This is a genomic window from Variovorax sp. 770b2 (assembly GCF_900115685.1).
Lineage (GTDB): Bacteria > Pseudomonadota > Gammaproteobacteria > Burkholderiales > Burkholderiaceae_C > Variovorax.
This window is the reverse complement of sequence record NZ_FOXJ01000008.1, coordinates 113,590-224,154: the sequence shown is the minus strand read 5'-3', so window position 1 is coordinate 224,154 and position 110,565 is coordinate 113,590. Positions and strand designations below refer to the sequence as shown.

Genomic DNA, 110,565 nt, shown 5'->3' with positions numbered 1-110,565 from the left:
AGAAGACCAACCTGGGGGCGCTGGAGATCCCGACCGGCTCGCTCGGCGCCGGCGTGCTGTTCGAGGATTTCTTCGAGCGCATCGACCGCTACGACGAAGCGCGCAATTTCCCCGCCGTGCGCGGCCCCAGCTACATGGGCGTGCACCTGCGCTTCGGCACGGTGTCGATCCGGCAGGTGGCCAGCGTGGCGCACCAGCTGTCGCTGCAGGGCAATGCGGGCGCGGCGACGTGGCTGAGCGAGCTCGTCTGGCGCGACTTCTACTTCCAGGTGCTCGCGCACTTTCCGCACGTGCACAAGGACGGCGAATCGAAAAGTTTTCGCCCCGAGTACGACAAGATCCAGTGGCACCACGGCAAGCACGCCGACCAGTTGTTCGACGCCTGGTGCGAAGGCCGCACCGGCTACCCGCTGGTGGACGCCGCGATGCTGCAGATCAACCAGAGCGGCTACATGCACAACCGCCTGCGCATGGTGGTGGCGAGCTTTCTCTGCAAGGACCTGGGGCTGGACTGGCGCCGGGGCGAGCGCTACTTCGCGCTGCACCTGAACGACTTCGAGCTGGCCTCCAACAACGGCGGCTGGCAGTGGGCAAGTTCCAGCGGCTGCGATGCGCAGCCCTACTTCCGCATCTTCAACCCGGTGACGCAGAGCGAGCGCTTCGACCCCGAGGGCAAGTTCATCCGCCGCTACCTGCCGCAGCTGGCGGGGCTGTCGAACGCGGCCATTCACGCGCCGTGGATGGCATCGCCGGTGGAGCTGGAGGCCGCGGGCATCCAGCTGGGCGAGACCTATCCGCATCCCGTGGTGGACCACGCCGAGGCGCGCGAGAAGACGCTGCAGCGCTACGGCGTCGCGCGGGCCAAAGCGCTGCAGAAATAAAAAAGGCCCCGAGGGGCCTTTTTTGACGAGCGCCGGTGCAGCGCGTCAGGCTGCAGCCGCCAGCGTCGGCTCGGTCGTGTACGCACGCACCAGGCGCAGCAGTTCCTCTTCCGAGTAGGGCTTGCCCAGGTAGTGGTTCACGCCCAGCGTGCGCGCGTAGTCGCGGTGCTTCTCGGCGATGCGCGAGGTGATCATGATGATCGGCAACTCGGCCAGCGCGGCATCGGCGCGGATGTTGCGGGCCAGGTCGAAGCCGTCCATGCGCGGCATCTCGATGTCCGACAGCACCACCGACGGACGCTCCTGCTGCAGGCGTTCGAGCGCCTGCAGGCCATCGGCCGCGAGCGACACGCGATAGCCTTCGCGCTGCAGCAGGCGCTGCGTGACGCGGCGCACGGTGATGGAGTCGTCCACCACCAGCACCAGCGGCACCTGCGGCGCCACGGGGGCCAGCACCGGCATCGGCACTTGCGGCGCATCCTGGCCGGACGTGGCCGATGCGGCCTGCGCGGGCACCGTGAGCGCGGCCGTCTGGCGCAGGCGCGCCTGGTCGCCGTGCACTGCCGCCAGCGCCACCGGGTTGTAGATCAGCGCCACCGCGCCCGAGGCCAGCACCGAGATGCCGGCCAGGCCCGGCAGCCGCGCGAGTTGCGGGCCGAGGTTCTTGACCACGACTTCCTGGTTGCCCAGCACTTCGTCCACGTGCAGCGCGACGCGCTGTGCCGCGCTTCGCACGATCACGAGGGTGTTGTTCTTGGAGGCCGCGTGGTCGCTGCGGGTCGAGGCCTGCAGGAGCGCGCCGGCCCAGTAGAACGGCACCTGTTCGCTGCCGAACGGATGGCTGTGGTGCAGGTAGGCGGCTTCCAGGTCGGTTCCGCCCACGCGCTGCACCAGTTCCACCAGGTTCGAGGGCACGCCGATCGACACCTCGCCCGCACGCAGCATCACCACGTGCGTCACGGCGGTGGTCAGCGGCAGCACCAGCTTGAAGGTGGTGCCCTGGCCGGCCGTGCTGTGCGTTTCGATGCGGCCGCCGAGCGCCGCGATCTGCGCGCGCACCACGTCCATGCCGATGCCGCGGCCAGCCAGTTCGGAGACCTGTCCGGCCGTCGAGAAACCGGGTTTGAAGATCAGCTCGGTGGCTTCTTCCGGCGTGAGTTCCTGGTCGCCCGCCAGCAGGCCGAGTGCGCGGGCGCGCTCGGCAATGCGCTTCTGGTCGAGGCCGGCGCCGTCGTCGCGGAAGCTCACCGAGACGTCGTTGCCTTCGTGGTGCAGGTCGATGACGATCAGGCCGCTCGTGTCCTTGCCGGCCTTCTCGCGGGCTGCCGAATCCTCGATGCCGTGCGCCACGCAGTTGCGCAGCAAGTGCTCGAAGGCAGGCGTCATCCGGTCCAGCACGCCACGGTCCATTTCGATGGAGCCGCCGACGATGTCCAGGCGCACCTGCTTGCCGGTGTCTTTCGACGCCTGGCGCACCACGCGGTAGAGGCGGTCGGAGATGCCTTCGAACTCCACCATGCGCGTGCGGAGGAGGCCGCGCTGCAGTTCGCGCGTCTGGCGTGCCTGCACGCTCAAATCGTCTTCCGTCGCCTGCACCGTCTTTTGCAGCGTGCGCTGCACGGTGGCCACGTCGTTCACCGACTCGGCCATCATGCGCGTGAGTTCCTGCACGCGGGTGAAGCGGTCGAACTCGAGCGGATCGAAGCTCTGCTGCGAGTCCTTGGCCTGTGCCAGGCGCGACTGCATCTGGCTTTCGGCCTGCACTTCGATGTCGCGCAGCTGCTGGCGCAGACGGTCCAGGTTGCCCGTGAGGTCGGACAGCGACCCGCGCAGCTGGCCGAGCTCGGCTTCCAGGCGCGAGCGCGTGATGATGACCTCGCCGGTCTGCGCGACCAGGCGGTCGAGCAGCTGGGTGCGGATGCGAACGGCCTGGCCCGATGCGGCGCGCAGCGGCGTGAGCAGCGCAGGCGCGGGACGCGGCTGCAGCATCGTGACGGCCGGGCCGTCGGCGACATCCTCCGCATCGGCGACCGGTGCGGCTTCTTCGTCGTTCGCCGGCACGCCGGCTTCGGGCGCGACCTGTACCAGCTGGATGGCCGGCGATGGCGCGGTGGCCGCGGCCACGAGCTGGGCCATTTCGACCTGCGTGGCGTCGTCGGCCGCGCGCAGCGCGTCGAAGGTGGCCTGCAGGGCGTCCAGGCGGGCCAGCAGTTTTTCGATGTCGGCCCGTTCGGCACCCTGGGAGCCCAGGACTTCAATCTCGGACTCCATGCGGTGCGCGCGCTCGCCCAGGCGCATGGCGCCGGCCAGGCGCGCGCTGCCCTTGAGCGTGTGCAGCGTGCGCAGCACCGAGGCGCGCGGCGCGCTGTCGTCGGGATGGTGCGACCACTGGCGAAGCGCTTCGCCCAGCTGGGGCAGCAGGTCGGCAGCCTCTTCCTCGAAGATCGGGAACAGGTCGGCGTCGACCGCGTCGGCCAGGTCGATGGCGTCTTCGGAATCGTCCAGCGCCACGTCGGCCATGCCGTCGTTGCTGGACACGATCTGCTGGAACGGCCGGACTTCGCTGCGCACGGCGGCTTCCAGCGGCATGGGCGCCGCGGCGATGTCGCGCAGCGCCTGCAGCGTGCCTTCGGCCGGATCGCGCAGGAACCCCACGGCGAACTGGTGCAGCAGGCGGCGCAGCTCGTCGGCCGCGGCGACCAGCACCACGCCCTGCTCACGCGTGCCGCTGCCCTGCATCTGCAGGTGTTGCAGCGCCGATTCGAGCAGGCGCGCCATGCCCGAGAGGCTGTGGAAGCCGACGGTGGCGGAGCTGCCGGCCAGCGAATGCGCGAGCGCGATGGTCGAGTCGGGCAGGCGCTCGTGCGATTCGAGCGCCCATTCGCCCACGTCGGTGGCCAGTTGCCTGGACCATTCGTCGGCCTCGTTGAGGTAGACGTTGTAGAGCGCGATGCCGATGCGCAGCGGACCGATCACCTTGACCTGGTCTTCGGCGCTGGAGGCGGCGGAGAGTTCTTCTTCCGCAACTTCGGCCACTTCGGCAACTTCCGTGGCCTCTACAACTTCCACGGCTTCCGTCACTTCGATGGCTTCCACCGTCTCGACTGTCTCGTGTGCGGCAACGGGCTCCGGCGTCTCTTCTTCGACCACGATGACGGCCGGCTCGGCGGGCACTTCGACCGGGGCGGCGATCGCAGCCACGGGTTCGAGTTCGGGCTCGGGCTCGGGCTCCGGCTGTTGCGCCTTCGGGATCGGTTCCAGTTCGGGCAGCGCCTCCAGCGGAGGCAAGGCCATGTCGTCGGCCTTGGGCTCGTTCGCCGGCACGGGCAGCGGATTCAGGTCCCAGGCGAAGTCGGGCAGGCTGGTGGCGGTGGGCACGGTGGCCTCGATGCCTGCCTGGGGCTCTGGCTGTGCAGCGACCGGGGCGGCGGCAGGCGCCTGCGTCCTGGCGGGCGCCAGGAAGTCGAAATCTTCGCCGGCCGGCAGCGCTGCGAGCGGCGCGGGCGACGTGGGCTGCTTGTCGAAATCGATGAAGTCGGTGGACGTGAAGTCGTCGTCGGCTTCCGTGGCCGAGGGCTTCAGCGGATCGTCCAGTGCAGGCAGTTCGAAGACCGGCTCGGGCGCGGCGCGCGCCGGGGGGTCCGGCAGGAACGACAGGTCGGGCAGCGGCGGCAGCTCGGGTTCGGCGGCGATGTGGCGGGCGGCCACGGCCAGTTGCTCGGCATCGGCCACGCGCACCGGCGGCGGCACGGGCTCGCCGGCCATCAGCGCATCGGCCACGCGGCTGAACGGGCCGGCCTGCCAGGAATGCGATTCGCCCGAGGCGATGGCTTCGACCCACTGGCCGAAATCGCGCAGCGTGCGCTCGGTGGCGGACAGCATCTCCGGCGTGGCCGAGCGCTGGTCGGCCAGCCAGGTGTTGAGCACCTGTTCGAGCGACCAGGCCGCGTCGCCGAAGTCGGTGAGGCCCACCATGCGCGAGCTGCCCTTGAGCGTGTGGAACGCGCGGCGCAGGATGGTGAGTTCTTCGGTGTCGTCCGGATGGCTGCCCAGCTCGGTGATGGCGGCCAGGCCGTTGTGCACCACCTCGCGGGCTTCGTCCAGGAAGATGTTCTGCAGGTCGTCTTCTTCGAGCTCGGTGACCTCGGTGTCAGGCAGCGCGCCCGGCCCGGTGATCTTGGAGGTCCAGCTCTCGGCCTTGCGGCTGAACTCCTCGAGCGGCGTGGGCTTGGTCTTCTTGGCGGGCGTGGCGAGCGCGGCGAGCTTGGAGGCGATCTGCGCGTCGACTTCCTCGATGCTGAGCACGGGCTCGGCAACGGGCGCCGGGGCTTCGCCTTCCGTGCTGTCGGTGGCCTGGCGGCCCATCAGCGGCTTGAGTTCGCCGGCGTCCGCGTCGAACACGAACAGGCGCTTGGCCAGCGCGGGCTGGTAGCCCAGCATGTCGATGAGGAAGCCCAGCGCGCCCAGGTTGTTGCCCAGTGCATCGAAGCCGGCCATTTCCTCGGCGGGCGAGGTGCTGACCAGCATGGCCTCGACGTCGTCGCGCATGCGCTGCACGGTGAGCGCGGCCTGGTCCAGGCCGAGCACGGAGAACACGCCGCGCATCTGCATCAATTGCGTCGGCACGGTGCGCAGCAGGCCCTTTTCGGCGGGGCGGCGGAAGTACTGGTCGAGCGACTTCTCCAGCTCGCTCAGGTGGCTGCGCAGCTCGTCGACCACGGTGCCCATGGTCTGGCGGTCGCTCACGCGGCGGTACAGGTCTTCCATCCACGGCTCGAGCGGCTCGGAATGGCCGCCCGCGCGCACGCGTTCGATGCGGCCGGACAGCTGCAGGGTGCGGGAGGTGAGCTGCGGGTCGCTCGGGTCGAGGTCTTCGAGCGCGGCTTCCAGGTACAGCACCGAGGTGGCGACTTCCATCGCCAGTTCGGTGTCGGGCGGCTGGCCCGACTTGACGGAGGCCTCGACGGCATGCGTCAGCGCCTGGACCATCGGCAGGCTCGGCGGGTGCAGCTTCAGCAGCGATTCGCCCAGCTGCGCGAAGGTGTCGGCCACCTGGCGCGTGCGGGTGATGTCGCCGCCCGAGAGCGCCGACCACATTTCCTTGGCGGTCTCGATGCGCTTGCGGGCCTGCGTGAGCACCAGCGGATCGAAGCGGCCGAACTGCTCGACGGTGTAGTCGATGTGCTGCTCGTGGGCCACGCCCCAGGCGTTGCGCACGGTGCGCAGCGTGGCGGCTTCGTCGCGGGCGGTGGGCACGGCCTGCGCGCAGAAGAACAGGAGGTCCTGGCCGAGACGGTCGGACACCAGGCTGTCGCCGCGTGCCAGCGTGGCGTATTGCAGCAGCACGCGGGTGGCGGCGCGCTTCACGTACGAGTCGGCGGGAATGAGGCCCAGCGACAGCGCTTCGAAGAAGCCGGCGGCCAAGGTCCAGAAGCTGGCGACGCGGGGCAGCAGCGCGCCGCGTCCGAGCCCCAGGCACAGGCCCTGCAAACGCTTGGCGGCCTGCATGTCGCCGACCTTGACCAGCTGCAGCACTTCGCGGTCCAGTCGCGAACGCACGGCTGGCTCATAGGCAACGGCCGCCTGCGTGAGCGCGGGCTTGATCTCGACCCAGCGCCAGGCGGTGCTCCAGAGATCGGCCGGATGGACGCGTTCGTTGCCGCCCAGTTCCAGCACGTCGCGGTATTGGGGAAAGAGCGCGACCGACGACACGGGCTTGCCGGCCAGCAGCGCGGTGAGGAAATCGGTGACGGCGAAGCCGGCACGCTCGATCTTCAGGACGGCGCTTTCGGTGCAGCGCTGCGGTTCGGCAATGAAGCCCTGCACCGCGAACTCGATGGCGCCAAGCACCAGCGCGGGCGAGGAATGCCCCACCATCTGCAGCGCGCCGACGGCCTGGTGCAGTTGCTGGCGGGCCATCTGCAGCGGGCCGCTCTCGGGCTCCGTTGCACTGCCCACGTCGCGCACGAAGCGCCGCAACGACTTGCCCACACCGTCGAGGGATTTCTGGATTTCTCCCAGCACCCAGGCCAGCGGCCCGAGGTCTTCGGTGGCCGGCAGGTTGCCGGCGATGGGGGCCGTGGCAGGGGTTTGAATCGACACGTGGTTGCTCGCCGTTCTTATCTATCGGTTGTCAGGCAATCTTGAAACGAGCCACCGAGCGGCGCAGTTCTTCGGCCATCTGCGAGAGTTCGCGCACCTGCTGGGCCGTGGTACGCGTACCTTCTCCGGTCTGCTCGGTCACCGCAAAAATGTGCTGGATGTTCGCTGCCACCACGTTGGCCGAATCGGCTTCGCGGGAGGCGGACTGCGAAATCTGCTCGATCAGCTCGGCCAGGCGTCGGGACACCCGGTCAATCTCGGTCAGCGCGGTACCCGCGTTGTCGGACAGCTTGGCCCCTTCGACCACACCCTGCGTGGAGCGCTCCATGGCGCCCACCGCATCCTGGGTGTCGGTCTGAATCGCCTTCACCAGCGCCGAAATCTGGCGCGTGGCGTCTGCGGAGCGTTCGGCCAGTCGCTGAACTTCTTCGGCCACCACCGAGAAGCCTCGACCGGCTTCACCGGCCGATGCCGCTTGAATGGCTGCGTTCAGCGCCAGCACGTTCGTCTGTTCGGTAATGTCCGAGATCAGCTCGGTGATTTCGCCAATCTCTTGCGACGATTCGCCCAGGCGCTTGATGCGCTTGGAGGTTTCCTGGATCTGGTCGCGGATGGAGTTCATACCGCCAATGGCGTTCTGCACGGCCTGCAGACCCGACGATGCGGCCTGCAGCGACTGGCGCGCCACCGTGGCGGACTCTTGCGCCTGCGTGGACACGCCGTTGATTCGCTCGGCCATGGTCAGCACCGACTGGCCGGTTTCGCGAATCTCGCGCAGCTGTTCGGTCGAGGCGGCGAGCAGTTCGGTCGAGGTGCTTTCCACCTGCGACGTCGTCTGCGCCACGCGGGTGGCCGTGTTCTGCACGTTGCCCACCAGCAAACGCAGTTCTTCCACCGTGTAGTTCACCGAGTCGGCGATGGCGCCGGTGATGTCCTCGGTCACGGTGGCTTCCTGCGTCAGGTCGCCTTCGGCCACTGTCTGCAGTTCGTTCATCAGCCGAAGAATGGCGGCCTGGTTGGCGTTGTTCACGCGGCCGGCTTCTTCGGAGGTTTGTTCGGCAGCCAGACGTTCGCGTTCGGCGTTGGCGGCACGTTCGCGGCCTTCGCGCACCTGCACGAAACCGATGGCGCCGGCCAGAGCCAGGGCGGCCAGCGACAGCACGAACAGCAGCACGATCGTTCCGGCGCCCAGGCCGGTGCGGGCGGAGAGCTTGTCCTGCAGGTCGCCAAGCGACTTACGCAGCGGCTCGCTGTCAGTCAGGATGGATGCCTGCGCTTCGCGCGCTGCCACCAGGCCCTGCAGGTTGCCCAGAATGGCGGACGCCTGCGTGCGCATCTGCTCGTAGGTCTTCAGGATGGCTTCCAGTTGCTGGCGGGTCTGCGGGTCTTTCGAACCGGGGAAGCGCTGTTGCGCATTGCCGTCCAAGAGGCCGCGGGTGGTTTCCTGGAAGGTGTTCAGGTCCTTGCCCAGCAGGAACACGGCGTCGGGGTTCACACCCTCGACCGTGAAGAACTCGTTGGTCGACTTGCCGATGCGCTGCGTCAGCATCACGAGCTGGCCGGCGGCCGAGATCTCGGGCAGCGTGGCGTTCTGCTGCATCTTCAGCGACGCGACGGTTTCCGTCATTTCGAGCAGCGTGGACGACTGCTGGTTGATGTCGCGCAAGGCGGCACCCACCTGGGTCAGGATCTGGCGCTGGGCCAGCACGGCCTTGGCGCTGGTGTCGGCACGTGCGACCAGGGGATTGATCTTGTTCATCTCCTCGTCGTACTGGTTGCCCACGCGCTCCAGACGCAATGCGTCGTCGCCGTTGGTCAGGCCCGAGACGCGGCGCGAGAGGTCGTCGGCGCTGTCCTTGACTTCGACGAACGCCGAGGCGCTGCCCACGAGGGCCTGGGAGATCGACTTGGCCAGACGCTGCGACTGCATCAGCGACTGGCCGGTGGCCGCCACCTGCTGGGCGAGGCGTTCCGCGCGAAGAATGGCGGAACCGGCCACCAGGAGCAGCAGCAACACCACGATCGCCAGCATGATCGCCAGGATCCGCTGTTGCCTGGCGGGGTTGGAACCCGTTCGCCCGGCGGGCGGAACGGCTTCGAGGGCCGCCGCGTCGAGCGCATCTGGCGTCTCGCCGCCAGCAAGGCCATCGGCGAAGCCGGCTGGCGCGGGCGCCACGGGAGAGGAGCTTTCGCCCTTCCTCACCAGGCGCACGGTTTTCTCGTCCGGAACCTGAACCGTATCGACATCGTCGAGCGATATCGAACCGGAGCCGTCGACGCGGGTCTTGTCGTTCCCGTTGCTCACGGGCAGTAATTTCTTGAACTTGTCGGCGATCGAGCTCACGGTCGGTCCTTCAGGTGGTTGCCAGTGCTGCGTGCCAAGGCACTACGCACCAATACTCAAAAACTGGGGTTGCTGCGAAAGCGCCTGCAGGTTGACTTCCTGCCAGCGCTCCCCTGCTGCGTCGGTGTACAGATGCCCATGCCACGCAGGTGCTTCTGCGCCCGGAGGTTCGGAGGCCGTGAAGGCCTCCGCGCCCCGCAACCCCGCCAGTCGGTCGACCAGCAATGCGCAGTTGACTTCGAGCAGCTCGTTGAACGCAACGAGCCGCGATTGCATGCGCGCCGCCTCGGTGGCGGCCTGCGTGCCCGGCCCGCCCGTGGCGAAGCCCGACAGCTGGACCACGCCGTAGAGGCCGCCGCGCAGGTTGGCGACGCCAAGGAACCACGGCTCCGTGTAGGGCACGGGCTGTGGCGGCGTCCAGGGAAAGATTTCGCCGGCGTGTCCCAGCGGAAAGAGGTACTTGCCCTCGCCCGCCTCGACGGCAAGCCACGTCGCGGCCACGCCTGTCGTGCGCGCAGCCTGCAGACGGCTTGCAAGCCGGGACTGGAAGGCTCTCAGTGCGTCGCGATTCGCCATGGACTCAGCCGACTCCTGCTCAGGCCAGCGCGCTGATCTTGGACATCAGATCGGCCGCGTTGACCGGCTTCACGATGTAGTCGCGTGCGCCCTGGCGCATGCCCCAGACGCGATCGGTTTCCTGGTTCTTGCTGGTGCACAGGATGATCGGGATGGCCGCGTACTTCGGGTCGCGGGCGATGGCGCGCGTGAGCTGGAAGCCGTTCTGGCCGGGCATGACCACGTCCATGAGGATCAGGTCGGGTTGCTCTTCTTCCAGGCGGCGCATCGCGTCGTCGGCGTTTTCGGCCGTCTTCACGGCGAAGCCGTTTTTCTGGAGGAGGTCGGTCAAGAACACCAGTTCGGTCTTGGAGTCGTCGACGACGAGGATTTTTCGAATAGGCATTACTGCGCTTCCTGTTGAACGATGCCAAACTGCTGCACGGCCTGCAGCAGCTGGTCTTTGGTGAAAGGCTTGGTCAGGTAGTCTTGCGATCCGACCATGCGGCCGCGGGCCTTGTCGAATACACCGTCTTTCGAAGACAGCATGACGACCGGAACCTTGGAGAAATGGGCGTTGCGCTTGATGATGGCGCACGTCTGGTAGCCGTCCAGACGCGGCATGAGGATGTCGCAGAAAATCAGATGCGGCTTGTGGTCGTTAACCTTGGAGAGCGCATCGAAACCGTCTTCCGCCAGAAGAACCTCGTGCCCACCCTGCTTCAGAAAAATCTCGGCACTGCGCCGGATGGTGTTGCTGTCATCGATGACCAGCACCTTGTAACCTGATCCATTCGGGCCCATTGCAAACGCTCCTGCTCATGAGACTTGGATGCCCGCCGCGCCGTACATCGACGCAGATCGCGTAGCCCTATGCCAATCTTTCAGATTTCAACCATTTCGAAGTCTTCCTTGCGCGCACCGCACTCAGGACAGGTCCAGTTCATCGGAACATCGGCCCAGGCCGTGCCTGCCGCGATCCCGTCTTCCGGTACACCCACCGCTTCGTCATAGATCCACCCACAAATCAGGCACATCCAAGTTTTCGTATTCATCGGAGCTTAAAGTCCTTGTTCATTAAATGCAACGAGTGTATCTATGCGTATCTCACTGGCGAGCTATAAACGTCGCGCCTATGCCACCATCCAAGAGATTCCGCCCGGCGTATGACCATCTACTTACTTCCAGCAGACAACGCCCGCAAACCGGGCGATCTTAACGACCCCTTGCAGGACGCCGAAGCGCTCGCCGAACGCGACCTGAATCCGCCCTGCGTGCTGGTCTTCAACGCCAGCGATCCGAGCGGTGCCGGAGGCCTAGGCGCCGATACCCTCGCCATGGCGTCGGTGGGCGCACACATTCTGCCCGTCGTCACCGGCGCCTACGCCCGGGACACGGCCGAGATATTCGATCATTTCGCGTTCGACGAGGAGGCCATCGCCGAGCAGGCGCGCGCCATCCTGGAGGACGTGGAAGTCCAGCTGATCAAGGTGGGGTTCGTCGGCACGCCCGACGCCCTGAGCACGATCGCCGAGACCGCCTCGGACTACCCGGACGTGCCCGTGGTGGCCTACATGCCCAACCTGTCCTGGTGGGAAGAGGACCAGATCGAAGCCTACCTGGACGCCTTTCGCGAGCTCGTTTTGCCCCAGACGACGGTGTTGGTTGGAAACCACAGCACGCTGTGGCGGTGGCTCCTTCCGGACTGGAGCGGCGATCGCCCGCCCGGCGCGCGCGACATCGCCAAGGCGGCCGGCGAATTCGGCGTGCCCTACACGCTGGTGACCGGCATGGTGCTGCCCGAGCAGTTCATCGACAACGTGCTGGCCTCGCCGCAGTCGGTGCTCGCCAGCGAGAAGTACGAGCGGCTCGAGGCGGTCTTCGCCGGTGCGGGCGACACGCTCTCGGCCGCGCTGGCCGCCCTGCTCGCAAGCGGCACCGACCTGGTGGCCGCCACCAGCGAGGCCCTGGCCTACATGGACCGGTGCCTGGACGCGGGTTTCCGCCCCGGCATGGGCCATGTGCTGCCCGATCGGCTGTTCTGGGCCGAACCCGAGGACGACGACGAAGACGACGACCCGGACGCGCCCCAGGACTTTGCCCTGCCCCCTCACGACACCCGACACTGAAATGTTGCTCGCCCCCAGGCTGCCCGCACTTCGTGTCGGTTCGCCAACCCCCTACCGGGGGCGGGCCGGCCGCTTCGGGCGGCCGTGCGCGGCGGCCCTCCCCTGAAAACCCTCCCCTTCGCTGCGATGCCTACCACTGACAAAAACGACATTCTTTTCGAGCGCGCCCGCGCCGTGATCCCCGGCGGCGTGAACTCGCCCGTGCGCGCCTTCAAAGCCGTCGGCGGCACGCCGCGCTTCATCCAGCGCGCCGAAGGCGCCTATTTCTGGGACGCCAACGGCAAGCGCTACATCGACTACATCGGCTCCTGGGGCCCGATGATCCTGGGCCACGGCCACCCCGCCGTGGTCGAAGCGGTGCAGAAGGCCGTGCTCGAAGGCTTCTCCTACGGCGCGCCCACCGAGCGCGAGATCGAACTGGCCGAGGCCATCCTCGCGCTGGTGCCTTCCATGGAAATGGTGCGGCTCGTGAGCTCGGGCACCGAGGCCGCCATGAGCGCCCTGCGCCTGGCGCGTGGCGCCACCGGCCGCAAGAGCATCGTCAAGTTCGAGGGCTGCTACCACGGCCATGCCGACGCGCTGCTCGTGAAGGCGGGCTCGGGCCTGGCCACCTTCGGCAACCCGACCTCGGCCGGCGTGCCGCCCGAGGTGGTGCAGCACACCCTCGTGCTCGAGTACAACAACGTCGCCCAGCTCGAGGAAGCCTTCTCGCTGCACGGCAACGACATCGCCTGCCTGATGATCGAAGCCATCGCCGGCAACATGAACTTCGTGCGCGCCACGCCCGAGTTCGCCCAGCGCTGCCGCGATCTCTGCACGCAGCACGGCGCGCTGCTGATCTTCGACGAGGTGATGACCGGCTTTCGCGTCGGACTGCACGGCGCGCAGGGCGTGCTGGGCATCAAGCCCGACCTCACGGTGCTGGGCAAGGTCATCGGCGGCGGCATGCCGCTGGCGGCCTTCGGCGGACCGCGCGCCATCATGGAACAGCTCGCGCCGCAGGGCCCGGTCTACCAGGCCGGCACGCTCTCGGGCAACCCGGTGGCCACGGCCTGCGGCCTCGCCACGCTGAAGGAAATTGCCAAGCCCGGTTTCTACGAAGCGCTGGGCAAGAAGACGCGCTCGCTGGTCGATGGCCTGAAGGCCGCCGCGGCCGCCGAAGGCCGGCCCTTCAACGCCGACAGCGAAGGCGGCATGTTCGGCTTCTTCCTCATGAAGGACCTGCCGCAAAACTATGCCACCGTGATGACAACCGACAACGCGAAGTTCAATGCGTTGTTTCACGGTTTGCTGGATCGCGGCGTGTATATTGCCCCCGCGCTCTACGAAGCAGGCTTCGTGAGCGCGGCACACGGGGAGGAAGATATCGCGGCCACCATAGAAGCGGCCCGAGAGATTTTCAGAACGCCATAGAACATGAACGCCCTGCGCCTGCTGCCGGTATTGAGTGTTGCTCTTCTTCTACCCGGCCTGGCGCATGCGCAGGCGTCCTTCGAGCCGAAGAACATCTGGGTCAACCCGGGCTTCTATTCGGCGCACTTCGACAGCGGCAAGGGCCTGGAAAATTCCAACTTCGGCCTGGGCTTCGAATACCCGCTGAGCGACACCTACCGCATCACGGCGGGCACGTTCCACAACAGCGACCGGCGGCAGTCGCACTACATCGGGCTGTATGTGCTGCCCTTCGAGTTCTACGGTGTGAAGTTCGGCGCGGTGGTGGGCGGCTTCGACGGCTACCCCAACTACCGCAACGGCAACTGGTTCCCGGCCATCCTTCCGACGGCCGCCATCGAGGGCAAGAACTGGGGCCTGAACATCGCCTACGTGCCGACGATCAAGAACCGCCTCTACGGGGCGATCACCTTCCAGCTGAAATACCGGTTCGGCACCCACGAATAGGTCGCCCCCAGGCTGCGCGCGCTTTGTATCGCCGCGCCTCCCCCTGCCAGGGGCAACACCAGCGGCCAGGCAAAGCCGGTTCCGCGGTGTTCTCGAAGAAGCCGGGGAAGCTCCCCTCAATGCCTGAAGTGCCGCACGCCTGAGAGCACCATCACCACGCCGCGCTCGTCGGCGGCGTCGATCACTTCCTGGTCGCGCATCGAGCCGCCCGGCTGGATCACGCTGCTCGCACCCGCATCCACCACCACGTCCAGGCCGTCGCGGAACGGGAAGAAGGCGTCGCTCGCCGCCGCCGTGCCCTTGAGCGACAGGCCTGCATGCTCGGCCTTGATGCTCGCGATGCGCGCCGAGTCGAGGCGGCTCATCTGGCCCGCGCCCACGCCCATCGTCATGCCGTCGGCACAGAACACGATGGCGTTGCTCTTCACGAACTTCGCGACCTTCCATGCGAACAGCAGGTCTTGCAGTTGCTGCGGCGTGGGTTGCTTCTTGGTGACCACCTTGAGGTCGCTCGCGGCGAGCTCGTGGTTGTCGGCGGTCTGCATGAGCAGGCCCGAGCCGACGCGCTTCACGTCCATCAGGTTGCGGCCGTTTTCCCAGTCGGTCTTGCCGCCCGGCGGCAGCGCGATCTCGAGCACGCGCACGTTGAGCTTGACCTTGGTGGCCTGGAACACGGCGAGCGCTTCGGGCGTGTAGCCCGGCGCCATCAGCACTTCGACGAACTGCTTGGCAATCGCCTGCGCCGTCTCGCCATCGACCGGGCGGTTGAAGGCGATGATCCCGCCGAAGGCCGAGGTCGGGTCGGTCTTGAAGGCCTTGCCGTAGGCCTCGTTCGCGTCCTTGCCCACGGCCACGCCGCAGGGGTTGGCGTGCTTCACGATCACGCAGGCCGGCACGTCGAAGCTCTTGACGCATTCCCATGCGGCGTCCGCATCGGCGATGTTGTTGTAGCTGAGCTCCTTGCCTTGCAATTGCTTGGCCGACACGAGCGAGCCGGGCGCCGGATGGAGGTCGCGGTAGAACGCGGCCTGCTGGTGCGGGTTCTCGCCGTAGCGCAGGTCCTGCACCTTCACGAAGCGGCCGTTGCTTTGCGCCGGGAACAGCGTGCGGGTCGGCGCGGGCTGGCCGATGCTGGCGTCGAAGTCGATGGCCGAGAGGTAGTCGCTGATGGCGCCGTCGTAATCGGCGATGCGGTTGAACGCAGCCACCGAGAAAGCGAACTTGGTCTTGTCGCTGAGCTTGCCGCCGGCCTTGAGCTCGGCGAGCGCCACGGGGTACTGCGCCGCGTCGGTGAGCACGCCCACGTCCTTCCAGTTCTTGGCCGCGCTGCGCACCATGGCCGGGCCGCCGATGTCGATGTTCTCGATCGCGTCCTCGAGCGTGCAGCCGGCCTTGGCCACGGTCGACTCGAACGGATAGAGGTTGACGATCAACAGGTCGATCGTGTCGATGCCGTGTTCCTTGATCGCCGCCACGTGCGCGGGCAGGTCGCGCCGCGCGAGCAGGCCGCCATGGATCTTGGGGTGCAGCGTCTTCACGCGGCCATCGAGCATTTCGGGAAAGCCTGTGTGATCGGCGACTTCGGTCACCGGCAGGCCCGCATCGGCCAGCAATTTGGCGGTGCCGCCGGTGGACAGCAGCTTGATGCCCAGCGCATGCAGCGCCTGGGCGAATTCGAGGATGCCGGTCTTGTCGGAAACGGAGATGAGTGCAGTCTGGGCCATGGGGTATGCCGTGGTTATTTCAAAAGTTTGTGTTCGACAAGCTTCTTGCGAAGCGTGTTGCGATTCAGGCCCAGCCATTGCGCGGCTTTGGATTGATTGCCCTCGGCGCGCGTCATCACGACGTCCAGCAAAGGCTTCTCGACCACGCGCACGAGCATCTCGTACATGCCGTCGGGTTCGGTGCCGCGCAGATCGCGAAAGTAGCTGTCCAGACTGGTGCGCACGCAGTCCTCGATGTGTTTCTTGCTCATTGCTTCTTCTCTTCTTCTCTCAATCGACGGCGCAGGCCGCCTCCTCTTCACCGGACAGTTCTTCGGCCGCCTGGTGTTCGGGCATGCGGTCCATCCGGTCCGCAAGCCCGTCGAAATAATCGCCGACCGCGCGCAGCTGTTCGGCGCAGTCCTCGATGGTGTTCATCCGGCCGCGAAACGCCTCGCCGTCGGGCAGCGTGCGCACGTACCAGCCGATGTGCTTGCGTGCGGTGCGCACGCCGCTGAAATCGCCGTAGAGCGCGTAGTGCTCCACCAGGTGATCCAGCAGCAGGCGGCGCACCTCGGCGACCAGCGGCGGCGCGCGGTGCGTGCCGGTTTCCAGGAAATGCGCGATCTCGCGAAAGATCCAGGGCCGGCCCTGCGCCGCGCGGCCGACCATCACCGCGTCGGCGCCGGTGGCCGCGAGCACGTCGCGCGCCTTTTCGGGCGAGGTGATGTCGCCATTGGCCACCACCGGCACGCGCACCGCGGCCTTCACGGCGGCGATGGTGTCGTACTCGGCATGGCCCTTGTAGCCTTGCTCGCGCGTGCGGCCGTGCACGGTGAGCATCTGCACGCCGGCCGATTCGAAATCGCGCGCGAGCTTCACCGCATTGCGGCTGTCTTCGCTCCAGCCGGTGCGCATCTTGAGCGTGACCGGCACGTTGTAGGGTTGCGCCGCATCGACCACGGCCTGCACGATTTCAAGCGCCAGCGGCTCGTCGCGCATCAGCGCGGAACCGGCCCACTTGTTGCAGACCTTCTTGGCCGGGCAGCCCATGTTGATGTCGATGATCTGTGCGCCGCGCTCGATGTTGTAGACCGTGGCCTCGGCCATCATGGCCGCATCGGTGCCGGCGATCTGCACCGCAATGGGGCCCGGCTCGCCGTCGTGGTTGGCGCGGCGCGATGTCTTGAGCGTGCCCCAGAGTTCCTTGCGCGAGGTGACCATCTCGCTGACCGCGTAGCCCGCGCCGAGTTCGCGGCACAGCATGCGGAAGGGCCGGTCCGTCACGCCGGCCATGGGCGCGACGAACAGGCGGTTTTCCAGCGTGTGGGTGCCGATCTGCAAGGTCATTGGAAAGGGAGCGGTGCGCGTTCGGCTGCTGAAAAATGAGGCACGATTGTAGCCACCTGCGATTTCAGCGACTGAAACGATTTGCGCCCGCGGGACAGGCGTAAACACCAATGTTTCGCGGGGCCTTCTCCGACGCGGTTGCGATGTGGGCGCTGCCTATACTGCGCCGACCTTATGCAAGCCTGGCTCGACTCCCTCATGGCGCTGCTGGCGCTGCCGCAGTACGGTCTCTCGACGCTGTTCGTCGCCGCCTTCGTCTCCGCCACGCTGTTGCCGGTGGGCTCGGAGCCCATCCTGTTCGGCCTGCTGCGGCTCAACCCCGAGATGTTCTGGCCCGCCATCGCGGTCGCGACGGTGGGCAACACGCTGGGCGGCGCGGTCGACTGGTGGATGGGCTACGGCGCGCACAAGGTCGCTGACAAATACTCGCACTCGAAACACCACGTGCGCGTGCTCGGCTGGCTCGAGCGGCTGGGGCCCAAGGCGTGCCTCCTGAGCTGGCTGCCGCTGGTGGGCGATCCGCTGTGCGCGGTCGCGGGCTGGCTCAAGTTTCCGTTCTGGCCGTGCCTTGGCTACATGGCCATCGGGAAGTTCCTGCGCTACGTCTGCATGACCGTGGCGCTGATCTACATCTTCCCGAACTGACGGAACCTCAGCTCAACAGGCCATAGGGCCCGCCGCGTTCCAACGCGCGCTTGTAGGCCGGTCGCGCATGGATGCGCTCGAGGTACCCCATGAGCTTCGGCCGCTTCGCATCGAGGCCGCCGCGCGCCTGCGAGGCTTCGACCACGAAACTCATCTGGATGTCGGCACCCGTGAATTCGTCGCCGGCGAACCACTCGCTCTTGCCGAGTTCGGACTCCATGTAGTTCAGCTGGTTCGCGATGTTCGGATTGATGAACGCCGACTTCGCCTTCGCTGCGATCGCCTTGGCCACCGGCTTCGCGAAGAAGGGCATCTTGCTCGTCTCGATGCGGTCGAACACCAGCTTGAGCAGCAGCGGCGACATCGCCGTGCCCTCGGCGAAATGCAGCCAGTAGCGATAGCGCAGCGCCTCGGACGTACCGGCCGCGGGCGCGAGGCGGCCGTGGCCGTAGCGCTCGATCACCGTCTCGATCACCGCGCCCGATTCCGCGAGCGTGAGGCCGTCGTCCGTCGTCACCACCGGCGACTTGCCCAGCGGGTGAACGGCCTTGAGCGAAGCGGGCGCCAACATGGTTTGCGGATCGCGCTGGTAGTGAACGATCTCGTACGGCAGTTCGAGCTCCTCGAGCAGCCAGAGCACGCGCTGCGAGCGCGAATTGTTGAGGTGGTGGACGGTGAGCATGGGGGGCAAGCCTTGTGGAGAAATCGGGGCGCGCGCAGTCTAACAACAGGAAACCGGGCCCACGGCGCTTTCGCACCCCCGGACACAGCGCCCCCGCCTACGGGGAACCGGCAGGTCCGCTTCCTACACTCATGCGAATGAAAAAACCCATCCGGCCCTGGAAGCCCCTGGCAGCCGGCCTCTGGCTCGGCGCGCTGACCTGTCACGCCTGGGCGCTGCAGCCCGAGGAAGTTTTTCGCAAGGCATCGCCCGCGGTCTGGACCGTGAAGGGCGACCAGGACAACAACAAGACCTCCGTCGGCAGCGCGGTCGCCGTGACACCGGCCGCACTGGTCACCGCCTGCCATGTGGTGAACGGCGCCATGTCGGCCACGGTGACGCAGGGCCAGGCCACCATCAAGATCAAGAGCATCCTGCGCGACCCCGATCCCTCGCGCGACCTGTGCGTGCTGATGACCGAAGCACCGCTGCAGTTGCCGGCCGTGCAGATCGCGCCGGTCGACGACCTGCGCGTCGGCCAGCGCGTGTTTGCCATCGGCAGCCCGCAAGGGCTGGAGCTCACGTTGTCCGAAGGATTGATCTCCGCATTGCGGCCGAGGGCCCAGGGGCAGTTGCCGATCATCCAGACCTCCGCGCCGGTTTCCTCGGGCTCCAGCGGCGGCGGGCTGTTCGATGCCGAAGGCCGGCTGGTCGGCGTCACCGACAGCGTGGCGCCCGGCGGCGCGAACCTCGGCTTTGCCTATCCGGCGCAGTGGGTGATGGAGCTGCCGCAGCGCGTGATCGCGGAGATGACGAAGTGGCGCGAGCTGCTCAAGAACGTCGGCGTGGCGCTCGGCCCGAACGGCGAACCCGTGTCTTCAGGCCATGCCGACCTGGCCGACGAAGCCGGCCTGCCGGTCGTGGGCGCAGACCCCGCGCAGATACGCGCCGCGTACCGCCAGTTCCTGCTGCAGGCGCGCCCGCGTGCGTTCCTGATCACGAGCGACAACAAGTTCGGCACCGCCACCAACTCGGCCGCGCTGACCGAGCATCTCAAGGGGTGTGCCGAACGCAAGGTGGTGTGTGCGGCCTATGCGGTGGACAACACGGTGGTGTGGGGCAAGCAGCAGGCGGCGAAGTAGCCAAGGCTTACTTCACCCCTGCCTTGCGGAGTTCCTCCGCCGTGATGCGAACCAGCTTCTGATCGCGCTGCACCACGATGGCGGTGTTCGTGCGCACGGCAGCCTCGCGCGCTGCATGGGCCGCGCGCTGTATCGCAATCAGCGACGCGGGCAAATCCTTGTCTTTCGCCTGGTTGAGTTGTTGGTCGCGGGTCATGGTTTTGCCCGCGCCATTGGGCCCCGCAATGATGACAATCTTGGGATGACTCATCAAAAGGGGGCTTGCACGCTCAGGAACTGAACAGGAAGTTCATCACGTCGCCATCCTTCACGACGTATTCCTTGCCTTCCGACCGCATCTTCCCCGCGTCCTTGGCGCCCTGCTCGCCCTTGAAGGCGATGTAGTCGTCGAACGCGATGGTCTGGGCGCGGATGTAGCCCTTCTCGAAATCGCCGTGGATCACGCCGGCCGCCTGCGGGCCGGTGTCGCCGATGTGGATGGTCCAGGCGCGCACTTCCTTCACGCCGGCGGTGAAGTAGGTTTGCAGGCCCAGGAGCTTGAAGGCGGCGCGGATCAGGCGGTTCAGGCCCGGCTCGTCCTGGCCGATTTCGGCGAGGAACATCTTCTTGTCCTCGTCGTCCATCTCGGAGAGATCGGCCTCGATCTTGGCGCAGATGGCGACCACGGGGGCGCCCTGCTTGGCCGCGTATTCGCGCAGGCGGTCGAGGTAGGGGTTGTTCTCGAAGCCGTCTTCGGCCACGTTGCCCACGAACATCGCGGGCTTGGCGGTGATCAGCGTGAAGCTCTTGACCAGCGGCTGCTCTTCCTTGGTGAACTCCAGCGCGCGCACCGGGATGTTCTCGTTCAGCGAAGCCTGGCAGCGCTCGAGCAGGCCGACCAGCTTTTGCGCGTCCTTGTCGCCCGAGCGCGCGACCTTGGTGTGGCGGTGCAGAGCCTTCTCGACCGTGGCGAGGTCGGCCAGGCAAAGTTCGGTCTGGATCACTTCGATGTCGGAGATCGGATCGACCTTGCCGGCCACGTGGATCACGTTGTCGTCGTCGAAGCAGCGCACCACGTTCACCGTCGCATCGGTTTCGCGGATGTGCGCGAGAAACTTGTTGCCCAGGCCTTCGCCGGTGCTGGCGCCGGCCACGAGACCGGCAATGTCGACGAATTCGACGATGGCGGGCACCACGCGCTCGGGCTTCACGATATCGCTCAGCTGGGCAAGCCGCGGATCGGGCACTTCCACCACGCCCACGTTGGGCTCGATGGTGCAGAACGGATAGTTTTCCGCCGCGATGCCGGCCTTGGTCAACGCATTGAAAAGAGTGGATTTACCGACGTTGGGCAGGCCGACGATGCCGCATTGCAAACTCATGGGAGGTCCTCTTGGGTAACCCGCGATTTTAGGCTGTCCAGGTTCTCCCCCAGGCTTCGCGCACTTCGTGTCGCTTCTCCTACCCCCTTCCGGGGGCGGGGCGGCCGCTTCGGGCGGCCGTGCGCGGCGCCCCTCCCGAAAAGACAAGGAAAGTCAGGGTTAGCACCGATTAGCAAACGTTTGCGCAAACGTTTTCGTTGGGTAATATCGGAGCCCCCGGCAGAGAACCGGCGTACTGCTCAACCACCTCAGGAGACACACCATGAAGTTCACCCGCCGCACCCTGCAAAGCGCCGCCGCGCTCACGCTGCTGGGCGCCATCGCCGCCACGCCCGCCTTCGCCCAGGACAAGCCCAAGGTCGCGCTGGTCATGAAGTCGCTGGCCAACGAGTTCTTCCGCACCATGGAAGACGGCGCCAAGGCGCACCAGAAGGCCAACGCCGCCAAGTACACGCTGGTGGCCAACGGCATCAAGGACGAGACCGACACCTCGGCCCAGATCAAGATGGTCGAGCAGATGGTGGCCCAGAAGATCAACGCGCTGGTCATCGCGCCGGCCGATTCGAAGGCGCTGGTGCCCGTGATCAAGGCCGCGATCGACAGGGGCATCCTGGTGGTCAACATCGACAACCAGCTCGACGCCGCCGCGCTCAAGGAAAAGGGCATCCAGGTGCCCTTCGTCGGCCCCGACAACCGCGCGGGCGCCAAGCTGGTGGGCGATGCGCTGGCCAAGGAACTGAAGGCGGGCGACAAGGTCGGCATCATCGAAGGCGTCTCGACCACCTTCAATGCGCAGCAGCGCACCCTCGGCTACCAGGACGCCATGAAGGCCGCCAACGTGACGGTGGTGGGCGTGCAGTCCGGCCAGTGGGAAATCGACAAGGGCAACACGGTGGCCGCCGGCATGATGCGCGAGCACCCTGACCTGAAGGCGCTGCTCGCCGGCAACGACAGCATGGCGCTGGGCGCAGTGGCCGCCGTCAAGGCCGCGGGCAAGACCGGCAAGGTGCTGGTGGCGGGCTACGACAACATCGGCGCCATCAAGCCGATGCTGGCCGACGGCCGCGTGCTCGCCACGGCCGACCAGTTCGCCGCCAAGCAGGCCGTGTTCGGCATCGAGACCGCGCTGAAGGCCATCGCCGACAAGAAGAAGCAGTCGGAGATGCCCGCCGAAGTGAAGACCGACGTGGTGCTGGTCACCAAGGCGTCGAAATAAATCTTGCCTGCCCCCAGCTTCGCGCACTGCGTGTCGCTTCGCCTACCCCCTCCCGGGGGCAACACCCACGGCCCGGCGAAGCCGGTTCCGTGGTGTTTCTGGAATGAATGAGGTTGCCCATCGATGACTGACAACAATCGCAGCGCGCCGGTGCTCTCGCTGAGCGCGCTCGGCAAGGACTACGCAGCGCCGGTGCTGGACGACGTCTCGATCGTGCTGAACGCCGGCGAAGTGCTCGCCCTCACGGGGGAGAACGGCGCCGGCAAGAGCACGCTGTCCAAGATCGTCTGCGGCCTGGTGCAGCCCACGCGCGGCCAGATGCTGCTGGACGGCAAGCCCTTCCAGCCGGGCTCGCGCCGCGATGCCGAGCGCCTGGGCGTGCGCATGGTGATGCAGGAGCTGGGCCTCGTCACCACGCTGTCGGTGGCCGAGAACCTGCTGCTCGACCGGCTGCCCAACAAGACCGGCTGGATTCGCAAGGCCAGGCTGCACGAGCTGGCCGCTCGCCAGCTCGCCAAGATCGGCATGGAGAACATCGACCCGGCCACGCCCGTCGCGCGGCTGGGCATCGGCCAGCAGCAGATGGTGGAAATCGCGCGCAACCTGCAGGACGACACGCGCGTGCTGGTGCTCGACGAGCCCACCGCGATGCTCACGCCGCGCGAGACCTCGCACCTCTTCGAGCAGATCGAACTGCTGAAGGCGCGCGGCGTCGCGATCGTCTACGTGTCGCACCGCCTGGAAGAACTGCAGCGCATCGCCGACCGCGTGGCGGTGCTGCGCGACGGCAAGCTGGTGGACGTGCGCGCCATGGCCGGCGTGCGCGAATCCGAACTGGTGCAGCGCATGGTCGGCCGTGCGGTGCACGAGCACGAAGGGCGCGAGCGCCGCGTCGCCGGACCGGTGCTGCTGAGCGCGCGCGGCCTCGGCCGGGCACAGATGGTGCGCGATGTCGACCTGGACCTGCACGCCGGAGAAATCATGGGCTTGGCCGGCCTGGTCGGATCGGGCCGGACCGAGCTGGTGCGCCTCCTGTTCGGCGCCGACCGCGCGGACCGCGGCGAAATTTCCCTCTACGACGCCAAGACCGGTGCAGAGCCGGTGCAGCGCGTGCGCAAGGGCTGGCGCTCGCCGATGCAGGCCATTCGCGCCGGCATCGGGCTGGTCACCGAAGACCGCAAGTCGCAGGGCTTGCTGCTCACGCAATCGATCCGCGTCAACGCGACGCTCAGCGACCTGGGCGCGATCTCGCATGCCGGCTGGCTGCAGCGCGCCAAGGAGCGCAGCATCGCGCGGCAACTGGTGGAGCTCTTGCGCATCCGCTCGCGCAGCATCGAGCAACCGGTCGCCACGTTGAGCGGCGGCAACCAGCAGAAGGTGGTCTTCGCGCGCTGGCTGCACCGCGAATGCAAGGTGCTGCTGCTCGATGAACCCACGCGCGGCGTGGACGTCGGTGCGCGCGCCGACCTCTACGCCGAACTCGACCGCATGACCGACGCCGGCAAGGCGCTCCTGATGGTGTCCAGCGACCTGCGCGAACTGATGGCGATGTGCGACCGCATCGGCGTGATGAGCGCGGGCAAGCTGGTCGCGGTGTTCGAGCGCGGCGAGTGGAGCGAACAATCGCTGCTCGCCGCTGCCTTCAGCGATGCCACGGGTCGTCCCGCTCACGTCACTTCGCCCACGCCCACCACGCCCCTTTCCGATTCGAACCCGGCCCAACCGGCCACTGCCGAGACACCATGAACGCAGCCGTCCCGACAACCAATCCGCGCACCTCCGCCCTCAAGGGCCAACTGGGCACCTACCTCGGACTCACAGTCGTCCTGGTGGGCATGATCGCGCTCTTCGGCTCGATGAGCGAATACTTCCTCACGCGCGACACCTTCATCTCGATCGCCAACGAGATCCCCGCGCTCGCCGTGATGGCCGTGGGCATGACCTTCGTGCTGATCATCGCGGGCATCGACCTGTCGGTCGGCTCGGTGCTCGCGCTCAGTGCGGCGGTAACGGCGGCGGCCATCCTCGAATGGAAGCTCTCCGTTCCTCTGGCGGCCGTGCTCGGCCTGGCCACCGGCCTCATCTGCGGCACGGTGACCGGCGCGGTGTCGGTCGCCTGGCGGCTGCCCAGCTTCATCGTCTCGCTGGGCATGCTCGAAGCGGTGCGCGGCGGCGCGTACCTGGTGACCGATTCGCGCACGCAGTACGTGGGCGACGCCATCTCGGGCCTGGCCGCGCCATGGATCGGCGGCATCTCCGCCGCCTTCGTGCTCGCGGTGGTGCTGGTCATCGTCGGGCAGATGGTGCTCACGCGCACGGTGTTCGGCCGGCATGTGGTGGGCATCGGCACGAACGAAGAGGCGATGCGTCTCGCGGGCGTCGACCCGCGGCCGATCCGCATCATCGTGTTCGCCGTCACCGGTCTTCTCGCAGGGCTTGCGGGCCTCATGCAGTCGGCGCGCCTGGAAGCGGCCGACCCGAATGCGGGCGTGGGCATCGAGCTGCAGGTGATCGCGGCCGTGGTCATCGGCGGCACCAGCCTCATGGGCGGACGCGGCTCGGTGGTCAACACCTTCTTCGGCGTGCTCATCATCGCGGTGCTCGAAGCGGGCCTGGCGCAAGTGGGCGCGAGCGAACCGAGCAAACGCATCATCACGGGCGCCGTGATCGTGGTTGCGGTGATCATCGACACCTTGCGCCAGCGCCGCGCGGACCGCCGCCTGGCCTGACACCTACAGGAACGAGGAACAAGCCATGGCCACCATCAAGGACGTCGCGCTGCGCGCGGGAGTCTCCGTCACCACCGTCTCGCACGTGGTCAACGACACGCGCCATGTGAGCGCCAAGGGCCGCGAGCGCGTCGAACTCGCCATCCGCGAACTGGGCTACGTGCCCAACGCGATGGCGCGCAGCCTGAAGAGCAACACCACCTCGACGCTCGGGATGCTGATCCCGAACAGCTCCAACCCTTACTTCGCCGAGATCGTGCGCATCGTGGAAGACCGCTGCTTCGGCGCCGGCTACACGCTGGTGCTGTGCAACACCGACGACGAGCCCCGCCGCCAGAGCGTGTACCTGCAGGTGCTGGCCGAACGCCGCATCGACGGGCTGATCGTGGTGTCCACGGGCGACGACGACTCGCTGGTCACGCAACTGCAGGGCCTGCGCATTCCCACGGTGCTGGTAGACCGCGAGATCGCCGACCCGAGCTGCGACCTGGTGGAAACCGCGCACATGCAGGGCGGCCTGCTCGCGGTGCGGCACCTGCTGTCGCTCGGCCACAAGCGCATCGCCTGCATCGGCGGGCCGGTGGGCCTCACGCCCAGCGAGCAGCGCATCGAAGGCTGGCGCATGGCGCTGGCCGAGGCCGGCACGACGCCGAACGCCGATGCGCTGCTGTGGCGCGGCGGCTTCACCAGCCAGAGCGGCTACGAAGCGATGCACGCCATCCTGCGCACCGAGCATCCGCCTTCGGCGGTGTTCGTCTGCAATGACCTGATGGCCATCGGCGCCCTGCGCGCCGCGCATGAAAGCGGCGTGCACGTGCCCGACGAGCTCTCGATCGTCGGCTTCGACGACATCGAACTCTCGGCCTACACCAGCCCGCCGCTCACCACCGTGGCGCAGCCCAAGGAGCGCATCGGCGCGCTGGCGGTCGACATGCTGCTGGAGCGCGTGGGCGGCAAGCGGCGCGATGCGCGCAAGGTGGTGCTGCAGCCCGAGCTGCGCGTGCGCGCCTCGACCGCGCGCCATGCGAGCTTTCGCGAGCCCAGTGCGCCCGGTGCGCCCGCGCCTTCTTCTTCGGCGTCCGCCTCCGGCGCAGCGCCTTCAACGGAAAACCGAAAGTCCCGCACGCCGTGAGTTCGAAGCCTTCTTCCCTCAGTCCCGAGCCGTCGCCGGCGCCTCCGCGCATCGTGGTGCTCGGCAGCCTGAACATGGACCTGGTGCTGCGCGTCCCCCATGCACCGGCCGCGGGCGAAACCCTGCTCGGCCATTCGATCGCCAACATCCCCGGCGGCAAGGGCGCCAACCAGGCCGTGAGCTGCGCGCGCGAAGGCGCCCAGGTGCGCATGATCGGCTGCGTGGGCGACGACGCCCATGGCCGCGCGCTCCGCGAATCGCTGGCGCGCGACGGCATCGACACCGCCGCGCTGCGCACGGTCGATGCCGAGCCTACCGGCACGGCGCTGATTCTGGTGGAAGACAGCGGGCAGAACCGCATCGTGATGATCCCCGGCGCCAACGCGAAGGTCGAGATCGACGAGGCGGCCCTCCGCCAGCAAGTGAAGGGCGCGGCCTTTCTCGTGACGCAGTTCGAGACGCCGATGGACCAGGTCGCACGCGCCATTTCGGTGGCGCACGAAGCCGGCTGCAAGGTGCTGCTCAACCCGTCGCCGGTGCAGGCGATCGCCGAGCCGCTCTGGCCGCGCATCGACACGCTGGTGGTCAACGAGATCGAGGCCCAGACGCTGTGCGGCCAATCGGCCGACAGCCCGCAGGACGCCGCGCTGGCCGGCCAGGCCCTGCGCGCCAAGGGCATCGCGCGCGTGGTCGTCACGCTCGGCGCGCGCGGCGCAGTGGCCGTCGATGCGGACGGCGCGCGCCACCATCCCGCGCCGAAGGTGCAGGCGGTCGACACCACCGCCGCCGGCGACACCTTCCTCGGCGCGCTCGCCGTGGCGTTGGGCGAAGGCCAATCGTTCGACCAGGCCGTGCGCCTGGGCATCCGCGCCGCGGCGCTCTGCATCCAGCAGCCCGGCGCCCAACCCTCCATTCCGCAGCGCGACGCCGTGCTGCAAAGCCCCCTGCCTCCCGACTGGATCACGCTGTGAAACGCTCTCCTCTGCTGCATGCCGAACTCTCGCAAGTGATTGCCGCGCTGGGGCATGGCGACATGGTGGTCATCGGCGATGCGGGGCTGCCGATTCCCGATGGCCCCAGGCGCATCGACCTGGCGCTCACGCCCGGCATTCCGCGCGTCGCGGACGTGCTGAAGGCGGTGCTGTCGGAGATGCAGGTGGAGCGTGCGCTGCTGGCGCGCGAGGCGCTGGAGCAACTGCCCGCCGGAGCGCTGCCCGCATGGTGCGAGGGCCAGCTGGCCGTGGTGCCCGAGACGATCTCGCACGAAGAACTCAAGCGCCTGAGCGCACGCGCCAAGGCCGTGATCCGCACCGGCGAATGCACGCCCTACGCCAACATCGTTCTTTGTTCGGGCGTGACCTTCTGAGGCCGCGGCAGCTTCAGTCCAGCTTGCGTTGGCGCACCAGCGGCCCGATGCGCTCGATGCGGTTGGTCCAGAGACCGCCGTGGTAGCCCGCCGGCAGCTGCGCGAGCGCCTCGCTGCTGTCGATGCCGCTGTTGAAATCGCCGCCCGCGTACGGGCCGACAACGACCAGTTGCGTGCCCACGGCCGCCAACCGCTTTTGCAGCCGGTGCGGCCAGCCCCAGAGCCACGGCGCGACATTGGCGGGCACCAGCATCAGGCCGGCACGGCAGGCCTCGGGCACGTGGCCGGACCAGCCCAGGGCTTCATAGCGCAGCAGGCATTGCACCAATGCGCCGCGCGGTGCCACGCGAATCGCCGGGAGTGCCTGCCTGAGTGCGCCGACCGGCTCGTCGCTGCCATACACCAGCAGGCGGCCCAACGCGTCCGCATCGAGCGCGGCGAGGTGGCGCGCGAGCAGCCGGCCCTCCTGCGCGTCGCGGCTCTTCATGTGAATGAGAAAACGCTGCGAGGGAAAAGCGTCCAGCACCTGCGACAGGCTGGGCATCAGCCCGATGCCCTTGCCGCGCAATGGATAGGACCTGCCGCCGTCGGCCGTATAGCCATGCCCCACGTCCAGCGACTGCAGTTGCGCCAGCGTGTGGTCGCGCACCACGCCGCGGGCTTCGGTGCGGCAGTCCAGCGTCCAGTCGTGGAACACCGCGAAGGCGCCGTCGCGCGTGGGATGGACATCGAGCTCCACCATGTCCGCTCCGGCGTCGAAGGCGGCGCGCATCGAGGGCAGCGTGTTCTCGATCAGCGTGTGCGTGGGCGCGTGAATGCGCGCCGCGGTACAGGTGTCGTTGCGCAGGTCCTGTGTGTCGAAGGTCTGGTGCACACCACGGTGCGCGAGCAGGAAGGGCGGCACGTCCGCGGGCTTGACCCAGCGCGACTCGTTGCCCAGGAAGAGCAAGGCCGCGATCACGGGCAGCGCAAACGCCACCCCGCGCAGGACACGCCGCATGCGCCCCTTCTTCATTCGAAGCGGTAGTTCGCCCCCACGGCCTGCCCGACCTTGAGCATGTATTCGACGCCCTGCACCACGATGCAGTTCATGCCGAAGGTGATGCCTCCATCGACGCGCGCATCCGCGCGGTAGGTGCGCAGCACGTTGCCGACCTCGGGGCTGCTGAGGGCGGTGGCCGGGTCGATGTCCGGAATCGGGCAGCGCGTGCAGGGCTTGACCGGCTTGAGCTCGGCCTCGCCTTCGCCGGTGGCGACGTGCAGCGCATCGACGCGGTCCTCGTCATGCGCCTCGATGCCGGCCAGCACGATGTTGGGCCGGAAGCGTTCGATGCCGACGGCCTCGTGACCCGCCGCCGCCAGCCGCTCGTTGAGCTCGGCCAGCGAGCCTTCGCTCGCCACCAGCAGCGGATAACCGTCGGCGAACTGGTTCAGCGCCTCGACGCCATCGGTCCACTTCAGGCTCGACAGGCGCTTGTGCTCGGGGTCGAAGCGCACCAGCCGCAGGGTCTGCGGCTTGCCCGGCTCGGAGAGGAAATCGCTGAACCACTGGGCGGCGATGTCGCCCATGTCGTAGGCGGCCACTTCGTCTTTCCACACACGCACGCGCACCGGCTTCTCGACGCGGTCGAAGGCCAGGTGCAGGGCCAGCATGCCGGGGGCGCGCAGCACCACTTCCATGTGCTTCATCTGCGGCTTGATGAGCGCCATGCGCGGAATCTGGCGCTGGGTGACGAATTCGCCGTTGTCATCGACCACCATCCAGGCCCGGTCGAACTCCAGGCCTGTTTCGGTCAGCAGCATCTCATTCAGCTCGACACCGGCACACGACTTGACGGGGTAGACGAACAGGCGCGCGATGGTGGCTTCGAGGTCGAAAACGGGCTGCGACACGGTGGGGTTCCTTGGATCCTGGGAAAGCGACCGCGATTGTCCCGCATCGCGGCCGGGGCGGGTCTTGGCGTTCCGGCGCGAATGGCGTTAAAACCGCGCGGTACGCCTTTGTCCCCATCCCTTGGAGAAAGCACCCGCATGGCAGAAGACCTGAGCGAACAGCAGATTCCGATGACCGGGCAGGTCCTGATGCCCACGGGCCTCGCGGCGCTGGTGCGGATTCCGATTCCCGGCACCAACCTGTGCATCGAGCTGGACCCGCGCGGCTGGGTGCCCAAGGGCGGCTCGACCTCGACGCTGTTCTTCCAGGACATCAAGGGCAAGAAGCATCTGCGGCTGGACTACGGCTTCAACGTCAAGACCAACTCGGTGAACTACCACTGGAACGCCAACAACGCCACCGGGCATTTCGGCTACGGCGACCACCAGCCCGCGGGCGCGGCGGGCAAGTACGTCTACCAGGCGGCCAAGTATTTCAAGTGGGGCGGACGCATCATCGGCATCGTGGGCATGTCGCTGGATGCGGTTTCCGTCGTGCAGTCGGACCGGCCGATGCGCCGCGCCACCGAGGTGGTGTCGGCCTGGGCGCTGGCGCGGGTCGGCTGCGTGGCGGTGGGCGAATACGGCGCGGGCGCGGGCGTGGCGGGCGGCCCCTACGGCATCGCGGCGGGCGGCATCGGCGGCTGCCTGATCGGCGGCATCGCGGGCTACTGGGCCGGCGAGAAGATGGCGCAGGCGGCCTTCATCGTCTACGACTGGGCCGACGAGACGGTCTTCACGCCGCTGCTGCGCGCGGCCGAGTTCGAGGTCAACGCCTTCGTGAACGAGCTGGGAACGCCGCGATGGTAGGCCGCATCGGGCTGCACATGGTGCGCGCCAACCTGCCGCCGGCCCTGGAGCTCGGGCAGCTGGGCGTGGGCCAGTCGATGCTGCTGGTGCAGATGGACGATGCGGACGACGACGCGCTCGACGCGCTGCACCTGGCCACCGCCGAAGCCTTCGCGGCGCTGGGCCGCGTCACCTTCCTGGAAGACGTGGAGCGGCCCACGCTCGGCACGCTGTGGCGCAAGTTGTGGAGCCCGGGGCACCACCGCAGCGACGGCGCCGAATGGACGCCCGAGGAAGACGGCACGCGGCACCGTCGCATCGTGCTGCGCAGTGCATTCGGCGCGGCGGGCGCCGTGGGCACGGCGCCGGTGGAGCTGGGGCTCACGTCGACCGTCCGGCCCGAGGTCGCGCTGCGGCTGTTCGAATTCTCGGGATGGTTCCAGGGCGCGCAGCTGGTGCTGCTGTCGACGGCCGCCGCGCCGGGCGTGGACGACCGCTTCATCTGCGGGTTGGCGGCCGAGAAGAACTGGTCGGTGCTGGATGCGCTGCCGGTCGAGGACAAGATCTCGGCCGCGGCCTTTCCCGGCGTGGACGGCGCGCTGATGGGCGTCATCGCGCTCGGGGACACCGAGGCGCACGCCATCGCCGACGCGCTGACCGAGCGCTTCACGGCGCACGGCCTGCCCTGGCAGGTGCATCCGCCGGCCGAAACGCTGTCGCGCTACGGCCACGCGCCGGCCCAGGGCGCCTGACGGATCGGCCCCTCGCCGGGCGGGGGCGCGGGAACGGGCGCACAACGCAACTCCTACAATCGTCCGATGGCCCTCCCCCCAGAAGTTTGCATTCGCGGCGCCGGCATCGTCGGCCGCACGCTGGCCCTGCTGCTCGCACGCGAACGCGTGCGCGTGGCGCTGGTGGTGCCGCCCGCCACGCCGGGCAAGCAGGACATCCGCGCCTACGCGCTCAACACCGCCTCCCGCACCCTCCTCGAATCGCTGCGCGCCTGGCCCGATGCGGCCCACGCCACGCCGGTGCGCGAGATGCTGGTGCATGGCGACGAAGGCGGCCGCGTGCAGTTCAGCGCGGCGCGGCAGAAGGTCGATGCGCTGGCGTGGATCGTCGATGTGCCGGCACTCGAGCAGCAACTGGCCGATGCGGTGCGTTTCCAGCCCCAGATCGAGGTCGTGACCGAGCCCGTGCCCGCGCCGCTCACCGTGGTGTGCGAAGGCAAGGCCAGCGCCACGCGCGAGGCGCTGGGCGTGAGCTACGAGGTCACGCGCTATCCGCAGCACGCGGTTGCGGCGCGCCTGGAAGCCGAGCAGTCGCACGACGGCATCGCGCGCCAGTGGTTCAACGACAAGGGCGAGGTGCTCGCGCTGCTGCCGCTGGGCGGCACGCACGGCAAGACGGTCGCGCTGGTGTGGTCGGTCGACCAGCTGCGCGCCCCCGCGCTGCTCGCGCAGGGCGACGACGAATTCAATGCCGCGGTGAGCGAGGCCAGCCATGGCGCGCTCGGTGCGCTCAAGCTCGCGAGCGAGCGCGCGGCCTGGCCGCTCGCGCGCGCCATCGCCGACCGCTGGACCGGCGCGATGCCCGGACAGCCGAACCAGTCGTGGGCGCTCGCGGGCGATGCCGCCCACACGGTGCACCCGCTCGCGGGCCAGGGCCTGAACCTCGGGCTGGCCGACGCGGCCGCGCTGGCCGAGGTGATCAAGACCCGCGACTACTGGCGCAGCGTGGGCGATGCGCGGCTCCTGCGCCGCTACGAACGCGCCCGCCGCGCCGACGTGCTGCAGATGAGCCTTGCCACCGACGGCCTGCAGCAACTCTTCTCGCACAACCTGGGTCCACTTCCTGCGTTGCGCAACTGGGGCATGCGCGGCTTCGACCGCACGCGCCTGGTCAAGCACTGGATCACCGCGCAAGCCATGGGCTTGAAGGCATGACGCCACACATTCGAATCGAACGGACTTCCCGATGACTCTCGCACGCAACCTTCTTCTCGCCGCCTGCACGCTGGGTGCGGTCCTGACCGCCACCGCCGGCGAAGCCGAGATCCGCAAGAACCTGCCCTCGCGCATCCCGCAGTTCCCGCCGATCGAGGAGATCACCAAGACGCCCCTGCAGGGCATCTACGAAGTGCGCGTGAACGGCGCCCAGATCTTCTACACGGACGAGCAGGGCAACTACCTGATCCAGGGCAACCTGATCGACGTGAACACGCGCCGCAACCTCACCGAGGAGCGCGTCGAGAAGTTGAGCGAGGTCGCCTTCGACAAGCTGCCGCTGCAGGACGCGATCAAGATCGTGCGCGGCAACGGCAAGCGCAAGCTGGCGGTGTTCGAAGACCCGAACTGCGGCTATTGCAAGCGCTTCGAGAAGGACATGAAGACGGTCAACAACGTCACCGTGTACCTGTTCCTCTACCCGGTGCTGGGCGCCGATTCGACCGTCAAGTCGCGCGACATCTGGTGCAGCAAGGACAAGGGCAAGGCCTGGGGCGACTGGATGGAAACCGGCGCCAAGCCCACCACCGCGGCAGGCAGCTGCGACGTGACCGCGCTGCAGCGCAATGTCGAGTTCGGCCGCAAGTACAACATCACCGGCACGCCCACGCTGATCTTCACCAACGGCACGCGCACGCCGGGTGCCATTCCCGCAGAGCAGGTCGAGAAGCAACTCGCCGCTTCCGCCAGCTGATGGCGACGAAAGCCGTTTCCCGGCGCGCAGCCGGCGCGTCCGCTGCGGGCGTGCGCTATCGCATCGAATGCGCGGACCTGCATGCGCATCTCTTTACCGTCGCGCTGACCATCGATGCACCCGCCGCGCTGCAGCGCGTGACGCTGCCGGTGTGGATTCCGGGCAGCTACCTGGTGCGCGAGTTCGCCAAGAACCTGCAGGGCCTGCGCGCCACGCAGGGGCGCCGCAAGCCCGCGCTCACGCAGGTCGACAAATGCAGCTGGCTGGTCGATTGCACACCGGGACAGCCGCTGGTGCTGCACTACCAGGTCTGTGCATACGACAACTCGGTGCGCACCGCCTGGCTGGACGCCGAGCGCGGCTTCTTCAACGGCACCAGCCTGTGCCTGCGCGTCGAGGGGCAGACCGATGCGCCACATGCGCTGGAGATCGTCGCCCCTGCATCGACGGCCGATGGCGGCGCTTGGTCGTGCGCCACCGCGCTCGTGCCCTCCAAGATCGACAAGCAGGGCTTCGGCAGCTACCAGGCGAGCGGCTACGACGAGCTGGCCGACAGCCCCGTCGAAATGGGCGCCTTCTGGAGCGCCGAGTTCGACGCCTGCGGCGTGCCGCACCGCTTCGTGATCGCGGGCGCCGCGGCCTCGTTCGACGGCGACCGGCTGATCGCCGACACCCAGGCCATCTGCGAGGCAGAAATACGCTTCTGGCACGGCGACAAGGCCGGCAAGCGCGGCGGGCCGAAGCTGCCGATCGACCGCTACGTCTTCATGCTCAATGCGGTGGACGACGGCTACGGCGGGCTCGAGCACCGCCACTCCACGGCGCTCATCTGCAACCGCCGCGACCTGCCGCAGCGCGGCGAAAAGAAAAAGCAGCCCGAGGGCTACACCACGCTGATGGGCCTCATCAGCCACGAGTACTTCCACACCTGGAACGTCAAGCGGATGCGGCCGGCGGAGTTCGCCCGCTACGACTACAGCCGCGAGAACTACACGCAGTTGCTGTGGTTCTTCGAGGGCTTCACCAGCTACTACGACGACCTGCTGCTGCGCCGCGCGGGCCGCATCGACGATGCGGCCTACCTGCGGCTGCTCAACAAGACCATCAACCAGGTGCAGCAGACGCCGGGCCGGCTCGTGCAGCCGGTGGCCGACGCGAGCTTCGACGCCTGGGTCAAGTACTACCGCCAGGACGAGCAGACGCCCAACAGCACGGTGAGCTACTACACCAAGGGCGCGCTCGTGGCGCTGTGCCTGGACCTCACGCTGCGCCATGAAGGCAAGGGCTCGCTGGACGACGTGATGCGCCACCTGTGGACGCACAGCAGCGGCGGACCGATCAGCGAAGCGGATATCGCGGCCGCGCTCGAAGCGGTCAGCGGTCGCTCGTATGCGCTGGAGCTCGCGCGCTGGGTGCATTCGACCGAGGAGCTGCCGCTCGCGCAGTTGCTGCGCGCGCATGGCGTGGCGACGCTCGAAGACCCGTCCCAGCAGGCGCAGGTGCTCGGCCTGCGCGTGGCCGAAGCCAACGGCAGCGTGCAGGTGAAGGTGGTGCTGCGCGGCGGTGCGGCCGAGAAAGCCGGGTTCTCCGCGAACGACGAGTGGATCGGCATCGAGCTGCCCGCCAGCGGCAAGAAGAAATCTGCGCAGGCCTGGCGCATCGCCAAGCTCGACGACCTGGCGCTGTACCTGGGCGATACGACCAAGTTCACGGCCATCGTCGCGCGCGACCGCAAGTTGCTGCGGCTGCCGCTCACGCTGCCGGCGGGCGTGACCACCTGGCGCCTCTTCGCGCACGACGCCGCGAAGGTCACCGGCTGGTTGGCCGGCTAGTCGACTTTTTCGGTCGCCGCGGGCTGCTGCCGCACGAACAGCATCGGCTGCGGCTCGCCCACCAGCACGCAAGGCTTGCCGGTGCGGCGGCAATGGTCCTGCACGCGCCAGTAGGCGCCGTGGCTCACGCAACCCGTCTGGCAGATCACGAGATCGGCGGCGCGCAGGCCCGCTTCGAGCGCGGGGTCGTCGGCATCGTCGCCACCGTCGTGATGCAGGTAGCGCCCACCGGCGATTTCAACCAGCTGGCGCGCGAGCGAGGGCGCCTCGTCCTCGCGGCCTACGCACAGCACGGCCTTCTCGCGCAGGTCGGCGGGCGTCTCGGGTGTCTCGGGCGCGAACGGTATCTCGTGGCGCCGGCTGGCCGGCGACAGCAGTGCATGCAGGCGCTTGGGCAGCGCACCGCCCACGGCCGCGCGCGCCGCGAGTTCTTCGCGCACCATCGCGATGGCCGAATCGCGCGCCACCAGCGCGCCGCGCAGGCGAACGACCTGCGCCTCCAGCCGCTCGATCAGCGCGGCCTGTTCGGCCAGCAGGCGCGAGCAGCGCTCCTGCACCCGGGCATACGCCCGCAGCAACACGGCATGTTCTTGCATCGGGAACTCCATGCGGCCATTCTAGATGAGAGCAATTCTCAATTGGAAGGCCATGGGGTGTCAGCAGCCAAGAAGCCTTGCTCGGTATAGTGGCCCGAGCGAATTTTTCCCTTTTCCCTCACCTTTCCCGGAGACACCATGAGCTACGAAAACATCGAAGTGCGGACCGAAGCAGGCAAGGTCGGCATCATCACCCTCAACCGCCCCAAGGCCCTGAACGCGCTCAACGACGCGCTCATGACCGAGCTGGGCCAGGCGCTGAAGGCCTTCGATGCCGACGAGGCCATCGGCTGCATCATCCTCACGGGCAGCGAGCGCGCCTTCGCGGCCGGTGCCGACATCGCGGCGATGGCCAAGTACAGCTTCATCGACACCTACAAGGGCGACTACATCACCCGCAACTGGGAAACCATCCGCTCGATCCGCAAGCCCGTGATCGGCGCGGTCGCCGGCTTCGCGCTGGGCGGTGGCTGCGAGCTGGCGATGATGTGCGACTTCATCATCGCGGCCGACACCGCCAAGTTCGGCCAGCCCGAGATCAAGATCGGCGTGATCCCCGGCGCCGGCGGCACGCAGCGCCTGCCGCGCGCGGTGGGCAAGAGCAAGGCCATGGACATGGTGCTCACCGCCCGCATGATGGACGCCGCCGAAGCCGAGCGCGCCGGCCTCGTGAGCCGCGTGGTGCCTTACGAAAAGCTGGCCGACGAGGCGCTGGGCGCGGCGCTGATCATCTGCGGCTTCTCGCAGATCTCGGTGATGGCCGCCAAGGAATCGGTCAACCGCGCCTTCGAGAGCGGCCTGAGCGACGGCGTGATGTTCGAGCGCCGAATGTTCCACGCGCTGTTCGCCACGGTCGACCAGAAGGAAGGCATGGACGCCTTCCTGAACAAGCGCGCGCCTGATTTCAAGAACGCCTGAGGGCGTTGGCCTGACGCGCGACCAGCGCGTCAGTGGGGCCCCGCAGCGCGGTTAGCGCATCCGCAGCGCGGTCAGCGCGTCAGCAGCGCCCGCAGCGCTGCGAGCGCCTGCGCCGGCGGCGTGCCCACCGATGCGGTGCCGCCGGGCTGCGGCGTCCAGCGCACCTGGTCGCCCGCGATCTCGAGCACGGCGACCAGCGTGCCGCCTTGATGGAGCGACAGGCGCGCCTCGACCGGCGCGGCCAGTTGCGCATCGGCCGCAGTGGCCGAGCGAGCCACCGTGTTCACCAACGCCGCCAGCCCTTCGATGTCGCCGCGTGCGTGGTGCACGCCCAAGCCTGCACGCGTGATGTCGAAGGACGTCCAGCGGTCCAGCGCGGAGAACCGCGACACGCCCGCCGGCGACCTTGCGGCCTTGGCGGCGGCGGCACGTGGGGGGGCCGTATCGCGCAGCGCGCCCGAGACGTCGGCACTCGGACTGCCTCCCCGCGCAACGGCGCCGGATGCGTTCTCCGACAGTTCCCGATGCGAGGGCGCCGGTGCGCCAGGTGCTGGCGGCGCGGCCGGCGCAGAGGCCACCGCAGGCGGCGTCCTTTCGGGCACGGCGATGGGAGCAGGGGCCACCGATGGCGCGGATGGCGCGGATGGCGCGGCATATGCACTGCGCCTGTCTTGCTCTCTTTCGTCCTGCACGCTTTCGCTCTTTTGACGCACGCGTGCGGAGGACTCGGCGACGCCCGGCGCTTGCGCCGCGAGTGCCGGTGGAGGCGCTGCCGCGGGTGCGGGTGCGGCAGCGGGCGCGGGTGGAGGTGCCGGTGCGGCGATGGCAGGCGGCGGAGAAACAGGCACCGCAGCCGATCGCGCTTCGGACGGGGCAGGCGCCGGCACTGGCTCGGGAGGCGCAGCGTTCGCCCCTGGCGCAGGTGCCGCCTCGACCTGCTTGCGCGCGGCCGCCGGCGCCGGCTTGCGGACGGCATCCACCGCCGCGCGGTCCGGTGCTTCCTTGGCCGCATCTCGCGCCGGGGCCGCAGGTGCTTCTGCCGCCGGTGTTTGCTGCGCGACGATTGCAGGGCTGGACGCCTGCGGTGCCGACTCCGCTGCGGGCGGCGTCGGCGCGGCGGCCGGTGCCGGTGCCGGCGCACTCGCGACCTTTGCCTCGCCATCGAGCCTCGCATCGGGAATCGGCTCGCGATGCCACAGCACGGTCACGAAGCCGGCCACGAGCACGGTGGCGAAGGCCGCATTCCAGGGCATGCGCGCGCGCGCGTCGCCGCCGCCGAACAGCCGGCGCCACCAGGGCGCGGCGCTCGCGCTGTTGGCGGCGGATGCCGGCGCCGCTGCGGGCGCGGCGGCCAGGTTGTGCGCCATCTTGCGGATCGCATCGCGCGTGCGCGGATCGGGCGTTGCATCGCGATCGGGCGCATGGTCGAGCGCGCGGCGCAGCGCCGGGTCGCGCAGGTCGCCGTCGCTGTTGCCGGGGAGGTCGATGTCGTTGCTCATGCGCGTTGCTCCAGCACCGACAGGTAGCGTTCCATGCAGCCGCGCAGCTTCTGCAGCCCGTAGCGCAGGCGGCTGCGCACGGTCTCGAAACCGATCTCCAGGCTCGCCGCCAGCGCCTCGACGGTCAGGCCGTCTTCGTGGTGCAGCAGGAATGCGGCGCGCTGGTCGGCCGGCAATTCATCGAGGCAGGCCAGGAGGCGCCGGCCGGCGGCGCGCCAGAAGGCGAGCTCCTCGGCCGACGGATGCGCCGCGGCATCGACCGCGCCGCGCACGCCGCGGTCGAGCGTGGGCACGGCATCGCCGTCGTCGTCCGTGTGCGTGTCGAGCGCCACCTCGCGCCCGCTCACGCGCAGGCGGTCCATGGCCAGGTTGTGCGCGATCGTGAAGGCCCAGGTGCGCCAGGTGGCGCCCTGCGGCGAGAAGCTCTCGCGCGCCGAGATGATCCGCACCCAGGTGTCCTGGAACACCTCGTCGGCCTGCGCCACGAGCCGCGCGCCCAGGAGGCGCTTGACGAAGCGGAACAGCCCGCCCTCGTGGCGCGCATAGAGCACGTCGAACGCGGCGGCGTCACCGTGGGCGTAGGCCAGCATCAACTGATCGTCGGGTATGGCGTCGCGCTCGGTGGCGGCTTTGGCGGAAGGGGCGCGTGGGAGCGCAGACATCGGCGGATTTTCACCTGAGCTTGTACGGGCGGCGGACGGCATCGGGGTTCGCGCTCATAAAAAAAGTCACACGGCTTAACCCCGGGGCCGAGGGCCGGCCGTATCAGCCTCGATCCCACAACCCGGAGTCTTTCCATGGCCCAGCCCTTCGCTCCCCGTTTTCGCCGCCCGCTGGTCGTGCTGCTGTGCGCGCAGTTCCTGTGGAGCGCCAGCGGCGCGACCGAGATCCCGGCCATCGGCGCCAACGCGCGCTGGCCCCAACCGGCCCTGCAGGTCTCGCAGACCGAGCCGAACTTCCAGGCGCCCTCGGCCACCCATTGCGCGCGGCCGGTGCAAACCCACGAGACCCCGGGCGTGCGGAACGCGCAGCTCGAAAGACCCAGGCCCACCCCTGCGCCGACGATGGGGCGCCTGGACGCCGCACCGCCCGAGGCACTGCGCAAGGCGGAACCGGCCGCGGCCGCCGAGAAGAAGGCCTACGGCTCGAGCGCCCGCGAGTTGAGCGCGGCCATGCCTCCTGTTGCCGCATCTGTGCCGGCAGCCATCGCCGCAACGCCCGTGCCTGTATCGCCGACCCCGCGCGCGAGCATCGCCCAACCCGCCCAGGCCGGACGCCCGGCCAACGAGCCCGTCACCGCCGGCATGGTCGACGACAACGCCGACTTCAACGAATACCTGAACTTCCGCGGCCGCACCCGGGTGGCCCACCGCGAGCGCGACGTCAGCACGCGCTACCTGCTCCAGGTGCGCGACGCGCGCGGCGCCGTGGTGCCCGATGCCGAAGTGGCGGTGCAGGCGCCCAGCGGCGCCGCCATGTGGGCGCGCACCGATGCGGGCGGGCGCGCCTGGCTGCATCCGCTCGCCTTCGACAGGACGCACAGCCAGATGTACGAGGTCACGGTCCGCAAGAACGGCCGGCAGGGCACCGCCTTCCTGCAGCGCGGCCAGAAAAGCGCGGTCGACGTGGTGATCGACAAGCCGGGCGCCGCGCCTGCGCGCGCGCAGCTCGACCTGGTCTTTCTCATCGACGCCACCGGCTCGATGGCCGACGAGATCGCCAAGCTCAAGACCACGCTGCGCGCCATCGCCGACGAGGTGGCGCGGCTGCCGAGCCGCCCCGACACCTGCTTCGGGTTGGTGGCCTATCGCGACGTCACCGACGACTTCGTCGTGCGGCGCCACGATTTCACCGACAACCTCGATGCTTTCCAGGGCGTGCTCAATGGGCTGCAGGCCGCGGGCGGCGGCGACTACCCCGAGGCGATGAACGAGGCGCTGGCCGAAACCGTCCACCAGCTGAGCTGGCGCGGCACCGGCACCACCCGCCTGGTCGTGCTGCTGGCAGATGCGCCGCCGCACCTGGACTACGGCGGCCCGCAGTACGACGACAGCATGGTCGCGGCACTGGGCAAGGGCATCAAGGTGTTCAGCGTGGGCGCCTCGGGGCTGGACAAGCAGGGCGAATACATCCAGCGCCAGATCGCCCAGTACACGGGCGGGCGCTTTGTTTTCCTGACCTACAAGGAGGGCGCGAACCCCGCGAGCGGACCGGGCTCGCAGACCCGGCACGACGTGGCGAACTACTCGGTCCAGACGCTGGACCGGCTGATCGTGCGGCTGGTATCGGAAGAATTGGGCAAGCTGCCGGCGGGTGGTTGAAAGGGGCCGGCGGACTGGGCTATAATTTTGGGCTCAGCGCAAAACGCTGAAACGGCTCTTTAGCTCAGTCGGTTAGAGCGATGGAATCATAATCCACAGGTCCGCGGTTCGAATCCGTGAAGAGCCACCAACACTGCTGCAGCGGTTCTCCGCTAAAGTCAAAAGCCCTAGGTAGATCAACTACTTAGGGCTTTTTTTCGTCTGGTCTTGCCCAAGACCCCGCCCTCATGAACCTGCCGCAGCAACCCGAACCGGAACACCGTTCACGCGGCACGGTGCTCGAAGTCTTCCTCGCATTCCTCAAGCTCGGCCTCACGTCTTTCGGCGGACCGGTCGCGCACCTCGGCTACTTCCGCGCGGAGTTCGTCGAGCGCCGCGGATGGCTGGACGACAAGAGCTATTCGGACCTGGTCGCGCTGTGCCAGTTCCTGCCCGGCCCCGCGAGCAGCCAGGTCGGCATCGCGCTGGGCCTCGGGCGCGCGGGCTGGGGTGGCGCGACGGCGGCGTGGATCGGCTTCACGCTGCCTTCGGCGGCAGCGCTCATCCTCTTTGCGGCCGGTGTCACGCGATGGGCCGCCCTCTCCGAATCGGGCGCCGTCCATGGCTTGAAGGTGGTCGCGGTTGCCGTCGTCGCTCAGGCGGTATGGGGCATGGCCAGGTCCTTGTGCCCCGATCGCCTGCGTGCAGGCGTGGCCATCGCCACCGCCCTGCTGGTGCTCGCGGTTCCCACGGCGATGGGACAGATCGCAGCCATCGCCGCCGGCGGCCTGGTGGGGCGGTGGGCGCTGAAACTCGGCCACCTCCCCGCCGCACAGCACCGCGACTACGGCGTGAGCAAGGCGACCGGCGCGGCCCTGCTGGGCCTCTTCGTCGTTCTGCTCGCAGCATTGCCGTTGCTGGCCGCGGCGATGCATTCACCGGCGCTGTCCGTCGCCGCCGGGTTCTACAAGGCAGGCGCCCTGGTCTTCGGCGGCGGGCACGTCGTGCTTCCCCTGCTGCAAGCCGGCGTGGTGCCCGGCGGCCTGGTCTCCAACGATGTCTTCCTGGCGGGCTACGGCGCCGCCCAGGCGGTGCCGGGCCCTTTGTTCACATTCGCGGCCTTCCTTGGCGCCGTCATGTCCGGCCCGTTCGGCGGCTGGCTGGGCGGCCTGGCGTTGCTGCTGGCCATCTTTCTTCCGGCCGCGTTGCTGGTGATCGGCGCACTGCCTTTCTGGGAGACCCTACGCCAACGCGGCGGCGTGCAGCGCGCGATGGCCGGCGTCAATGCCGCGGTCGTCGGCGTCCTGCTGGCGGCGCTCTACGATCCGGTGTGGACGAGCGCCATCCACTCGCCCGCCGATTTCGGATTGGCACTGGCGGCATTCGGGCTGTTGGTCTACGCGCGCCTGTCGCCGGTGCTGGTCGTCGCGTTGGCTGCAGTCACCGGATGGCTGCTTGCGCTCTGAGACCGCCGCCTCCGACGACTGCTACTCGTTGATCTCCGGCTCGACCAGCCTGGCCAGGTTGCGCAGCGACTCCTGCCAGCCGAGGTAGCAGGCTTCCACGGGAATCACCTCGGGCAGCCCTTCCTGGACGATGCTCAGTTCGGTGCCGACCGACACCTGCTTCAACGTGACGGTCACCTGGATTTTCCCGGGCAGGTTGGGATCGTCGAAAACGTCGGTGTAGCGCAGCAGTTGATTCGGCACGAGCTCGACGTATTCACCACCGAACGAGTGGCTCTTGCCCGTGGTGAAGTTGGTGAACGACATCTTGTACTTGCCGCCCACCCTGGCGTCCATCTCGTGGACCCTGCCGGTGAAGCCGTTCGGCGGCAGCCAGCGCGCCTTGGCGTCGGCATCGAGAAATGCGCGATAGATCTTTTCGGGCTTTGCGGCGAGGACGCGATGCAGTCTGACCGTGTTGGTGCTCATGGTTTTCTTCCTTTTCGAAACCGTGAGCCTACGAACATCCACGGTGCATCACAAGGACCGAGAAACCGTAGATCCTGCCAACCGCGCTCGGCATTCGAGCGGCGGCCGATGCCGGCGCAAAGCGATCTGTATCTGTTCGTACAGAGGCTTACTCCTTTTGCCTACAGGCGTTCGCAAGAGGAAATGAAAAATCCATCCCATGCTCGAAATGGAAAACCCGGACCTACACGGCTTGGCAGCCCAGGCGGCCGAGTGGCGACGGCGCGCGCTTCGAGGCGATCGGGAGGCGCGAGGCATCGCCCATGCGCTCGAGGTGGAGGTACGGCGGTTACGCGGCGAAGCGCCGATTGCGAACCATGACCTGGACACCCGTCCGCTGGCCGACTGGCAACCCGCGCGGCCTTGGTGGAAGCCTTGGTGAAAACCTTGGTAGAGCGATAGGCAGCCAGCCCGCGGTCGATGCGTCTATTCGGCGCCCAACCGCTCAGCCACTTCCTGCTTGCTCAGGTCTCTCGCAGCGGCAAGCCTTTGCAACTGCGCCGCACGCGGCCGGGCCTTGCCCTGCTCCCAGTGGTAGATCGTCTGACCCGACACACCCACGAGTTTTCCGTATGACGCGGCCGAGAGACCGAGCTTGCCGCGGTGCGAAGCCAGGCGCGTCGCGCTGAATCGCCGCTTCGGGCCCGACTCGTCCGCGCCATCGGCATCATCGACGGGCACACGCCGCGTGGACCCCTTGGCGGCGCGTCGCAGTTCCTTCTCCAATGCACTCACCTGCCGGCGCAATGCGGCAATCGAGGCGCGATGGTGCGCGGAGGCTTTCTTGAGGATGTCGATTTCCGCGCGAACTTCTTTCCTGGCAACGCGTGAGATCTCGGCTTTGAGGATGGATGCAATATTGGGCATGCCGGCATTGTGACCACATCGCCAGGCCCGCGGCTGTCAGGATTCTTGACCAGAGATGCGGGGCGTCGAACTTCTTGCGCGCGGCCTACCGCGATGCGAGTGACGAAGGCGCTACAGCCCCTGCTGCTTCAGGCTCTGCCACGTTCAGGGCACGCGCGCGTAGACATCCGGCACGTACTTCTCCATCAACGTCTGCGGCCGCGACGGCGGCGTGAAGCCGAACTTCGCATAGAGCCCGTGCGCGTCGCCGGTCGCCAGCATGAAGCGCCGCAGCCCCTGCAGCTGCGGGTGGGCCATGACCGCCGCGACCAGCGCCGCGCTGTACCCGTTGCCGCGATGCGCCTTCAGCACGAACACATCGACGAGGTAGGCGAACGTCGCGTGGTCGGAGACGACCCTCGCGAACGCCACCTGCGAATCGCCGAGGAAGCCGCCGAAGTTCAGCGAATTGCGGATGGACGTGCGCACGGTCTCGATCGGGATCTCCCGCGCCCACGCCGACTCTTCCGACAGGAAGCGATGGATGAGCGCCACGTCCAGGTCCTCGATCGCGGTGGAGATTCGAAGTTGATGCATGCCGGCGAGCATAAGCAAAGCCCTCATGCCTCGCGAAGTGCAGGCAGATGCCCTGCCGCGCACGTCGCCGATAATCGCCGGCGATGCCCACGCCCTTGCACGCACCACCGAACAGGCACGCAGCCCCTGCGGTCTTGCGGCGTCCGGGCGTGCCGCTGATCCGATGGGCCTTGCTGTGGTTCGCGCTCTCGCTTGGCGCGGCCATCGCCTCGCCGATGGTGCATCCGGTGTCGATGGAACTGGTCTGCTCGGCCAGCGGTTCGGTCAAGGCCATCGTGCACACCGACGACGGCGCGCACGAACTGGGCACCGGCCACCTCGACTGCCCCCTGTGCATGCTCGGCGGCGCACCGCCCGCAACGCGCGACGTCTCGCCGCCCTCGGTCGCCCCTGCGGTCCATGCGGCCGCGCCACGCGCGCATTCGCACATCGCCGCCCTCACCGCAGCGCCACCGCCGGCGCGCGGGCCGCCCTCGCTCTCCTGATTCGCCTCCGGTTCCTGCGCATGTGATGCCGCCTCGATGGCGGCTGCCGCATCGCGCATTCCAGCCATTCATGCGTCCGCGTTCGCGCGGGCGCGCCAGAGAGAGCTTTCATGCACACGACACGACGACCTCCAGAATTTTCACGACGGCATCTGCTCATCGCCGGCGGCGGCCTCGCCGCGCTGTCGCTCGCCGCTTGCGACAAGGCACTGCCCGCGCGCTTCAACGGCATCGACATCACCGGCGCCAACTACGCGCAGGATTTCCGTCTCACCGACCCCGATGGTCATGAACGCACCGTGGTCGACTTCAAGGGCAAGGCCGTGATGCTGTTCTTCGGCTTCACGCAATGCCCCGATGTCTGTCCCACCGCGCTGCTGCGCGCCGCCGAGATCCGCCACATGCTCGGCGCCGACGGCGCGCGCCTGCAGGTGATCTTCGTCACCGTCGATCCGGAGCGCGACACGCCCGTGGTTCTGAAGGCCTACACGCAGGCCTTCGATCCGAGCTTCATCGGGCTCTACGGCGACCTGCAAAAGACCAGCGAGACGGCCAAGGCCTTCAAGGCCTACTACAAGAAAGTGCCCACCGGTTCTTCGTACACGATGGACCATTCGGCCTTCAGCTATGTGTACGACCCGGAAGGAAAGATCCGGCTGGTGCTGCGCCACGAGCAGGGCGCGCCGGAGTGCGCCGAAGACCTGCGCAGGATTCTCGAGACGACCGCCTGAGCCTCGATCCAATTCATTTCATTCCATTCCATCCCACTCATTCCAGGAGATTCCTCTCATGACACCCATCGCACGCATCCTCGCCCTCTCCGCCGCTTCGTTCCTCGTGGCCACCGCCCACGCGCAGGTCACCGTCAAGGAGGCGTGGGTCCGCGCGACCGTGCCGCAGCAGCAGGCCACCGGCGCGTTCATGCAGATCAGCGCCGCGAAGGACACCAAGCTCATCTCGGCCAGCTCGCCCGTCACGCCGGTCGGCGAAGTGCACGAGATGGCCATGCAGGACGGCGTGATGCGCATGCGGCAGGTGCCCTCGGTCGCGCTGCCCGCGGGCAAGACGGTCGAGCTCAGGCCCGGCGGCTATCACGTGATGCTGCTGGACCTCAAGCAGCAAGTGAAGGAAGGCGACACGGTACCGCTCACGCTGGTGTTCGAAGGCCAGGACGGCAAGCGCGAAACCGTCGAGGTGAAGGCGCCGGTGCGCGCACTCAACGCAGCAGCCAAGCCCGCCGCGCACGGCGAGCACGGCGAGCACAAGCACTGAGCGGCACGCATGAAGATCGCCGTGCGCGAAAAAAGCGCCGGCGATGTTACCCAAGACCGCCGCGCATCGCACAGGAAATCTGCTGAGGATTTCCCCCTATGCCGGCCGCGGACGCACCAGTTTGCGTCGCACGGTTTCCCTGCCGGCCGGAGGGCTGCTCATTCAACAGGCAACGTGGTGGGAAGCCCCGTCAATGCTCGCTTTGAAGCCCGCCCTCCTCCGGCAACCCACAGAGTTGTCCACAGAAAAATCGAACAAGTCATCAAACTGACTTCGCCGCGACATATCCCTTGAACATTTCCCGCAGCTTCGTCTTCAGCAGCTTGCCGGTGGCTGTATGCGGCAGGCTGTCGACGAAAGCCACGTCCTCGGGCAGCCACCACTTCGCCACGCGCGTCGAAAGAAAAGTGAGCAGTTCCTCGCCCGTGACCTCCGTGTCTGCGCGCTTGACCACGATGAGCAGCGGCCGCTCCTGCCACTTCGGATGCGCGATGCCGATGACCGCGGCCTCCGCCACGGCCGGGTGCGCGCTCGCAGCGTTCTCCAGGTCGATGGACGAGATCCACTCGCCGCCCGACTTGATGACGTCCTTCGCGCGGTCGACCAGTTGCACATAGCCGTCTTCGTCGATGGTGGCGACGTCGCCCGTCGGAAAGAAGCCTTCGGCATCGAGCACGCTGCCGCCCTCGCCCTTGAAGTAGCCGCTCGCGATCCACGGCCCGCGCACGTGCAGGTGGCCGAAGGCCTGGCCGTCGTGCGCGAGGCGCCGGCCGTCCTCGCCGACGATCTTGATCTCCACGCCCCAGACGCCCCGGCCCTGCTTCATCTTCACCGTGGTCTGCTCCTGCTTCGATAGCGCGCGGTGCTTGGGCAACAGGTTGCCGATCACGCCGATGGGGCTGGTCTCGGTCATGCCCCAGCCCTGCACGAAGTCGGCGTCGAAGTCGCGCTCGAAGCGCTCGATCATGGCGCGCGGCGTGGCCGCGCCGCCCACGCCGATGCGCTTCAAGCCGATGGCGTGCGTGTCGATCTCAGGGTGCGCGTCGAAGTACTGGAACAGCATGAGCCAGATGGTCGGCACGGCCTGCGAGAAGCCGACTTTCTCGTCGCGCATCAGCTCGTACAGGCTCTGCGGGTCCATGTGCGGGCCGGGCATCACCAGCTTCATGCCGGTCATGGCCGCCGCATACGGCATGCCCCACGCGTTGGCGTGGAACATCGGCACCGCGAGCAGCAGCGTCATCTGCGAGTTGACGCCGAAGGTGTCGGGCGCGCACTCCATCAACGAATGCAGCACGGTGGAGCGGTGCGAATACAAGACGCCCTTGGGGTTGCCCGTGGTGCCCGAGGTGTAGCAAAGCGACGAGGCGGTGCGCTCGTCGAACTCGGGCCAGGTGAAGTGCTCGCTCTGCGCACCGACCAGTTCGTCGTAGCACAGCAGGTTGGGCACGTCGATGGCGGGCATGTGCGCGCGGTCGGTCATCGCGATGAAGGCGCGCACGGTCTTCAGGTGCGGCGCGAGCTTCTCGACCAGCGGCGCGAAGGTGGTGTCGAAGAACAGCACCTTGTCTTCCGCATGGTTGACGATGTAGTCGATCTGCTCCGGAAAGAGCCGCGGGTTCACCGTGTGCAGCACGGCACCCGAGCCGGAGACGCCGTAGTACAGCGCGAGGTGGCGGTACGTGTTCCATGCGAGCGTGCCGACACGGTCGCCCGGCTCGATGCCCAGCACCTTCATCGCGTTGGCCACCTGCTTCGAGCGGCGCTGCACCTCCCCGTAGTTGGTGCGATGAACAGGCCCCTCCACCGTGCGCCCGACGATCTCGGCGCGCGGGTGGAAGGTGGCCGCATGGTCGATCAGCGAAGAGATCAACAGCGGGCGGTCTTGCATCAATCCGAACATGTTCTTGTCTCCTGTGCGCCGGGGGAAATCTCATGCCGCGGCCGGCTGCATCGTAGGCAGGAGCCCCTGCACGCCACATCGTCGGAACGGACGATTGAGCACCCCGGGGTTGTCCCTAGCATCGGCCTCATTCAAGATGAATCCATTCCCGCTCTCTTCCCGAATGAAAGCCAAAGCATGAACGTGTACGAAGCCGTTGCGAGCCGCCGATCGGTGCGCGAGTTTCTCGACCGCCCCGTCGCGCCCGACGTCATCCGCCGCGTGCTGCAGGAAGCATTGCGCGCGCCATCGGGCGGCAACCTGCAGCCCTGGCACCTGCACGTGGTGGGCGGAGAGCGGCTCGATGAACTCAAGGCACTCATGCGCACCCGCGTGCACGAAGCGCCGACCGGCGAAGGCAGCGAGTACGACATCTACCCGCGCGAGCTCGTCGCGCCCTACCGCGACCGCCGCTTCGCGGTCGGCGAGGCGATGTATGCGCGCCTGGGAATCCCGCGCGAGGACAAGGCCGCGCGGCGCGCATGGTTCGCGCGCAACTACCAGTTCTTCGGCGCGCCGCTCGCGCTGTTCTGTACGGTGGACCGCCGCATGGGTCCGCCGCAGTGGTCCGACCTGGGCATGGTGCTGCAGAGCGTGATGCTGCTGCTGCGTGCCGAAGGCCTGGACAGCTGCCCGCAGGAATGCTGGGCGATCTATCCGCAGACCATCGGACAGTTCATCGAACTGCCGCCCGAGCGGATGCTGTTCACGGGCATGGCCATCGGGTATGCGGACCGGAGCAAGGCGATCGATGCGCTGATCACCGAGCGCGCACCGCTGGGCGAGGTGGCCGAATTCATCGGCATCTGATCGGCAAGACATCGGTAGGGGGAACGAATCCTGCTTGGTTGGAGAAACCACGAAACTCCGTCCCATGCTCATCGCCCAGATCTCCGACCCCCATGTCCGCCCCGCCGGCCAGCTGTACCAGGGCGTGGTCGATTCGAACCGGATGCTCGAAGAGGCCATCGCGCACCTGCACGCGCTCGACCGGCGACCCGACCTGGTGCTGCTGACCGGCGACCTCGTCGATGAGGGCCGCCCCGAGGAATACGCGCAAGCCCGCCGTCTGCTCGCAAAGCTCTCGATTCCTTACCTCGTCATTCCCGGCAACCACGACCATCGCGAGAATTTCCGCACCGCCTTCGCGGACCACGCCTACCTGCCCACCACGGGCGCGCTGCACTACTGCATCGACGCGCACCCGGTGCGCATCGTCGCGCTCGACTCGTGCGTTCCCGGGCTCCATCACGGACACGTCGACGCCGAGGGCCTCGCGTGGCTGCAGCGCACGCTCGAAGCCGACCGCGGGAAGCCCACGCTGCTGATGCTGCACCACCCGCCTTTCGCGAGCGGCATTCCGTACATGGACAGCTACCGGTACATCGACACCGCGCCGCTCGAAGCCATCGTGCGAAGCGCCGGCAACATCGAACTCGTGCTCTGCGGACACGTGCACCGCACGATGCTCAAACGCTGGGCGGGCACCGTCGTCTGTTCGTGCCCGAGCAGCACGACCGAGATCGCGCTGCAGCTGGCGGCCGATGCGGCGCCCGCGTCCTACCTGGGGCGACCGGGTTGCATGCTGCATCTGTGGGACGAGGCAGAAGGCATGGTGAGCCATGTGAGCCATATCGGAAAGCTGGACGGGCCCTACCCGTTTGCGTGACACTGCCGCTCGCGACTTCGCACCCACGCCATGCCCCAGGAACGCACCCTCCTCTACACCGGACGCGAGTTCGAGGTGGCGCACGTTCGCTCCCATGCGCACGGCCATGAATGGAGTGCGCCCTACGTCATGGCGTCGCAGCGCATCGTCTTTCCGATCGGCCGCGCGATGCTGGATCTGCGCTTCGGCACCAACACCTGGCAGGTGGATGGACTGACCGCCGTCAGCTCCGGCGATGCGGCGGTCTACCAGCTGCGGCCGGGCGCGCAGGCCACGCGACGCAGCGTGGTCGTCAGCCGGCATCAACGGGTCTCCGGGCATCCGGAGCCGGCCTTCTGTTTGCTCTCGCCGAGATCGCTCTATCGCGTCCATGCCGCGCAGCAGCAGTTGCTATCGGGCAGCGAGGACGCATCGTCCATCGTTTCGCTGGTCGACGAACTGCATGTCGCGCGACGACTCGCGCCGCTGACAGGCCCCGTCGCCAGCGCGCGGCGACTGCTGGCGGAAACCGCCGACCGGCATGCAGGCCTGTCGCTGCACGAAATCGCCGATGCAGTCTCGCGCTCGCCGTTCCACATGGCGCGCAGCTTCAGGAAGCAGACCGGCCTCAGCCTGCACCAGTACCGCCAGCATCTGCGCCTGGCAGCAGCCCTCGAACGCCTTGTCGATGGCGACCGCGACCTCGCCGGCATCGCGCACGATCTGGGCTATTGCAGCCAGAGCCACCTGGGTGCGGTGTTCAAACAGGAAGTCGGCGTCACGCTGGGCGAGGCCCGCCGCACGCTGCGCCCGGGCGCACGAATCTGATAGCTTTCGCGCCGGGCCGTCGCGAGACTCGTGCGATGGACCGCAACCTTCCCATCGGCCTCTTCGCCGCACTGGCCGCGGCGCTCGTAGGCAGCGCATGGCAACTCATCTCGCGCCATGGCGTCACCACCACGCTCGGCCCGCTGGACATCGCGCTGCTGCGCTACGGCATTCCGGCGGTGCTGCTCTGCCCCCTGCTGTTCGGCAAGCCTCGAGGCCTGTCCAAGGCGCCGCGCATCGCGCTCGTGCTGCTGGTCATCGGCGGCGGACTGCCCTTCGGGTTGCTGGTGCTCGCCGGCGCGCAGTGGGCGCCGGCCAGCCACATGGGCATCTTCATGGCCGGCAGCCTGCCGCTCTTCACGGCCATCGGCGCGCGCATCCACAAGAAAGAGAGGGTGCAAGGCCTCCGGTTGACCGGACTCTGCTGCATCGCCCTCGGCATGGCGCTCTTCGCGGTCGGCAGCTTCCGGCCGGGCTCGCTGAGCTGGCAAGGCGACCTGCTCTTTCTCGCGGCCGCGATGCTGTGGGCCGTCTACTCGCTCGCCTTCGGACACTGCGGCCTGACACCATGGCAAGGTGCCGCCTTCGTCAACGGCTGGTCGACGCTGCTGCTGCTGCCGCTGCTGTGGTTCACCGGCATCCCGCGGCTGCTCGGCGCGCCCTGGCCGGATGTGGCGCTGCAGGCCGCGGGGCAAGGCGTGGTCGCCGGCGTGCTCGGCCTGGTGGTCTACGCAGTGGCCATCTCGCACCTGGGCGCAGCGCGCGCCTCGCTGTCTGCGGCCGCCGTGCCGGTACTGACCACGCTCGGCGCGGCCTTCCTCATGGGCGAGCCCATCACGGCGGCGGTGGTGCTGGCGTTGATGCTGGTCGTGCCGGGGATCGTGCTGGCGAGCGGGGTGCGCATCAGGTAAGGACGGTCGGCCCACGGGCGAGACATGACCCCGCGGCAGGATCCGCGCCCAACGCGCCTTTGCGGCGGACCACCAGCACTCGGGCATCGCACCCGAAGGACTTGCCGCCGAGCTCCAGGAGATGGGGTTCACAGACGTCTCGTTCGAGCGGCTGTCGCTCGGCATCGTCGCGATCCATCTTGCGCGCAAGCCCCTCGAACCGCGCGTCTGACTGCTACCTTCGGTATCGCAAGACGATACTTTTTGCCTTTACGCAGGGGCCGGCCCGGTCGCCCCATTACAGTCGCCGCGCCCGATTTTTCCGAATGGAATCACTTGGGCTCCCACCATCCCCGATCCCCTGAACCGAGCATTCGATGCCTCGGGCGAACGCGAACGCAGAACCTGAAGCACCCCATGTCGCTGGTCAAAAAAGCAATCGAAGAACACAAGGCCGAGGTCGCCGCGCGCGCGGCCAGCAAGGCGGCCGCCGCCATCAACACGCAGGTCGCGCGCGACGCGTTTCTTTCGGAGTTCAAGGCCCTGGTCGAGGCGAACGCGAGGCCGCTGCTCGAGGCGTTCGTCGCGGACCTCGTCGCCTCGCGGCACGATGCGATCGTCGACGACGACCTGGCCAGCCCCTACAAGCCCTACATCTCGGTGCGCTTCTCGCCGGTCGCCGGTGCAAGGCTGGCGGACCTGGCTTCGCGGGAGTCGGTCTTCACGCTGCGCGCCTTCGCGGCGACACGGCAGGTGCACCACGTGTCTTCCTACGACCAGCGCTCGGGCGAGCACGGCGTCACGCACGAGGCGCTGGGCATCGAGTCGGTCAATCCATCGCGTGTCGAGCGCGGCTTCGAGGAGTGCCTGCGGGCCGCGCTGAAGGCCTGGCAGGCCTGATGAAGCAATGCCTCCCGCGGAGGCTGCATCACTGCGGGTGCTGCCAGCTCTTGTAGACGAACTCCAGGCTGTAGCCGTCCGGGTCCAGCACGTTGGCCGCGTAGTAGCGCGGGTCGTAGTGCAGCCGTGCGCCCGGCGCGCCGTTGTCCGTGGCACCCGCCGCCATGGCGGCGGCGTAGGCTGCATCGACCTCTTGCGTGCCCGCCGCCACGAAACCTACATGTGCAGAGCGCCCCTCCACCACGCCCTCGCGCAGCCAGAAGAAGACGCGTCCGTTCGCGCCGAAGCCCTTGAGGTCTGGGTGGCGCGGCGGGCCGTCCTTGCCGTCGTAGTCCAGGCGCGTCGTGATGCCCAGCGGGATGAGGGCGGCGGTGTAGAAATCGATCGAGCGGCGCAGGTCGCTCACCGACAGGAAGACATGGTCGAGCATCGTGGCACTCCTTGGGTTCAGACAGCGTAGCCGCCCGTGACTTCGATCGACTGCGCATTGACCCAGCCGCTCTCGCCGGACAGCAGGTGGGCGATGACCCGGCCCACTTCCTCCGGCTCGCCGACGCGGCCGAGCGCGGTCTGCGATGCGAGCAGGGCCTCGAACTCGCTGGTCAATCCGCCGCCCAGCTCGGTGCGTATCGCGCCGGGAGACACGGCATTGGCGCGGATGCGCCGCTCGCCGAACTCCTTGGCCATGTAGCGCGTCAGCACTTCGAGCCCGCCCTTGAACGCCGCGTAAGGTGCCACGCCCGCGGTGGCCACGCGCGTCGTGGCGCTCGTGAGGTTCACGATGCTCGCGCCCTCCGCCATCAGCGGCAGCAATGCCTGCGTGAGAAAGAACGGCCCCTTGAGGTGGACGTTCATGAGGCCGTCGAACTCCGCGGGCGTGACGGTCTCGATCGGGTTGTAGAGCCCGTAGCCCGCGTTGTTGACCAGGCCCTGCAGCGTCGTGGCGCCCCACGTTGTTTCCAGCGTGCGCTGCACGGTGCCCCTGAACGCGCCGAAGCTTTCCGCATCGGCCACGTCGAGCGCCAGCGCTACGGCCTTGCCGCCCGCGGCATCGATGCGGCGGACCACGGCATCGGCGGCCGCAGGATTGCTCTTGTACGTGAGGATGACGCCCATCCCGCGCCGTGCGCATTCGACTGCCGTGGCGGCTCCGATGCCCCGGCTGCCGCCGGTGATGACGATGACGTTCATGTCTTTCTTTCGTGTGTTGAGGTATGCATCGACGATATCGATCGACCTCGAATCCGGCATGCCCGTTCTTGCCGCATGCCTGCCTATTCCTACTCGATGGCCGGTCCGATGGCTTGTGCAATGCACGGCACTGCGGTTAGATGCGGGGCAATGAACGATCAGCTGAACGAACTGCGCGCGCTCGCGGCGAGCGCCGCCAACCGGCGCACCGAGACCGGCATCCCGCGCGTGGCCATGGTCAAGGGCGCAATCCCAGAACACCAGCTGGCCGCAGTCTACGACCCGATGGTCAATCTCATCCTGCAGGGCAGCAAGTCGATGACGGTGGGAGACCGCACGCTGCACTACGACCCCGCGACCTATTTCGTGATGTCCATCGACTTGCCCGCAGTAGGCACGGTACGGCCATCGGCCGACGGCGAGCCGTATCTCGCCGTCAGCCTCACGCTCGATCCGGCCGTGGTTTCCGCGTTGCTGATCGACCTGCCCAAACCTGCCGATGCAGCCGAACACCAGGCCGGCTTCTCCGTGGCCGCCGTGTCGGGCGAATTGATGGATGCCTGGGTCCGCATGCTGCGGCTCATGACCCGGCCGGACGACATCCCCGCGCTGGCACCGGCTTACGAGCGCGAGATTCTCTACAGGGTGCTGCAAGGTCCGCACGGCTGGATGCTGCGCGACATCGCGAACCCCGACACCGCGCTCGCGCGCATCGGTCTGGCCATCCAGTGGATTCGGCGCGACTTCGCCAAGCCGTTGCGCATCGACACGCTGGCCCGGAAAGCGGCGATGAGCCCGTCCGCCTTCCACCGCCACTTCAAGACGGTGACCGCGCTGAGCCCGCTGCAGTTCCAGAAACGCATTCGCCTGTTGCAGGCGCGCATGCTGCTCATCGCAGGCGGCAGGAACGTCACGAGCGCCGCGCTCGACGTGGGCTACCAGAGCCCGACGCAGTTCAGCCGCGAGTACACCCGCGCGTTCGGCCTGCCGCCGACGCAGGACGCGGCGCGGATTCTGGACAATGCGCGCGCGCCCGGTCCCAGGGCCGCTCGATGAACCACGAGAAGATGACCGTGAGCCACAAGACCCACCCCCGGCTGCGACGCGCTCTGCTGGTCGCCGGCGCATGGCTGTCGTGCGCCTCGCCCGCCTTCGCGACCGGCAGCATGCTGTGCGAAGGCCCCGCCTACACGGTGGAGATCCAGTCCAGCCTTTCGACCGGCCGATTGACGGCGCTCGTCATCGCGCGCACCGACGATTCGCAGCACGCGGGCGAGCGATTCGTCTTGCAGCAGAGGTTCGTCGATTACCGACGCAAGCTCATGCGCGCGAGCGGCGCGAGCCTGGAGCGGCCGGAGGTGAAGGCCACGCTGTGGATCTCCGCAGGCACAGGCGCCCTCACCTACCGCGGCGCCCGCCACAAGCTGCGCTGCGACTGGTCCGTGGGCTGATCGAGCAGTCCCGCGCGCGCCCTCAGAGCCGCTCGATGATCGTCACGTTCGCCATGCCGCCGCCTTCGCACATCGTCTGCAGCCCGTAGCGCTTGCCGCGCTGCGCGAGCGCGTGGACCAGCGTGGTCATCAGCTTGGTGCCCGAGGCGCCCAGCGGATGGCCCAGCGCGATCGCGCCGCCGTTGACGTTCAGGCGCTCCGGGTCCGCACCCAACGCCTGCAGCCAGGCCAGCGGCACCGGCGCGAAGGCTTCGTTGACTTCGTACAGGTCGATGTCCTCGATCTTCATGCCGGCCTTCTTCAAGGCGCGCTGCGTGGCGGGCAGCGGCGCCTCCAGCATGATCACCGGGTCGTGCCCCATCACGCTCATGTGGTGGATGCGCGCGAGCGGCTTCACGCCCAGCGCCTTGAGCCCGCGCTCGTTCACCACCATCACGCCGCTCGCGCCGTCGCAGATCTGGCTCGCGGTCGCTGCGCTGCAGCGGCCGCCTTCGGCGATGAGTTTCACGCCCGCGATGCTCTCCAGCGTGGCGTCGTAGCGGATGCCTTCGTCGGTGGTGTGCATGTCACCCGGCTCGGCGCCGTCGTTCAGGCGCGCGGCCACGGGCACGATCTCGGCATCGAACAGGCCCGCTTTCGTCGCCGCGATGGCGTTGCGGTGGCTGCGCAGCGCGTAGGCATCGAGTTCGGCTTTCTCGATGCCGTAGTTCTTCGCGATCATCTCGGCGCCGGTGAACTGGCTGAACTGGATGTCGGGGTAGCGCTTCTGCATGAGCGGGCTCACGTAGAAGCCCAGGCCGTTCTTCATCGGCAGGATGTTCGGCGTGCCCATGGGGACGCGCGTCATGCTCTCGACGCCGGCGGCGATCACGATGTCCATGCTGCCCGACATCACGGCCTGCGCCGCGAAGTGCAGCGCCTGCTGCGACGAGCCGCACTGCCGGTCGACCGAGGTGGCCGGCACCGACTCGGGCAGCCGCGAGGCCAGCACCGCGTTGCGCGCGATGTTCGAGGCCTGCTCGCCGACCTGGCCGACGCAGCCCATGATGACGTCCTCGACCAGCGCGGGATCGACGTCGGTGCGCTCGACCAGCGCGTTGAGCACCTGCGCGGCGAGGTCGGCAGGGTGCCAGCCGGACAGGCGTCCGTTGCGGCGGCCGCCTGCGGTGCGGGCGGCGGCGACGATATAGGCTTCGGGCATACGGGGTCTCCAGTTGGTTTTTGGGGGATTGTCCTACCGCGGCGCCATGCGGATGGCGCCGTCCAGCCGCACGCTCTCGCCGTTGAAATAGCCGTTGGTGATCATCAGCTCGGCCAGCGTCGCGTACTCCGCCGGATTGCCCAGGCGCTTGGGGAACGGCACCGACGCCGCGAGCGCCGCCTTCACGTTGTCCGGTGCGCCCTGCAAAAGCGGCGTGTCGAAGATGCCCGGCAGGATCGTGTTCACGCGGATGCCTTCGCTCATCAGGTCGCGCGCAATGGGCAGCGTCATGCCGACGATGCCGGCCTTCGACGCGGTGTAGGCCGCCTGCCCCATCTGCCCGTCCTGCGCGGCCACCGAGGCGGTGTTGACGATGGCGCCGCGCTCGCCGTCCTGCAGCATGTCGAGCGCGAGCATGCCGGCCGCCGACTTGGCGATGCAGCGGAAGGTGCCCACGAGGTTGATCTGGATGATGCGGTCGAAGTTGGCGAGCGGAAAGTGCTTGATCTCCCCTGTCGTCTTGTCGCGGCTCGCGGTCTTGACCGCATTGCCGGTGCCCGCGCAGTTGACCAGCACCCGCTCCTGCCCGTGCGCCGCGCGGGCCTTGGCGAAGGCGGCGTCGACCTGCTCCTCGGAGGTGACGTCGACCTTGCAGAACACGCCGCCCAGTTCCCTGGCGAGCGCTTCGCCCTGCTCCGCGTTGAGGTCGAACAGCGCGACCTTCACGCCGTGGCTGGCCAGGCGGCGCGCGGTGGCGGCCCCCAGGCCGGAGGCGCCGCCGGTGACGACGGCGGAAATACTGGCATCGAGTTGCATCTTGGCTTGTCCCCGGATTGATTGTCTGAAGCCACTTTAGGCCGCAGAATCGCCTGCCGGAATCGTCGGAAGCGACGGAATTTCAAGGCGCTCACTCCCCCGTTTGCGATGCCTTCTCCTGCTTCTTCACCGCCCTCTCCCCGGATTCTGGAAACCAAGCTGAACCCGCCGGCGTTCGTGGCCACGCAGGTGCCGCGCACCACCATCGGCCAAGAGATTGCCGCGGCCAGCGTGAAGCTGGTGCTCGTGCGCGCGCCAGCCGGCTTCGGCAAGACCACCGCCATGGCGCAGATCCGCGAGCGCATGGAGGCGCAGGGCACCGCCACCGCATGGCTCACGCTGGACCGCGCCGACAACGACGTCTCGCGCTTTCTCAATTGCCTGGCCGAGGCCGTGCAGCGCCTGGGCGTGGAAGAGCCCCGCACCAACGGCCCCTTCGACGCCGTGGCCGCGCTGGCCGCGCACGACGCGCCCTTCACCCTGTTCCTGGACGACTTCGAGGTGGTGCAGGAGCCCGCCGTGCTGGGCCTCGTGCGCGAGATCGTCGAGCAGCTGCCGCGCCGCGGGCAGATCGTGATCGGCTCGCGCAGCCTGCCCGACCTGGGCCTCGGGCGGCTGCGCGCACGCGGCCAGCTGATGGAGATCGACACCGACCGCCTGCGCTTCACGCTGGAAGAAACCAGCGCGTTCTTCGGCCTGCGGCAGGCCCATGCATCGCAGGCATCGCAAGGCCTGCAAGCTCTGCAGACGCTGCCGGCCGACCTGCTCTCGCAGCTGCACCGCAAGACCGAAGGCTGGGTGGCCGCCATCTGGCTCGCGTCGATGGCGCTGGAACGGCACGGCACCGAGACCGGCTTCGTCGAGCGCTTCTCGGGCTCCGACCGCGCCGTGGCCGAGTACCTGGCCGAAGACGTGCTCGCGCACCAGCCCAGGGAGATTCGCGACTTCCTCTTGCGCACCAGCATCCTGCGCCAGCTCGACGCCTCGGTGTGCCAGGCGCTCAACCCGCGCATCGACTGCGCGGCCATCCTGGAGCAGTTGGCCGCGGCCAATCTTTTTCTGACGCCCGTGAGCGGCGACGGCCGCGCGTGGCGCTATCACAGCCTGTTCGCCGACTTCTTGCGCGCGCAGCTGGCGCGGGAGCACCCCGGCGAGATCGAGCGGCTGCATCTCGCGGCCTCGGGCTGGTACGAATCGCAGGACCGGCCCGTGCCCGCCATCGACCACGCCATCGAAGGCGGCGACCATCCGCATGCGCTGACGCTGCTCGACAGCTATGCGGGGCAGTTCCTCGAACAGGGGCGCATGCGCATGCTTGCGCGCTGGTTCTCTGCCATTCCGGAACACCAGCTGCGCGCGCATCCGTTCCTTCAACCCATCGCGCTGTGGGCCACCTGCTTCACGCACGGGCCGTGGGAGGCGATGCAGATGCTGGAGCAATCGGGCTGCATCGACAGCGAGATCCCCGAAGTGCGTGCGAGCGCGCACACGCTCGTGCCGCTGCTGCTGGCGATGCAGGACCGGCACGACGAGGCCTACGAAGTGGGCCGCGCGAGCCTTGCGCGGCTGCCGACCGGCTTGGCGTTTGCCGACAGCGTGCTGCTCAACGCGATGGCGCACATCCTCGCCGTGCGCGGCGACCAGCGCGAGGCGCAGCGCCTCCTGGATGCGGCGCGGCGGGAACAAGGCAACAGCACCTTCAACCGCATGTACACCGAGTCGCTGGCCGGCCTGTTCGACCTGCATGAAGGGCGGCTGCGGCAGGCGACCGCGCGGCTGCGCATGGCGGTCGATACGACGCATGCCGTGTCCTACAACCACAGCCACGGCAATGCCTGGGCCGGTGTGCTGTATGCCGGCGTGGTGTACGAGTCGAACCAGTTGCCGCAGGCGGACCACCTCCTGAACGTGTACCTGCCGCTCGCGCGCGACGTGGGGCTGCCGGACCACATGATCCTGAGCCACGTGATGCGCTCGCGCATCGCGTTTCATGCGGGCGACATCGACGCGGCCGTCCAGGCGCTGACCGAACTCGAATACCTCGGGCACCACCGGCAACTGCCGCGCGTGGTGGCCGGCGCGAAGCTGGAACGCTCGCGCATGCTGCTGCTGCAGGGCAACGGGCCCGCGTCACGCGATGAGCTGCTGCGCGCGGACGATCCGGAACTGTGGGCGCGCGAACGGCGCCAGCGCCTGCCCGCGCACGACCTCGACTACCTGGCGCTGGCGAAGGCGCGCTGGGACATCGCGTTCGGCGATGCGCGCGCGGCACTGACGGTGCTCGACGCCGAGATGCACGCCGCCGTCGCATCGAACCGCAACCGCCGCGTGCTCAAGCTGCGCGTCCTGCGCGCGATGGCGCTGCAGCGCGCAGGCGACGTCGCCGCCGCGCTCGACGAGATCAGCGCCGTGCTGCAGACCGCGAGCCAGGAAGGCTTCATGCGGCTGATCCTCGATGAAGGGCCGGCGGTGGGGGTGCTGGTGCAGCGGTATGCGAATGCGGCGGCGCAAGAGGCGGCCGCACCGCCTTCTTCTTCGACGCGCGGCGATCCGATCCTGGCGGACTACCTGCAGCGGCTGCTGCAGGCGATGGGCCCGATGGCGCTCGTCGATACGGAAGCCGTGCCGGCCGGCGATGCGATCAAGGAGCCGCTGACGCGCAAGGAGATCCGGGTGCTGCAGCTGCTGGCGGAGGGGTACTCGAACAATGCGATGGCGGAGAAGTTGTTCGTGTCGGACAGCACGGTGCGCACGCACCTGCGCAATATCAATATGAAGCTGGATGCGAAGAGCCGGACGCAGGCGGTGGCGATTGCGAGGAAGGTGGGGGTGATTCGGTAGCTTCCTCGCGGACCGCCGAGACGTTGTTACTTCGCCCCGTCGAGAAACGCCCTCACCACTTTCACCGTAGCCCCCGGGTTCTCCTCCATGATCCAGTGCCCTGAATCCGGAATCGACCCTTCCGTCACATCGCTCGCGGCGAACCGCATCACCGTCGCCATCATCGGCCCGAAGGACTTCTCCCCACCCACGGCCAGCACCGGCATCGCGAGCTTGCCCTGCGCCATGAAGGCCTTGTTGTCGATCACGTCCTGGTCGAACGCCGCGAACTGCGCAAAGCCCGAGTGCATCGCGCCGGGCCGCGCATACAGCTTGGCGTAGTGCCTGCGGGCACCTTCCGAAAAGCGCGCGGGGGTTGCCGAGAACTCGTTCCAGAAACGATCGAGATAAATCCGCTCGCGGCCGGCCACCAGCCGCTCCATGTCGGGTCCGCCGAAGCGGAAGTGCCACAGCAGCGGCGTCTTCAGGATCTCTTCCCACGGCCCGACGCCCGGCAGCGGCGCGTCGATGAGCACGAAGCGCGTCACGCGGTCGCGGTATTGCGCGGCGAATGCGTAGCCGACCATGTTGCCGATGTCGTGCGTCACGAGATCGGTGCGGTCGATCTTCAGGGTGTCGAGCAGCAGCGCGATGTCCTTGCCCTGGGTTTTCTTGTCGTAGCCGCCGGCCGGATGGTCCGACAGGCCCATGCCGCGCAGGTCGGGCACGACGACGGTGTGGTCGCGCGCCAGGTCGGCGGCCAGGGGCGCCCACATGTCACCCGTTTCTCCGTAACCGTGCAGCAGCGTAACGGCCGGCCCCTTGCCGCCGACGCGCACGTGGAGCGTCGCGCCGTTGACGCTGATGTTCTGGGTCTTGAAGCCCGCCGGGAATGCCGGGAAGGCTGGAAGGGCGGGAACAGGCGAAACCTGCGCATGGGCCGCCAGGGCGACGAAGCCTGCGGTGAGCAGAGCGAGGAAGGGTTTGAGTTTGATCATTACCAATAGTCCTCTTTTGCGGTCTGAATAGATAGAAAAGAAATACAACACCAGCGCCGGCGCGGCCGGGAACGACATTCGGCCCGCGCCCATCGTGCCGCGTCGTCTCACGACTACGGAAATCGGTGATACCGCCCACCCCGCGCAATCCCTAGCATCCCTGTCAGAACAGCCCGACCCGCCAGGGAGCCCCCAGCAGAAATGCTGAAAAAGTAGCAGTGCGCCCAAATGCCCAGAGGTATTCCCAATCCAGCCGCCATGTACGGCATCGCCCCTCGACCCTGGGGCTTTGAAGTCTCGCTCGTGCGCAACGGCACCCGCTACTACCGGCAGTTCGGCAAGGCGAGCTACGGCGGCCTCGAACAGGCCCTGGTCCAGGCGCAGGACTGGCGCGATGCCGTGGTGCGCAGCGTGCCGCCGGTGGCGCGGCGCGCGCGGGCCGAAAAGCTGCGGGCCAACAACACCACGGGCGTCTCGGGCGTCTTCTGCCAGGTGGCGTCCGGCGGCCGGGTGCGGGCGTGGGTCGCCAAGACCTACATCGGGCAGGACGAGATCCTGCGCACCGACTTTCCGGTCGACAGCGTCGGCAACGCGGCGCTGTCCCTGGCCATCGAGGAGCGCGAGAAGCAGCTCGCCCGCATGTCGGGTCTCGCGCGGCTGCATCCGGCCGAAGAGGCGATCCGCCAGGGCATGACGGTGCAGGCGCCGGGGCCGCGCACGTCCAAGCGCTCCAAGTCGGAGATCACCCGCAGCACCAACTCCAGCGGCGTGAGCGGCGTGCAGTTCAAGATGCCCAACGCGGGCCATCCCGGCTACTGGCTCGCGACCACGTTCACCGCGGGCAAGGGCAGCGTGTGCAAGGCCTTCTCGGTGAAGGAACACGGCCACGACATGGCCAAGAGCCTGGCGATCGCCGAGCGCGGACGCCAGCTGGCCCAGAAGTTGAAGGATGCGGAGCAGCACGAGCACCAACACGAGCACGAGCACGAGCAAGAACAAGCGCAACCGCAGCAGCAAAAGCAGGCATCGCCCGATTTCTCTTTCCAGTACAAGGCCAGCGGCCATCCGGCCCGGCCATGACCAACCACAAACCGCTTCACCAGCTGCTGCGGGTGGCTTCCCACTTGCTCGACCAGGCGGCCACGGAAGTGCGCGACACGCAGCTCGATCCGATCCCCGAGAACATCGAGCGGATCGGCCGCGCGCTCATCGAGGTGATGGAGGTGCAGCGCAGGATCTTCGCGATGCGGCCCGAGCTGCGGCCCAAGACGCTCGCCGCGTCCGACCGCGAGGCCGATGCCAACAAGCTCTTCACCCAGTTCATGCTCGAGGCGCTGGAGCTGGAAGACGTGGGCAACACCGTGGCCGCGGTGGAGCGCTACACGCGGTTCATCGGCATCTCGCCCTCCTACCACCACCGCGAGATCGCGCGGGCCGAAATCCGCCGGCTGACCTAGCCGGCCGCACCGGCCGCCAGGGCGCCTTCAGAGCGCCCGCGAAATCACCTCTTTCATGATCTCGTTGGTGCCGCCGTAGATGCGCTGCACGCGCGCATCGGCATACATGCGCGCCACCATGTATTCGCTCATGTAGCCGTAGCCGCCGAAGAGCTGCAGGCACTCGTCCATCACCCGGCCCTGTGCCTCGGTGCCCCAGAGCTTGGCCATGGAGGCGGTGGCGGTGTCCAGCCGGCCGGCCACCAGGTCTTCGACGCAGCGGTCGATGAAGGCGCGGCCCACCTTGATCTGGGTGGCGATCTCGGCGAGCTTGAACTTGGTGTTCTGGAATTCGGCGATCGGCTTGCCGAAGGCCTTGCGGTCGCGCACGTAGTCGAGCGTGGCCTCGTAGGCGCCTTCCATGGCCGCGAGCGCGCTCACGCCGATGATGGTCCGCTCGTAAGGCAGGTCGCTCATCAACTGGAAGAAGCCCTGCCCCTCCTGCCCGCCGAGCAGCGCATCGGCCGGCACGCGCACGTCGTCGAAGAAGAGCTCGGAGGTGTCCTGCGCCTTCATGCCGATCTTCTCGAGCACGCGTCCCACGCGAAAGCCCTCGCAGCCCTCGGTCTCCACGATGAGGATCGAGGTGCCCTTGGCGCCCTGCGCCGGATCGGTCTTGCACACCACCAGCACCAGGCCGGCGAGGTAGCCGTTGGTGATGAAGGTCTTCGATCCGTTGAGGAGATAGCCGCCATCCTTCTTCTCGGCGCGGGTGCGCACGCCCTGCAGGTCGGAGCCGGCGCCGGGCTCGGTCATGGCGATGGCGCCGACCATTTCGCCGCTCGCCATGCGGGGCAGGTAGCGGCGCTTCTGTTCCTCGGTGCCGTGGTTGAAGATGTAGTGCGCCACGATGGCGTGCACCGAGGTGGCCATGCCGGTGAGCCCGCGGCGCGACATCTCCTCGTACACCACGGCCTCGTGGCGGAAGTCGCCGCCCGCGCCGCCGTAGTCGTCGGGGATGTCGGCGCACAAGAGGCCGAGCGCGCCGGCCTTGCGCCAGACCTCGTGCCCCACGTGGCCGCGCTTGCGGGCCTCCTCGTCGTGCGGGAGCACTTCGGTTTCGACGAAGCGCACCACGTTGTCGCGGTAGAGCGCCAGGTCTTCATCGCTCCAGGAGCGGCTGAAATCGATGGGCATGGGACTTGTCCTTTGTAGTTTTCTGAAAATATCGTCGGTCAGCCGACGCGTCGCGTCTTGCCGGCCCAGAAGGGTTCCCGCAGCTGGAATTTCTGCAGCTTGCCCGCGGCCGAGAGCGGCAGCGCATCGCGGAACTCCACGCTGCGCGGGCACTTGTAGGTGGCGATCTGCTCGCGGCAGTGCGCGATGACGGCCTCGGCCTCCAGCGCCATGCCTTCGCGCCGCACGATCACCGCATGCACGCGCTCGCCCCATCGGTCGTCGGGCACGCCGATCACGGCGGACATCAGCACCTCTGGCAATTGCGCAATGGCGTTCTCGACTTCGGCGGAGTACACGTTCTCGCCGCCGCTCACGATCATGTCCTTCATGCGGTCGACCACGTACAGGAAACCGTGCGCGTTCATGTAGCCACCGTCGCCGGTGTGCATCCAGCCACCGCGCAGCGCCGCCTCGGTTTCCTCTGGCTTGTTCCAGTAGCCCTTCATCACCATCGGCCCGCGCGCGACGATCTCGCCGACCTGGCCGAAGGGCAGCTCGTTGTCGTCGCCATCGACGATGCGGACCTCCGCGATGGCAATGGGCGTGCCGGCCGAGCGCAGCAGGCGCTCGCGGTCGGGCCCGGGCAGGTGGCAGTGCGAGGGCAGCGCGGTCACGACGGGCGAGAGCTCCGTCATGCCGTAGACCTGCGCGAACTCGGTGCGCGGAAAGGCGCGCATGGCCTGGTCGAGCAGCGCCGCGTCGATGGGCGCCGCGCCGTACGACAGCAGCCGCAGCATCGACAAATCGAACGCCGCGAAGCGCGGATGCTCGATCACGCGCTTGATCATCGTGGGCACCAGGAACATCTCGGTGATGCGCGCGGACTGCAGAATCTCGAGCACCGCGAGCTCGTCGAACATCGGCACCACGTGGATGGGCACCAGCCGCTGCAGGCTCTGCAGCGCGATGCCGCAGCCGGCCACGTGGAACATGGGCGCCGCGACGATGGCGGCCGCATCCTGCGTGTCGCGCGGCAGCGCGGCGACGGTGCCCAGCGCATTGATGTACATGCTCCCGTGCGTGAGCATCACGCCCTTGGGCTGGCCGGTGGTGCCGCCGGTGTACATGATGGCCGCGAGCTCGTCGGCGCTGTGCGGTGCGTCGTCGATGGGCGCGGCCTCGGCGAGCAGCGCCTCGTAGCCGACCATGCCTTCGGGCACCGCGCCGTCGCCGCAATAGACCACGGTGCGCAGCGAGGCAGAGAGCTGGCGCAGCGTGGGCGCCATCGGTGCGAAGAGGTCGTCCACCAGCAGGATGCGGGTGTCGCAGTCGTCCAGCGAGTACGCGACTTCCTTCGGGTTCCAGCGGATGTTGACGGGGTTGATGACGCCGCCGCCCCACCAGGTGCCGAAGAAGTACTCGACGAAGCGGTGCGAATTGAGGCTCATCATGCCGACGCGGTCGCCGCGCTGCATGCCGAGTTGCTGCAGCACGGCGCCCAGGCGGGCGGCGCGGTCGGCGAGCTCGCCGAAGTCCAGGCGCTGGCTGCCGCAGACCACGGCGGTGGCGCGGGCCTTCTCGCGGCGGCCCTTGTGCAGGGGCTGGGTGAGGAACATGGGGCGTCTCCTTTTTCTCAGCCGGCCGCGACAGGCGTGACAGGCGTGACGGGCGTGACCGATGCGATGGTCGCGCCCCAGCGGCGCAGCATCGCCTCGCCGTCGTCGTGCGCGGTGGCGGGCGGCATCACGGGCGCGGTGCGGCTGAAGCGCGGCGCGGGCGCGGGCTGCACCACGCCGCCGACGTTCGCGAAGGTGCCGCGCGCCACGTTGTGCGGGTGTGCGGGCGCCTCGTCCCAGTCGAGCACGGGCGCGAAGCAGGCATCGCCGCCTTCGAGCAGCACGCACCACTCGTCGCGCGTGCGGGTGCGGAACAGGTCGGCCATGCGCAGCTTGAGCAGCGGCCAGCGGTCGGCGTCCATCTGCGCGTCGAAGGCGGTGTCGTCGGCGATGCCGCAGCGCTCGCGCAGCAGCGCATAGAACTGCGGCTCGATGGCGCCCACGGCCACGTACTTGCCGTCGGCACACGCGTAGGTGTCGTAGAAATGCGCGCCGCCGTCCAGCATGTTCTCGCCGCGCTGGTTGCTCCACATGCCGGCCGACTTGAAGCCGTACATCATCGAAGACAAGAGCGCCGCGCCATCGGTCATCGCGGCATCCACCACCTGGCCCTGGCCCGAGCCCTTGGCTTCGTGCAGCGCGGCGAGGATGCCGAAGGCCAGCAGCATCGCGCCGCCGCCGAAGTCGCCCACGTAGTTGAGCGGCGGCACCGGCGGCTCGCCCGCGCGGCCGATGGCATGCAGCGCACCGCTGATGGCGATGTAGTTGATGTCGTGGCCGGCCGCATGCGCGAGCGGGCCGTGCTGGCCCCAGCCGGTCATGCGGCCGTAGACCAGGCGCGGGTTGCGCGCATGGCATTCGGCGGGGCCCAGGCCCAGGCGCTCCATCACGCCGGGGCGAAAGCCCTCGATGAGCACGTCGGCCTTCGCGATGGCGTCGAGCACGGAGGGCGCCGCGCCTTCCGCGCGCAGGTCGACCTGCAGCGTGCTGCGGCCGCGCGCGAGGATGTCGTGGGGCGCGGTGCGCGTGCCGGGACGCTCGATGCGGATCACCTCCGCGCCCATGTCGGCAAAGAGCATCGCGCAGAAAGGGCCGGGGCCGATGCCCGCCATCTCGATCACCCGAAGGCCTTGCAATGGACCTGCCATGGTCTGTCTCCTGTATGTGGAGGCATCTTGGCGCGGGGGCGGCGGGGGTGCATCGTCCAAAGCGACGAATGCGTCCCTTATCTCTTTGTCTCTACATCTGCGTCGTGGCGGCGCGCAGCTTCGCCACGCGGCGCAGATGCCATGCGGGCGGACCGAACTGGCCCTCGATGAGCGTGGCGCGGCGCACGTAGTGGCCGATGGCCAGCTCCTCGGTCATGCCCATGCCGCCATGCAGTTGCACCGCGCCCTGCCCCACGGCCTTGCACGCCTTGGCCGCGGCGACCTTGGCGGACGAGACTGCGCGGGCGCGCTCGTTGTCGCTTGCGGTATCGGCGATTTCACCGACGCTCGCGGTGAGCGCGGCCGCCTGTTCCAGCGCCATGTGCATGTCGGCCAGGCGGTGCTGCAGCACCTGGAAGCTCGCGATCGGCACGCCGAACTGCTTGCGCTGGCGCACGTAGTCGAGCGTGTCGCGCAGCAGGCGGCGCATGACGCCGACCGATTCGGCGCAGATGGCGAGCGTGGCCTCGTCCAGCGCGCGTTCGATCTGCGGCAGCGCGCCGCCTTCGGCGCCGAGCAGTGCCTCGGCGGGCAGGCGCACGTTGTCGAAGGCGATGTCGGCAGCGCGGCCGCCGTCGCGCGTCGGGTAGCCGCGAAGGCGCAGGCCCGGCGTGTCCCTGGGCACCACGAGCAGCGACAGGCCCTTCCGGCTGCGCGCCGTGACGATGAAATGGCTGGCCCACGGCGCCGCCTGCACCACGGCCTTACGGCCATCGAGCCGGAAGCCGTCGCCCTCGCGCACGAGCTGCGCCTGCACGTCGTCGCGCGCGTGGCGGCTTTGCGGCTCGCTGTGCGCGAAGGCCAGCACGGCCTGCCCCGCGACGACGCGCGCGAGCAGCGCATCGGCCTCTGCACCGGGGTGGCGCTGCAGCAGGCCGGCGCCGATCACCATTGTCGACAGGTACGGCTCGGCCGCGAGCGCGCCGCCCAGCGTTTCCATCAACGCGAGGTGCGCGGCCATGCCCAAGCCCAGGCCGCCGTGCGATTCGGGCAGCGCCGCGCCCAGCAGATCGAGTTCGCGCGAGAGGCCCTGCCAGAACGGCGGCGGCGCATCGTCGGCTCTCGCGAGCGCATGCAGGCGCTGCTCGAAGCCGTGGTTGTCGTCCAGGTAGCGCGCGAGGCTGTCGCGCAGCATCGCGAGGGTGTCGTCCTGTTCGGTGCGTGTGCTCATTGCAAGAACCTCAGCGGGCCAGCAGGTGGGCCGCGACGATGTTGCGCTGCACCTCGTTGGAACCGGCGTAGATGGAAGCGGCGCGGTCGTTGAGGTAGGCCGCCATCGAGAACACGGCCTCTTCGGGAATGGGCATGTCGCCTTGCAGCCCATTGTCCAGCGGCAGGTTGACCGCGGCGTAGTGGCCGGCGATCTCGACGCCGAGCTCGGTCAGCCGCTGGCGCAGCTCGGAGCCGAGCACCTTGCCCATCGAGGGGCGGATGCCGGGCGGCTCGCCGCGGGCCTGCGCGCGCAGCGATTGCAGCTCGGTGGCCTCGAGCGCATCGATGGCGCATTCGGCTTCGGCCAGGCGCAGCGCCATGTCGTCGGCTTCGTACCCGTCGTCGATGGCATCGGCCGCCGCGTGCAGCCGGCGAAGGCGCGCGCGCAGCATCGGCGTCCACGCGCCGCCACGCTCGTGCTGCAGCAGGTACTTGGCGATGGCCCAGCCCTGGTTCTCCTCGCCGATGAGCCCCTCGGCGGGCACGCGCACGTCGTCGAAGAACACCTGGTTCAGCTCGTGGTCGCCCGAGATGCTGATGATCGGCCGGATGGTGATGCCCGGCGTCGGGATGTCGAAGCACAGGAAGCTGATGCCCTGCTGCGGCTTGCCGCCCGAGGTGGTGCGCACCAGGCAGAACATGCGGTTGGCGTACTGCGCGTGGGTGGTCCAGATCTTGGTGCCGTTGATGACGTAGTGGTCGCCATCGCGCACGGCCTTGCATTGCAGCGAGGCCAGGTCGGAGCCCGCCTGCGGCTCGGAATAGCCCTGGCACCAGTAGTCCTCGCCCGAGCGGATGCCCGGCAGCCAAGCGCGCTTCTGCGCCTCGGTGCCGAAGGCGACGATCACCGGTGCGACCATGCCCGGCCCCATGGGTGCGCGCTGCGGCGCATCGGCCGCGGCCAGCTCGGCCGCGAAGAGGTAGTGCTGCATCGGCGTCCAGCCGGTGCCGCCGTGCTCGACGGGCCAGTTCGGCACGCTCCAGCCGCACCTGGCCAGGATACGGTGCCAGCCGTTGCCTTCGGCGTAGTCGCTGAAGATGCCCGAGCAGCGCCGGCCGGCGGCGCGCAGCGCGGGCGTCAGCTCACGCGAGAGGAACTCGCGAACCTCGTTCCGGAATGCTGTTTCAGCCGCGCTGAGTGTCCAGGCCATGGTGGGGTCCCGTTGGAATGCAGCGGCGAGTGTGCACCCGCGGGGCAGGGCGGCGGCATCGTCGGATCGGACGAAGACTCACCAGTTTCCGTAGTTTGTGCGCACACCCGGGATAGTCCTCTCCGGTGTCGCCGGGCGACCAAGCAGAATTACCAGTCGGGAGATGTTCTGTGCGCCAGAGAATGCGCTGCGCTCAATGGAGAGCACCATGCACGCGACCACCACACCCGGTTTCTCGCACGCCAGCGTCGAGCGGCTGTGCGACTACGAATTGCCCGATCCGCCAGCACGCGCCTCCGCGGCGATGCCTCTTTTGTCCGACGTCCACGACCCCGAGAAGCTCGCGCTGACCTGGTGGCTGTGGATGGACGAGATGGGCAAGAACATGTGGCGCCACTGCGACGCCTGGCGCGAGCACTACCTGAGTCACACGGCCAAGGGCCCGACGGACCGCGGCTGACCCTCCCGACCCCCTCTCCCGTTTCCTCGCTCAGGCTGCCACGGCCTCGCGCGCCGGCGTCGCCTTCGACGGCACCGGCATGTGCTCCGCCCAATCGATGATTTCCAGCGTGCCGTCGGCATGCTCGGCCAGCGCCGTGAGGCTCTCCACCCAGTCCCCGTCGTTGCAGTAGAGGATGCCGTCGATGTCGCGCATCTCGGCATGGTGGATGTGGCCGCACACCACGCCCTGCGCGCCGCGCTTGCGGGCCTCGCGCGCCACGGCGTTCTCGAAGTCGCCCACGTAGCTCACCGCGCGCTTGACCTTGCCCTTGAGGTACTTGGAGAGCGACCAGTACGGCAGCCCCATGCGCGCGCGCAGCGAGTTGAGGTGGCGGTTCAGCTTCAACGTGAATTCGTAGAGCGAGTCGCCCACGTAGGCGAGCCACTTGGCGCACTGGATCACGCCGTCGAACAGGTCGCCGTGGATGATCCAGAGCTTGCGGCCGTCGGCGGTCTCGTGGATCCATTCGTCGGCCACGTCGATGCCGCCGAAGTTGTGATTGAGGTACTTGCGGGCGAACTCGTCGTGGTTGCCCGGGATGAAGATCACGCGCGTGCCCTTGCGCGCCTTGCGCAGCAGCTTCTGGATCACGTCGTTGTGCGCCTGCGGCCAGTACCAGTGGCGCTTGAGCTGCCAGCCGTCGATGATGTCGCCGACCAGGAACAGCGTCTCGCACTCGGTGTGCTTCAGGAAGTCGAGCAGCGCGCGGGCCTGGCAGCCGGGCGTGCCCAGGTGCAGGTCGGAGATCCAGAGGGTGCGAAAGTGCAGCGGTGGACGCTGGCGCTCCTCATCCTCCGGGTCGGGAGACTGGGCTGCGGTGTCGCGCCATGCGCGAAGGAAAGCGTCGTCGCGTTGCATGGACGGGTAGGCTCCCATCCGCGCGTGACGCCGCGATGGCACACCCGTGACATCCCGGTGACGCGTGGCCCTTCTGCAACGCCACAATCGCGCGATGCGCCCTGGCCAGATCATCGTTCTTGCGACCCCTGTGTTCTTCCTGCTGATCGCGATCGAATTCGCGGTGGGCCGCGTGCGGGCGCGCCGCGGCACGGGGCACGACACCTACCGGCTGGCCGATGCGGTCAACAGCATCGGCCTCGGGATGCTGAGCCAGATCAGCGCGGTGCTCACCGGCCTCTTGCGCATCGGCATCTACACCGCGGTGTACTCGGCGGTGGCGCTCTTTCCGCAGGAGGCGGCCAGCGAGTTCTGGACGACCTGGTACGGCTGGCTGCTGGCGCTGGTGTTCTACGACTTCTGCTACTACTGGCTGCACCGCATGGGCCACGAATCGGCAGTGCTGTGGGCGGCGCACGTGGTGCATCACCAGAGCCAGCACTACAACCTGTCGACCGCGCTGCGCCAGACTTCGAGCGGCGCGCTGCTCGGCTGGATCTTCTACATGCCGATGGCGGTGGCCGGCGTTCCGCCGCTGGTGTTCGTCGTGGTGGCGCTCGTCGACCTGCTCTACCAGTTCTGGGTGCACACCGAGCAGGTCGGCAAGCTCGGCTGGTTCGACCGCTGGTTCTGCTCGCCCTCGAACCACCGGGTGCACCACGCGGTGAACGACACGTACCTGGACCGCAACTACGGCGGCATCCTCATCGTGTGGGACCGGATGTTCGGCACCTTTCGCGAAGAGGACGAGCGCTGCGTCTACGGCACGCGCGGCGAGTTGAAGAGCTGGGACCCGCTCTGGGCGAATGCCCAGGTGTACTGGGGGCTGGCCAAGGACTCGTGGCATGCGCGCAGCTGGGCCGACAAGCTGCGCGTGTGGCTCAAGCCGCCCGGCTGGCGGCCGGCCGACGTGGCGGCGCGCTTTCCGAAGCCGGCGTTCGATATCGCGAAGGTCACGCGCTACGAGCCCGTGGTGAACCGGGGGGTGCAGTGGTTCGCGGGCGTGCAGTTCCTGCTGATGCTGGGCGGCGTGGCCTTCTTTCTCTGGTTCTCCGACGACATGCCGCTGCAGCGCGCCGCCGTCTGGCTGGCCGCGCTGACGGCGAGCCTGTGGGCCATCGGCGCCGTGCTGCAGGGACGGCTGTCGGTCACCGAGGTGCTGCTGGTCGAAGCCGCCGCTCTGGCCACCGCCAGCGCGGCGCTGGGCATCGACTGGCTGCACCACATCTGCAAGCCGCTGGCACTGTCGATCGCGATCGTCTTCGCGGCGCAGCGTGCGATGCGGGCGGGCGGCGTGGCCCGCTTCGACGGGCTGCTGCTGGCCGGGCTGGTCGCCTCGCTGGCGGGCGACGTGCTGCTGATGGGCCCGGCGAAGCTGTTCGTGCCGGGGCTCGTGTGCTTCCTCCTCGCGCACCTGGCGTACATCGCGCTCTTCAGCATCGGCGTGGGCATGTTCCCGCGGCGCGGGGTGCTGGCGGCGACGCTCTTGATCGGCGCGGGGATGTATGCGTTCCTCTGGCAGGGCGGGCTGCCGCCGGCGCTGCGGATTCCGGTCGGGGTCTACGTGGTGGTGATCGCCTGCATGGCGGCACAGGCGATCGGGCGTGCGGCGGTGCTGCGTGAAGCCGATCCGTCAGCGCCGTGGGTGGCGGTGGGTGCGTGCTTCTTCATGGTGAGCGATGCGCTGCTGGCGACCAACCGCTTCGTCTCGCCGCTGCCGCTGGCGCAGCTGTGGGTGCTGGCGACTTATTACGCAGCGCAGGTGTTGATCGTGCGGCACGTTCGCCGCCCCTCCGCCTGACTTTCTCACTCCCCCGCTGGGGGAAGGAGCAAGAAAACGCCGCTCAGCTATGCGGGTTGCCAACCCATCGTCGGTAGACCGATCTCGAACGATGCCGTTTGAATGAGGCCATTCCGGACCACATAGACGCAGACCATCTCCACCGTGCCGACACCTTCGGGAAAGTTGCGTGTCACCACCTCATGGTCGATCACGACATTCCCCATGACCGAGCGCTGCAGCAGATGCGCATGGAGGTCGGGCTCGGCAAAGCGGACCTCGGTGCGGGCGCGCAACTCGGCATGTCCGGAGGCCAGCAGCTTTCCCGCAAGTTCGTATTGGCGGGCGTCTTCGGCGTAAGTGGCCAGCCATGCCTGAAGGTCCTTGGCGTTGTAGGCCGCCAGTTGGCGCTCGACAACGGCTTCTGCGGAAAGCGGCATGGACATCGGCTCAGTCCACGCAGCGCTGGATTTCCACCGTCGAGTGGCGGATTTCCTCGTGCATCGAGAAGCAGGCGCGCACCTCGTCGGCAGTGAGCCTCGGTGAATGGGTCACGACCGTGAGCGCACAGGCATAGGCATCGCGCCCCACGCGCCAGACGTGCAGGTCGGCCACGCGGGTTTCCGAATCGGCCAGCGTGGTCTCGACGCCTTCGCGGATCTCGGCGGTGACCGGATGGTCCATCTCGCGGTCGAGCAGCACCTTGCCGGTTTCCTTCAGCAGGCCCCTGGCCCAGCTGGCGACCAGCACCGCGCCGACGATGCCCATCGCCGGGTCGAGCCAGGCCCAGCCGTAGAACCAGCCGCCCAGCAGCGCGGCGATGGCCAGCACCGACGTGGCGGCGTCGGCCACCACGTGGATGTAGGCGGAGCGCAGGTTCAGGTCGTGGCCGTGTTCGTGATGGTGGTGGTGATCGTCGTGTCCGTGGTGATGCCCATGGTCGTGCCCGTGATCGTGGTGCGTGCCGCCCAGCAGCCGCGCGCAGACCAGATTGACCACCAACCCCAGCACCGCCACCGAGATCGCCTCGGGGTAGTGAATCGCCGTCGGCGACCACAACCGCTCCAGCGAACCCACCACCATCAGCACCGCGATACCGAGCAGCAGCAGCGCGCTGGCGAAGCCGCCCAGTACCTCGATCTTCCAGGTGCCGAACGCAAAGCGCGGGTCGCGCGCATAGCGGCGCGCGGCCGCATAGGCGAAGGCACTCAGGCCGATGGCCAGCGCGTGCGAGCTCATGTGCCAGCCGTCGGCCAGGAGCGCCATCGAGTTGAACCACCAGCCGGCGCCGATCTCCACCACCATCATCGCGGCGGTGATCCACATCACCAGGCGGGTGCTGCGCTCGGCGGCGGCATTGCCGGCGCCGAACTGGTGGTCGTGCTGCCAGGCGCTCAGGTCATGGGTGTGCATGCGTCTTCAGACTCCGAAAAGATCTTGCCCGTCCGAACGGCTCGAGGGCGGCGTCACGCCCAGGTGGCGGTAGGCGGCCAGCGTGGCGATGCGCCCGCGCGGCGTGCGCTGCAGGTAGCCCTGCTGGATGAGGTACGGCTCGATCACGTCCTCGATGGTGTCGCGCTCCTCGCCGATGCTGGCCGCGACGTTATCGAGGCCCACCGGACCGCCGTCGAAGCGGTGGATCACGGCTTCCAGGAGCTTCCTGTCCATGAGGTCGAAGCCCTGCGGATCGACGTCGAGCATGGCCAGCGCCTTGTGCGCGATTTCCTCGGTGATGCGGCCATCGCCCTTCACCTCGGCGTAGTCGCGCACGCGGCGCAGCAGTCGGTTGGCGATGCGCGGCGTACCGCGCGAGCGGCGGGCGATCTCGAAGCCGCCGGTCTCGTCGGTTTCCACCTTGAGCAGCCGGGCGCTGCGGGTCACGATCAGCGCGAGCTCTTCGGGCGTGTAGAACTCCAGCCGCGCGACGATGCCGAAGCGGTCGCGCAGCGGGTTGGTCAGCATGCCGGCGCGGGTGGTGGCGCCCACCAGGGTGAAGGGCTGCAGGTCGAGCTTGATGCTGCGTGCAGCGGGGCCCTCGCCGATCATGATGTCGATCTGGTAGTCCTCCAGCGCGGGGTAGAGGATTTCCTCGACGACCGGGCTCAGGCGGTGGATCTCGTCGATGAAGAGCACGTCGTTCGGCTCCAGGTTGGTCAGGAGCGCCGCCAGGTCCTTGGGCTTCTCCAGCACCGGGCCGGAGGTCTGGCGCAGGTTGACGCCCAGCTCGGCCGCGATGATGTGCGACAGCGTGGTCTTGCCCAGGCCGGGCGGGCCGAACAGCAGCACGTGGTCGAGCGCTTCCTTGCGCTTGCGCGCCGCGCCGATGAAGATTTCGAGCTGCTCGCGCACCTTGGCCTGGCCAACGTATTCGTCGAGCAGCTTGGGGCGAAGGGCTCGTTCGATGGCCTCCTCGTTGGGCGAGGCGGGGGCGGCAGACACCACGCGCTGGGGGGCGGGTGCGAAATCGTCGGTCTGAATAGTCATTGGCGGGGGGTGTTCGCTGAAGAGTTTAGTACCTGCACACTGGCAGAATGCTTCGGCCATATAACGAACGAGGGGAAGGCAGCACGTGTCGATCTACGAATTGAAGCCGCGTTTCCAGGCGCTGCTGCGGCCGCTGGTGGTCCGCCTGCATGCGATGGGCGTCACGGCCAACCAGGTCACGCTGGCCGCGTGCGTCGTCTCGGTCGCGCTCGGGCTCTGGCTTTTCTTCGCGGCGCCTTCGCTCGCGGCCTTCGCGCTCATTCCGGCATGGATGTTCCTGCGCATGGCCTTCAACGCCATCGACGGCATGCTGGCGCGCGAGCACAACCAGCAAAGCAAGCTGGGCGCCTTCCTCAACGAGCTGACCGACGTGGTCTCCGACGCCGCGCTCTACCTGCCCTTCGCGCTGGTGGCGCCCTTCAGCCCGTTCTGGGTCGGCACGGTGATCGTGCTGGCCGGCCTCAGCGAATTTGCGGGCGCGCTCGGCCCCACGGTGGGCGCCTCGCGCCGCTACGACGGGCCGCTGGGCAAGAGCGACCGGGCCTTCGTGTTCGGCGCGCTCGGCCTCTACGTGGCGCTGGGCTGTCCGTTGCCTGCCTGGACGGCCTGGCTGATGCCGCTGCTGGCGGCGCTCGTGGCCTGGACCATCGTCAATCGCATTCGCCGCGCGCTAGCCGAAGCCGGTGCCGAAGCCGATGCCGCCGGCCCACACTGAACAACACATACCGAGATTCACAGGGATTCAATGACCGACACCACCCCACGCATTGCGCAAGAGCTGCACTTCCAGACGCACGACGGCGAATCGCTTTTCTACCGCCACTGGCCGGCCACGGGCGCCGTGCGCCGCGGCGCCATCGTGCTGTTCCACCGCGGCCACGAGCACGGCGCGCGCATGGCGCACCTGGTCGACGAGCTCGACCTGCCCGACTTCGACTTCTTCGCCTGGGACGCGCGCGGCCACGGCCGCTCGCCCGGCCAGCGCGGCTTCAGCCCGAGCTTCGGCACCTCGGTGCGCGACGTGCAGACCTTCGTGCATCACATCGGCAGCGCCCACGGCGTGACCGAGCAGGACATCCACGTCGTCGCGCAGAGCGTTGGCGCGGTGCTGATCGCGACCTGGGCGCACGACTACGCTCCCAAGGTGCGCGGCCTCACGCTGGCCTCGCCGGCCTTCAAGGTGAAGCTCTACGTGCCGTTCGCGCGCGCCGGGCTCGGGCTGATGCACAAGCTGCGCGGCCTGTTCTTCGTCAACAGCTACGTGAAGGCGAAGTTCCTCACGCACGACCCCGAGCGCATCGCGAGCTACGAGAGCGATCCGCTGATCTCGCGGCCCATCGCGGTCAACATCCTCCTCGGGCTCTACGAGGCTGCGGACCGCGTGGTGGCCGATGCCAATGCGATCACGCTGCCCGTTCAACTGCTCATCTCGGGCGCCGACTGGGTCGTGCACCACAAGCCGCAGCACCGGTTCTTCGAGCGGCTGGGCAGCGCGGTCAAGACCAAGACCGAACTGCCGGGCTTCTTCCACGACACGCTGGGCGAGAAGGACCGGGCGCCGGCCGTCGCGCAGATCCGCGAATTCATCCTGCAGCGCTTCGACGCGCCAGCCGTGCCGGTGGACCGCACCGCGGCGCACCTCGCCGGCGACACGGCCGACGAATCGCGCGCGCTGGCCGAACCGCTCTCGCCGCTGTCGCCGCGCGGCGCCTACTGGGCGATGACGCGCGGCGGGCTGCGCGTGGGCGGCAAGCTGTCCAGCGGCATTGCGCTGGGCCATGCGACCGGCTTCGACTCGGGCAGCACGCTCGACTACGTGTACCGCAACCACCCCGAAGGCAAGGGCCCCCTCGGCCGGAACATCGACAACACGTACCTCAACTCGATCGGCTGGCGCGGCATCCGGCAACGCAAGATCCACGTCGAGGAGCTGCTGCGCATCGCGATGGAGCGCCTGGCCGAGATGCACCGCGAAGTGCGGGTGATGGACATCGCCGCCGGCCACGGCCGCTACGTGCTCGACGCGGTGCTCGCGAGCCCGGTGAAGGCCAGCTCGATCCTGCTGCGCGACTACAGCGACATCAACGTGCGCGACGGCCGCGCACTCATCGCCGAGAAGGGTCTGCAGGACGTTGCGCAGTTCGTGCAGGCCGATGCCTTCGACCGCATCAGCCTCGCCACGGTGACGCCGCGGCCCACGCTGGCCGTGGTGTCGGGCCTCTACGAACTCTTTCCCGACAACGAGATGGTGCAGCGCTCGCTCGCGGGCGTGGGCGATGCGGTGGAAGACCGGGGCTACCTGGTCTACACCGGCCAGCCATGGCATCCGCAGCTCGAGATGATCGCGCGCGCCCTCACCAGCCACCGCCAGGGCGAGGCCTGGGTGATGCGCCGCCGCACGCAGGTCGAGATGGACCAGCTGGTGGAAGAAGCGGGCTTCCGCAAGATCGACCAGCGGGTCGATGAGTGGGGCATCTTCACGGTGTCGCTGGCGGTGCGCACGGGGCGATGAAAGCCTGGCTGGCACAGCATCCTTGGAAGCGCGCTGCCGCATGGCTCGTGTTTCTGGGGCCGTTGTTCTACGCGACCTACGGCTTCGCCAACTGGTGGGCCACCACGCGCGCGAACGTGCCCTCGATGGCCTTCGACTGGGAGCGGCAGATACCGTTCTGGCCGTGGACGATCTTTCCGTACTGGACGATCAACGTGTTCTACGCGCTGTCGCTGTTCCTCGCGCGCAGCAAACACACGCTGGACCGGCATGCGCTGCGGCTCGTCACGGCGACGCTCGTCGCCTGCACCTGCTTCATCGCCTGGCCGCTGCACTTCAGCTTCGGCCAACCGCCGGTCGATGGCGCGCCGGCGTTTCTGTTCAACGCGCTGCGCGGCTTCGACCAACCGTTCAACCAGGCGCCCTCGCTGCACATCGCGCTCGCGGTGATCCTGTGGGACTGGTACCGGCAGTTTCTGCGCCCGCTCTGGGCGCGGCTGGTGCTGCATGTGTGGGCGTTCGCGATCTGCGCCTCGGTGCTCACGACGTGGCAGCACCACTTCATCGACATTCCGACCGGCACGCTGCTCGGGCTGGTGTGCGTGTGGCTCTGGCCGCTGGAGCGGGTGGTGTCGATGCGGCGCGCCTGGCAGGTCACGCGCTTTGCCCGAGACAGACAACGCTGGAAGCTCGCGGGCTTCTATGCGGTGGGCGCGGCGCTGTTCTTCGCCGCTGCCTGGTACGGCGGCGGCGTGTGGCTGTGGCTCGCGTGGCCTGCCGCGTCGCTCGCCTTCGTGGCGCTCAACTACATCGGTTTCGGCGCCCGCGGCTTCCAGATGAATGGACAAGGCCGCATGGGCTGGGCGGCGCGTTGGCTGTTCGCGCCCTATCGTCTTGGTGCCGCCATCAACGCGTGGCTCTGGACGCGCAAGCTGCCGGCCTCGGTCGAGGTGGTGCCCGGCTTGCGGCTCGGCCGGCGTCCCACGCACGCCGAATGGCTCGCCGCCGGCAAGCCCCGGCTCGTGAGCCTGTGCGCCGAGCTGCAGATGCCGGCCGGCGTGCCGCATGCGCGCTGCGTGCCCTTGCTCGACCTGACGGTGCCGCCGACGGTGCGGCTGCAGCGCGCGGCCGCGGTCATCGAAGGCCAGCGCCGCAACGCGGACGGCGCGCCGGTGTGGGTCTGCTGTGCGCTCGGTTTTTCGCGCAGCGCGGCGGCGGTGATCGCCTGGCTGGGCGGCTACGGTTCGGTCGGCGGAATGACCCAGGCCGAGGATGCGGTGCGCCGCGCGCGACCGCAGATCGTGCTTCGCCCCGCGTGGCTGAGGTCGCTCGCGCCGCTCGATCCCGTGCCCAAGGTGCCACCCCATGAATGACAACGACCGTGCCACCTGCGCCGCGCTCGCCGGGCTGCTGCGTGCCTTCATGGTGCTGGCGATCTGGGGCTTCGCGCTGACCTGCATCGCGGCGCTGGTGCTCGCGCTCACGCTGCGTTCGCTGCCCGCCACGCCCGCCATGGGTTTCGGCGCGGTCGTGATCCTCGGGGTGCTCGAACGCTATTTCGCCTTCCGGCTGCGGCTGGACCAGGCGCTGTTCGACGACTTGGCGCGCGGCACCATCGCCTCGCTCGAGGCGCTCGATCGCGCGCTGGACGGCCTGGGCCTGCGCAATGCGCCGTCGTCCGCCGCCCCCCGGCCGCTCGACGACCGCGTGCAGGGCACCCGCCAGCTCATGCAGCGCCATGCCATCGTGGTCGCCTGCCAGAGCGCCATGTTCCTTCTTGCCTTGATGACACAGGATCTCTCTTGACCGACGAAAACAGGAACAACGACAAGCCCAGGCCGGAGAGCACCGTGCTGCGCCGCGCGCTCGCCATCGTGGCGGGCAAGTTGATCATCGGCGCGGCGGGCCTCCTGACCGGCGTGCGCGCCATCTGGAGCGGCACCACGCCCAAGGCCGAGCAGACGCTGTACTTCGCCAACCACACGAGCCACGGCGATTTCGTGCTGCTGTGGGCGACGCTGCCGCCCGACCTGCGCGCCCTCACCCGGCCAGTGGCGGGGCAGGACTACTGGATGGCCTCGAAGGTGCGCCAGTTCATCGGCGCCGACGTGTTCAACGCACTCATGATCCGCCGCGACGGCTCGGGCCAGGGCGACAACCCGGTCGAGCAGATGAAGGAGGCGCTGGACGGCGGCGACTCGCTCATCATGTTCCCCGAGGGCACGCGCAACACCGGCGATGAGATCCTGCTGCCGCTCAAGAGCGGCCTCTTTCACCTGGCGCGCGCCTGCCCCAGCGTGCGGCTGGTGCCGGTGTGGATCGAGAACCTGAAACGCGTGCTGCCCAAGGGCACGCTGGTGCCGATTCCGCTGGCCTGCACGGTGCGCTTCGGCACGCCGATCGTGCTGGCCGAGGACGAGGACAAGAACACATTCATCGCCCGCGCGCGGGCCGCAATGCTCGACCTGCGCCCCGAATACGACCGCAACGACAAGGCCGAGGGCGCCGCATCATGATCGAACTGTCTCCTTTCGCGTGGACCACGTTCAAGCTCTTCGGCGGCGTCTTCGGCGTGCTGTTGCTGGCCTCGGCCATCGGCGCGCTGCTCAAGTGGCGCGTGGCGCACGGCCAGCCGCATTCGGTGATCGACAACCTCAACTCGCGCGTGAACGCGTGGTGGGTGATGGTGGCGGTGATCGGCCTGGCCTTCGCGTTCGGCAAGGGCGGCGTGATCGTGCTGTTCTACCTGATCTCGTTCTATGCGCTGCGCGAGTTCATCAGCCTCGCGTACACGCGGCGCGGCGACCATGCGGCGATTGCGCTGGCCTTCTTCATCGCGCTGCCGGGGCAGTACTTCCTGATCTGGATCGAGTGGTACGGGCTCTACTCGATCTTCATTCCGGTCTACGCCTTCCTGATCCTGCCGATCCTCGCAGCGGTGGGCGGCGACACGCAGCGCTTCCTGGAGCGCACCTCCAAGATCCAGTGGGGCCTGATGGTGTGCGTGTTCTGCATCAGCCACGTGCCTGCGCTGCTCACGCTGCAGATCCCGGGCTTCGAGGGCCGCAACCTGCTGCTGATCGCGTTCCTGGTGATCGTGGTGCAGGGCAGCGACGTGCTGCAGTACGTGTGGGGCAAGCTCTTCGGCAAGCGCAAGGTGGCGCCCGAGCTCTCGCCTTCCAAGACCTGGGAGGGCCTGATCGGCGGCGTGGCGAGCGCCACCGCGCTGGGCGCGGCGCTCTACTGGGCGACGCCGTTCAACCCATGGCAGGCGGCGCTGATGGCTTTCATGATCTGCTTCATGGGCTTCTTCGGCGGGCTGGTGATGTCGGCCATCAAGCGCGACCGCGGCGTGAAGGACTGGGGCTCGATGATCGAGGGCCACGGCGGCATGCTCGACCGGCTCGACTCGGTGATCTTCGCGGCGCCGATCTACTTTCACGCGCTGCGCTACTGGTGGGTGCCGTGAGCACGGCGGCTGCCAGGAAAACCGCCAAGACCGACAAGACCGCCGCGAAGGCGGAGCGCATCGTCGACGACGCGCCGGTGGAATGCACCAACGCCGCAGCATTGAAGCGCTGGTACAAAAGCCACCATGCCACCCACGCCGGCGTGTGGCTTCGCATCGCGAAGAAGGCCAGCGGCATCGCCTCCATCGACCACCCCGAGGCGCTGGAGATTGCGCTGTGCTTCGGCTGGATCGACGGGCAGCGCAAGAGCGACGATGAACAGTATTTCTTGCAGCGCTTCACCCCGCGCACCGCGCGCAGCACCTGGTCGAAGATCAACCGCGACAAGGTGCTGAAGCTGATCGACGAGGGCCGCATGCAGCCGGCCGGCCTGGCCGAGATCGAACGCGCCCGCGCCGACGGCCGCTGGGACGCGGCCTACGACGCCCAGAGCGTCGCCACCGTACCGCCCGACCTGCAGGCCGCGCTCGATGCGAACAAGAAGGCCGCGAAGTTCTTCGCCACGCTGGACTCACGCAACCGCTTTGCGGTGCTGTTCCGCACGCAAGGTGCGAAGAAGCCCGAGACGCGCGCGCGGCGCATCGCGCAGTTCGTGGAGATGCTGGCCAAGGGCGAGAAGATCTATCCCTGAGCGGCCGCAGCCGGTCGTTCCTCTCCCTCCGCATCCGCGGCAGGGCAACATGGTGAGGCGTGCGCGGTTGGCGCGCACGCCTCACCATGCATCCGTTCATAGTGCGGACAATCGACGGGCCGCCCCGGCTGCATTGGCATGGTTTCTGCTGATCAGTCCGACGATGGCAGCTTCGCCGTCGCGCACCATGACCGAGCCTTTCTTCACCCGGCAACTGACCTCCGAAGCCCAGGCGCAAGCCACCAGCGTCGATGGGTGGGAGCAGCACTACGAGCAGTTGTCGGACGGCCGCTTCGAGGGGTTGTCCGAAAACCTGCACCTGGACTTCGTCCAAGTCTTTCACGAGCACGCCAACCGGACAGTGCTGCAGGCCGGACTCGGCCGGCGCGACACCGTGTCCCTTGCCCTCACCAGCGTCGCGGGCCGCGGCAGCTGGTATTGCGGCCATGACATCGGCGGCCGTCGCCTGATTGCGCTCTCGCCGCAGCGCGAATTCGAACTGCTGGCGGGCGCCGGCATGGACCTGATGGCGGTGTGCATCGACACAGCGCCATTGGCCGTGCTGGCGCGCACGCTGTTCGGCCCAGGCTTCGAGCTCCGCCTGCCCGAGCCCGTGCCGATGCGCCAGCCCGGCTTCGACGAAACCGAATTCGCCAGGCTCCTCGGCTCGGCGCTGACGCTGGCGCGGGAGAACCTCGCACAGCTCGAGCAGCCCGCCGCGCGGCACATGCTCTCGCTGTCGCTGGCAGACGCGGTGCTGCAATGCATCGGCTGCAACGCCTTCGAGGCCGACCTGCCCGCCGGCACGGTGACCCGCCGGCACACCGTGGCAATGGCGCGCGAGTACATGCAAGCGCATGCCGACGAAACGATCAGCGTGCCCGACCTGTGCACGGCCACAGGCGTGTCGCGCCGCGCGCTGCAATATGCATTCGAGGATGTTCTCCGCCTCAGCCCGGTCACCTACCTGCGCGTGATGCGCCTGAACCGCGTGCGCTGCGAACTGCGGGCATGCGTGCGGGACACCATCGGCGATGTCGCGGCGCGCTGGGGCTTCTGGCACCTGTCGCGGTTTGCCTGCGACTACAGCCGGCTGTTCGGCGAACTCCCCTCCGCCACCCGCGCCCGGTGGCTTGCCGAATCCGGATAACGCCCCCGCGGGTTGCGCCCTTAACTTCGCGGCTGCTCACAACAACATGCGAAGAAGGAAGAAAGCAACCATGCGCAGCATCATCCGGGGCAGGCACGCCCTCATCGTCCGGGGCCTCGGCCTTGTCATCGCCTTCGCCTGCGGCGGCTCGATCTTCTGGACAGGGCCGGCGGAGGCGCACGGCGGCGCGGCGCAGATGGTGCCGCTGCAGCAGACGGCCGAGAACTTCGGCGCCACGGTGCGCCGGGACAGCTTCGCCGACGTCTTCACCGTCTCCCGCAATGGCGTGCTGGTGCGCGTCAAGCCCGGCTCGAAGACTGCGCTGGTCAACGGGGAGCCACTGCAACTCGATGTGCCGGTGGTCATGCGCAAGGGGGCGGCCTATGTGTCGCACGATTTCATCAATCGGGTGTTCCAGTCGGGCCTGGACAAGACCTTTGTGGTGGAGCGCGTCGCGAGCCCGCTGAATCCGCTCACGGCCGACGAGATCAGGTCGGCCGTCGACATCCTCAAGGCTTCCGGGCGCTACAAGCCGGGCCTGCGCTTCACCGAGATCAGCGTGAAGCGCCCGCCCAAGGATGAGGTGTGGCGCTTTGCGCTCAGCGGCCAATCCGTGCAGGCGCCGCGGCAAGCGGAGTTCGTGGCGCTGGATGGCAAGAAGGTCATCGAAGGCGCAGTCGATCTTGCCGCGCGCAGCCTCGTGGCCTGGAAGCCGGTCGACGGCGCGCACGGCATGGTGCTGCTCGATGACTTCGCGACAGTTCAGAGCGCGATCGAGGCCAGTTCCGACTACGCAAAGGCGCTCGCCACGCGCGGCATCGCGGACGTAAGGAAAGTGGTGGCCACGCCACTGACCGTCGGCTACTTCGACGGCAAGGACTCGCTGCGCCAGGAAGATCGCCTGCTGAAGGCGGTGAGCTACCTGGACGTGGGCGACGGCAACTACTGGGCGCATCCCATCGAGGGGCTGGTCGCAGTGATCGATCTCGAACAGAGGAAGGTCATCAAGATCGAGGACGGCGGCCTGGTGCCGGTGCCGCTCAAGCCCACGCCCTACGACGGGCGCGACCGCGTCGCGACGCTCTCGCCCAAGCCGCTGGAGATCACCGAGCCCGAGGGCAAGAACTACACGATCACCGGCAACACGCTGCACTGGCGCAACTGGGACTTTCATGTGCGGCTCGACTCGCGCGTGGGCCTGGTGCTCTCGACCGTGACCTACAACGACAAGGGTGCGAAACGCAAGGTGATGTACGAAGGCTCGCTGGGCGGCATGATCGTTCCCTATGGCGACCCGGACGTCGGCTGGTACTTCAAGGCGTACCTCGACTCGGGCGAGTACGGCATGGGCACGCTCACTTCGCCCATCGAGCCGAACAAGGATGCGCCGCAGAACGCCGTACTGCTCGACGCCACGCTGGCCGACTACACCGGCGCGCCCGTGAAGGTGCCGCGCGCCATCGCGGTCTTCGAGCGTTATGCCGATCCCGAGTTCAAGCACCAGGAAATGGGCAAGCCCAACCTGAGCGCAGAGCGCCGCGAGCTGGTGGTGCGCTGGATCAGCACGGTGGGCAACTACGACTACCTGTTCGACTGGGTGTTCGCCGAGAACGGCACCATCGGCATCAACGCGGGCGCCACCGGCATCGAGGCGGTGAAAGGTGTGAAGTCGCGCACCATGCAGGATGCGACGGCGGCCGAGGACACTCGCTACGGCACGCTGCTCGATCACCACATCGTCGGCACCACGCACCAGCACATCTACAACTTCCGCCTCGACCTGGATGTGGATGGAGAGAAGAACTCGCTCACCGAGGTCGATCCGGTGGTGGCACCCAACACGCGCGGCGGCCCGCGCACCAGCGCGATGCAAACGGTGCAGCGCACGGTGGCCACCGAGCAACAGGCAGCGCAGAAGTTCGACCCGTCGACCATCCGCCTGCTGAGCAATCCAGCGCGCAACAACAGGGTTGGCAACCCGGTGTCGTATCAGATCATTCCGTATGCAGGCGGGACGCACCCGATCGCCAAGGGCGCGAATTTCGCGAAGGACGAATGGATCAACCATCGCCTGAGCTTCATGGACCGGCAGCTCTGGGTCACGCGCTACAACGCCGACGAGCTGTTCCCCGAAGGCAAGTACCCCAACCGCTCGAACAACGACACGGGGCTGGGCCAGTTCACGGCCGACAACCAGGACATCGTCGACACCGACAACGTGGTCTGGCTCACGACCGGCACCACCCATGTGGCACGCGCCGAGGAATGGCCGATCATGCCGACCGAATGGGTGCACGCTCTGCTCAAGCCCTGGAACTTCTTCGACGAGACGCCCACGCTGGGGCTGAGCCGCCCGGCGAAGTGACGCCGCTTCGCAGCCGCACACGCGTGCGACAGCCCAGGGGCCTGCCTGATGCCCGCCGCACTGTCGATGTGCGAGCGCGGCGTGATCACCGCCGCCGATGTGCTCAGGCTGGTGCCATGGCTCGTGCGTCGCTTCGCGGGTCGCATGGCGTGGCTACTTCGCCAGGGCCTTCAGCGCCAGCTTGATCCCGTCGCTCACCGTCGCATCCTTGGGCAGCGCCTTGAGCGCGAGCGCGGCTTCCTTGTCGCTGTAGCCCAGCGCGACCAGCGCCTGCAGGATGTCGGCCTGTGCATCGGAGGCTGCATGCGCCGGCAGGCCGATGTCGGCACCCAGCTTGCCCTTGAGTTCCAGCAGCAGCCGCTCGGCGGTCTTCTTGCCGATGCCCGGGATCTTCACGAGCCGGCCCAGCTCCTGCGTGGTGATCGCCTGCGACAGCTCGCCCACGCTCATGCCCGAGAGCAGCCCGAGCGCGGTGCGCGGGCCCACGCCGGTGATCTTGATGAGCTGGCGGAAAGCCGCGCGCTCCTCGGCGGTGCCGAAACCGTAGAGAATCTGCGCGTCCTCGCGCACCACGAAGTGCGTGAGCAGCGAAACGCGCTCTCCGGTCGCGGGCAGGTTGTAGAACGTGCTCATCGGCACATCGACCTCGTAACCGACGCCGTTGCAGTCCACCACCACTTGCGGTGGATTGCGCTCGGCCAGGATGCCGGTGAGTTTGCCTATCATTGGCCCACCCCCGTTGCTTGCTCACTTCGTGTAGCCGCCTCCCTCCTCAAGGGGGCAACACCGGCGGCCCGGCAAAGCCGGTTCCGCGGTGTTCCCCGCTTTGGATTGCGTTTTTTCGAGCATGGCTGGTCTTGCATAGGGCTGCCAAATAGATGGAAATGGATACCGCGTGATTCTGCGACACACCTTTACCCCACCGAACAACTCGCGCCTCGGACACCTGTGCGGACCGCTGGACGCGCACCTGCGCCGCATCGAGGAAGCACTGGGCGTGAAGATCGCGCACCGCCACGAGCAGTTCAAGGTCGATGGCCCCAAGGCCACCGCGCAGCGTGCGATGGACGTGCTGCAGGCGCTGTACGAAATTGCGCAGCGCCCGATCGATCCGGCCGTGGTGCAGCTCACGCTGGCCGGCGACGGCTCGATGAGCGACGAGGATGCGGCCATGCTCGTCACCCGCCGCGCCGACCTGCGCGCGCGCACGCCGACGCAGGCGCTGTACCTGGACAACATCGCCAAGCACGACATCACCTTCGGCATCGGCCCGGCCGGCACCGGCAAGACCTACCTCGCGGTGGCCTGCGCGGTCGATGCGCTGGAGCGCGCGGCGGTGCAGCGCATCGTGCTCACGCGACCAGCGGTCGAAGCGGGCGAGCGCCTCGGCTTCCTGCCGGGCGACCTGACGCAGAAGGTCGACCCGTACCTGCGTCCGCTGTACGACGCGCTCTACGACCTCATGGGCTACGAGAAGGTGCAGAAGGCGTTCGAGCGCAATGCGCTGGAGATCGCGCCGCTGGCCTTCATGCGCGGGCGCACGCTGAACAACGCCTTCGTGATCCTGGACGAGGCGCAGAACACCTCGGTCGAGCAGATGAAGATGTTCCTCACGCGCATCGGCTTCGGCGCGAAGGCGGTGGTGACGGGCGACGTGAGCCAGATCGACCTGCCCAAGCAGCAGCTGAGCGGGCTGATCGATGCCGAGCGCGTGCTCCGGCGCGTGAGCGGCATCGCCATCACGCACTTCACGAGTGCCGACGTGGTGCGCCATCCGCTGGTGGCGAAGATCGTCGATGCCTACGACGGGCAACGCAAGCGCAGCGGCGCGCATTGAGATGGCACTGCCGGCACTTTCCCTTTCGCTGCAGTTCGGGCGCTTCAAGGGCGTGGAGCGGCACCGCGCCGCACTGCCGCGCCACAGTGTCACGCGCTGCATCCGCCATGCGCTGGACATCGATGGCGAGATCACCGTGCGCATCGTCGATGCCGACGAGGGCCAGCGCCTGAACCGCGAGTTCCGCGGCAAGGACTACGCGACCAACGTGCTGACCTTCGACTATGCGCAGAGCCCGGTAGCCATGGCCGACCTGGTGCTGTGCGCGCCGGTGGTCGCGCGCGAGGCGAAGGAGCAGCGCAAGACGCTGGCCACGCACTACGCACACCTGCTGGTGCACGGCACGCTGCACGCGCAGGGCTGGGACCACGAGACCAGCGAGGCCGACGCCGACGAGATGGAGGCCTACGAGATTCAGATCCTTGCGGAGCTGGGCATCCGCAATCCCTACGGCAAGGGATGACGGCAGAGGGCGGCGATCGCTGGCTGGAGCGATGGCTGCCATTGCTCGTCGAGCGGGCAGCCGCCGGCCCCGTGCTCGAACTGGGCTGTGCCGAGGGCCGCGACACCGCCACGCTGGTCGATGCGGGGTTGCAGGTCGTGGCGATCGAGCTCTCGCCGGAAGCGGTGGAACGTGCCCGTGCGCGGGTGCCGGTTGGCGCGCAGTTCCATTGCCAGGATTTTCGCGATGCGTTTCCGCTGCCGGAAGGCGCCACGGTGGGCGTGGTGCTGGCCAGCCTGTCGCTGCACTATTTCGAGTGGGAGGCGACGCTGGCGCTGGTGCGGCGCATTCATCGCGTGCTGCGCCCGGACGGCGTGCTGCTGTGCCGCCTCAATTCGGTCAACGACCTGCACTATGGAGGCCGCGGTCCCTCGTCGGCCACGGGACGGGATGAAGACTGCTTCTACCTGTTCGACGGTTTTCCCAAGCGCTTCTTCGACCGCGCCGCGGTAGAGCGGCTCTTCGCCGGCGGCTGGCACGTGCGGCATCTCGAAGAGGTCACGATCGACCGCTACGCGCATCCGAAGGTCGCCTGGGAAACGTTGCTTGAGCCCCTGCCCTACTGAGTCATCTGCAGCGGGATCGTGACCGGTCCGTCGTTGACCAAGTGCACCTGCATGTCGGCACCGAATTCGCCGGTCGCCACCACCGGATGCGCTGCACGCGCCTGCGCCACGAAGTAGTCGCAGAGCCGCCGGCCCTCGTCGGGCGGGGCGGCCTGCGTGAAGCTGGGGCGATTGCCGCCGCTCACGTCGGCTGCCAGCGTGAACTGGCTCACGACGAGAAGCCCGCCGCCGATGTCCTGCACGCTGCGGTTCATCTTGCCGGCCTCGTCCGAAAAGATGCGCAGCTTGAGGATCTTGGCGAGCATGCGGTCGGCGAGCGCATCGACGTCGCCGCGTTCCGCGCACAGGAGGATCAGCAGGCCCGCATCGATGGCGCCGACGGTCTGGCCGGCAATGTCGACGCGGGCGTTCGCGACGCGCTGGAGGATGGCTTTCATGGGTGTGCCTGTTCTTCCACGATCCGGGTCGCGCGCGCTTCCATGGTGAGCGGCAGCAGCTGGATGGTCACGCGCAGGCCGGGCACGGCGTCCATCAGGGAGAGTTCGAGCGCGTCGCGCAGGGCGGCGGCGTGCTGCAGGGTCCATTCGCCCGGCACGTGCATGTGCAGGTCGGCAAAGCGGCGCTGGCCGGCGCCGCGCGTCACCATGTCGTCGAAGCGCAGCCGGCTGCCCTCGGGCTGGCGCGCCGCGAAGGCATCGAGCGTGGCGCGCACGGTGGCCAGGGTGTCGGCGTCCAGGGCTTCGTCCATCAGGCCTTGCGACGAGCGCCACACCAGCTTGACGCCCTCGCGCACGATGTTGAGCGCCACGCCGATGGCCAGCAGCGGATCGAGCCAGAGCCAGCCGCTGAAGTGCACGCCGATGATGCCGATCACGACCGCGGCCGAAGTCCACACGTCGGTCATCAGGTGGCGGCCGTCGGCCTCCAGCGCGATGGAGCGGTGCGTGCGCGCGGCGCGGAACAGCACGACGGCCAGCGCCGCATTGAAGCCCGAACTGATCACCGACAGCGCCAGGCCCCAGCCCAGCTGCTCGAGCGGTTGGGGCGACAGCAGCCGCTGCACCGACACCCACAGGATCGCCACCGCGGCACCGACGATCAGGATGCCTTCGAAGCCGGAGGAGAAGTACTCGGCCTTGTGGTGGCCGTAGGGATGGTCGTCGTCGGCCGGCCGCTCGGCGATCGTCACCATTGCCAAGGCGAACATGGCACTGGCAAGATTGACGAACGACTCCATCGCATCGGAGATCAGGCCCATCGAATGGGTCATGTAGCCCGCCAGCCCCTTGAGCACGATGGTGACCAGGGCCACGGCCACGGAGACACGGAGCAATGTTTTGGGAGTGAGCGTCATGGGCAATCGGGTCGGCGAATCGACAAAAGACGACGCAAAAAGCGGCAAAAGGCCGCAAGATGACGCTGAATTATCAGCGCAGTGTCCATATGTAACGCCTTAGGCCTAATATTTGTGACTATTGCGAAACATTCTTCGCAGAGAAGTCGATGATGAAAAACCTCTTGAACGTTCTGGGTGCCCTTGCCCTGCTGGGCACCACGATGATGACCCAGGCCCAGACACCGCCGGCCGCGCCGGTCGCCCCTGTTGCAGCCGTTGCCGAACTCCAGGCCGGTTTCGTGAAATCGGTGCGCGGCAACGTGCAGTTGCTCAGCGCCGCCGGCACCGCGCGTCCCGCAGCCGCCGGCGATGCGCTGGGGTCGGTGGACCGCATCGTGACCGGCCCCGATTCTTCGGCCGCCGTGGTCCTGCGTGACGACACCACCCTGGTGGTCGGGCCCTCCTCGCGCATGGACCTGAAGGAATTCCACTTCGACGCCACCACGCGCGACGGCGGGCTCCTGGTGTCGCTGCTGCGCGGCTCGATGCGCATGATCACCGGCCTCATCGGCAAGACCAATCCCGATGCGGTGCGGGTCGAGACGCAAACGGCCACCATCGGCATTCGCGGCACCGACTTCATCGTGCAAACCGACGGGCAGCCATGATGATGACGAGGACCGCGTCGCGTCGCCCGCTCCTTCTTGCCACCGCACTGATCGCCGTTCTGCTTGCCGCCTGCTCGACACCGGGCACGCGGGTGGTGCTGCTTCCGCAGGCCGACGGTAAGCCGTCCGCCGTCGTGGTGCGTGCCAAGGATGGGGAAGAAGTCCTCTCCAAGCCCTACCAGCGCGCGACGGCAGCGGTGGGCGCCAGCGGAGCGCCGGTGGTCGATCAGGCCGATTCGGCCCGGGTCCAGGCGGAAAACAAGCCGCTGTTCGACATGCGCCCGCCCGTGCCGCAGCGCTACACGGTGTTCTTCGAGGTCGGCGGCACCACGCTGACCCCAGCATCGCAGCAGGTCATGACCGAGGCGCTCGCCGCCGCCCTGGCGCGCAGCGGCGGCGACATCGTGGTGACGGGCCACACCGACACCAAGGGCACCGGCGAATCGAACGACCAGTTGTCGCGGCGCCGGGCGCAGGAAGTGGTTCAGTTGTTCGTCGAGCGGCAGTTCCCGGCCAACCGCGTCGAAGCCGTCGGCCGCGGCGAGCGCGACCTGGCCGTGCCGACCGCCGACGAGGTGGACGAGCCGCGCAACCGGCGCGTCACCATCGAAGTCCGCTGACCGCGGACGATCAGCTCAGGGTCACGCGCGCGAACTTGCGCTTGCCGACCTGCACCACGTAGCTGCCCGCTGGCAGTTTCAGCCCCTTGTCGCTGATCACGACCGAATCGACGCGCACGCCGCCGCCGTCGATGAGGCGGTTGCCGTCCCCGGCGGAAGACGCCAGGTTGGCTTGCTTGAGCAATTGGCCGATGCCCAGCGGCGCGCCGTTCAGCGACACCTCGGGAATCTCGTCCGGCACGCCGCCCTTGCTGCGGTTGATGAAGTCCTGCTCCGCGGTCTCAGCGGCCGCCGCGCTGTGGAAACGGGCAGTGATTTCCTTGGCCAGCGCGACCTTTGCGTCCTTCGGATTGCGGCCACCCGCGATTTCCGCCTTCAGCGCCTCGATCTGCTCCAGCGACTGGAAGCTCAGGAGCGTGTACCAGCGCCACATCAGGTCGTCGGAAATCGACAGCACCTTGGCGAACATGGTGTTGGCGTCCTCGCTGATGCCGATGTAGTTGTTCTTGCTCTTGGACATCTTCTCGACGCCATCGAGCCCTTCCAGCAGCGGCATAGTGAGTATGCACTGCGGTTCCTGGCCGTATTCCTGCTGGAGATGACGGCCGACGAGCAGGTTGAACTTCTGGTCGGTGCCGCCCAGTTCGAGATCGCTCTTGAGCGCCACCGAGTCGTAGCCCTGCATCAGCGGGTAAAGAAACTCGTGCACCGAAATCGACTGGCCGGCCTTGAAGCGCTTGTTGAAGTCGTCGCGCTCCATCATCCGGGCGACCGTGTACTTGGCGGCCAGCTGGATCATTCCGCGGGCGCCCAGCGGGTCGCTCCACTCGGAGTTGTAGCGAATCTCGGTCTTCTCGGGGTCCAGCACCAGGCTGGCCTGCTTGTAGTAAGTCTGGGCGTTGGCCTCGATCTGCTCCCGGGTGAGCGGCGGACGGGTGTTGTTGCGCCCTGAGGGGTCGCCGATCGTGCTGGTGAAGTCGCCGATCAGGAAGATCACCCGGTGCCCCAGGTCCTGGAGCTGGCGCATCTTGTTGAGCACCACCGTGTGTCCGATATGGATGTCCGGCGCGGTCGGGTCGAGCCCGAGCTTGATGCGCAGGGGGGTGCCGGTCGCCTCCGAGCGCTGGAGTTTGCGCACCCACTCGTCCTGCGGCAGCAGCTCGTCAGCCCCCCGGAGGGATATTTCGAGCGCACGTCCTACACTATTTGAGAGGCTGGTGGATGTAACAGATTCGGCGTTCATGGGCTTTTTTAGCTGACTTTTTGGATGCCGAAGCTATACTCAGCCCGACTTTTCAAGCGCCGAATTCTAAGCGGCGCTTTTTCCGCACCGTCTCCTGCCGCCCTGAACGTACTGGGCCTTGCAGCACGGATTTGCAGAACCTGAGCTGGAATTCAAAGTTTGATCAACGGCATTCTTGCCGCCGAGGAGCTCCTTGCTTCTCGCGTGGCCTATACGTTCCGGACCTATCCCAAGCAGATCACGGCGCTCATCGCCGCGGCCATGCTGAGCGCCGGCACCCTCGCGGTGGCCTCGCTGGGTCCCGATGCGTCCGACCTCCCCGTCCATCAGATTCTCGAAGCCACCGCGCCCCAGTCTTTCGCAGACCAGACCGCCTCGCTCGAGAACTTCAGCTTCACGCTGTTTCGCACCGACATCACCCGTTCGAGCGACACGGCCGAAGCCCTGCTGAGGCGCCTGGGCATTTCCGACCCCGCAGCCACCGCCTTCGTGCGCGGCAGCGGCGAAGCCCGCAATGCGCTGTTCGCCCGCGCCGGCCGCACCATCACGGCCGAAGCCACGCAGGAAAACCAGCTCAAGAAGCTCAGCGCCCGCTGGATTCCCGATGGCGACGGCGGCTTCAAGCGCTTCGTCATCGAGCGCACGCCGGTCGGCTTCGTCGCCCTCACCGAGCGCGACACGCTGACGCCGGGCACCCGCCTGGCAAGCGGCACCATCCGCACCTCGCTGTTCGCAGCCACCGACGACTCGCGCATTCCCGATGCGGTGGCCAGCCAGCTGGCCGACATCTTCGCGGGCGACGTCGACGTGCGCGCCCTGCGCAGGGGCGACCGTTTCGCCGTGGTCTACGAGACCTTCGAAGCCGACGGACAGGCGCTGCGCAGCGGCCGCGTGCTCTCGGCCGAGTTCGAGAACAACGGCAAGATCCACCAGGCCGTCTGGTTCCAGCCCCCGGGCGCGGGCCAGAAGGGCAGCTACTACCGCCCGAACGGCGACAGCCTGCGCAAGGCCTACCTGGCGACGCCGGTCGAGTTCTCGCGCGTGTCCAGCGGTTTCGCGATGCGCATGCATCCGATCCTGAACAGCTGGCGCCAGCACAACGGCATCGACTACGCAGCACCCACCGGCACCTCGGTGCGCACGGTCGGCGACGGCACGGTCGATTTCGCGGGCACGCAGAGCGGCTACGGCAACATCATCATCATCACGCACCGCAACAACCAGCAAACGGCGTATGCGCATTTGAGCCGCATCGACGTCAAGGCCGGCCAGAGCGTGAGCCAAGGCCAGGCGATCGGCGCCGTGGGCTCCACGGGCTGGGCCACCGGACCGCACCTGCACTTCGAATTCCGCGTGGGTGGCGTCTACCAGGACCCCACCACCATCGCGCAAGAAGGCGGCGCCCCGATCACCGCGGCCCTGCGCCCGGCGTTCGAGCGGATCGCCGTCGGCGCCCGCACCGAGCTGGCCGCCGCTTTCTCGGTCATCCAGGCCAGCGCGGACTGAGCACGCCGGCTCAGCAGCCCTTTCTCTAGACCCGATCCGGAGATGGCTGCCGAGCTTTTCATCGGCCTGATGTCGGGCACATCGCTCGACGGCGTCGATGGTGTGCTTGCCGATTTTTCCGACGGCCGGATCGCGGTAAAGGCCTATGCCACCGCGGAGTTTCCCGTGGCCTTGCGCGCGGAACTCATGGCGCTCAACACCCCCGGCGAGAACGAACTGCACCGCGCGGCACTGGCCGGCAACGGGCTCGCCCGGGCCTACGCCGACGTGGTGCATCAATTGCTGGCGGACAGCGGCATCGCCGCCGGAGCGATCACCGCCATCGGCGCGCATGGGCAGACGGTGCGCCACCGGCCGCTCGAATTCGACGACGTCGGCTACACGCTGCAGATCAACAATCCCTCGCTGCTGGCCGAACTGACAGGCATCGACGTGGTTGGCGACTTTCGCAGCCGCGATCTCGCCGCCGGCGGCCAGGGCGCTCCGCTGGTGCCGGCCTTTCACCGTGCCCTGTTCGCACGCGCCGACGAGACTGTCGCCGTGCTGAACATCGGCGGCATTTCCAACCTGAGCCTGCTCCCCGCCACCAATGCGCCCGACGGCGCCATCGTGCGGGGCTTCGACTGCGGCCCCGGCAATGCGCTGATGGACCACTGGTGCCAGACCTACCAGGGCCAGCCCTTCGACCGCGGCGGCCAGTGGGCGGCCAGCGGGCAGGTGCTGCCCCAGTTGCTCGCGCAATTGCGGGCCGATCCGTATTTCGCCAAGGCGCCGCCGAAAAGCACGGGGCGCGACCTGTTCAATCCGACCTGGCTGGCTTCCCACCTCGGGACCACGGCCATGGCACCTGCCGACGTGCAGGCCACGCTCACGGAGTTGACGGCCAGTGCTTGCGCAGCCGATGTCGTCAACCACGGAAAAGACAGCCAGTTGCTGATCGTCTGCGGCGGTGGTGCGCTGAACGACCATCTTCTCGGGCGCCTGCGCGCGCTGCTGCCCGGCGTGCAGGTCGTGGCATCGACCGATGAGGGCCTGCCGCCGCAACAGGTCGAGGCCGCGGCGTTTGCCTGGCTCGCGCGCTGCACCGTCCGGCGCGAGGCGGGCAATCTGGCCAGCGTGACGGGGGCGCGCGGCGCGCGGGTGCTGGGCGCGATCTACCCGGCCTGAGCTTCAACCCTGGCCGGAAACCTCCGGCTGCGCAGGTTGTGCCGCACGCACTTCTGCGGGCAAATGCCAGAAGATCAGCGCAGATGCCACCGTGATCAACCCCATGCTCGCAAAAGTAGCCTGAAAAGCGTCGAGCGTGTGCGTGGCCGTCTCGGTGCCGAAGATCCCGTTGTAGCCCGCCAGCACGGCGCCCGCGGCCGCCACGCCCAGGCTCATGGCCAGCATCTGCACCATCGACAGCAGGCTGTTGCCGCTGCTGGCCATGGTGCCGTCCAGGTCCTTGAGCGTGATCGTGTTCATTGCCGTGAACTGCAGGGAATTGACCGCGCCGAAGGCCAGCAGCTGCAGCACGTGCAGCGCCATGGGCTGGCCGGGCGCCGTCAGGCCGAAACTGGCCATCGTGCAGCCCACCAGCACGGTGTTGACCACCAGCACCTTGCGATAGCCGTGGCGCGTGATGAGCGGCGTGGCGAAGCGCTTCATCGCCATGCCCGCGAGGGCGATCGGCAGCATCATCAGGCCGGCGCGCACCGGCGAATAGCCCATCGACACCTGCAGCAGCAACGGGACGAGAAAGGGCATGCAACTGCTGCCCAGGCGCGAGAACAGGTTGCCGATCAGCCCGATGCTGAGGGTCGGCACGCTGAACAGCGAGGGCGCGAACAGGGGCTCGGGCGTGCGCGCGGCGCGCAGCCAGTAAGCCACCACGCTCGCGAAGCCGAAGATCAGCACGACCATCACGCCCCCCTGGCGCAAGCCGAGTTCCGACACGCCATCCAGTGCCAGCGAGATCGCCACCATGCCGAAGGCCAGCATCGCGTAGCCGACACTGTCGAACCGCTTCTGGATGGCACCGCGCAGGTCCGGCATGTATCTGAGCGTGGCGATGCAGCCTGCCAGCCCCACTGGCACGTTGATCAGGAAGATCCAGTGCCAGGAGGCGTACTGGACCAACCAGCCGCCCAGTGTCGGCCCCAGCAAGGGACCTATGAGCCCCGGGATCGCGACGAAACTCATCGCCTGAAGGAATTCGCCGCGCGGCACCGTGCGCAGCAGCGCCAGGCGCCCCACGGGCAGCAGCAACGCGCCGCCCAGGCCCTGCACCACCCGCGCGGCCACCAGCTGGCCCAGGCCCTGCGACAGCGCACAGAGCACGGATCCGGCGGCAAACAGCACGATGGCCGCGAAGAAGATGCGCCGCGTGCCGAAACGGTCGGCGATCCAGCCCGAGGCGGGGATCAGCATCGCCATCGTGAGCGCATAGGCCACCACCACCGACTGCATCCGCAGCGGGCTCACGTTCAGGCTCGCAGCCATTGCGGGCAGCGCGGTGTTGATGATGGTGGCGTCCAGCGTCTGCATGAAGAAGCCGACGGCCACGAGCCACAACAGGCTCTTGCGGGAAGGATCGACGGCGGTGGCGGCTTCGGACGTCATGGGGAAAGAAGGGAAACAAAAAACGACGGGCAGCAAAAAGCCGCCCGGAGGCGGCTTTCTTGGAGGAGCCTTGTCAGCGGCATCCAGGCATCAGGCCGAGAAGCTCGATCCGCAGCCGCAGGTGCTGGTGGCGTTCGGGTTCTTGATCACGAACTGGGCGCCTTGCAGGTCTTCCTTGTAGTCGATCTCGGCGCCGACCAGGTACTGGTAGCTCATGGCATCGATCAGCAGCGACACGCCATTCTTGGTCATGGTGGTGTCGTCTTCGTTGGTGATTTCGTCGAAGGTGAAACCGTACTGGAAGCCGGAGCAACCGCCACCCTGCACGAACACGCGCAGCTTCAGCTCGGGATTGCCTTCCTCGGCGATCAGGTCGGCCACCTTGGCGGCCGCACTGTCGGTGAAGACGATCGGCTCGGGCATCTGGGTCTGGATGTTTTCGGCTACGGCGCTCATGAGAGGTAACTCCTTGGGGGCCGGACATGCGGCCAATGGAACGAATGCTACTGCAATGCCGCATTTCCGGCAGGCTGACTGTGGCGTGCACCCCAACGCAAGTGGGGTCGGATGCCTCGTCGCCAAGTACTGACAATGAAAAAGCCGCCCGAAGGCGGCTTTTGTTCGCAACGAACAGGATCAGCGCTTGCTGAACTGCTTGCGGCGACGGGCGGAATGCAGACCGACCTTCTTACGTTCGACTTCACGCGCATCGCGCGTCACGAAGCCGGCTTGGCTCAGCACGGGCTTGAGCGTTGCGTCGTAGTCGATCAGCGCACGGGTGATGCCGTGGCGCGTAGCGCCGGCTTGACCCGATTCGCCGCCACCGTTCACGTTGACCATCACGTCGAAAGCTTCGAGGTTGTTGGTCAGCGCCAGGGGCTGCTTGGCAATCATGATCGAGGTTTCGCGGCCGAAGAACTCTTGGATGTCCTTGCCGTTGACCGTGATCTTGCCGGTGCCTTTTTTCAGAAACACACGGGCGACGCTGGATTTGCGACGGCCGGTGCCATTGTTCCATTCACCAATCATTCTCAAGGCTCCTTACAGTTCCAGCACTTTGGGCTGTTGGGCGGTATGCGGGTGCTCAGCACCACCGTACACCTTGAGTTTCTTGATCATCGCGTAGCCAAGCGGACCCTTGGGCAGCATGCCCTTGACGGCCTTTTCCAGGGCACGGCCCGGGAACTTGGATTGCATGTCGCGGAAGTTGGTGGCACTGATGCCGCCCGGGTAGCCCGAGTGACGGTAGTACACCTTGTCGATCGACTTGGCGCCGGTGACGCGCAGTTGCGCGGCGTTGATGATGACGATGAAGTCACCGGTGTCGACGTGAGGCGTGTAAATGGCCTTGTGTTTGCCGCGCAAACGGAGAGCAACTTCGCTGGCTACTCGTCCGAGGACCTTGTCGGTCGCGTCAATCACAAACCACTCGTGCGTCACGTCAGCGGGCTTGGCGCTGAACGTTTTGGTCATGAGTTTTTCTCTTGAAAAGAGGGTTTGGCGAGCCCTTTTCCACGGTCGGCGTTCCTCTGATGGGAATCTCTTAGGTGGGGTTTCATTCGCACCGCAAGACGGATTGAATGCCTTCGCCGCGGGGCCACAAAAACGCTGCGAAGCCCGCGATTATATGAAGAATCGGCCGATCTGGCCAATTTCCGCCGTCGCCGGGCTTCGCGCGGGGCGCTGCAGCTCAGCGGGCCGGCGCGGCCACCGGGCTGGCCACGGCAACGCCGGTGTCGATCTTGCGAACCAACGTGCCGGTGTCCAGGCTTTCGTCGCGGTGCCCACTGCGGTCGTACAGGCGCTCTTCGCCGATGACCATCTGGATCCACGTAGGGTACGTGTAGGCCGTGCCAGCGCTGTCGTCGACCGCAGCGCCGATCACGCCACCGGCGATGACGAAATTCCCCAGGAATCCGATGTTGGGACGCGAGATCGCCTGGCCGGTGGCCACGCCCTGCCCGTCGACCGAACACTGGATCACGAGGTCCGCCCGCGAGCGGCGCACGCCGATGACCCGGCCGGAGCGCATCCTCACCTTGGCCTTGTCGTTGACGGCTCGGCATCTTGCATCGGGAATGACCTCGCCCTTCTGCGACAGGACGTCCACGCGCATCGGCTGATCGAGCCCTTGGCTGACGGCGGCGCAGCCGCCCAGGACCGACAAAATCCCCATCGAGGCCGCGAGGCCCCAAAATCTCCAGTTCGACGGACTCATCCTGTTTCCCTCTCTCGTTTTGTAATTTGATGTTACCGCAGCCTCTATTGATAGGCTGTTGCGCATCTGCCACCTACTCGGAATCCCTCATGTTCAGTTACCGCCACGCCTTCCATGCCGGCAACCACGCCGACGTGCTCAAGCACACGGTGCTGATTGCCACGCTCGACCACCTGCTTGAAAAAGAAGCCGCCCTCACGGTCGTCGACACCCACGCCGGCGCTGGCTTGTATCGGCTCGACGGCGACTACGCCGACACCAGCGGTGAAGCGGCCGATGGCATCCTGCGCTTGCTTGCCCCCCCGAAAGAGCCCGCCGCACCCGCCCCCGCTGCAAAGTCGGCGGCCAAGAAAGCGGCGCCGGAAACCCAGGCCCCGCTGGCCGACGCGATCGCGCGCTACCTCAGCGTGATCGGCGACTTCAACCCCAAGGGCGGCGCCCGCGTCTACCCCGGCTCGCCGTTCATCGTGCAGCACCTGCTGCGCGATCACGACAAGCTCAAGCTGTTCGAGTTGCACCCGACCGACGCCCGCACGCTCGACGCCAACATCGCCCAGCTGGAAGCCGGCCGCCAGATCGCCGTGCTGCGCGAAGACGGCTTCGGCAGCGCCACCAAGTTCCTGCCGCCGCCGTCTCGCCGCGCGCTGGTGCTGATGGACCCGAGCTACGAGATCAAGAGCGACTACGCCCGCGTGCTCGACTTCGCAACCGAGGCGCTCAAGCGCTTCGCCACCGGCACCTACGCCGTCTGGTATCCCATCATTCCGAGGCCCGAGGCGCACGACCTGCCGCGCCGGCTCAAGACCATGGCGACCAAGGCCGGCAAGCCGTGGCTGCATGCCACGCTGACGGTCAAGTCGAGCAAGCTGACGGCCACGCCCACCGGCGAGACCAAGCGGCCCGGGCTGCCGGCCAGCGGCATGTTCCTGATCAACCCGCCCTACACCCTGAAACCGCTGCTTGCGGCAGCGCTGCCGCAACTGGCCGAGAAGCTGGCGCAGGACCGCAACGCGACCTTCTCGCTCGACAGCGGGGGCTGAGCCGCTTTTTCAGCGGCTCAACGGCGACGGCGCGGCGGCACGACCGCCTTGCGGCGCGCCGGCACCGTGGCCTTGGCGCGATCGGCGCCTGGCGCCACGGGCGCGGCAACCTCGCCCGGTTCGACAGCGACCCCGCCGCAGCGCATGCCCGCGGGGCCGACGACCGACAGCGCGACCTGCTTGATCCCGAGCCCCGTGAGACCGATGCGGTCGGCCGCGGCCCGGCTCAGGTCGATCACGCGGCCTTGCGAATAGGGTCCGCGGTCGTTGATGCGCACCAGCACCTCGCTGCCGTTGACCAGGCTGCGCACGCAAACGCGCGTATTGAACGGCAGGGTCTTGTGGGCGGCTGTCATGGCGCCCATGTCGAAGCGCTCGCCGCTGGCCGTCTTGCGCTGGTGGAACTGGATGCCGTACCAGGATGCGCCGCCGCGTTCGAAGATCTCGCGGGGTCCGTCGTCACCGGGCACGCCGTCGTCGGGCGTCAGCTCGCCGGTGCCCGACACCGCGAGGTCATAGCGCACCGATGGCACATCCGACCGCGCCGAAGCGCCCGGCGGAACGGCCAGCCCCGGCGACAGCGGCCGCAGGCGCGAGCCCGCTGCCGCGCCCGGATCGGCACCGCCCTCGGTGGCGGGCGGCATGGCGCAGCCCGCAAGCACGCAGGTCGCAGCGACGAGCACGAGGCGAAGCCCCGCGCGCAGCGATGGACCTGCGGCGCGCCCTCTCAATCGAGGCGCTCCAGTACAGCCAGCGTCGCCGCCGACTGGTTCATCGTGTAGAAATGGATCGCGGGTGCGCCGCCGTCGCAGAGGCGCGCGCAGAGGTCGGTCACCACGTCCAGGCCGAAGGCCTTGATCGATGCCGTGTCGTCGCCGAAGCCCTGCAGCCGCAGGCGGATCCAGCGCGGAATCTCGGCCCCGCAGGCGTCCGAGAAGCGCATCAGCTGCGTCGAGCTGGTGATCGGCATGATGCCCGGCACGATCGGCGTGTCGAGCCCGAGCTTGCGTGCGTCGTCGACGAAGCGGAAGTAGGCCTCGGCGCTGAAGAAATACTGCGTGATGGCCGAGTCGGCCCCCGCCTTCACCTTGGCGGCGAAGGCCTGCATGTCGGCTTCGGGCGAACGGGCCTGCGGATGAATCTCGGGGTAGCAGGCCACCTCGATGTGAAAGTCGCTGCCGGTCTCTTCACGGATGAAGGCGACGAGGTCGCTCGCGTAATGGAACTCGCCGCCGATGCCGTAGCCGCTCGGCAGATCGCCGCGCAACGCGACCAGGCGCTTCACGCCCATGGCCTTGAGTTCGGCCAGCTGCTCCCGCACCGTGGCCTTGGTGGCGCCGATGCAGGAGAAATGGCTCGCGGCGTCGACGCCTTCGCTCAGGATCTCCTGCACCGCACCGAAGGTGCCCTGGTGCGTGGAACCGCCGGCGCCGTAGGTGACCGAGCAGAACTGGGGCTTGCGCACGTAGAGCTGCTGGCGCACCGCGCGCAGCTTGACCGCGCCTTCGGGCGTCTTGGTCGGGAAGAATTCGAAACTCAGCGGAAGGCGCACCTGCGTCTCCTTAGGAGCCGTTCGCGCCGGACGCGCGCACGGCGTGAATGAAAAACTCGCGGTTGCCATCGCCGCCGGCGATCGGGCTGTCGAACCACTGCAGCACCTGCAGGTCGAGCGCGGCGCAGGCGTCGCGCAGGCGCTTCTGGACCACCGCATACATCGTCTCGTCGCGCACGATGCCGCCCTTGCCGACCTGGCCGGGCTGCAGTTCGAACTGCGGCTTGACGAGCATCAGCAGGCGCCCGTCGTCGGCCAGAAAGGGCACCACCGCCGGCAGCACCAGCGTGAGCGAGATGAACGACAGATCGCCAACGATCAGGTCGAAGCGCAGCTCGTCTTCCGACGCGCCCTCTTCCTGCAGATCGTCCGGCGACAAGGCCCGGGCATTGACGCCTTCGATGGCGACGACGCGCTCGTCCTCGCGCAGCTTCGCATGCAGTTGCCCATGGCCGACATCGACGCCCACGACCTTCGTCGCGCCGCGCTGCAGCAGGCAATCGGTAAAACCGCCGGTCGACTGGCCCACGTCCAGGCACAGCTTGCCGGCAGGATCGACACCGCTGACAGTCAGCGCTCCTTCGAGCTTGAGCCCGCCGCGCGAGACGTAGCGCGCCTCGGCCGCGTCGTCCAGCTCGAGCTCCGCGGACTCGGGCACTTCGTCCTTGTTCTTGACGACGGCGCGCCATGCGTCGCTCGTGCCCGCATCGCGCCAGCGCATGCCGCCGGCAATGAGCCGCACGGCTTGCGAACGCGACGCGGCGAGGCCGCGTTCCACCAGCAGTTGATCAGCGCGCATGAACGAAGCGCCGGGCCGCCCCAAGCAAGCTCGCACCGCAGTGCGAAGCACGGAGGTTTTTCATCATGCGATCAGTAGCGGTACGTGTCCGGCTTGTACGGGCCACTCTTGCTCACGCCGATGTAGGCGGCTTGCGAGTCGGTCAGCTCGGTCAGCATGGCGCCGACCTTCTTCAGGTGCAGGCGCGCGACCTTCTCGTCCAGGTGCTTGGGCAGCACGTAGACCTTGCCGGCCTTGTAGGCGTCCTGCTTGGTGAACAGCTCGATCTGCGCGATGGTCTGGTTGGCGAACGACGACGACATCACGAAGCTCGGGTGGCCCGTGCCGCAGCCCAGGTTCACCAGGCGGCCCTTGGCCAGCAGGATGATCTTCTTGCCGTCCGGGAAGGTGATGTGGTCGACCTGCGGCTTGATTTCTTCCCACTCGTACTTCTCGATCGACGCGACGTCGATCTCGTTGTCGAAGTGGCCGATGTTGCAGACGATGGCCTGGTCCTTCATCTTGGCCATCGTGTCGTGCGTGATGACGTCCTTGTTGCCGGTGGTCGTCACGAAGATGTCGGCCTTGTCGGCCGCGTATTCCATCGTCACGACCTTGTAGCCTTCCATCGCGGCCTGCAGGGCGTTGATCGGGTCGATCTCGGTGACCCACACCTGGGCGCTCAGTGCACGCAGGGCCTGGGCCGAGCCCTTGCCCACGTCGCCGTAGCCGGCCACGCAGGCCACCTTGCCGGCGATCATCACGTCGGTCGCGCGCTTGATGCCGTCCACCAGCGATTCGCGGCAGCCGTACAGGTTGTCGAACTTGCTCTTGGTGACCGAGTCGTTCACGTTGATGGCGCGGAACAGCAGCGTGCCCTTGGCGCTCATCTCGTTCAGGCGGTGCACGCCGGTGGTCGTTTCTTCGGTCACGCCGATGATTTCAGCCGACTTGCGGGTGTACCAGGTGCTGTCGACGGCCAGCTTGGCCTTGATCGCGGCGTAGAGGATGCGTTCTTCTTCGCTGGTCGGGTTGGCCAGCACGCCCAGGTCCTTCTCGGCGCGTTGGCCCAGGTGCATCAGGAGCGTGGCGTCGCCGCCGTCGTCCAGGATCATGTTCGGGCCTTCGCCCGCCGAACCCTTGGGGCCGAAGTCGAAGATGCTGTGGGTGTAGCCCCAGTAGTCTTCCAGCGACTCGCCCTTGATCGCGAACACCGGCGTGCCCGAAGCGGCGATGGCCGCGGCAGCGTGGTCCTGCGTCGAGAAGATGTTGCACGAGGCCCAGCGCACGGTGGCGCCCAGGGCTTGCAGCGTCTCGATCAGCACGGCCGTCTGAATGGTCATGTGCAGCGAGCCCGTGATGCGCGCGCCCTTGAGCGGCTGCGCCTTCGAGAACTCTTCGCGGATGGCCATCAGGCCGGGCATTTCGGTTTCCGCAATGCGGATTTCCTTGCGGCCCCAGGCGGCGAGGGACAGGTCGGCAATCGCCTGGTCGGCGGTCAAGACGGGGGTGGGCTTGAGAACAGCGCTCATGAGAACTCCAAAACTGGTTTGAAAGATGCCACTGCGTACGGGGTCTGACGGAAAAAGGACTCACCGCGAGAACAGCGGATGAGCGTGGTTGCGATGTGGTCCGAGCCTCACGCCTGACGGCGCTGCAACGCTCCTCGGAACGGCGGATTGTAGACGGGGCGCCACGCCGAGCCAACCGCTGGGGTATCCCACATGACGGGAAGCACGTTTCATTTTCGAGGCGTACATTGATCCGCACCCCAACACCAAGACCCAAGACCCCTCCCATGTTCTCCAGAATCCCCTCGACCCTGCTGGCCTCGGCCGCTCTTCTTGCCGCCGCTGCCGCCCCGATCGCCGCCTCGGCGCAGGCCGCCTCCGAACAAGTCCGCATCCGCGGCACCATCGTCCGCGTCGATGCCAAGACCCTCGTGGTGCAGGACCGCGGCGGCGAAGTCGTCAGCCTTGCGCGGCCGGCCGACATGCAGCTGTCGGAGGTCTACCGCATCAAGCTGGCCGACATCAAGAAGGGCAGCTTCATCGGCACCGCCGCAATGCCGCAGGCCGACGGCTCGCAGAAGGCGCTCGAAGTCGTGGTGTTCCCCGAGGCCGCGCGCGGCACCGGCGAAGGCCACCGCCCGTGGGACCTGCTGCCGCAGAGCACCATGACCAATGCCACCGTCGCCGACCTGGCCGCGGCGCCGAAATCGGTGAAGGGCGGCCAGCAGCTGCGCCTGACCTACAAGGGCGGTGAGAAGACCGTCATCGTGCCGCCCGACGTGCCGGTCGTGACCTTCCGCCCCGGCACCGAGGCCCTCCTGGTGCCCGGCGCCAAGGTGCTGGTCAATGCACAGGAAAAGAACGGCACGCCGACCGCGCTGCGCGTCACCGCAGGGCGCAACGGCTTCGCGCCGCCGATGTAGGCATTCGGTACAGGCTTTCAATATCCAAGGGAAATCCCGCAGGCATTTTTGCCGTCGCGGGGGCCTTGGCCGTGCCGGTGCGGCGTATCGTGGCGAGGGACTTTTGCCGTCCGGCCGGTCCTTGCCATTCACCCGTTCACCCGACACAGGAGATACCGCACCATGGCCACTGCCAAGAAAGCCGCCGCCAAGAAGACCACCGCCAGCAGTAGCAGCAGCGCCAGGACGGCCGCGCCCAGCGCCGCCGACATGCTCAACCCGCTGAAGAACCTCAAGGGCATGACCGATCGCCTGCAGGAACTGAACCTCACCGGCGGCGCGGGCAAGTTGCTCGACAGCGGCCGCAAGGACCTGCAGGCGCTGATGCAGGCCAACGAGAAGTCCTACCAGGGCCTGCAGACCGTGGTGCAGCGGCAGACCGAGATGATCAAGAGCGCCATCACCGAATGGCAGGCCGCCGCCAAGGAAATGCCCGGCAAGGACGCCAAGGCCAACCTCGCCAAGCTCGACGAGCTCGGCCGCCAATCGTTCCAGCGCGCCATCGACGACATCAAGGAACTGGCCAATCTCGCCGCCAAGTCGCAGGCCGAGGCCTTCGACGTGGTGCGCCAGCGCATCCAGTCCAACGTGGACGAAGTGACCAAGCTGCTGCAGCGCAAGCAATAAGCCGGGCGCCTTCGCCATGACCGCCGTCCCACCCCGCACCGAGCGGCGCACGCGCGCCAACGGCGTCGAACTCGCGTGGGACAGCTTCGGCGATCCCGACGCGCAGCCGCTCCTCCTGATCATGGGCCTCGGGGCCCAGATGGTCGCCTGGGACGACGCGTTCTGCGCCCGCCTGGCCGAAGCCGGCGGGCACCGCGTGATCCGCTTCGACAACCGCGACATCGGCCATTCGACACACCTGTCGCACCTGGGCATTCCCGACATCCAGGCGCTGATGCTGCAGGCCATGGCGGGCAAGCCGCTTGCGGTGCCCTACACGCTGCGCGACATGGCGGCCGACTGCATCGGCCTGCTCGACGCGCTCGGCATCGACCGCGCGCACATCGTGGGCGCATCGATGGGCGGCGCCATCGGGCAGGAGATGGCCATCCATCACCCGCACCGCATGCGCTCCTTCACCAGCATCATGTCCACCACCGGCAACCCGGCGCTGCCGCCGCCCACGCCCGAGGCGATGGCGGTGCTGTTCTCGCCGACGCCGCTTTCCTTCGATGCCTACCTGCCGCACTACAGGAAGGTCTGGCACGTGCTGCGCGGCCCCGACTTTCCGCTGGACGAGGCACGCGATGCCGAGCGCGCGCAGCTCATCTTCCTGCGCGGGCTCAACCCGGGCGGCGTGGCGCGCCAGCTGGCGGCGATCTTCGCGTCCGGCAACCGCAAGCCCGCGCTGCGCGACGTGCAGGTGCCCACGCTGGTGATCCACGGCGACGCCGATCCGCTGGTGCCGGTGGCCTGCGGCGTCGATGTGGCCGATGCCATTGCGGGCGCGAAGCTGCTGCGCATTCCGCGCATGGGCCACGCGCTGCCGATTCCGATGTGGCCGCAGATCATCGACGCCATCGCCGCGCACACCGGGCAGCGCCGCGATCACTGAACGACCGATAGACGACGGGGCCCTGTCCATGAACAAGTTCTCCCCCCTCGACCCGATGGCCATGTGGCGCGAGCTCACGGCCCAATGGGAAAAGAGCACCAACGAATTCGCCAACGAGACCATGGCCTCGGACCCGTTCCGCCAGGGCATGCACGGCGGCATGAACGCATCGCTCACCGCGCAGAAGGGGCTGGGCGACCTGATGGCGCGCTACCTCACGATGCTGAACCTGCCCACGCGCGCCGACATCCAGGCACTGGGCGAGCAGTTGCAGCGCATCGACGATCACCTGGCGAACATCAGCCGCGCGATGGAAGGCGAAGGCGGGCGGAGCCCGGCAACCTCCGCAGCTGCGCACGCGCCGCCCAAGCCGCGCCGCACCAGACAGCCGCCGCAAGCTGCGGCCGCCGCGAAAGCCCCGGCCCCGGCACCGCCCCCCGCACCGAAGCGCCCCGCGAGAAAGCGCAGCGCGCGATGAACGCCATGGCCGAGGCGCTCGCCCTGCCCGACATCGGCGCGGAGATCGAGCGCGCGATCCAGCGCAACATCAAGGGCCTGGATTTCCTCACCTCCGCCACGCCCTCTGTCGGCCAGACGCCCAAGGACGAGATCCACCGCCGCGGCACGCTGAGCCTCTACCACTACCGTCCGATGGTCGACGAGATCTACCGCGTGCCGGTGCTGATGGTGATGGCCACCACCAACCGCGCCTACATCTTCGACCTGGCGCCCGGCCAGAGCATGGTCGAGTACCTGCTCCTGAAGGGCTACGACGTCTACGTGATGGACTGGAACGCGCCGCGCGCCGACGAGAAGCGCCTGCGCATCGAGGACTACGTGCTCGACTTCATTCCCGATTCCATCCGCCGCGTTCAGGAAGACTCGGGCGAGGAAGACGTCACCATCGCCGGCTACTGCATGGGCGGCGTGCTCTCCACGCTCTACGCGGCGCTGCACCCGGACGGGCCGATGAAGAACCTCGCGCTCTTCACCACGCCCATCGACTTCAGCCGCATGAAGCTCTTCCATGCGTGGTCGGACCGGCGTTATTTCGATGTCGACCGGCTCATCGACACCATCGGCAACGTGCCACCCGAAATGCTGTTCGCTTCGTTCGACATGCTGCGTCCCGCGGGCCGCAGCGCCGGCGTGGTGCAGCTGTGGGACAACATGGCCAACGACGAGTTCGTGAAGTCGTACCGCATGTTCGACCGCTGGGGCGCCGAGATGCTGCCGCTGGCCGGCGAGTACTTCCGCCAGACCGTGAAAGAGCTGATGTGGGATAACAAGCTCTTCAAGGGCGAGCTGGTGCTCGGCGGGCGCAAGGTGCTGCTGGAAAACATCAAGGTGCCGGTGCTGCACGCGCTGGCGCAGCACGACCACATCGTTCCCTACGAAGCTGGCCAGCCGCTCGTCGCCCACATCGGTTCGGCCGACAAGGAAGAGGTGGTGCTCAAGGGCGGCCACGTCAGCCTGGCGGCGGGCGCCAACGCAGTGCGCCGGCTGTGGCCCAAACTGGACGACTGGCTTGGAGTGCGCTCGACATGACCATCACCTTGGCCTCTTCCTCTCGCAACTACCCGCGCACCGTGGCGAACGGCGACGGCGCCATCGAGCTGCGCCTGATGACCGCGTACGACGCCCCTGCCGTGCTGGCCTTTGCGAAGGCGCTGCCGGCGCACGACCTGCTCTTCTTGCCGCGCGACATCACCGAGCCAAAGGTGATGGGCGCCTGGGTGCGCGCCATCGAGCGCGGCGACATCGACAGCGTGCTCGCGGTGCGCGGCAGCACGGTGCTCGGATGCGCGGCGGTGATCCGCGATCCGCATTCCTGGTCAGGTCACGTGGCCGAGCTGCGCGTGCTGGTGGCGCCGGCGCTGCGCGGCAGCGGCCTGGGCCAGCAGCTCGCGCAGGAGGGCTGTGCGCTGGCGGTCGAACGCGGGCAGGAAAAGATCGTCGCGCAGATGACGGTCGACCAGCGCGGCGCGATTGCCGTCTTCCAGGCGCTGGGCTTCCGGCCCGAGGCACTTCTGAGCAAGCATGTGAAGGACCGGCAGGGCCAGGCGCACGACCTCGTGGTGCTGAGCAACGACGTGGCGCAGTTCGAGGCGCAGATGCGGGCGTATGGGGTGACGGAGGCGTTTTAGGCCCCGGGGCCGGCGGTTTCGGGGCGGCCTTCTAAAATCGCGGCATTCCCCCGCAGATTGCCCACCTTGTCTTTTGTCTCAGAAACCCGCCGCCGCCGCACCTTCGCGATCATTTCCCACCCTGACGCCGGCAAGACCACGCTGACCGAAAAGCTGCTGCTTTTCTCGGGCGCGATCCAGATCGCCGGCTCGGTGAAGGCGCGCAAGGCCTCGCGCCACGCCACCTCCGACTGGATGGAAATCGAAAAGCAGCGCGGCATCTCGGTGGCCTCGTCGGTCATGCAGATGCTGTACCGCGACCACGTCATCAACCTGCTGGACACGCCCGGCCACAAGGACTTCTCGGAAGACACCTACCGCGTGCTCACCGCCGTCGACTCGGCGCTGATGGTGATCGACGCGGCCAACGGCGTGGAAGCGCAGACGCGCCGCCTCATCGAGGTCTGCCGCCAGCGCGACACGCCCATCATCACCTTCGTCAACAAGATGGACCGCGAAGTGCGCGAGCCGCTGGACATCCTGGACGAAGTGGAGCGCGAGCTCGGCATGCCCTGCGTGCCGATGACATGGCCCGTGGGCCAGGGCAAGAGCTTCCGCGGGATCATGAACCTGCGCACGCAGACGATGACGGTGTTCGAGTCGGGCAGCGAACGGCTGCCGCACGACTTCGAGACCATCCCGCTGACCGACCGCGAAACGCTCACCAAGCGCTTCGGCGCCGATTTCGAATCCGCGATGGACAGCATGGAGCTGGCCACCGGCGCTTCGCCCACCTGGGACCGCGAGGCGTTCCTCGCCGGCAAGCAGACGCCGGTGTTCTTCGGCTCGGGCGTGAACAACTTCGGCGTGATGGAAGTGCTCGACGCGCTGGTCGACCTGGCCCCGCAACCGCAGTCGCGCACCAGCACCACCATGGTCAACCGCCAGCCGGTGGTGAAGGAGATCCAGCCCGAGGACAAGGACTTCGCGGGCGTGGTCTTCAAGGTGCAGGCCAACATGGACGCCAACCACCGCGACCGCATCGCCTTCGTGCGCATGGCCTCGGGCAAGTACACGCCGGGCATGAAGCTCAAGGTGCAGCGCACGTCCAAGGAGCTGCGGCCCACCAGCGTCGTGACCTTCATGAGCCAGCGCCGCGAAGCGGTCGAAGAAGCCTATGCAGGCGACATCGTGGGCTTCACCACGCACGGCGGCGTGCAGCTGGGCGACACCATCACCGACGGCGCGAGCCTGCAGTTCACCGGGCTGCCCTTCTTCGCGCCCGAGCTGTTCATGACCGTGATCCTGAAGAACCCCCTGCGCACCAAGCAATTGCAGCAAGGCCTGGCGCAACTCGGCGAAGAAGGCGCGATCCAGGTGTTCCGCCCCGAAGTCGGCGGGCCGATGCTGCTGGGCGCGGTCGGCCAGTTGCAGTTCGAAGTGGTGCAGCACCGCCTGAAGGCCGAGTACGACGCCGACGTGCGGCTCGAAGGCTGCCAGTACACGGGCGCGCGCTGGATCACGGCCGACACCCCGGCCGAGCTGCGCGAGTTCGTCAACGCCTATCCGGTGCGCATGGCCAAGGACGCGGCCGACACGCTGGCCTTTCTCTGCACGTCGCCCTACGACGTGCGGCTGGCGCAGGAGCGGTTTCCGAAGATCCACTTCCATCCGCTGCGGGAGCACGCGGGGCTGGCGCTGCAGAGCGCCGGTTGATCGCTGCGAAAAAGTCCTAGCTGCCCGTCGACGCGTAGCGGCGCACCCCCAGCCGCCACACGCCGAAGGCAGCCGCCAGGAACACGAAGCCCGTGACCGGCGACACGATGCCCACCCACCCTGGCGCCCCCAGCGGATCGGCCTTGCCCAGGATCGCCAGCGCCGGGTAATAGGCCACGCAGGCCAGCGGCACCGCGAAGGTCAGCACGCGGCGGAACCACCGCGCATACAGCGCCAGCGGATACTGCGCCGCCTGCACGCCGCCGTAGGTGAGCACGTTGGCGATCTCCAGGCTCTCGACGGTCCAGAACGACAGCGTGCCCTGCAGCACCAGGATGCCGAGGAACAACGCGACCCCACCGGCCAGCGCGAACAGCGCGATGGCCGCCGCGGCCGGCGTCCATTCGATGCCTGCCTGCTGCGTGGCGAACGCCATGACGGCCAAGCCCTGCAGCAGGCGGCCCGCGCGGCTGATGCGAAAGTCGTTGCCCATCAGCTGCAGCGCCAGGGGACGCGGGCGCAGCAGCAGGCGGTCGAAGGCGCCGGTGCGCAGGAACTCGGTGCCGAGCACGTCGAAGCCGCGGCCCAATGCGTCGGCCAGCGCGAACATGCAGTTGACCAGGCCATAGAACAGCGCCACCTCGCCGATGCGCCAGCCCTGCACATCGCCGAAGCGATGGAACAGCGCCCAGACGACGATCACCTCGATGCCGGTGCCCAGGAACTGGCCGACGGTCAGCATCAGCGCCGAGGCGGGATAGCGCGCCTGGCCGCCGATGGACGCGCGCACGAGGCGAAAGAAAAGAGCAAGCGAGCCCATCCCGGTCAGCCCCCCTGGATCTGGAGGCTGCGCATCGTGCGGCCCATCGCGAAGCGTCCCGCCGCGACGATCACGACGATCCAGAAGCACTGCAGCGCGAGCGCGGCCACGGCATGCCAACCGGCCAATTGCCCGAAGTACAGCCGCGCCGGAATGTCCATCAGCCCGGCCAGTGGCTGGACCAGCAGCACCGTCTGCCAGGCGTCCGGCAACAGCGCGAGCGGCAGCAGGTTGCCCGACAGCACGATCACCACGGGCGTCGCCACCGCGCTGATGCCGCGCTCGTTGAGCGCGGCGGTGGCCGCCACGTTGAGCAGCATCACCATCGATGCCGACAGAAGCAGCGCCAGCACCGTGGACAGGAGGAATGCGAGCCCCGAGGCCCAATTCGCGGGCAACTGCCAGGCCCATTCGCCAAGCCCCGCCAATGGCAATGCGACCGCCGCGAACGCCGCCATCAGCGCCACGCGCGGCAGCACGCGCGCGGCAATCCATCCGGCGCTGCCCGCGAACCACAGCGCGTAGGCGTCCACCGGGCGCAGGCGGTCGTAGGCGACCGCGCCGGTGCGAACGGCCTGCGCCACTTCGGGGTCGCCGAGCCAGGGCAGCAGCACGAGCAGCCCCTGGGCCAGCCATGTGTAGGTGATGGCCTGCGCGAGCGACATCGACGAACTCGCGCCCGCGATGGCCGTGCCGCCGTAGAAGGCGGCGAACACCATCACCTTGATGCCGCCCCACCAGCACTGCGTGGCGAAGCCCGCGAGCGCGGCCGTGCGGTACTGCAGCATCTGCAGGAAGCGCGAGGCGAAGGCCGCGACGTAGGGGCGCGCGAGGGTTCGCAATTGCGTCACGCTTCGGCCGCTCCATGCATCGCATAGAAGCGCGCGATCACCGCCTCGATCGCCATGCCTTCCAGGCGGATGTCCTCCACCGCGTGCTCGGCGGCGATGCGCGCGATCAGCGCCGGCGCGGTGGTCACCGAAGGATCGAAATCGAGCACCAGCGTCTGCCCGTCGCGGGCATGCACCGTGGCACCGGGCACGTGTGCGGGCAGCGCGGCGTCCTGCGCGAAATCGACGATCAATCGGCGCTCGGCCATCACCTGCGCGCGCAGCGCCTCGACCGGGCTGTCGGCCAGCACGCGGCCGTGGCCGATGACGATCACGCGCTGGGCCAGCGCCTCGATGTCGTGCATGTCGTGCGTGGTGAGCAGCACCGTGGTGCCGCGCTCGCGGTTGGCGCGGCGCACGAAGTCGCGCACCGCGAGCTTGGAGGGCGCATCCAGGCCGATGGTCGGCTCGTCGAGGAAGAGGATGTCGGGCTCGTGCAGCAGCGCCGCCGCGATCTCCGCGCGCATGCGCTGGCCCAGCGAGAGCTGGCGCACCGGCTGGTCGAGCACGCGCTCCAGGTGCAGCAGCGCGACCAGCTCGTCGCGCGTGCGTCTATAGCGCTGCGCATCGACGCGGTAGATGTCGCGCAAGAGGTCGAAGCCGTCGCCCACGGGCAGGTCCCACCACAGCTGCGTGCGCTGGCCGAAGACCACGCCGATGCGCGCCACGTGCCGCTCGCGGTCCGCGAAGGGATCGCGGCCATCGACCTCCACGCGCCCGCCATCGGGCCGCAGGATGCCCGCGAGGATCTTGATGGTGGTCGACTTGCCCGCGCCGTTCGGCCCGATGAAGCCGAGCAGTTCGCCGCGCTGCAGCTCGAAGGACACGCCCGACAGCGCCTGCACCGTGCGGTGGCGGCGATGCAGCAGGCCGCGCAGCGCGCCCATCACGCCCGGGTCGCGCTCGGAAATCCGGTAGGTCTTGAGGAGGTGGTCGACGAGGATGTGGGGCATGGAAAAGAGCCGCGCCGGCCGGGAAGGCGCGGCGGGGGCGGGATGCTACACGAAAGCGCCGGTACGATCTCGGGCTCTCCAGAGATTCATCGCCATGTCGTCTTCGTCGCCTTCATCGTCCCTCCTGCCCGCCTCGCCCACCCACCTGCTGCCGCTGGACCGCTGGGCCGCGCCGGCGCGCAGCGCGCTCATCGGCGTGTTCACGGACATCGACGACACGCTCACCACCGACGGCGCGATCACGGCCGATGCGCTGCAGGCGCTCGGCGACCTGAAGGCAGCCGGCTTCGCCATCGTGGCGATCACCGGCCGGCCTGTCGGCTGGAGCCTGCCCTTCGTCACCAC

At 67.9% G+C, this 110,565-nt stretch carries 112 protein-coding genes, 1 tRNA gene and 1 riboswitch (2 of these 114 cut by a window edge); of the genes, 62 read left to right on the top strand and 51 right to left on the bottom strand.

The annotated features are described in order from the left end of the window. A protein-coding gene (locus BM133_RS30490; RefSeq protein WP_093442550.1) for a cryptochrome/photolyase family protein crosses the window boundary here: on the top strand, window positions 1-881 show its 3' portion. It extends 619 nt beyond the left edge of the window; only the last 881 of its 1,500 coding nucleotides appear in the window; the start codon falls outside the window, past its left edge; it ends in the stop codon at window positions 879-881. A gap of 45 nt (window positions 882-926) precedes the next feature. On the opposite strand, the gene BM133_RS30485 is transcribed toward BM133_RS30490, so the two are convergent. The 6 genes from BM133_RS30485 to BM133_RS30460 form a co-directional block, all read right to left on the bottom strand. Continuing rightward, on the bottom strand, window positions 927-6,983 hold the full coding sequence (locus tag BM133_RS30485; RefSeq protein WP_093442547.1) for an Hpt domain-containing protein: 6,057 nt from the start codon (window positions 6,981-6,983) through the stop codon (window positions 927-929). A gap of 31 nt (window positions 6,984-7,014) precedes the next feature. Continuing rightward, a complete protein-coding gene (locus BM133_RS30480; RefSeq protein WP_093442543.1) occupies window positions 7,015-9,327 on the bottom strand; it encodes a methyl-accepting chemotaxis protein in 2,313 nt (770 codons plus the stop codon). A gap of 42 nt (window positions 9,328-9,369) precedes the next feature. Further along, complete coding sequence (locus tag BM133_RS30475; RefSeq protein WP_093442541.1) at window positions 9,370-9,903, bottom strand: chemotaxis protein CheW; 534 nt, start codon at window positions 9,901-9,903, stop codon at window positions 9,370-9,372. 19 nt (window positions 9,904-9,922) lie between these two features. Then, window positions 9,923-10,288 (bottom strand): response regulator, encoded by a 366-nt coding sequence (locus BM133_RS30470; RefSeq protein ID WP_042581921.1) that lies wholly within the window; start codon window positions 10,286-10,288, stop codon window positions 9,923-9,925. Beyond that, the gene (locus BM133_RS30465) at window positions 10,288-10,686 is read right to left on the bottom strand and encodes a response regulator (RefSeq protein WP_093442538.1); all 399 of its coding nucleotides are present in this window, start codon (window positions 10,684-10,686) and stop codon (window positions 10,288-10,290) included. The genes BM133_RS30470 and BM133_RS30465 overlap by 1 nt, the downstream gene beginning before the upstream one ends. Window positions 10,687-10,766: 80 nt before the next feature. Then, window positions 10,767-10,937, bottom strand: coding sequence for a rubredoxin (locus BM133_RS30460; protein ID WP_007838397.1), 171 nt, complete (start codon window positions 10,935-10,937; stop codon window positions 10,767-10,769). Window positions 10,938-11,048: 111 nt separating this feature from the next. Here BM133_RS30460 and BM133_RS30455 point away from each other — a divergent pair, with 111 nt between their 5' ends. The 3 genes from BM133_RS30455 to BM133_RS30445 all read left to right on the top strand — a co-directional run bounded on the left by BM133_RS30455 (window position 11,049) and on the right by BM133_RS30445 (window position 13,910). Next, on the top strand, window positions 11,049-12,011 hold the full coding sequence (locus BM133_RS30455) for a bifunctional hydroxymethylpyrimidine kinase/phosphomethylpyrimidine kinase (protein WP_093442535.1): 963 nt from the start codon (window positions 11,049-11,051) through the stop codon (window positions 12,009-12,011). Window positions 12,012-12,137: 126 nt separating this feature from the next. Then, complete coding sequence (hemL, locus tag BM133_RS30450) at window positions 12,138-13,424, top strand: glutamate-1-semialdehyde 2,1-aminomutase (RefSeq protein ID WP_093442533.1); 1,287 nt, start codon at window positions 12,138-12,140, stop codon at window positions 13,422-13,424. Window positions 13,425-13,427: 3 nt separating this feature from the next. Next, a complete protein-coding gene (locus BM133_RS30445; RefSeq protein ID WP_093442530.1) occupies window positions 13,428-13,910 on the top strand; it encodes a hypothetical protein in 483 nt (160 codons plus the stop codon). A gap of 116 nt (window positions 13,911-14,026) precedes the next feature. Here BM133_RS30445 and purH read toward each other — a convergent pair whose 3' ends face one another. From purH to dusB, 3 genes are read right to left on the bottom strand one after another with little or no spacing between them, the layout of a single operon-like run. After that, a complete protein-coding gene (gene purH / locus BM133_RS30440; RefSeq protein ID WP_093442528.1) occupies window positions 14,027-15,634 on the bottom strand; it encodes a bifunctional phosphoribosylaminoimidazolecarboxamide formyltransferase/IMP cyclohydrolase in 1,608 nt (535 codons plus the stop codon). A gap of 14 nt (window positions 15,635-15,648) precedes the next feature. After that, a complete protein-coding gene (locus BM133_RS30435) occupies window positions 15,649-15,885 on the bottom strand; it encodes a Fis family transcriptional regulator (RefSeq protein ID WP_007838304.1) in 237 nt (78 codons plus the stop codon). Between the two features lie 19 nt (window positions 15,886-15,904). Beyond that, window positions 15,905-16,963, bottom strand: a complete 1,059-nt coding sequence (gene dusB / locus BM133_RS30430) for a tRNA dihydrouridine synthase DusB (RefSeq protein WP_093442525.1) — start codon at window positions 16,961-16,963, stop codon at window positions 15,905-15,907. A gap of 174 nt (window positions 16,964-17,137) precedes the next feature. Here dusB and BM133_RS30425 point away from each other — a divergent pair, with 174 nt between their 5' ends. Continuing rightward, window positions 17,138-17,608, top strand: coding sequence for a YqaA family protein (locus tag BM133_RS30425; RefSeq protein WP_093442523.1), 471 nt, complete (start codon window positions 17,138-17,140; stop codon window positions 17,606-17,608). A gap of 7 nt (window positions 17,609-17,615) precedes the next feature. Here the strand turns inward: BM133_RS30425 and BM133_RS30420 are convergent, their stop codons facing one another. Beyond that, a complete protein-coding gene (locus BM133_RS30420) occupies window positions 17,616-18,290 on the bottom strand; it encodes a glutathione S-transferase (RefSeq protein WP_093442520.1) in 675 nt (224 codons plus the stop codon). A gap of 137 nt (window positions 18,291-18,427) precedes the next feature. On the opposite strand from BM133_RS30420, the gene BM133_RS30415 reads away from it, so the two are divergent. Further along, complete coding sequence (locus tag BM133_RS30415; RefSeq protein WP_256219397.1) at window positions 18,428-19,411, top strand: S1C family serine protease; 984 nt, start codon at window positions 18,428-18,430, stop codon at window positions 19,409-19,411. A 7-nt stretch (window positions 19,412-19,418) separates the two neighbouring features. Here the strand turns inward: BM133_RS30415 and BM133_RS30410 are convergent, their stop codons facing one another. Beyond that, window positions 19,419-19,661, bottom strand: coding sequence for a hypothetical protein (locus BM133_RS30410; protein ID WP_256219396.1), 243 nt, complete (start codon window positions 19,659-19,661; stop codon window positions 19,419-19,421). Window positions 19,662-19,680: 19 nt separating this feature from the next. Continuing rightward, window positions 19,681-20,772, bottom strand: coding sequence for a redox-regulated ATPase YchF (gene ychF / locus BM133_RS30405; RefSeq protein ID WP_093442516.1), 1,092 nt, complete (start codon window positions 20,770-20,772; stop codon window positions 19,681-19,683). A 262-nt stretch (window positions 20,773-21,034) separates the two neighbouring features. Between ychF and BM133_RS30400 the strand changes: the two genes are divergently transcribed. The 6 genes from BM133_RS30400 to rbsD all read left to right on the top strand — a co-directional run bounded on the left by BM133_RS30400 (window position 21,035) and on the right by rbsD (window position 27,215). Beyond that, window positions 21,035-21,988 carry a sugar ABC transporter substrate-binding protein gene (locus BM133_RS30400; protein WP_093442514.1) on the top strand — a complete coding sequence of 318 codons (954 nt, stop codon included), beginning with the start codon at window positions 21,035-21,037 and terminating at the stop codon, window positions 21,986-21,988. A 123-nt stretch (window positions 21,989-22,111) separates the two neighbouring features. Beyond that, on the top strand, window positions 22,112-23,734 hold the full coding sequence (locus BM133_RS30395; protein ID WP_093442512.1) for a sugar ABC transporter ATP-binding protein: 1,623 nt from the start codon (window positions 22,112-22,114) through the stop codon (window positions 23,732-23,734). Next, the gene (locus tag BM133_RS30390; protein WP_093442509.1) at window positions 23,731-24,717 is read left to right on the top strand and encodes an ABC transporter permease; all 987 of its coding nucleotides are present in this window, start codon (window positions 23,731-23,733) and stop codon (window positions 24,715-24,717) included. The genes BM133_RS30395 and BM133_RS30390 overlap by 4 nt, the downstream gene beginning before the upstream one ends. A 25-nt stretch (window positions 24,718-24,742) precedes the next feature. Then, the gene (locus BM133_RS30385; RefSeq protein ID WP_093442507.1) at window positions 24,743-25,849 is read left to right on the top strand and encodes a LacI family DNA-binding transcriptional regulator; all 1,107 of its coding nucleotides are present in this window, start codon (window positions 24,743-24,745) and stop codon (window positions 25,847-25,849) included. Beyond that, window positions 25,846-26,820, top strand: a complete 975-nt coding sequence (gene rbsK, locus BM133_RS30380) for a ribokinase (protein ID WP_093442504.1) — start codon at window positions 25,846-25,848, stop codon at window positions 26,818-26,820. The genes BM133_RS30385 and rbsK overlap by 4 nt, the downstream gene beginning before the upstream one ends. Beyond that, window positions 26,817-27,215, top strand: coding sequence for a D-ribose pyranase (gene rbsD / locus BM133_RS30375; protein ID WP_093442502.1), 399 nt, complete (start codon window positions 26,817-26,819; stop codon window positions 27,213-27,215). Before rbsK ends, rbsD begins: the two co-directional genes overlap by 4 nt. A 13-nt stretch (window positions 27,216-27,228) precedes the next feature. On the opposite strand, the gene BM133_RS30370 is transcribed toward rbsD, so the two are convergent. Continuing rightward, a complete protein-coding gene (locus tag BM133_RS30370; protein ID WP_093442703.1) occupies window positions 27,229-28,215 on the bottom strand; it encodes a glycerophosphodiester phosphodiesterase family protein in 987 nt (328 codons plus the stop codon). An 11-nt stretch (window positions 28,216-28,226) separates the two neighbouring features. Then, window positions 28,227-29,108 carry an MOSC domain-containing protein gene (locus BM133_RS30365; RefSeq protein WP_093442499.1) on the bottom strand — a complete coding sequence of 294 codons (882 nt, stop codon included), beginning with the start codon at window positions 29,106-29,108 and terminating at the stop codon, window positions 28,227-28,229. A 138-nt stretch (window positions 29,109-29,246) separates the two neighbouring features. Here BM133_RS30365 and BM133_RS35260 point away from each other — a divergent pair, with 138 nt between their 5' ends. From BM133_RS35260 to BM133_RS30340, 5 genes are all read left to right on the top strand, one after another. Beyond that, window positions 29,247-29,957 carry a hypothetical protein gene (locus BM133_RS35260; RefSeq protein WP_093442496.1) on the top strand — a complete coding sequence of 237 codons (711 nt, stop codon included), beginning with the start codon at window positions 29,247-29,249 and terminating at the stop codon, window positions 29,955-29,957. Continuing rightward, a complete protein-coding gene (locus BM133_RS30355; protein ID WP_093442494.1) occupies window positions 29,951-30,688 on the top strand; it encodes a hypothetical protein in 738 nt (245 codons plus the stop codon). Before BM133_RS35260 ends, BM133_RS30355 begins: the two co-directional genes overlap by 7 nt. A 66-nt stretch (window positions 30,689-30,754) precedes the next feature. After that, window positions 30,755-31,882, top strand: a complete 1,128-nt coding sequence (locus tag BM133_RS30350) for an FAD-dependent monooxygenase (protein ID WP_093442491.1) — start codon at window positions 30,755-30,757, stop codon at window positions 31,880-31,882. Between the two features lie 31 nt (window positions 31,883-31,913). Then, a complete protein-coding gene (locus BM133_RS30345) occupies window positions 31,914-32,636 on the top strand; it encodes a DsbC family protein (RefSeq protein ID WP_093442489.1) in 723 nt (240 codons plus the stop codon). Then, on the top strand, window positions 32,636-34,468 hold the full coding sequence (locus tag BM133_RS30340; RefSeq protein WP_093442486.1) for a M61 family metallopeptidase: 1,833 nt from the start codon (window positions 32,636-32,638) through the stop codon (window positions 34,466-34,468). Before BM133_RS30345 ends, BM133_RS30340 begins: the two co-directional genes overlap by 1 nt. On the opposite strand, the gene BM133_RS30335 is transcribed toward BM133_RS30340, so the two are convergent. Then, window positions 34,465-35,064, bottom strand: a complete 600-nt coding sequence (locus BM133_RS30335) for a DUF2325 domain-containing protein (RefSeq protein ID WP_093442701.1) — start codon at window positions 35,062-35,064, stop codon at window positions 34,465-34,467. The two genes, BM133_RS30340 and BM133_RS30335, sit on opposite strands and share 4 nt — an antisense overlap. 138 nt (window positions 35,065-35,202) lie before the next feature. Here BM133_RS30335 and BM133_RS30330 point away from each other — a divergent pair, with 138 nt between their 5' ends. Beyond that, window positions 35,203-35,982, top strand: a complete 780-nt coding sequence (locus BM133_RS30330) for an enoyl-CoA hydratase (RefSeq protein WP_093442484.1) — start codon at window positions 35,203-35,205, stop codon at window positions 35,980-35,982. Between the two features lie 71 nt (window positions 35,983-36,053). On the opposite strand, the gene BM133_RS35715 is transcribed toward BM133_RS30330, so the two are convergent. Together BM133_RS35715 and BM133_RS30320 are read right to left on the bottom strand one after the other, a co-directional pair. Continuing rightward, window positions 36,054-37,481 (bottom strand): hypothetical protein, encoded by a 1,428-nt coding sequence (locus tag BM133_RS35715; protein ID WP_305728069.1) that lies wholly within the window; start codon window positions 37,479-37,481, stop codon window positions 36,054-36,056. Then, window positions 37,478-38,143 carry a sigma-70 family RNA polymerase sigma factor gene (locus BM133_RS30320; RefSeq protein WP_093442481.1) on the bottom strand — a complete coding sequence of 222 codons (666 nt, stop codon included), beginning with the start codon at window positions 38,141-38,143 and terminating at the stop codon, window positions 37,478-37,480. The genes BM133_RS35715 and BM133_RS30320 overlap by 4 nt, the downstream gene beginning before the upstream one ends. Window positions 38,144-38,278: 135 nt before the next feature. Between BM133_RS30320 and BM133_RS30315 the strand changes: the two genes are divergently transcribed. The 3 genes from BM133_RS30315 to chrA all read left to right on the top strand — a co-directional run bounded on the left by BM133_RS30315 (window position 38,279) and on the right by chrA (window position 41,247). Continuing rightward, window positions 38,279-39,802, top strand: coding sequence for a vWA domain-containing protein (locus tag BM133_RS30315; RefSeq protein WP_093442479.1), 1,524 nt, complete (start codon window positions 38,279-38,281; stop codon window positions 39,800-39,802). A 53-nt stretch (window positions 39,803-39,855) separates the two neighbouring features. After that, a tRNA-Met gene (locus BM133_RS30310) sits at window positions 39,856-39,932 on the top strand. Between the two features lie 97 nt (window positions 39,933-40,029). Next, window positions 40,030-41,247 (top strand): chromate efflux transporter, encoded by a 1,218-nt coding sequence (chrA, locus tag BM133_RS30305; protein ID WP_093442476.1) that lies wholly within the window; start codon window positions 40,030-40,032, stop codon window positions 41,245-41,247. A gap of 21 nt (window positions 41,248-41,268) precedes the next feature. On the opposite strand, the gene BM133_RS30300 is transcribed toward chrA, so the two are convergent. Beyond that, window positions 41,269-41,715, bottom strand: a complete 447-nt coding sequence (locus BM133_RS30300; protein ID WP_093442473.1) for an SRPBCC family protein — start codon at window positions 41,713-41,715, stop codon at window positions 41,269-41,271. Window positions 41,716-41,914: 199 nt separating this feature from the next. Here BM133_RS30300 and BM133_RS30295 point away from each other — a divergent pair, with 199 nt between their 5' ends. Then, window positions 41,915-42,136 (top strand): hypothetical protein, encoded by a 222-nt coding sequence (locus BM133_RS30295; protein ID WP_093442471.1) that lies wholly within the window; start codon window positions 41,915-41,917, stop codon window positions 42,134-42,136. A 44-nt stretch (window positions 42,137-42,180) separates the two neighbouring features. Here BM133_RS30295 and BM133_RS30290 read toward each other — a convergent pair whose 3' ends face one another. Together BM133_RS30290 and BM133_RS30285 are read right to left on the bottom strand one after the other, a co-directional pair. Then, entirely contained in the window at window positions 42,181-42,621 is a 441-nt protein-coding gene (locus BM133_RS30290) for a helix-turn-helix domain-containing protein (RefSeq protein ID WP_093442468.1), read from the bottom strand. 144 nt (window positions 42,622-42,765) lie between these two features. Continuing rightward, window positions 42,766-43,197, bottom strand: a complete 432-nt coding sequence (locus BM133_RS30285) for a GNAT family N-acetyltransferase (RefSeq protein WP_177224986.1) — start codon at window positions 43,195-43,197, stop codon at window positions 42,766-42,768. Between the two features lie 83 nt (window positions 43,198-43,280). On the opposite strand from BM133_RS30285, the gene BM133_RS30280 reads away from it, so the two are divergent. From BM133_RS30280 to BM133_RS30270, 3 genes are all read left to right on the top strand, one after another. Further along, entirely contained in the window at window positions 43,281-43,682 is a 402-nt protein-coding gene (locus tag BM133_RS30280) for a DUF2946 family protein (RefSeq protein ID WP_371286365.1), read from the top strand. A gap of 110 nt (window positions 43,683-43,792) precedes the next feature. After that, window positions 43,793-44,413, top strand: a complete 621-nt coding sequence (locus BM133_RS30275; RefSeq protein ID WP_093442460.1) for an SCO family protein — start codon at window positions 43,793-43,795, stop codon at window positions 44,411-44,413. Window positions 44,414-44,471: 58 nt separating this feature from the next. After that, window positions 44,472-44,954 carry a copper chaperone PCu(A)C gene (locus BM133_RS30270; RefSeq protein ID WP_093442458.1) on the top strand — a complete coding sequence of 161 codons (483 nt, stop codon included), beginning with the start codon at window positions 44,472-44,474 and terminating at the stop codon, window positions 44,952-44,954. A 262-nt stretch (window positions 44,955-45,216) separates the two neighbouring features. Here the strand turns inward: BM133_RS30270 and BM133_RS30265 are convergent, their stop codons facing one another. After that, on the bottom strand, window positions 45,217-46,857 hold the full coding sequence (locus BM133_RS30265) for a 3-(methylthio)propionyl-CoA ligase (protein ID WP_093442455.1): 1,641 nt from the start codon (window positions 46,855-46,857) through the stop codon (window positions 45,217-45,219). A 177-nt stretch (window positions 46,858-47,034) separates the two neighbouring features. Between BM133_RS30265 and BM133_RS30260 the strand changes: the two genes are divergently transcribed. The 5 genes from BM133_RS30260 (at window position 47,035) to BM133_RS30240 (ending at window position 51,162) form a co-directional block, all read left to right on the top strand. Continuing rightward, window positions 47,035-47,706, top strand: coding sequence for a nitroreductase (locus BM133_RS30260; RefSeq protein WP_093442452.1), 672 nt, complete (start codon window positions 47,035-47,037; stop codon window positions 47,704-47,706). A gap of 64 nt (window positions 47,707-47,770) precedes the next feature. Beyond that, window positions 47,771-48,565: a phosphodiesterase gene (locus BM133_RS30255; protein ID WP_093442450.1), complete on the top strand. Its 795-nt coding sequence runs from the start codon at window positions 47,771-47,773 to the stop codon at window positions 48,563-48,565. Between the two features lie 30 nt (window positions 48,566-48,595). Continuing rightward, the gene (locus BM133_RS30250; RefSeq protein WP_093442447.1) at window positions 48,596-49,372 is read left to right on the top strand and encodes a helix-turn-helix domain-containing protein; all 777 of its coding nucleotides are present in this window, start codon (window positions 48,596-48,598) and stop codon (window positions 49,370-49,372) included. Between the two features lie 35 nt (window positions 49,373-49,407). Next, the gene (locus BM133_RS30245; protein WP_093442445.1) at window positions 49,408-50,283 is read left to right on the top strand and encodes a DMT family transporter; all 876 of its coding nucleotides are present in this window, start codon (window positions 49,408-49,410) and stop codon (window positions 50,281-50,283) included. A gap of 396 nt (window positions 50,284-50,679) precedes the next feature. After that, entirely contained in the window at window positions 50,680-51,162 is a 483-nt protein-coding gene (locus BM133_RS30240; protein ID WP_093442442.1) for a hypothetical protein, read from the top strand. A 28-nt stretch (window positions 51,163-51,190) separates the two neighbouring features. Here the strand turns inward: BM133_RS30240 and BM133_RS30235 are convergent, their stop codons facing one another. Next, window positions 51,191-51,592, bottom strand: a complete 402-nt coding sequence (locus BM133_RS30235) for a VOC family protein (protein WP_093442440.1) — start codon at window positions 51,590-51,592, stop codon at window positions 51,191-51,193. A gap of 17 nt (window positions 51,593-51,609) precedes the next feature. Next, a complete protein-coding gene (locus tag BM133_RS30230) occupies window positions 51,610-52,353 on the bottom strand; it encodes an SDR family NAD(P)-dependent oxidoreductase (RefSeq protein ID WP_093442438.1) in 744 nt (247 codons plus the stop codon). Window positions 52,354-52,503: 150 nt separating this feature from the next. On the opposite strand from BM133_RS30230, the gene BM133_RS30225 reads away from it, so the two are divergent. Together BM133_RS30225 and BM133_RS30220 are read left to right on the top strand one after the other, a co-directional pair. Beyond that, the gene (locus BM133_RS30225; RefSeq protein ID WP_093442436.1) at window positions 52,504-53,409 is read left to right on the top strand and encodes an AraC family transcriptional regulator; all 906 of its coding nucleotides are present in this window, start codon (window positions 52,504-52,506) and stop codon (window positions 53,407-53,409) included. A 17-nt stretch (window positions 53,410-53,426) separates the two neighbouring features. Beyond that, window positions 53,427-53,804: a hypothetical protein gene (locus BM133_RS30220; RefSeq protein ID WP_143100237.1), complete on the top strand. Its 378-nt coding sequence runs from the start codon at window positions 53,427-53,429 to the stop codon at window positions 53,802-53,804. A gap of 22 nt (window positions 53,805-53,826) precedes the next feature. Here BM133_RS30220 and BM133_RS30215 read toward each other — a convergent pair whose 3' ends face one another. Both BM133_RS30215 and BM133_RS30210 read right to left on the bottom strand, forming a co-directional pair. Then, window positions 53,827-55,005, bottom strand: coding sequence for an acetyl-CoA C-acetyltransferase (locus BM133_RS30215; RefSeq protein WP_093442431.1), 1,179 nt, complete (start codon window positions 55,003-55,005; stop codon window positions 53,827-53,829). Between the two features lie 33 nt (window positions 55,006-55,038). Further along, the gene (locus BM133_RS30210; protein WP_093442428.1) at window positions 55,039-55,821 is read right to left on the bottom strand and encodes an SDR family NAD(P)-dependent oxidoreductase; all 783 of its coding nucleotides are present in this window, start codon (window positions 55,819-55,821) and stop codon (window positions 55,039-55,041) included. A 108-nt stretch (window positions 55,822-55,929) separates the two neighbouring features. Here BM133_RS30210 and BM133_RS30205 point away from each other — a divergent pair, with 108 nt between their 5' ends. Further along, the gene (locus tag BM133_RS30205) at window positions 55,930-58,662 is read left to right on the top strand and encodes a winged helix-turn-helix domain-containing protein (RefSeq protein WP_093442425.1); all 2,733 of its coding nucleotides are present in this window, start codon (window positions 55,930-55,932) and stop codon (window positions 58,660-58,662) included. Between the two features lie 26 nt (window positions 58,663-58,688). On the opposite strand, the gene BM133_RS30200 is transcribed toward BM133_RS30205, so the two are convergent. Beyond that, window positions 58,689-59,639, bottom strand: coding sequence for an alpha/beta fold hydrolase (locus BM133_RS30200; RefSeq protein WP_093442423.1), 951 nt, complete (start codon window positions 59,637-59,639; stop codon window positions 58,689-58,691). Between the two features lie 228 nt (window positions 59,640-59,867). Between BM133_RS30200 and BM133_RS30195 the strand changes: the two genes are divergently transcribed. Continuing rightward, complete coding sequence (locus tag BM133_RS30195) at window positions 59,868-60,719, top strand: AP2 domain-containing protein (protein WP_093442420.1); 852 nt, start codon at window positions 59,868-59,870, stop codon at window positions 60,717-60,719. Then, on the top strand, window positions 60,716-61,096 hold the full coding sequence (locus tag BM133_RS30190; RefSeq protein ID WP_093442417.1) for a hypothetical protein: 381 nt from the start codon (window positions 60,716-60,718) through the stop codon (window positions 61,094-61,096). The genes BM133_RS30195 and BM133_RS30190 overlap by 4 nt, the downstream gene beginning before the upstream one ends. Window positions 61,097-61,123: 27 nt before the next feature. Here the strand turns inward: BM133_RS30190 and BM133_RS30185 are convergent, their stop codons facing one another. The 5 genes from BM133_RS30185 to BM133_RS30165 form a co-directional block, all read right to left on the bottom strand. Next, complete coding sequence (locus BM133_RS30185; protein ID WP_093442415.1) at window positions 61,124-62,272, bottom strand: acyl-CoA dehydrogenase family protein; 1,149 nt, start codon at window positions 62,270-62,272, stop codon at window positions 61,124-61,126. Between the two features lie 38 nt (window positions 62,273-62,310). Then, window positions 62,311-63,870, bottom strand: a complete 1,560-nt coding sequence (locus BM133_RS30180; protein WP_093442413.1) for a long-chain-fatty-acid--CoA ligase — start codon at window positions 63,868-63,870, stop codon at window positions 62,311-62,313. A gap of 17 nt (window positions 63,871-63,887) precedes the next feature. Then, window positions 63,888-65,018: a CaiB/BaiF CoA transferase family protein gene (locus BM133_RS30175; protein WP_093442410.1), complete on the bottom strand. Its 1,131-nt coding sequence runs from the start codon at window positions 65,016-65,018 to the stop codon at window positions 63,888-63,890. A gap of 91 nt (window positions 65,019-65,109) precedes the next feature. Continuing rightward, window positions 65,110-66,249, bottom strand: a complete 1,140-nt coding sequence (locus BM133_RS30170; protein ID WP_093442407.1) for an acyl-CoA dehydrogenase family protein — start codon at window positions 66,247-66,249, stop codon at window positions 65,110-65,112. Between the two features lie 10 nt (window positions 66,250-66,259). Then, entirely contained in the window at window positions 66,260-67,441 is a 1,182-nt protein-coding gene (locus tag BM133_RS30165) for an acyl-CoA dehydrogenase family protein (protein ID WP_093442404.1), read from the bottom strand. A 208-nt stretch (window positions 67,442-67,649) separates the two neighbouring features. Between BM133_RS30165 and BM133_RS30160 the strand changes: the two genes are divergently transcribed. After that, window positions 67,650-67,901, top strand: a complete 252-nt coding sequence (locus tag BM133_RS30160; protein WP_093442697.1) for a hypothetical protein — start codon at window positions 67,650-67,652, stop codon at window positions 67,899-67,901. A gap of 30 nt (window positions 67,902-67,931) precedes the next feature. Here BM133_RS30160 and BM133_RS30155 read toward each other — a convergent pair whose 3' ends face one another. Beyond that, window positions 67,932-68,801, bottom strand: a complete 870-nt coding sequence (locus tag BM133_RS30155) for a UDP-2,3-diacylglucosamine diphosphatase (RefSeq protein WP_093442402.1) — start codon at window positions 68,799-68,801, stop codon at window positions 67,932-67,934. A 94-nt stretch (window positions 68,802-68,895) separates the two neighbouring features. Here BM133_RS30155 and BM133_RS30150 point away from each other — a divergent pair, with 94 nt between their 5' ends. Further along, window positions 68,896-70,641 (top strand): lysoplasmalogenase family protein, encoded by a 1,746-nt coding sequence (locus BM133_RS30150; RefSeq protein WP_093442399.1) that lies wholly within the window; start codon window positions 68,896-68,898, stop codon window positions 70,639-70,641. 47 nt (window positions 70,642-70,688) lie between these two features. Here BM133_RS30150 and BM133_RS30145 read toward each other — a convergent pair whose 3' ends face one another. From BM133_RS30145 to ruvB, 3 genes are read right to left on the bottom strand one after another with little or no spacing between them, the layout of a single operon-like run. Next, the gene (locus BM133_RS30145) at window positions 70,689-71,066 is read right to left on the bottom strand and encodes a nuclear transport factor 2 family protein (RefSeq protein ID WP_093442397.1); all 378 of its coding nucleotides are present in this window, start codon (window positions 71,064-71,066) and stop codon (window positions 70,689-70,691) included. Window positions 71,067-71,070: 4 nt separating this feature from the next. Then, window positions 71,071-72,033: a CDF family Co(II)/Ni(II) efflux transporter DmeF gene (dmeF, locus tag BM133_RS30140; RefSeq protein ID WP_093442394.1), complete on the bottom strand. Its 963-nt coding sequence runs from the start codon at window positions 72,031-72,033 to the stop codon at window positions 71,071-71,073. Between the two features lie 6 nt (window positions 72,034-72,039). After that, a complete protein-coding gene (gene ruvB / locus BM133_RS30135; protein ID WP_093442392.1) occupies window positions 72,040-73,104 on the bottom strand; it encodes a Holliday junction branch migration DNA helicase RuvB in 1,065 nt (354 codons plus the stop codon). 85 nt (window positions 73,105-73,189) lie between these two features. Between ruvB and BM133_RS30130 the strand changes: the two genes are divergently transcribed. From BM133_RS30130 to tynA, 9 genes are all read left to right on the top strand, one after another. After that, window positions 73,190-73,819: a CDP-alcohol phosphatidyltransferase family protein gene (locus BM133_RS30130; protein ID WP_093442389.1), complete on the top strand. Its 630-nt coding sequence runs from the start codon at window positions 73,190-73,192 to the stop codon at window positions 73,817-73,819. 30 nt (window positions 73,820-73,849) lie between these two features. Next, window positions 73,850-75,616: a bifunctional alpha/beta hydrolase/class I SAM-dependent methyltransferase gene (locus BM133_RS30125; protein ID WP_093442387.1), complete on the top strand. Its 1,767-nt coding sequence runs from the start codon at window positions 73,850-73,852 to the stop codon at window positions 75,614-75,616. After that, window positions 75,613-76,968 carry a phosphatase PAP2/dual specificity phosphatase family protein gene (locus BM133_RS30120; RefSeq protein WP_093442384.1) on the top strand — a complete coding sequence of 452 codons (1,356 nt, stop codon included), beginning with the start codon at window positions 75,613-75,615 and terminating at the stop codon, window positions 76,966-76,968. Before BM133_RS30125 ends, BM133_RS30120 begins: the two co-directional genes overlap by 4 nt. Then, window positions 76,961-77,401 carry a hypothetical protein gene (locus BM133_RS30115; protein ID WP_093442381.1) on the top strand — a complete coding sequence of 147 codons (441 nt, stop codon included), beginning with the start codon at window positions 76,961-76,963 and terminating at the stop codon, window positions 77,399-77,401. Before BM133_RS30120 ends, BM133_RS30115 begins: the two co-directional genes overlap by 8 nt. A gap of 44 nt (window positions 77,402-77,445) precedes the next feature. Next, window positions 77,446-78,111, top strand: coding sequence for a lysophospholipid acyltransferase family protein (locus BM133_RS30110; RefSeq protein WP_093442695.1), 666 nt, complete (start codon window positions 77,446-77,448; stop codon window positions 78,109-78,111). Next, entirely contained in the window at window positions 78,108-79,064 is a 957-nt protein-coding gene (locus BM133_RS30105; RefSeq protein WP_093442378.1) for a phosphatidate cytidylyltransferase, read from the top strand. Before BM133_RS30110 ends, BM133_RS30105 begins: the two co-directional genes overlap by 4 nt. Continuing rightward, window positions 79,061-79,696, top strand: a complete 636-nt coding sequence (locus tag BM133_RS30100; RefSeq protein WP_093442693.1) for a YdeI/OmpD-associated family protein — start codon at window positions 79,061-79,063, stop codon at window positions 79,694-79,696. Before BM133_RS30105 ends, BM133_RS30100 begins: the two co-directional genes overlap by 4 nt. A gap of 163 nt (window positions 79,697-79,859) precedes the next feature. Beyond that, complete coding sequence (locus tag BM133_RS30095; protein ID WP_218158408.1) at window positions 79,860-80,846, top strand: helix-turn-helix domain-containing protein; 987 nt, start codon at window positions 79,860-79,862, stop codon at window positions 80,844-80,846. 70 nt (window positions 80,847-80,916) lie between these two features. Continuing rightward, on the top strand, window positions 80,917-83,211 hold the full coding sequence (gene tynA, locus BM133_RS30090; protein WP_093442373.1) for a primary-amine oxidase: 2,295 nt from the start codon (window positions 80,917-80,919) through the stop codon (window positions 83,209-83,211). A gap of 153 nt (window positions 83,212-83,364) precedes the next feature. Here tynA and ruvA read toward each other — a convergent pair whose 3' ends face one another. Then, window positions 83,365-83,937, bottom strand: a complete 573-nt coding sequence (gene ruvA, locus BM133_RS30085) for a Holliday junction branch migration protein RuvA (protein WP_093442370.1) — start codon at window positions 83,935-83,937, stop codon at window positions 83,365-83,367. Window positions 83,938-84,106: 169 nt separating this feature from the next. Here ruvA and BM133_RS30080 point away from each other — a divergent pair, with 169 nt between their 5' ends. Genes BM133_RS30080 through BM133_RS30070 form a run of 3 tightly spaced genes read left to right on the top strand, consistent with a single transcriptional unit; the run spans window position 84,107 to window position 86,116 of the window. Then, window positions 84,107-85,048: a PhoH family protein gene (locus BM133_RS30080; protein ID WP_093442367.1), complete on the top strand. Its 942-nt coding sequence runs from the start codon at window positions 84,107-84,109 to the stop codon at window positions 85,046-85,048. A 1-nt stretch (window position 85,049) separates the two neighbouring features. Continuing rightward, a complete protein-coding gene (ybeY, locus tag BM133_RS30075) occupies window positions 85,050-85,511 on the top strand; it encodes an rRNA maturation RNase YbeY (protein WP_093442364.1) in 462 nt (153 codons plus the stop codon). Then, window positions 85,508-86,116 carry a class I SAM-dependent methyltransferase gene (locus tag BM133_RS30070; protein ID WP_093442361.1) on the top strand — a complete coding sequence of 203 codons (609 nt, stop codon included), beginning with the start codon at window positions 85,508-85,510 and terminating at the stop codon, window positions 86,114-86,116. The genes ybeY and BM133_RS30070 overlap by 4 nt, the downstream gene beginning before the upstream one ends. Here the strand turns inward: BM133_RS30070 and dtd are convergent. Both dtd and BM133_RS30060 read right to left on the bottom strand, forming a co-directional pair. Further along, window positions 86,110-86,553 carry a D-aminoacyl-tRNA deacylase gene (gene dtd, locus BM133_RS30065; protein WP_093442358.1) on the bottom strand — a complete coding sequence of 148 codons (444 nt, stop codon included), beginning with the start codon at window positions 86,551-86,553 and terminating at the stop codon, window positions 86,110-86,112. The genes BM133_RS30070 and dtd overlap by 7 nt on opposite strands. Further along, window positions 86,550-87,470 carry a cation diffusion facilitator family transporter gene (locus BM133_RS30060; RefSeq protein ID WP_093442355.1) on the bottom strand — a complete coding sequence of 307 codons (921 nt, stop codon included), beginning with the start codon at window positions 87,468-87,470 and terminating at the stop codon, window positions 86,550-86,552. Before BM133_RS30060 ends, dtd begins: the two co-directional genes overlap by 4 nt. A 152-nt stretch (window positions 87,471-87,622) precedes the next feature. Between BM133_RS30060 and BM133_RS30055 the strand changes: the two genes are divergently transcribed. Further along, complete coding sequence (locus tag BM133_RS30055) at window positions 87,623-88,120, top strand: FecR family protein (protein ID WP_256219395.1); 498 nt, start codon at window positions 87,623-87,625, stop codon at window positions 88,118-88,120. Window positions 88,121-88,122: 2 nt separating this feature from the next. Further along, on the top strand, window positions 88,123-88,740 hold the full coding sequence (locus BM133_RS30050; RefSeq protein ID WP_093442691.1) for an OmpA family protein: 618 nt from the start codon (window positions 88,123-88,125) through the stop codon (window positions 88,738-88,740). Between the two features lie 10 nt (window positions 88,741-88,750). On the opposite strand, the gene tyrS is transcribed toward BM133_RS30050, so the two are convergent. Continuing rightward, a complete protein-coding gene (gene tyrS / locus BM133_RS30045) occupies window positions 88,751-89,983 on the bottom strand; it encodes a tyrosine--tRNA ligase (RefSeq protein WP_093442349.1) in 1,233 nt (410 codons plus the stop codon). 159 nt (window positions 89,984-90,142) lie between these two features. Here tyrS and BM133_RS30040 point away from each other — a divergent pair, with 159 nt between their 5' ends. Beyond that, a complete protein-coding gene (locus tag BM133_RS30040; RefSeq protein ID WP_093442347.1) occupies window positions 90,143-91,489 on the top strand; it encodes a M23 family metallopeptidase in 1,347 nt (448 codons plus the stop codon). 42 nt (window positions 91,490-91,531) lie between these two features. Continuing rightward, the gene (locus BM133_RS30035) at window positions 91,532-92,656 is read left to right on the top strand and encodes an anhydro-N-acetylmuramic acid kinase (RefSeq protein WP_093442344.1); all 1,125 of its coding nucleotides are present in this window, start codon (window positions 91,532-91,534) and stop codon (window positions 92,654-92,656) included. A gap of 3 nt (window positions 92,657-92,659) precedes the next feature. Here BM133_RS30035 and mdtD read toward each other — a convergent pair whose 3' ends face one another. From mdtD to BM133_RS30010, 5 genes are all read right to left on the bottom strand, one after another. Next, window positions 92,660-94,093 carry a multidrug transporter subunit MdtD gene (gene mdtD / locus BM133_RS30030; RefSeq protein ID WP_093442342.1) on the bottom strand — a complete coding sequence of 478 codons (1,434 nt, stop codon included), beginning with the start codon at window positions 94,091-94,093 and terminating at the stop codon, window positions 92,660-92,662. 90 nt (window positions 94,094-94,183) lie between these two features. Then, window positions 94,184-94,549, bottom strand: coding sequence for an iron-sulfur cluster insertion protein ErpA (gene erpA, locus BM133_RS30025; protein ID WP_013543663.1), 366 nt, complete (start codon window positions 94,547-94,549; stop codon window positions 94,184-94,186). Between the two features lie 180 nt (window positions 94,550-94,729). Further along, entirely contained in the window at window positions 94,730-95,122 is a 393-nt protein-coding gene (gene rpsI, locus BM133_RS30020) for a 30S ribosomal protein S9 (protein ID WP_007827948.1), read from the bottom strand. 12 nt (window positions 95,123-95,134) lie between these two features. Continuing rightward, window positions 95,135-95,566, bottom strand: a complete 432-nt coding sequence (gene rplM, locus BM133_RS30015; RefSeq protein ID WP_013543664.1) for a 50S ribosomal protein L13 — start codon at window positions 95,564-95,566, stop codon at window positions 95,135-95,137. 217 nt (window positions 95,567-95,783) lie between these two features. Then, window positions 95,784-96,311, bottom strand: a complete 528-nt coding sequence (locus tag BM133_RS30010) for a hypothetical protein (protein ID WP_143100236.1) — start codon at window positions 96,309-96,311, stop codon at window positions 95,784-95,786. A gap of 89 nt (window positions 96,312-96,400) precedes the next feature. On the opposite strand from BM133_RS30010, the gene BM133_RS30005 reads away from it, so the two are divergent. Beyond that, window positions 96,401-97,351, top strand: coding sequence for a 23S rRNA (adenine(2030)-N(6))-methyltransferase RlmJ (locus BM133_RS30005; RefSeq protein ID WP_093442338.1), 951 nt, complete (start codon window positions 96,401-96,403; stop codon window positions 97,349-97,351). 17 nt (window positions 97,352-97,368) lie between these two features. Here the strand turns inward: BM133_RS30005 and BM133_RS30000 are convergent, their stop codons facing one another. The 4 genes from BM133_RS30000 to ahcY form a co-directional block, all read right to left on the bottom strand. Continuing rightward, complete coding sequence (locus tag BM133_RS30000; protein ID WP_093442689.1) at window positions 97,369-97,995, bottom strand: septal ring lytic transglycosylase RlpA family protein; 627 nt, start codon at window positions 97,993-97,995, stop codon at window positions 97,369-97,371. 83 nt (window positions 97,996-98,078) lie between these two features. Further along, window positions 98,079-98,903, bottom strand: a complete 825-nt coding sequence (metF, locus tag BM133_RS29995) for a methylenetetrahydrofolate reductase [NAD(P)H] (RefSeq protein WP_093442335.1) — start codon at window positions 98,901-98,903, stop codon at window positions 98,079-98,081. Between the two features lie 10 nt (window positions 98,904-98,913). Continuing rightward, window positions 98,914-99,702, bottom strand: a complete 789-nt coding sequence (locus BM133_RS29990; RefSeq protein WP_093442332.1) for a TlyA family RNA methyltransferase — start codon at window positions 99,700-99,702, stop codon at window positions 98,914-98,916. Between the two features lie 71 nt (window positions 99,703-99,773). Beyond that, the gene (gene ahcY / locus BM133_RS29985; RefSeq protein WP_093442330.1) at window positions 99,774-101,213 is read right to left on the bottom strand and encodes an adenosylhomocysteinase; all 1,440 of its coding nucleotides are present in this window, start codon (window positions 101,211-101,213) and stop codon (window positions 99,774-99,776) included. A 73-nt stretch (window positions 101,214-101,286) separates the two neighbouring features. Next, window positions 101,287-101,355, bottom strand: a riboswitch (S-adenosyl-L-homocysteine riboswitch). Window positions 101,356-101,479: 124 nt separating this feature from the next. On the opposite strand from ahcY, the gene BM133_RS29980 reads away from it, so the two are divergent. The 7 genes from BM133_RS29980 to BM133_RS29950 all read left to right on the top strand — a co-directional run bounded on the left by BM133_RS29980 (window position 101,480) and on the right by BM133_RS29950 (window position 107,557). Then, complete coding sequence (locus tag BM133_RS29980; RefSeq protein WP_093442327.1) at window positions 101,480-102,115, top strand: hypothetical protein; 636 nt, start codon at window positions 101,480-101,482, stop codon at window positions 102,113-102,115. Window positions 102,116-102,277: 162 nt separating this feature from the next. Further along, window positions 102,278-102,781 (top strand): TIGR01841 family phasin, encoded by a 504-nt coding sequence (gene phaP, locus BM133_RS29975; protein ID WP_093442325.1) that lies wholly within the window; start codon window positions 102,278-102,280, stop codon window positions 102,779-102,781. A gap of 16 nt (window positions 102,782-102,797) precedes the next feature. Then, window positions 102,798-103,715 (top strand): alpha/beta fold hydrolase, encoded by a 918-nt coding sequence (locus BM133_RS29970; RefSeq protein ID WP_093442322.1) that lies wholly within the window; start codon window positions 102,798-102,800, stop codon window positions 103,713-103,715. Between the two features lie 28 nt (window positions 103,716-103,743). Beyond that, on the top strand, window positions 103,744-104,193 hold the full coding sequence (locus BM133_RS29965; RefSeq protein ID WP_093442319.1) for a cyclin family protein: 450 nt from the start codon (window positions 103,744-103,746) through the stop codon (window positions 104,191-104,193). Further along, complete coding sequence (locus BM133_RS29960) at window positions 104,190-105,263, top strand: alpha/beta fold hydrolase (RefSeq protein WP_093442317.1); 1,074 nt, start codon at window positions 104,190-104,192, stop codon at window positions 105,261-105,263. The genes BM133_RS29965 and BM133_RS29960 overlap by 4 nt, the downstream gene beginning before the upstream one ends. Next, window positions 105,260-105,862: a GNAT family N-acetyltransferase gene (locus BM133_RS29955; RefSeq protein WP_093442314.1), complete on the top strand. Its 603-nt coding sequence runs from the start codon at window positions 105,260-105,262 to the stop codon at window positions 105,860-105,862. Before BM133_RS29960 ends, BM133_RS29955 begins: the two co-directional genes overlap by 4 nt. Window positions 105,863-105,928: 66 nt before the next feature. After that, window positions 105,929-107,557, top strand: a complete 1,629-nt coding sequence (locus BM133_RS29950; protein WP_093442311.1) for a peptide chain release factor 3 — start codon at window positions 105,929-105,931, stop codon at window positions 107,555-107,557. A 16-nt stretch (window positions 107,558-107,573) separates the two neighbouring features. On the opposite strand, the gene BM133_RS29945 is transcribed toward BM133_RS29950, so the two are convergent. The 3 genes from BM133_RS29945 to BM133_RS29935 are packed head-to-tail and all read right to left on the bottom strand — an operon-like array spanning window position 107,574 to window position 110,220. Then, window positions 107,574-108,377 (bottom strand): ABC transporter permease, encoded by an 804-nt coding sequence (locus BM133_RS29945; protein ID WP_093442309.1) that lies wholly within the window; start codon window positions 108,375-108,377, stop codon window positions 107,574-107,576. Between the two features lie 5 nt (window positions 108,378-108,382). Then, window positions 108,383-109,165, bottom strand: a complete 783-nt coding sequence (locus BM133_RS29940; protein ID WP_093442687.1) for an ABC transporter permease — start codon at window positions 109,163-109,165, stop codon at window positions 108,383-108,385. Between the two features lie 59 nt (window positions 109,166-109,224). Continuing rightward, a complete protein-coding gene (locus BM133_RS29935; RefSeq protein ID WP_093442306.1) occupies window positions 109,225-110,220 on the bottom strand; it encodes an ABC transporter ATP-binding protein in 996 nt (331 codons plus the stop codon). A 94-nt stretch (window positions 110,221-110,314) separates the two neighbouring features. On the opposite strand from BM133_RS29935, the gene BM133_RS29930 reads away from it, so the two are divergent. Then, window positions 110,315-110,565: the 5' portion of an HAD-IIB family hydrolase gene (locus tag BM133_RS29930; protein ID WP_093442303.1), read on the top strand. 598 nt of this gene lie beyond the right edge of the window; 251 of the gene's 849 nt are visible here — the first part of the coding sequence; its start codon is at window positions 110,315-110,317; its stop codon lies off the right edge, out of view.

Bases quoted from the DNA above. Each gene is read 5' to 3' on its own strand.
- BM133_RS30215 (WP_093442431.1), bottom strand. From the start codon at position 55,005: ATGCCCGAAGCCTATATCGTCGCCGCCGCCCGCACCGCAGGCGGCCGC.
- BM133_RS30390 (WP_093442509.1), top strand. From the start codon at position 23,731: ATGAACGCAGCCGTCCCGACAACCAATCCGCGCACCTCCGCCCTCAAG.
- BM133_RS29945 (WP_093442309.1), bottom strand. From the start codon at position 108,377: ATGGGCTCGCTTGCTCTTTTCTTTCGCCTCGTGCGCGCGTCCATCGGC.
- phaP (WP_093442325.1), top strand. From the start codon at position 102,278: ATGGCCACTGCCAAGAAAGCCGCCGCCAAGAAGACCACCGCCAGCAGT.
- BM133_RS30035 (WP_093442344.1), top strand. From the start codon at position 91,532: ATGGCTGCCGAGCTTTTCATCGGCCTGATGTCGGGCACATCGCTCGAC.
- BM133_RS30315 (WP_093442479.1), top strand. From the start codon at position 38,279: ATGGCCCAGCCCTTCGCTCCCCGTTTTCGCCGCCCGCTGGTCGTGCTG.
- BM133_RS30280 (WP_371286365.1), top strand. From the start codon at position 43,281: ATGCCCACGCCCTTGCACGCACCACCGAACAGGCACGCAGCCCCTGCG.
- BM133_RS30475 (WP_093442541.1), bottom strand. From the start codon at position 9,903: ATGGCGAATCGCGACGCACTGAGAGCCTTCCAGTCCCGGCTTGCAAGC.
- BM133_RS30395 (WP_093442512.1), top strand. From the start codon at position 22,112: ATGACTGACAACAATCGCAGCGCGCCGGTGCTCTCGCTGAGCGCGCTC.
- BM133_RS30150 (WP_093442399.1), top strand. From the start codon at position 68,896: ATGCGCCCTGGCCAGATCATCGTTCTTGCGACCCCTGTGTTCTTCCTG.
- BM133_RS30160 (WP_093442697.1), top strand. From the start codon at position 67,650: ATGCACGCGACCACCACACCCGGTTTCTCGCACGCCAGCGTCGAGCGG.
- rplM (WP_013543664.1), bottom strand. From the start codon at position 95,566: ATGACCAAAACGTTCAGCGCCAAGCCCGCTGACGTGACGCACGAGTGG.
- tyrS (WP_093442349.1), bottom strand. From the start codon at position 89,983: ATGAACGCCGAATCTGTTACATCCACCAGCCTCTCAAATAGTGTAGGA.
- BM133_RS30195 (WP_093442420.1), top strand. From the start codon at position 59,868: ATGCCCAGAGGTATTCCCAATCCAGCCGCCATGTACGGCATCGCCCCT.
- BM133_RS30335 (WP_093442701.1), bottom strand. From the start codon at position 35,064: ATGCAAGAACATGCCGTGTTGCTGCGGGCGTATGCCCGGGTGCAGGAG.
- BM133_RS30340 (WP_093442486.1), top strand. From the start codon at position 32,636: ATGGCGACGAAAGCCGTTTCCCGGCGCGCAGCCGGCGCGTCCGCTGCG.
- BM133_RS30070 (WP_093442361.1), top strand. From the start codon at position 85,508: ATGACGGCAGAGGGCGGCGATCGCTGGCTGGAGCGATGGCTGCCATTG.
- chrA (WP_093442476.1), top strand. From the start codon at position 40,030: ATGAACCTGCCGCAGCAACCCGAACCGGAACACCGTTCACGCGGCACG.
- BM133_RS30210 (WP_093442428.1), bottom strand. From the start codon at position 55,821: ATGCAACTCGATGCCAGTATTTCCGCCGTCGTCACCGGCGGCGCCTCC.
- ruvA (WP_093442370.1), bottom strand. From the start codon at position 83,937: ATGATAGGCAAACTCACCGGCATCCTGGCCGAGCGCAATCCACCGCAA.
- BM133_RS30125 (WP_093442387.1), top strand. From the start codon at position 73,850: ATGACCGACACCACCCCACGCATTGCGCAAGAGCTGCACTTCCAGACG.
- BM133_RS30095 (WP_218158408.1), top strand. From the start codon at position 79,860: ATGGCAGCTTCGCCGTCGCGCACCATGACCGAGCCTTTCTTCACCCGG.
- BM133_RS30055 (WP_256219395.1), top strand. From the start codon at position 87,623: ATGAAAAACCTCTTGAACGTTCTGGGTGCCCTTGCCCTGCTGGGCACC.
- BM133_RS30415 (WP_256219397.1), top strand. From the start codon at position 18,428: ATGAAAAAACCCATCCGGCCCTGGAAGCCCCTGGCAGCCGGCCTCTGG.
- BM133_RS30250 (WP_093442447.1), top strand. From the start codon at position 48,596: ATGCCCCAGGAACGCACCCTCCTCTACACCGGACGCGAGTTCGAGGTG.
- BM133_RS30185 (WP_093442415.1), bottom strand. From the start codon at position 62,272: ATGCCCATCGATTTCAGCCGCTCCTGGAGCGATGAAGACCTGGCGCTC.
- BM133_RS35260 (WP_093442496.1), top strand. From the start codon at position 29,247: ATGGCAGAAGACCTGAGCGAACAGCAGATTCCGATGACCGGGCAGGTC.
- erpA (WP_013543663.1), bottom strand. From the start codon at position 94,549: ATGAGCGCCGTAGCCGAAAACATCCAGACCCAGATGCCCGAGCCGATC.
- BM133_RS30385 (WP_093442507.1), top strand. From the start codon at position 24,743: ATGGCCACCATCAAGGACGTCGCGCTGCGCGCGGGAGTCTCCGTCACC.
- BM133_RS30205 (WP_093442425.1), top strand. From the start codon at position 55,930: ATGCCTTCTCCTGCTTCTTCACCGCCCTCTCCCCGGATTCTGGAAACC.
- BM133_RS30270 (WP_093442458.1), top strand. From the start codon at position 44,472: ATGACACCCATCGCACGCATCCTCGCCCTCTCCGCCGCTTCGTTCCTC.
- BM133_RS30410 (WP_256219396.1), bottom strand. From the start codon at position 19,661: ATGAGTCATCCCAAGATTGTCATCATTGCGGGGCCCAATGGCGCGGGC.
- BM133_RS30345 (WP_093442489.1), top strand. From the start codon at position 31,914: ATGACTCTCGCACGCAACCTTCTTCTCGCCGCCTGCACGCTGGGTGCG.
- BM133_RS30470 (WP_042581921.1), bottom strand. From the start codon at position 10,288: ATGCCTATTCGAAAAATCCTCGTCGTCGACGACTCCAAGACCGAACTG.
- BM133_RS30120 (WP_093442384.1), top strand. From the start codon at position 75,613: ATGAAAGCCTGGCTGGCACAGCATCCTTGGAAGCGCGCTGCCGCATGG.
- purH (WP_093442528.1), bottom strand. From the start codon at position 15,634: ATGGCCCAGACTGCACTCATCTCCGTTTCCGACAAGACCGGCATCCTC.
- BM133_RS30285 (WP_177224986.1), bottom strand. From the start codon at position 43,197: ATGCATCAACTTCGAATCTCCACCGCGATCGAGGACCTGGACGTGGCG.
- BM133_RS30235 (WP_093442440.1), bottom strand. From the start codon at position 51,592: ATGCTCGACCATGTCTTCCTGTCGGTGAGCGACCTGCGCCGCTCGATC.
- BM133_RS29990 (WP_093442332.1), bottom strand. From the start codon at position 99,702: ATGCGCGCTGATCAACTGCTGGTGGAACGCGGCCTCGCCGCGTCGCGT.
- ychF (WP_093442516.1), bottom strand. From the start codon at position 20,772: ATGAGTTTGCAATGCGGCATCGTCGGCCTGCCCAACGTCGGTAAATCC.
- BM133_RS30200 (WP_093442423.1), bottom strand. From the start codon at position 59,639: ATGATCAAACTCAAACCCTTCCTCGCTCTGCTCACCGCAGGCTTCGTC.
- BM133_RS30330 (WP_093442484.1), top strand. From the start codon at position 35,203: ATGAGCTACGAAAACATCGAAGTGCGGACCGAAGCAGGCAAGGTCGGC.
- BM133_RS29965 (WP_093442319.1), top strand. From the start codon at position 103,744: ATGAACAAGTTCTCCCCCCTCGACCCGATGGCCATGTGGCGCGAGCTC.
- dusB (WP_093442525.1), bottom strand. From the start codon at position 16,963: ATGACCTTGCAGATCGGCACCCACACGCTGGAAAACCGCCTGTTCGTC.
- BM133_RS30000 (WP_093442689.1), bottom strand. From the start codon at position 97,995: ATGCCGCCCGCCACCGAGGGCGGTGCCGATCCGGGCGCGGCAGCGGGC.
- BM133_RS30400 (WP_093442514.1), top strand. From the start codon at position 21,035: ATGAAGTTCACCCGCCGCACCCTGCAAAGCGCCGCCGCGCTCACGCTG.
- BM133_RS30465 (WP_093442538.1), bottom strand. From the start codon at position 10,686: ATGGGCCCGAATGGATCAGGTTACAAGGTGCTGGTCATCGATGACAGC.
- dmeF (WP_093442394.1), bottom strand. From the start codon at position 72,033: ATGCACACCCATGACCTGAGCGCCTGGCAGCACGACCACCAGTTCGGC.
- ybeY (WP_093442364.1), top strand. From the start codon at position 85,050: ATGGCACTGCCGGCACTTTCCCTTTCGCTGCAGTTCGGGCGCTTCAAG.
- rpsI (WP_007827948.1), bottom strand. From the start codon at position 95,122: ATGATTGGTGAATGGAACAATGGCACCGGCCGTCGCAAATCCAGCGTC.
- BM133_RS35715 (WP_305728069.1), bottom strand. From the start codon at position 37,481: ATGAGCAACGACATCGACCTCCCCGGCAACAGCGACGGCGACCTGCGC.
- BM133_RS30425 (WP_093442523.1), top strand. From the start codon at position 17,138: ATGCAAGCCTGGCTCGACTCCCTCATGGCGCTGCTGGCGCTGCCGCAG.
- BM133_RS30295 (WP_093442471.1), top strand. From the start codon at position 41,915: ATGCTCGAAATGGAAAACCCGGACCTACACGGCTTGGCAGCCCAGGCG.
- BM133_RS30420 (WP_093442520.1), bottom strand. From the start codon at position 18,290: ATGCTCACCGTCCACCACCTCAACAATTCGCGCTCGCAGCGCGTGCTC.
- BM133_RS30010 (WP_143100236.1), bottom strand. From the start codon at position 96,311: ATGAGTCCGTCGAACTGGAGATTTTGGGGCCTCGCGGCCTCGATGGGG.
- ahcY (WP_093442330.1), bottom strand. From the start codon at position 101,213: ATGAGCGCTGTTCTCAAGCCCACCCCCGTCTTGACCGCCGACCAGGCG.
- BM133_RS30245 (WP_093442445.1), top strand. From the start codon at position 49,408: ATGGACCGCAACCTTCCCATCGGCCTCTTCGCCGCACTGGCCGCGGCG.
- mdtD (WP_093442342.1), bottom strand. From the start codon at position 94,093: ATGACGTCCGAAGCCGCCACCGCCGTCGATCCTTCCCGCAAGAGCCTG.
- BM133_RS30230 (WP_093442438.1), bottom strand. From the start codon at position 52,353: ATGAACGTCATCGTCATCACCGGCGGCAGCCGGGGCATCGGAGCCGCC.
- BM133_RS30355 (WP_093442494.1), top strand. From the start codon at position 29,951: ATGGTAGGCCGCATCGGGCTGCACATGGTGCGCGCCAACCTGCCGCCG.
- BM133_RS29960 (WP_093442317.1), top strand. From the start codon at position 104,190: ATGAACGCCATGGCCGAGGCGCTCGCCCTGCCCGACATCGGCGCGGAG.
- BM133_RS30225 (WP_093442436.1), top strand. From the start codon at position 52,504: ATGAACGATCAGCTGAACGAACTGCGCGCGCTCGCGGCGAGCGCCGCC.
- BM133_RS30145 (WP_093442397.1), bottom strand. From the start codon at position 71,066: ATGTCCATGCCGCTTTCCGCAGAAGCCGTTGTCGAGCGCCAACTGGCG.
- BM133_RS30105 (WP_093442378.1), top strand. From the start codon at position 78,108: ATGATCGAACTGTCTCCTTTCGCGTGGACCACGTTCAAGCTCTTCGGC.
- BM133_RS30445 (WP_093442530.1), top strand. From the start codon at position 13,428: ATGAACGCCCTGCGCCTGCTGCCGGTATTGAGTGTTGCTCTTCTTCTA.
- BM133_RS30170 (WP_093442407.1), bottom strand. From the start codon at position 66,249: ATGAGCACACGCACCGAACAGGACGACACCCTCGCGATGCTGCGCGAC.
- BM133_RS29970 (WP_093442322.1), top strand. From the start codon at position 102,798: ATGACCGCCGTCCCACCCCGCACCGAGCGGCGCACGCGCGCCAACGGC.
- hemL (WP_093442533.1), top strand. From the start codon at position 12,138: ATGCCTACCACTGACAAAAACGACATTCTTTTCGAGCGCGCCCGCGCC.
- BM133_RS29935 (WP_093442306.1), bottom strand. From the start codon at position 110,220: ATGCCCCACATCCTCGTCGACCACCTCCTCAAGACCTACCGGATTTCC.
- BM133_RS30190 (WP_093442417.1), top strand. From the start codon at position 60,716: ATGACCAACCACAAACCGCTTCACCAGCTGCTGCGGGTGGCTTCCCAC.
- BM133_RS30060 (WP_093442355.1), bottom strand. From the start codon at position 87,470: ATGACGCTCACTCCCAAAACATTGCTCCGTGTCTCCGTGGCCGTGGCC.
- BM133_RS30350 (WP_093442491.1), top strand. From the start codon at position 30,755: ATGGCCCTCCCCCCAGAAGTTTGCATTCGCGGCGCCGGCATCGTCGGC.
- BM133_RS30435 (WP_007838304.1), bottom strand. From the start codon at position 15,885: ATGAGCAAGAAACACATCGAGGACTGCGTGCGCACCAGTCTGGACAGC.
- BM133_RS30275 (WP_093442460.1), top strand. From the start codon at position 43,793: ATGCACACGACACGACGACCTCCAGAATTTTCACGACGGCATCTGCTC.
- BM133_RS30050 (WP_093442691.1), top strand. From the start codon at position 88,123: ATGACGAGGACCGCGTCGCGTCGCCCGCTCCTTCTTGCCACCGCACTG.
- BM133_RS30115 (WP_093442381.1), top strand. From the start codon at position 76,961: ATGAATGACAACGACCGTGCCACCTGCGCCGCGCTCGCCGGGCTGCTG.
- BM133_RS30265 (WP_093442455.1), bottom strand. From the start codon at position 46,857: ATGTTCGGATTGATGCAAGACCGCCCGCTGTTGATCTCTTCGCTGATC.
- BM133_RS30240 (WP_093442442.1), top strand. From the start codon at position 50,680: ATGTCGCTGGTCAAAAAAGCAATCGAAGAACACAAGGCCGAGGTCGCC.
- ruvB (WP_093442392.1), bottom strand. From the start codon at position 73,104: ATGACTATTCAGACCGACGATTTCGCACCCGCCCCCCAGCGCGTGGTG.
- BM133_RS29980 (WP_093442327.1), top strand. From the start codon at position 101,480: ATGTTCTCCAGAATCCCCTCGACCCTGCTGGCCTCGGCCGCTCTTCTT.
- BM133_RS29940 (WP_093442687.1), bottom strand. From the start codon at position 109,165: ATGCTGCAGTACCGCACGGCCGCGCTCGCGGGCTTCGCCACGCAGTGC.
- BM133_RS30320 (WP_093442481.1), bottom strand. From the start codon at position 38,143: ATGTCTGCGCTCCCACGCGCCCCTTCCGCCAAAGCCGCCACCGAGCGC.
- BM133_RS29955 (WP_093442314.1), top strand. From the start codon at position 105,260: ATGACCATCACCTTGGCCTCTTCCTCTCGCAACTACCCGCGCACCGTG.
- tynA (WP_093442373.1), top strand. From the start codon at position 80,917: ATGCGCAGCATCATCCGGGGCAGGCACGCCCTCATCGTCCGGGGCCTC.
- BM133_RS30005 (WP_093442338.1), top strand. From the start codon at position 96,401: ATGTTCAGTTACCGCCACGCCTTCCATGCCGGCAACCACGCCGACGTG.
- BM133_RS30180 (WP_093442413.1), bottom strand. From the start codon at position 63,870: ATGTTCCTCACCCAGCCCCTGCACAAGGGCCGCCGCGAGAAGGCCCGC.
- BM133_RS30155 (WP_093442402.1), bottom strand. From the start codon at position 68,801: ATGCAACGCGACGACGCTTTCCTTCGCGCATGGCGCGACACCGCAGCC.
- BM133_RS30460 (WP_007838397.1), bottom strand. From the start codon at position 10,937: ATGAATACGAAAACTTGGATGTGCCTGATTTGTGGGTGGATCTATGAC.
- BM133_RS30300 (WP_093442473.1), bottom strand. From the start codon at position 41,715: ATGAGCACCAACACGGTCAGACTGCATCGCGTCCTCGCCGCAAAGCCC.
- BM133_RS30370 (WP_093442703.1), bottom strand. From the start codon at position 28,215: ATGCGGCGTGTCCTGCGCGGGGTGGCGTTTGCGCTGCCCGTGATCGCG.
- BM133_RS30255 (WP_093442450.1), top strand. From the start codon at position 47,771: ATGCTCATCGCCCAGATCTCCGACCCCCATGTCCGCCCCGCCGGCCAG.
- BM133_RS30260 (WP_093442452.1), top strand. From the start codon at position 47,035: ATGAACGTGTACGAAGCCGTTGCGAGCCGCCGATCGGTGCGCGAGTTT.
- dtd (WP_093442358.1), bottom strand. From the start codon at position 86,553: ATGAAAGCCATCCTCCAGCGCGTCGCGAACGCCCGCGTCGACATTGCC.
- BM133_RS30290 (WP_093442468.1), bottom strand. From the start codon at position 42,621: ATGCCCAATATTGCATCCATCCTCAAAGCCGAGATCTCACGCGTTGCC.
- BM133_RS30165 (WP_093442404.1), bottom strand. From the start codon at position 67,441: ATGGCCTGGACACTCAGCGCGGCTGAAACAGCATTCCGGAACGAGGTT.
- BM133_RS30175 (WP_093442410.1), bottom strand. From the start codon at position 65,018: ATGGCAGGTCCATTGCAAGGCCTTCGGGTGATCGAGATGGCGGGCATC.
- BM133_RS30455 (WP_093442535.1), top strand. From the start codon at position 11,049: ATGACCATCTACTTACTTCCAGCAGACAACGCCCGCAAACCGGGCGAT.